Genomic DNA, 112777 nt, shown 5'->3' with positions numbered 1-112777 from the left:
CGCTCGACCGTGACGCCCCGGACGTAGCCCGCGCCACCGTGCACCTGCACCGCGCGGTCGGCGACCCGGCCGAGCATCTCGGTGCAGAACAGCTTCGCCGACGACGGCCCGAGCTTGCGGTCCTCGCCCGTGTCGTACTTCGCGGCGGCTTCGTGCACCATCGCGCGCCCGGCGGCCAGCTCGGCGTGCGACTCCGCCAGCAACGCCTGCACCAGCTGGAATTCCCCGATCGGGTGGCCGCCTTGACGGGCCGTGCGCGCGTAGTCGACGGCTTCGGCCAGCGCGCGTTCCGCCATCCCGACGCACAGCGCCGCGATGTGCAGCCGGCCGCGGGCGAGCGAGGCCATCGCGATGCCGAAGCCCTGGCCCGCCTCGCCGACCAGCGCGTCCGCCGACACCTCGACGTCGTCGAAGACCACCTCCGACGTCCACGCGCCGGCCTGGCCCATCTTGGCGTCGTGCGGGCCGACGGTGACGCCGGGCGCGCCCGCGGGCACGAGCAGGGCGGAGATGCCGCGGCTGCCGGCGCTGTCCGGTTCGGTGCGCGCGAACACGACGAAGACCTCGGCGAGCGGGGCGTTGGTGATGAACCGCTTGGTGCCCGAGAGCCGGTAGCGGTCGCCGTCGCGGACCGCGCGGCTGGTCAGCCCGCTGGGATCGGAGCCGGCTTCGGCTTCGGTGAGCGCGAACGACGCGATCGCCTGGCCGGCGGCGAGCCGGGGCAGCCAGCGGGTGCGCTGGTCCGGCGTCCCGTAGTGCACGATCGCCTGGCCCGCGATGCCGTTGTTGGTGCCGAACAGCGACCGGAACGCCGGTGTCGTCCAGCCGAGCTCGATCGCCAGCCTCACGTCTTCGGCCATGCCGAGGCCGAGGCCGCCGTAGTCCTCCGGCAGGGCCCAGCCGAACAGGCCCAGCTCGGCGGCCTTCTCCCGGATCCCGGCGGGGATTTCGTCGGTTTCGTCGATCTCCGCTTCGCGCGGGACGACCTCCTTGCGCACGAACTCCCGCACCGCCCCGAGCACCTGGCCGAAAACGTCCGCGTCCATGCGTCGCACCGTACCCGGTAGCGTGCGGTGCGTGAGCACCTTCTACGACGTCGCCGAAGCGCACCCGGACCGGCTCGCGGTGCTCGCCCCGGACGGGCGGTCCGCGACCTTCGGCGAGCTGGCCGCGCGGGCGAACCGGCTGACCCACGCACTGCGCCGGCTGGGCCTGCGCGAGGGCGACGGCGTCGTCGCGATCGTCCACAACGGACTCCCCTACTTCGAGCTGTTGTTCGCCACGCTCCAGGCCGGGATGTACTTCACGCCGGTCAATTACCGGTCCTCCGCCGAGGAAATCGCCTACGTGGTGGAAAACAGCGGCGCCCGGGTCGTCGTCGCGGACGCCGACATCGCGCGGGAATGCTCCCTCGACGTGCCGCGTTTCTCGGTCGGCGCGGCGGACGGCTGGGAGGACTACGCGTCCTGGGGCGAGAACGAGTCGTCCACGCCTCCGGAGCCGCGGACGGCCGGGCAGACGATGCTCTACACGTCCGGGACCACCGGCCGCCCCAAGGGCGTCCGCCGGGCGCTCAGCGGGAAACCGCCGTCGCTGCACGCGATCCACCGCGACCTGCTCGCCATGATGGACGTCCACCCGGGGCCGGGGGTGCACCTCGTGGCCTGCCCGCTCTACCACGCCGCGCCCGGCTCGTTCGCCGTCAACGCGATGCACCTCGGGCACTCCGCGGTGCTGATGGACAAGTTCGACGCCGAGGAGACGCTGCGGCTGGTCGAACGCCACCGGGTGACCGGCACCCACCTCGTGCCGACCATGTTCCACCGGATGCTGCGGCTGCCCGAGGACGTCCGCGCGCGGTACGACCTGTCGAGCCTGACCAGCGTGATCCACGGCGCGGCGCCGTGCCCGCCCGAGGTCAAGGAGCGGATGATCGACTGGCTCGGCCCGGTGGTGCACGAGTACTACGGCGCGTCGGAGGGCCTGATCTGCGGGGTCACGGCGTCGGACTGGCTGAAGGCGCCGGGCACCGTCGGCCGGACGCTGACCGGGGTGCGGCTGAAGGTCGTCGACGAGGACGGCGCCGAACTGCCGGACGGCGAGCCGGGCACGCTCTACTTCAGCTCGGCGCACACCGCGCTCGACTACCTCGGCGACCCGGAGAAGACGGCGGCCGCCCGATCGGGCGAATTCCTGACGGTGGGCGACTTCGGCTACCGCGACGCCGAAGGCCGCGTCTTCCTGCTCGACCGCCGGACCGACCTGATCCTTTCGGGCGGGGTCAACATCTACCCGGCCGAGATCGAGGCGCGCCTGCTCTCGCACCCGGACGTCGCCGACGCGGCCGTGATCGGCGAGCCGGACGACGAGTGGGGTCAGCGCGTGATCGCCGTCGTCCAGCCGATCCCCGGCGTCTCCGGCGACGACGCGCTGGCGGCGCGGCTCGCCGAGCACTGCCGGGCCGCGCTGGCCGGGTTCAAGACGCCCAAGCGGTTCGACTTCACCGAGCAGCTGCCGCGGACCGAATCGGGCAAGATGCTGCGCCGCACCCTACGGAAGGACTGACTCCCGATGCGCAAGCCGATCGCCGTCACCACCGCCGTTCTCGCCGCCCTGCTGGTGCTGCCCGCCACCGCGTCCGCGACGCCGGGCAGCGGGGTCACCGGCACGATCCTCACGCAGAAGACCATCGGCCACACCGACTACACGCTCCGGGAGATCACCATCCAGCCCGGCGGCTACACCGGCTGGCACTTCCACGACGGCACGCTCTACGCGTACGTGAAGGCCGGGACGCTGACGCACAACAAGGCCGACTGCTCCCTCGACGGCCTCTACCGCACCGGCCGCGCGTTCACCGAGCAGCCCGACCAGGTGCACATCGGCCGCAACCTCGGGACGACACCGCTGGTCCTCGAAGTCCTGTACGTGCTCCCGGCGGGCAGCCCGCTCTCGGAGGACGCGCCGAACCCGGGCTGCGACTTCTAGCTCGTGAACCAGCCCGCCGCGTCGAGGCGGTAGGCCGCAGGGCCGACGACCGCGCGCAGGTCGGTCTCGAGCGCGGTCATGCGGTCGGCGCCGACCGTCCGCGCCCAGTCGGCGCGCAGGTCGTCGAAGATCTCCGCCGACTTCGTGAGCGCGTCGACGCCGTGCGCGGTGAGCCGCACGATCTTGCGGCGCGCGTCGGCCGGGTCGTCGGCGCGCTCGGCGTACCCGAGCGCCTCGAGCCGGTCGACGGTCTTGCCGGCCGCCTGCTTGGAGACGCCGAGGCGGCGGCCGACCTCGGACGCCGTCGCGCCCTGGACGCCGATGGCCTGCATGGCGAACCCGTACGACGGGCGGACGTCCGGGTGCCCGCGGCGCGCGAGCTCGGCGTGCAGGCGGTCGATGAGCGTGCGGAACCCGCCGAAGAGCAGGAACGGCAGCTCGTAGCCGGGCGCGTCGGTCATGACCCCTTGCCAAATTCGACAACCAGGTTTACGGTTTCGACAACCACGTTGTCGACACTACGTCTGGAGACGTCTTGCTCCCCGATTTGTTCCCCGATCACACCCCGGAGTCTGCCCCGTCCGCCGCCCGCCCGGCGATGGCGGCCACCGCGAAGAAGTTCGGCGGCCACGTCCCGGCCGCCGTCGCCCGCATGGCGACGTCACCGGAACTGCTGAACGGCTTCCTGAAGCTGAACGCGATCTTCGAGTCGACGACCCTCCCGGCATTGGACCGCGAAGTGCTGGTCATGACGGTCGCCGCGCGCAACGGCTGCCACCTCTGCGTCGCGATGCACACGGCGTCCCTGCTGGGCCTGTCCGCTTCACCCGAACTGGTGGCGGCGCTGCGCGCGGAGTCGGCGTTGCCCTCGCCTCGGCTGGAGGCGTTGCGCGTGTTCGTGCACGCGGTCATGGACACGACGGGCGACGTCCCGCCCGATGCGTTGACGGCGTTCACCCGCGCGGGTTACACGTCACGCAACGCGCTGGAAGTGGTGCTGGGCATCGGCACGTACACGCTGTCGACGTTCGCGAACCGCCTGACCGCGGCGCCGCTGGACGAGGTCTTCGCGGACCACACCTGGCACGCTACCGCGGTATGACGGTCGCCCCGTTCGCGTCGCCCTCGACGAGGGCGCGGTAGGCCTCGGCGACGACGGCGACGGGCGTCCCGCGGGCGCCGTCCTCCCCCATGGCTTCGAGGGTTTCGCTGATCCAGCCGGGGCTGACGACGTTGATCCGCAGCCCGCGCGTCAGCTCGGCGGCCGCGGACCGGACGAAGCCCTCGAGCCCGGCGTTGACGAGCGCGCCGAGGCCGCTGCCGGGAAGCGGCTCGGTGAACGTCCCGCCGGTGAGGGTGACCGAGCCACCGTCGGGCAGCCGTTCCGCTGCGAGCCGCGCGAGCGCGACCTGGCCGAGCAGCTTGCCGCGCAGGTCGTCGAGCACCTGCTCGCCGGTGAGCTCCGCCAGCGGCCGCAGCGGAACGTTGGCGGCACAGCACACCACGGCGTCGACCGGCTCGGCGAACAACGCCTCGAGCGACGCGGGGTCGGCCAGATCGGCGCGGACCGCCGAGGACCGCGAAACGCGGACCACCTCGTGTCGCGGCCCGAGAGTTGCGGCCACGGCCCGGCCGACCAGCCCGGTAGCCCCCAGCACGACGATCTTCACGCTTCCGACGCTAGCCCGATTCCCGGTTCGGGACCCCGCGCGAATCGGTGTGACCCAGGTCTCACCAAGCCGTGTCCGGTCCCCCGCTGCCGCTCCGACCCCTCGGTGAACGCATCACCGAGAAGGAGTCGACATGGACAAGCCGGCCGGACGGCGCGAGTGGCTGGGGCTGCTGGTGCTCGTGCTCCCCACGCTGCTCGTCGCGATGGACATGACCTCGCTGTTCCTCGCGCTGCCGCAACTGAGCGCCGAGCTGGGCGCGAGCAGCACCGAACAGCTGTGGATCACCGACAGCTACGGCTTCCTCGTCGCCGGGTTCGTCATCACCATGGGCACCCTCGGCGACCGGATCGGCCGGCGGAAACTGCTGCTCGCCGGCGGTGCGGCCTTCGCGGCCGTCTCCGTCGTCGCCGCGTTCTCCACCAGCCCCGGGATGCTCATCGTGGCCCGCGGGGTGCTGGGGATCGCCGGGGCGACGCTCATGCCGTCGACGCTCGCCCTGATCACCAACATGTTCCGCGACGAGCGCCAGCGCGGGAAGGCCATCTCGATCTGGGCCACCTGCCAGTTCGCCGGCGGCTCGCTCGGGCCGGTGCTGGCCGGGTTCCTGCTGCAGCACTTCGCCTGGGGCTCGATCTTCCTGATCGCCGTGCCCGCCATGACCGTGCTGCTGGTCGCCGGCCCGATCCTGCTGCCCGAGTTCCGCACGCCGGCGCCGGGACGCCTCGACTTCGGCGGCGTCGCCCTCTCGCTGGCCGCCGTGCTGCTGTTCGTGTTCGGGCTCAAGCAGCTGACCACCGGCGCGGGCCTGCTCGTGCCGCTGGGCGCGATCCTCGCCGGGAGCGTGCTGGGCGTGGTGTTCGCCCGCCGGCAGCTGACCCGGCCGGAGCCGCTGCTGGACCTGCGGCTGTTCCGGAACCGGCCGTTCACCGCCGTGCTGGTCGCGCTGGTGTTCGCGGGCGTCGCGATGGCGGGCGTCGGCCTGCTCGTCACCCAGTACCTGCAGGACGTGCTCGGGTACTCCCCGCTCGTGTCGGCGCTGCTGTTCGCCCCGATGGGCATCGGCGTCGCGGCGGGCACGACGATCGCCCCCGCGCTGGCCCGCCGGCTGCCCCCGGCCACGGCGATCGCGGGCGGCCTGGTGGTGTCCGCGGCCGGCAGCCTGCTCCTGGTCTTCGCCGACGGCCTTCCCCTGGTCGTGGCGGGCATCGCGGTGCTGACCCTGGGCACCGGTCCGCTGTTCGCGCTGGGCATCGGCCTGGTCGTCGGGTCCGTGCCGCCGGAGCGCGCCGGCTCGGCCGCGTCGATGGCGGACACCGGCAACTACCTGGGCGGCTCCCTCGGGCTGGCCTTCATCGGCCTGACCGCCGCGGCCGTCTACCACGGGGTGTTCCCGGCGGGCACGACCCTGGCGGCCGACGTCACCCACCCGGAGTTGGCGACTCAGGCGAAAGAGGCGTTCACGAGCGCGCTGAACGTCACGGGCGTGATCGCGACGGTGCTCTTCGCAGGCTTGGCGGTCCTGGTGACGGCGATGCGGACGTCAGCCGAGCGCGTTGAGGAACTGCAGGACGCCCAGCAGGCCCGCTAGGGCACCCAGGAACTGGTAGATCCCGAAGCTGCCGCCCACCCGGCGGACGGACGCCTCGGCGCGCGGGTCGAGCAGTACGGCGACGGTCTTCCCGACACGGGGTGACACGAAGGTGTACCGCCCGGCCCACGCCGAGCGGGTCCGCCCGTAGACGGTGTACCGGACCTTCGGCTCACTCGGCGCCCGGTTCAGCCACCGCCGCTCGTCGACGACGTCACCCTCTATCTCGCGGGCCAGCGCCGCAAACCGCAGGCGCCCCGCCGCGATCCCCGCGGACAGCGCCCCGAACAGGGTGAACATCCAGGCCACGAACAGGTACGACGCGGTGACGTCCGGACCGAGACCGAGCCGGCCGGCGGCCAGGCCGAACGCCACCAGCAGGACACCCCGCACGGCGAAGGCGGCGGGCAGCGCGGTCCGGGGCGTCGGCAGCAACCGGACCCGGCCGCCGCCGGCCGGTCCGCACCGCACGACGTCGTCCACCAGCACGGGCACGGTCGTCCGCAGGAGTTCCCGTTCCACACCACTGACGTCGTCGACGACGGTGCCCGCCACGGGAGAAACCCGGAAGACCGCCGGCAGTGGTCGCACGGCCGTCACGCGATACCGGCGCACCCCACGGGCGGACCACCGCCGCAACGACAGCCAGGCCGCGCCCGCGATCGCCTCGATCGCGCCGGCCACCAAGAGGACCCATCCCGCCGCACCGTGCACGCGTTCAGCCGGGTCCTTTCACAGGGGATCTGGTGGGAGGCGTCGAAGCCCTTTCCAAAGGGTCGAAGAGAACAAACGCCTGTACAGGGTTGTTGCAAGCCTGCCGTCCTCCACCTACAGCAACCAGTACAAGCTACCCGGCTACCGCACGCAACCAAGGCTCCAGGCAGACCAAATCGATCAGCTCGTAGCCGCTCAACAAGCCGGTGCGTCCACCTACGAACTCGGCGAGCACTTCGGCATTCATCGCCAGACGGTGGCTCGACATCTCAGAGCACGCGGCATCGACCTGACACCGGGTATCGATCCAAAGCTGCTGTCGACGGCCGCCAAGCTCTACGAAGCCGGTTGGTCGTTAGCTCGCATCGCCACCAAGTACGACATCTCGGCAGAGACTCTTCGCACGAGTCTGATGAAGTTCGGAGTCAAGATGCGTGGCCCTCACGAACACCACCTAAGGACGACAACTCCTCAGCCATGGGTCTCCCGCGGGAGACGCGCGCCACCTGGGCTCTACGTCGGTCAAGTTTCCAACGTTGACGCTTTCATCGAGAGTAGACACGACCGGAAGCTTGGCGAACTGACCAAGACCTCGTAAGATCGAACACGTGTTCGAATATGTTGGGCGCTACCCGGGAAGGTGCGATGCTCGGCAAGCCGCTGCTGTTCTTCACCTCGTACGCTCCACTATTCGCGCTTCTTGCGATTCGGTTCGAGCCTCTCCCCCTCTGCCTTACGTGCGCAGGCCTGGCCGTCGTCGGTGTCGCCGCACTCTTCACGCTCTTCCGCCTGGACAGAAGAGCCAGCCCTGGTGCACATCAACTCAAGGAGGTCAAGCACGCCGGCGCCGAAGCAGGCGCCTACATGGGGGCCTACTTACTACCCTTCCTGACAGTCTCGACTCCAACGCTCCGCGATGTAATCGCATATCTGGCCTTCATTGCAGTAGCAGGCACCGTCTATCTTCACTCGTCCGTGGTTCAAATCAACCCGCTACTTTACCTTCTTGGCTACCGTGTGCTAAGTGTGGTGGACACGAAGGGCCTGCAAGCCTACCTAGTTACACGGCGGAAGGACCTTCGATCTGATGAAACGATCATCGCGACGCGACTTCGAGACGACGTGCTGATCGACCGCACGCCTTAGTTGGAGTCCTCTTGGCCAGTTCAGAACTTGATATGACGGCACCTGCCACAGTGGTCGTCGTGTGGCGATCTGGGCAGCGGGCCATCGGACGCGCAGTAAAAGCTGGCGGTGACGTTACGGAAGCACTCCGCGGCTACGCCGGGTCAGCTCTAGAGAAGGTGCGAACAGCAACGGGGCGACCCTACGACCCCAACGACGAACAGGGCGACGAAGACGCTTACCTGGTAGCCGATCGCGACGAGCTTCTTGACACTGCACTGCTTGAGCAGATCCTGACGGCAGCATCACTGCCGCAGGCAACTGAGCGGGAACTGAAGGAGCAAAGGCTCGCATTATACGCCTTGGTCGTCGGCAAAGACCCCGGCAGGTTGACAGCCTTCGTGCGGCGCGGCAATCCGGTCAGCCTCGCGTCGAAGGGTGTGCTTGCCACCTTCGACCGAACCCTGACTCGTGTCACGAATCCCTTGCTAGCCTTCGACAAGTACTACGATTTGATCATCTACCCGCAGGGTGTTCACATCCTCGACCAAGTGAAGTTTGAAGCTCTTTTCAAGGAAAGTGAAGCAGTACTAGCAAAGACCACCGAGTGGGCTGAAAGTCTCGGCGAGAAATTGCCAATCACACCCGAGGGCATAGAGTGGCTCGCGGAGCGACTACGCAAGACCGGTATTCTTCGCCGGAAGGTGCAGGGGATTCTCCGCAGCGATTATCTCGCACAACTGACGCCGAACGTCCTGCGCGATAAGATCACGGCGCACGGTCTCGATGCTAAGCAACTGATGCCAGACGGACAACTGGTGATCAATAAGGAGACCGAGCACGACGTGCTTCTCCTACTCAACGAAGATCTCTGGACCGGCGACTTCTCCGGCAAGCAGTACGCCGCCGGTCGCAAGTCTCCGCGTCAACCCTAAACGAGGCACAACCTCGACCAGCGCCAACGGCAGAGGAATAATCAGTTCGGCACTATAACGACGCCGAGCCCGGAGTTCGGCCCAGGCGGAATGTCGAGGAACGTCTCGATGCCCTGGTTGCGCCGCAGGTCATCCAGCAACTGCGCCGGGTCAACCCGCGTGCCGATCAGCTGGACCGAGATCGACCGCGGACTCGCCACATCCTTCAGGCGACGCACCTCGAGCGCAAACCCGTCGTCGATAGCGCGCCGGGCCACGGCTCGCAGGTAGTAGCGCATGAACTGTCCCTCGGCGAGGGTCTGTGCCGCATCCGGCGGCACCTTCCGAGAACTCGGTTGACCAGAGCGCGTGGTCGTGGGTTCGCGTTCCAGCCAGTAGCCGGATTGCTGGCTCTGGCGCTCCAGCCAGCCGGGTTCGTGGCGCTCCACTGTTTCGCGCAGCAGACCGGGCCACGCGTGCGAGCCGGTATTGGTCAGACGCCTGCTTGGGTAGAGCTGGCCCGTCGACACGTCAAGCTCCAACTCCTCGAGCATGTACACGCGAGTACGCGGGTCGTCGTCCAGGTTCGGGAACTCGAACACAGACTCCATCAGCTAGCCCCTCTCGTCCATCGTGCCCGCTGCAAGCTGGCCAGTGAACGTGACCGCCGGCCTCGACGGCCACCCTCTGACTCGGCCCCATGGCCACCCAAGTCGCGACCGGCAGCAAGTGATTACCTCACCGTTCGTCATACTGTTGCTGACTGTTACAACCTAGAGGCTGCCGTATCCATAACGTCACCGAGGTTGCTCTGTACAGGTGACATCAACGACCGGCTGTAAGCAGTCGGCGGCCGCGTCGGGTGAACCACATAGTTCGTCTGACTGCCAGATGAGCACGACTGCTCGGTGGGCGGATAACATCGTTACAGCCGCGATCAATGTCGTGGCGCTGCAGGTCTCTGTTCCACGTAGGACGTATCGTCTGCCAGATGACGGACTCGCCCGACGACTCCCGCGCTGGACACGCCTTCATCTCGTACGTCCACCAAGATCGTGACGCCGTAGCCAAGCTGCAGAAAATCCTCAGCTCTGCAGGTGTCCCGGTCTGGCTGGACAAGGAGGACCTGTGGCCAGGCGAGGACTGGCGGCTAAAGATCCGCCGCGCGATCACGAAAGAAAGCCTGGTCTTCATCGCGTGCTTCTCCAAGAACAGCAGCGCCCGCGATGTGTCGTATCAGAACGAGGAGCTCAACCTGGCGGTCGAGCAGCTCCGCAGACGTCCGCCAGGCGGCACGCCGTGGCTTATCCCCGTCCGCCTCGATGACTGCGAGATCCCCGAGTACGAGATTGCGCCGGGACGGATGCTTGACTCACTGCAGATGGTTGACCTCTTCGGCAAGGACCGTGAAAACGCCGCATCACGACTGGTCGGCGCCGTGATTCGCAGCTTGGGCACTGCAACACCAGGCATGCCGATCACAGCTAAACTCGATGGATCATCCGAAGCGGTAGCGCAAGTTAAGGAGATGTTACTCGACCCGACGCGCCGCATCGAACTACACGATCTTGTTACTAGCATCGCGAACAAGTGCCGCACAACCTTAAGCGACGAAGATCAGTTCCCGTTCACACTAGAAGGAACCGGCAAGGAAATCACCAGAGCCGCGGTCGCGCGCGTCGAACAGTACTGGCAGGTCACAAAGCCCGTTCTTGAAATTCTTGCCGCAGGATGCACCTGGGGCGAGGCTAGCAATGAGCGCTTATGGTCAAGTACCGTTCGCGGCATCGCCAATCTTGTCAAGCCAGCAAGCGGGAAAACCATGCTGCTCAACTTACGCTATTTCCCGCCGCTTGTAGCTCTCTACGCGGCCGGCCTTGCCGCAGTGTACGGCCAGAACTACGGCGCGCTGCGTGCCGTTACAATCGACACAAAGGTACGGACGGACTACGGAGTCGACGTGCCACTGCTTGCTAGAAGTCACATTGCACGACCGTTTGAAAATAACAAGCTACTGGCGAACATCCTAGCAATCCAAGCTTCTCAGCCACCTGAAAGTTATCCTGAATTTGACGCCTTGTTTGACGACTTATCCGCTGACCGAATCGGCGGAAAATACACCCCAGTATCCGACTATCTCCACGACAGCCTGCACGAAACTTTCTCTTTTCTAATCTTGGATCCTGACGACTATACCGAAGCATTCGATAAGCTCGAGGTACTGCTATCCGCCCTGGCCATCGACCTTAAGAAGATACCCGAAACCTACGCAGACGGTCCTTGGATTGGATCTTTTACGTGGCGCCGTCGTTACAACGCATCGACCGCCGAGGGCGAGATGCAGGCTGAGTTGAAGGAACAGGGCGCGAGGTGGTCACCACTACAAGCCGGACTATTCGGCGGCTCACTTGATCGTGCCACGCAAGCTTTTGATGACCTCATCGAAAGGACCGGCCGCCATCGCCTGTATCAGCTTTAGGTCGACGAACACTTCGGCTGAGCAACTGGACTGGCATCAGAGACGATTAAGGACGGCAACAACAGAAGGATTTCATATCACAACCCAAGCGGCCTGACCGGTACTCATGCTGGTCTTCACGGGCACCGCGGTCATGCAGATAAGGCTGACCGTTGAGATGCACACGACCTGAGGGCTATGAGTAGCCGGCGGACTGGCGCTAGCGGCTGCAGTAGGCGATTGGCGGTGCAAGCCGCGATCGCGATTTTTAAGCTGCCCGCTGGTGCTCCAGCCGGGTCACCCGGCGCTCCAAGTCCTTGACGTGTTCGCTGCTGTCCGCGCTTCGACTACGTGATCGAGGGCATCAGCGACGGATGCTTGAACGGTGTCGATTTTGGCATCGAGTGCGTCCACTTTGCGATCGAGTGCATCGACCTTCTGGTCAAGCGCGTCAACGCGTCCCTCAACACGAGCAATATCATCCTTCGTCGCTAAATGCGACGTCTGCTGCGTGATCGTAGCTTGGATAAACCGTTTTAGGTCTTGGAATAGTTCTTCTTGCGTAGCCATAACTGGGTTTTAGTATGCGCGTTTATCTCAGGAATGACAAGCACTCACACACGCACCAAGAGATGCGCCTCGACAGGCTTGAGCGACCCTACGCCGTGTCCGTCTTCGTTTTACGCGGAGCCCGCTTGCGCGCCAGCCTGGCGGCTGCTTCCGGCTCCGCAGGCTCAACAGGAACAGGCTCCGGCTCCGCAGGCACATCATGTCGGGCCTCGAACGCCGCCAGAACATCGGCTGAGATGCGGCCGCGTTCTGAGAGTTCATAGCCGTTGGACGCGGCCCAGGCCCGCACCTCCTGATTGTGCTCGCGGGTGTGAGTCGACCTGCTCGAAGCACCACCCTGAGCAGTCCGGGTCTTGCGTCCGCCGGTCCGGCGGGCGGCTGCCGCAAAGCGCTCGAGCTCTGAACGCAGAGCCTCCGCGTTCTAGTCCGACAGGTCGATCTCGAATGATACGCCGTCCAGCCCGAACGACACCGTCTGGGAAGCCTCTCCGCCGTCGATGTCGTCGACCATCTCAACAAGCATGCGTTGTGCCATGCGTTTCACCTCTCATCTGATGCCTCAGGGTCACGACAAGCTTAGGCCAGACGGGTGAGAAGCGCGCGACACCCGCCAATGAATCGGGCGGATGCGGTAACAATCTCAGCTTGGAGCTAGCGACTCGGTCGTCATCCTGTCAGCGTTGAGTGTTTCCACCAGCTCGCCGAGGCAGGAGCTGATCATGATTGACATGGCCGACGGCACCAAACACCCGCTCTACAACGAGCATCCCTGGCGCCTCGCGAGATTGCAGGTCTCCTCGGCCGCCCACACGAGCGTTGAAGTGTCCGGCCTCGCGAATTGGCTCCCGGCGCACCACGCATCAATGGAGGGCGCTTATGGCGTGACCGTCGCGAACTACTGCCGAACGACGCAAGAGGATCACTACCATGTCCGCCGGGCATCGATCGACATGGGCCCGTTACTCATTATGCCGAACCGGCTGGGGAGGATCCTGGGTGATCTCGTTCGCGAACCCGATAACCCGCGCAGTAATCGTGAGTTTCGAAATGCACTACGGCCCTACACCAGACCGCAGCTAGACAAAGGACAGAATCAAGCCGATCTCTCGGTAAGCCGATACTGCAACACCATCATTCGACATGGGGCGGCCGTACAGCTCGGCGACCACTCCCGCATGAACATCAAAACACACTGTGTCGTCGAGGAAACTACGTTTCAATTGGCCGATCTGCTTGTTCACGACGTTGATCTCGTGTCCTCGTTCGCCATGGCATTGAGGTCTCCCCATGACGCGTCACTATCCAGCACGTTCCTCAACGACACGTTGAAAGCTGCTGGCCGTTCCGACGATCTCGCCATGCTTACTCAAATTTCGCAGGACATCCGCGAGCTCGACCGGCCCTGCACGTCCATCTGGGCCTTCTTTGGACTGGCCCAGATCAACCACCCTTCCGCTGTGATGCTCGGCATCGGCAACACGTTGACAACCAAGTTCCGCGTTGACACTCCCAAGTTCAAGTCCGGAACGCTTCTGGCAGATCTCGACACAGTGCGCCACCGCGTAACCAGCATCGAAGACCAGGACCTGACGCCTCCGCTACGAGCCCGCGCCGTTCCGACGGTCGAGCAGCAAAGATCAACACTGACGTTTAGCGACCCAGCGGCAGAGCTTCCATCTCACGCCCCTAGACACAGTCGGACTCCATCTCATACACCGCAGCCGGGCGCCCGTAATCGCAGCTTCGGCGTCCGCGGCCGTGGACTCTAAAAGAAGGAGCTGACGTGAGACACACGCGCTGGAAAGCACTTCTGCTGGTACTTCTCACCGTCGCGTTCGTGGGACTGGGTGTCCTCTTCTACACGGCCATCGATGTGGGAAGGGCGTCGCAGTACGCGGGCATCAGCAGCTTCCTAGTAAGTGTGTTGACTGCGATCATGTCCGCAATCCTGTTTTTCAAGACCGTCGCCTCGCCGAAGCAGTCCGGCTCGTCCACTGAAGCCTACGACCGCGCCGATGCGCCGGACGACTTGCCCCGCAGCACCTCGCACGGCGGATCAAAGTCGACGACCATCCACATATCGGACTGCACCTCGGTACAAACGGGCAAGAAATCAGTCGCAAACATCAATCAACTAGTCGAGCCCCGAGAGGCTACTCCGTCGAAGCGTTCGAGCCGGCTGGGGCATCCGCCACGGTAGTTAGGCTACACACTGGCCGATCTTCTCAAAGAGAGGATCACCCCCAGTGTCGCCAGCTCACTAACGATGCGAGGTTCGCTCGCCAGCACGGCTGATAGTCCTTCTTCTCGACTAATGGAGCCACACCAAGCTACAACACATTCTGTCTGGTCTTGCGTTGCTTCATGATTTCACTAACGCAGATCAAAAACGCAACCGAACCTCCACACAGTCCCACAAACACTGGAGGCTTGGGCCACAAGCAGACGAACAAGACGGTTGCCGCGAACAGGCCGCAAGCTGAAGCAATGTCCGACGTAAGCGACTTTGCATAAATGACTGTCTCTTCATCGGCGACTTTCGCTTCGATCGATCGACACAAACGCCGCCACACGATGGTCGTCGTGATCCCCGCAGAGAATGCAAACGCTGCAAGACTTATAAACCAACGCATCGCAAGGAGCTCTCCTGGCCCGAGCGCCACAGCGATAAACATCGCACACTCGGCGATGGTTACAACCATCATCATTACGTTCTCGATGGCATCGATCCTGCCAGGAATAAAGACGGCTCCATACTTGACCGACAAGTAGATAAGTGCGACAGCGCCAAAGCTGGTCAGCCAAAACATGAGAAGCTCGGCGAAGCTGACTGTCAGAGCGAAGACACTTACAAGCTCTTGCAACGCAACAACTCCGACGCTAAGTGCCACTCCAGTAAGGATCGCCAGCAGGAAGCTGAAATCTTCGCGCCCCGGCACCAGCGAAGCACGGTCAGACAGTTGCGGAAGTGCTGCCGCAGCTGGTTCGAGCGTCGGCGTCGACACCTGGCCCACTTCTCTTGGCCGACGCACCCGCCACAGTGTCCAGCCGAGCAGCAACAGTGCCGTCACGAGGCTCGCGCCGGCTCCCGGCGACCTACCAGGTTTGACCATAACTACCGTGCTCCATCACTTTTGACGGTTACGCTCAGATCATCGCGTGTCACTTCAGAACCTTCTCAACGCAGATAGTCGCTCAGGCCATTCGCCTGTTACTGGCAGTCGAGGACTCAGTTTGGCCAAGCCGGATGTAACGCAGCGCCAACGAGTACCAGTAGCCTCTAGATGACTAAGGACGGACAGGATGCGCCTGGAGCCGACGCGCGAGGAGAAGTTCGCCTTTGCGCTGATCAGCGCCGAACTAGGCGTGACCGTGAACAGCAGCCTTGAGCAGCAAGCACCCGGGCAGGTGGATGCGCTGCTCATGTACCCGAGCGGCAACGACGCCGTCCTCGAAGTCAGCATCCTCTGCGGCCCGGACGAAGCCGAGCTGCGGCGCCTTCTGCAGAAGCGCGGCAACAAGTGGCATCTGCCGGGGTCACAGCTGTCGTGGACGGTCGGGCTGCACCCAAAGACACCACTCAAGCAGTTCAACCAGCACTTCGCGAAGACGTTCCGACTGATCTAGGAGCACGGAGCCATCCACCCTGACGTCTGCCTGTCGCGTCACGTAGTCGCCTCGTCGCCGGCGCTGCAGTGGTTCGAGAAGCATCAGCTGCGCGTCTTCGGTCACACGAACGTGTCGGACGATCCGCAGCACAAGAGGCGTCACCGCGGGACAATCAACGTCACGACAGAGGGCGTAGCGGCGCGGTCGGCAACCCAGAGGCTGCGCCGCGTTGACTGTCCGAGCAGGCGAGCACCGCCGGCTCACAGATCCGCAAGAAGCTCGACAAGTTAGCTGAGTCTGGTGTCTCCAAACAGCATCTCTACCTGCTCGTGGACTACTCCGCTCCCTCGTATGACTTCGCTTGGATCGTCGGCGACGAAGATGAAGTGCCCACTGAGCCGCCAAACTTAGGCGACGTGTCACACCTATGGTTGGTGTCGATGTTCGGCAGGTGGTACTTGCAGTGGAGTGGCAGCAGCGGCTGGAGCCGCCACGCACTACCCGACCAAGTCGTGATGCTTGCAAATTAGACATACTGGCTAACGTGGATGGCGTCAGCGCTCTAAGTCAGAGGCGTCTGTTGATCCGACTCGAGCTAGACCTTTCATCGCCGGCTCGTAGAGGTCGTCAAATGTCGACAACACTTCATAGATGCCCTCTACGGCTACCGTCTCGGCTGTCGCATGAACGTTCCAGTTTCCAGGACTGATGTAGTATCCCGGATCTCTCGCTTCTTCGGAAATCAATCCGGCAGGGGAAGATTTCTGGCGCTCACCCGCACGACTATATCCCCGGACTGCACCTAAAAGATCCACCATCTCCGATTCCTCCCCTTCCTCACTTGAGCCGGGATTTCTTTCATCACCAACATTCATCTTCTTCATAAAAGTCCCTTCATACTTAACCCCTTCTAGCTATCGGATTGCCAACCTGTGGGCGACCGGCAAGTTCGCAATATTCCCACGTATCCACCATGCATTTATAGCCTAGATTTATGAAGTTCGCAATCGCAAACAACAGTAGCATCGCCCAGTACAAGTCTTGAACACCTAGAAGATTTGCACTCCAGGGCAGCGGAGTACCGAAGTTATCGATTTGCTTATGCGCCATGAAAAGACCAGCAGCACCGATAGATATGAGGGCACTGTAGAGTAGACCGCGCCGAGCTTCAAAAGTTCCCTCCACAAGTCTCCCGCCGCGCCGATCGAAACCCAGCCAAGTGGCCGCTACCGCCGGAAACGCCAACAGGACAGCTGGAGCATCAGTACCTGGATCCGTATTGAAATTCGTTATGGCTCCAATGAGCCATACCAAGAAGAGGCATGCTGCCGACGTAACAGCACCCCGCAAAAGCGAACCCGGCGGCGTCTCCGAATACCTGAAACGAATTCGCGGACGTTCATTCTGCGCTGGTTGCGGAAAGTACCTTACATAGAAATGACCTTCCGCCTGACCTAGCCGCTTCTGGAATCGAGGATGCGGCTTTGTCGGGGCACCGTCCGCCCATTTATCAAGTGTCTCAGAAATCTCAATTGCCTCTTGCTCGGCCACATACATTCCATCGACACCTTCAACACGCAAGTGGTAGCTTTGGCAGGTACTTGCGTTTTCGATGTCGATAGTAATATCGACCGGCCGGGAACCCAATGCAACGGTGATACTGCCAACACTTTTATGCAGCCACTTAAACTTGGTAGGTTGCAGCTGCAAGTCTGGTATGAGCGTCTGGGAAGCCCTGATTACAAACCGACCATCGTCACCAGGCTTAACCGAAGCAATAATCACGTAGTGCGCGGCCACCTTTTCCACAAAGCCGGCCGCCAACTTTCGGGCGAGCGTGGCAGCCTTTACGGAACCTTGAGCCTGCTGCGGCGGATCCGACAGTGCTTGAATTTCAACTCTTACTTTTCTGATGTCTTCTGCACTAATTTTCTTGCTTTGCGTGTTCCTTGTAATTATTAATTTAACTGCATTGCGCTCAGCTTTTAATGCAGCCGGCGTCATGCCCGCCGCATCGACATCGATTTGGCCCTTGCATGCACTCGTCAGAAGTAGGCGCAGAACACTGATTGCCACATAGACGGACTCTCGATACGTCAATACCGGAAGGGCCTCCCCGTCAGACCCCACTACTTCGAGATTATCAAGTAGACGACCCTTTGGCGGCGTCAAGATCGGGAATAGCACCGGAGCAAAAGAGCTATTAGATCCGTTAGAGCCTCCATTAAACTGTTTTCTAACGAAGGCTTCGATGGTCGCCGTCTGACGAACGGACCGCTCACCTAGCGAGTAGCTATCAACGACTCGTTTTCGCACATCTGAGGGTGCGGTAATTGCCAGAGCGAAAAGCTTGGCTTGCCTGAGGTCAACTAGCTGCAACGTTCCCGCATTTTTCTGTGCTTCTTCGATCTGGTCATCACCTACTTGGTGAACTTCGCCGAAGGGCGTAGGCCGCATAGTGCAGGCCTTCTGATCCATAGGTTTCAGAACCAAGAAGAGCAGGAGGACCATGATGATCAGCAGCAGGGCGCGCACCACGGCAGAAACCCAGGTATCCACCAGAGTTCCATACCCGACCATTCCGATGATCAGTAGAGCAATGACCACAATGATCACACGGCGACGTCGCGCCTTCTCCTGTTGGTTCATGTCTCCCACCTAATCTGCACACCTCGCTAGGCTCTGCCTGTTGTGCGTGTTGCTGTCATCGACGCCAACACGCACAGCGACTGAGTCGTACGGATGCGATGATCTAGTACGCCCACCTCCTCACTGCAACCCATCCGTGACCAAATCAAGCCTTAGAACCGTAGCAGCCAAGCTCTCTCCTCTTGGGTGAACTTCGTAAACGATCTGTTTCAGGGAGTAACCAAGAACCGATCATGAAATTTGCAATGAGCGCAAGTTCCTACTTCAGTAACTCACACGAGCAAGCCTCTGCACCGGTTCAGATCAGGAAACCGCAGCTCAAGAGAGCATGTTAGAAAGTAACAAAGTAGAGCCCTCATCGCTGCCGAGTCGCCCTGCCGAGCAACAGCCGGCGATGAGGCTTCCGTCATAGTGGGCGAAGATTAGGGGTCATGACTCCCTGAATAGACCGAAGTTGGCCTACGCGACCGGCAGGTCGAGACATCGCCCGCTCGACCAAAGCTGTCTCGCATCGGCAGTGCCGCCGCAAATACTCCACATAACTAGCTCAGCACCAGCCGCCGGATGTCCTGGTTGAGCTCCCGTACCGCGGCCAGCTGTCGGTGTGGCACGGCAGCGGTCTGGAGCTGGCGGAAGGCGTCGAACACCCGATCAGAGCGCACCGCACCGACCGCCGCTAGCGCATCCCGGCCCAGCTCAGCGCCGTGCAGCGGGTCGTCATGAGCCATGGTCAACGTCGCCAAGTTCGCCATCGCAAGCGCCTTGCCCCGGTGGTGGCCGGCGGGGAACGCCTGGATGGAGCTGCGCAGTCGTCGTTCGGCTTCACCGGGTGTGCCGCCATTGAGAGCCAGGCCGAGCAGCGCCCGGCCGTTGTCCCGCTCTAGCCGTGACTGGTCGTAGTAGCGGATCCACTCCGGCTCATCGCCGGAGCTGCCTGCAAACGCTTCTTCCGCTCGCCCGACCGCAGCCAGGCAGTCAATCTCACGCTCCTGGCGGACCGCGCCCAGAGCACGCGCGTGGCGGCTGTGCATCACGGCTTGCACCATGGGCGAGAGGCGGTCGGCGCGGACGAGGGCCATTTCAGCGTAGCTCAACGCGTCGTCGGGCTGCTGCTGGTGAACGGCCAAGTTGGCCATGCCCGACAGTGCCTTCGCACGAATTGACCAGTCGGCCGCCTCAGTAGCGCAGCCGACCGCGAAGCGGAAACACCGCTCGGCCTCGGTATGCAGTCCGGCGTCGAAGCACATGCCGGCCACGGTGTCAGCCAGATCGCCGACTGCGGCGAACAGGGCGTGACGGGCGGCTGCGGTGGCGAACTGGCCGTCGAGCAGCTGCGCGGAAGCCGACAGCTGCGTCAAGGCAGCTTGAGCAGCCATGCCGCCCCCGAAAAGGTGGTCTTGGTTGGCGAACATGCGGGCGGCATGCCGCACTTGCTCAACCTCGGGGAGGCCGACGCGGCGCACCGTTTGCTGGCTGCCGGAGCCTGCTAGGAAGTCGGCCACCGGGTCAGTGAAGGCCAGGCCAGCCACACTGCCAGCGAGAACCCGCAGAAAGGCTTTGCGTTCCACGTCGTCACCTCCGCTCGTGCGCTCAGGGCTACCTACCACGGTAACCGCACGGTGACGCGTACTGAAGAAGCCGAGAGCCGCATCCGATGCGACCTGCAGCACGATGCGCAGGGCGCGGCGGTACTCCTTGTTCGGCCAGCGATGGACGCCTCGTTCCAGCTTGCCGATGTAGTCGGCATCCATGGCGCCCGTTTTGTCCGTACCGGGCGCGACCTGCTGGTTTGCCTGTTCGGCGAGCTGTGCCTGTGTCAACCCGGCGGCATCCCGCGCCATGCGCAAGAGGTCGTTCGGTTCCGGGTGCACGGGGCGTCCTTTCTGCAATGAAATGGCAACCGAGGGTAACAGGGGAACGGCCAGAAACACCGATCGCGCCGCAATCCTCCTGGTAATTCTCCGGGTGGTCTCCGTACAAAACACCTGGTCAACCGTCGTCCAGGCCTACGTCCTCGGCTCTGTTCCGGATCTGACGCCCGAAGTCCAAGGTCAAATACGGCACCCGCCAACCGGTAGACATCTCCGCCTCCCGATGTCGGCCGGTATTCCCGCACGCACGCCCCCCAACCGAGCGGCGTCCACGTCCCGGCTGGCGGGTGCCGCCCACGTTTCTCGGATACGAACGGAGTACAGCCGTGACAGTCCGAACGGTAGAGGTGCAAAAGCGTCCATCGGTCGTGCCGCGCCACTGGCAGCGTGGTCACAACGCGCTAGTGCCGGTACAGGAACCGCGGATGCCGGAACCGGCACAGCTCTACTCCCTGGTGCTGCTGGCGCTGAGCCTGCACCCCCAGCATCCGACCACTAGCCAGTGCGAAAGCTGCGCGGCGGCCTGGCCGTGTGACACGGTGCGGCTGGCCTACCGGTTGCGTGAGGGCTTCTGACCGTGCGCTCCTCCATCTCCAGGCTGCAGCTCAACAGGTTGAGCTGGCGCATCGGGCAGCTTGAGCACATGCTCGCCGTTAGCCAGACGGCAACTGAGCGGGCCGTGGTGCTCAAGCGGTTGGCTACCGACGTTGAGCGGCAGGCCATGTTGTTGGCTAGCCGTGGCGAACAAACCGTGGGCGGGTGGCAGAGCCCTCGTGCGCACCTCTTCTACCTGGTCGCCACCACGGACATGGCGGTAGCCGCCGCCACCCCGTGGATCGCACCGGACGACGATCCGCTGCTCGAGGTGGTCGGCGTGGCAGCCGTATTCCTGCATCTGAGCGCCGCCGAAACACCGCTCATGCGCGCCGAGCTGCTCGTCCAGCTCCGTGACCTGCTCCAGACGGGCCTGCCCATCCCCCGGAACATCATCGCCCGGGACGCCGCCGATCTGGCTGCATTCCATCTGCGTGCCGCCGGCCTCGGCTTCCTTGAGGCTCGCACCGCCGCCTACCGGGGATGGCAGCCATGAGCGGCCTTGCTCAGCTCGACGACCGGGCGGCCGAGCTGGAAGCCGAACCTCGGTTGCCCGCGCTTTCGGCCATGGCCTACGGCTACATGCGCGTACCGGCCGACGTGCCCGATCGGAAGGTGCGCGACCTGGAGCAGGAGGTCATCCAGTTCGCCGAAGGCTTAGGCCTCTATTTCGTGTCGTTCTTCTTCGAGTTCCACTGCGGCTCGCGTGAAGGCTTCGAGGATCTCGTCACTGAACTCGTGCGAGCCGAGGCCCGGCACGTGGTGGTGCCGAGTTTGCGGCACCTCGCCCACAACAGGCTGCTCCAGAAAGCCATGTGCGAGCGGCTGCAGCTGGCCGCCTGCGCCGACGTCCACGCGATGCGTCTTCGAACGGCGATCGAGTGATGACAGCCGACCGCGAACTACCACCCGAGAAACGAAATCAGATGAGCAACATTGCCCGGCTACAGAGCCTGACCGCCAAGCTCGAAACCGAGCCGCGAAGTGCCACCATGCCCGAGCTGCCCGTTTTGGCGTACGGCTATGTCCGCAGCAACGACCGCGACACCGGCTACATCAAGGCCTGTGCCCACCTGCTGGAGGCCTGGTGCACCGCGGCCGGGTGGCGGCTCGGCGTGGTTTTCCGTGACAACGGCTACGACAGCATCAGCACCGCGCGGCCGGGATTCGCCGGCTTCCTCGACGCCTTGCGGTTGCCGGAGGCCGCCTTCGGATTGGTCATCGACCACAGCCACCTGTCCGATGACGAAGACGTGGCGAAGCAGCTCGTCGCTGAAGTCCGCCGGACGAGCGCCGTCCTGCGCGTCGTGGCTGACGACCTCGAGGACGGCAAGGCCGCAAAATGATGAAACCCGAGACGTCGGTACTCGTCGAGTTCCTGCAGACCGCCAGCCGCGGTACGGATGCGCTCGCCACCAAGCTGCACATCGGTGTCCGGTCGCCGAAAGACGAACGCGACTACGCCGACTTCCTCACCGAGCTGGCCAACGTGCTGCGCGTGCACGCCTACATGTACGAGGAACAGCAAAACCCGTCAGCGCGCGTGCTCGACATCTCCGACCGCTACCCGAAACCGCCGCCTGAGCTGGTCCTACTCGGCAACTTGCTCGGCGCGCTGGGCGAGTTGGTGCACCGCTTCACCGATGACTTCGTCGAGCTGAGCCGCCAGCCGCGACGCCCACCGCCACCTGACGACCCGCCGCCGATAACGGCCTGAAGGACGACTCCATGCCCGACAACTTCGTCACCCTCATTGAGTCGCTGCGGGCGGTCAGCAGACACGCCGAGCCGACGGCCAACGCCCTCATGGTGCGGCAGATGACACCGGAGAAACAACGCGAGTACGCCACGTTGCTTCGCCAGCTGGCCGACTTGCTCGACGAACACGCCGACAACCAGGAGACGGCGTCCACCAAGCCGGAACCTCCGACGCCAGCCGGCGGCCGCCATGCCTTGCGCGATCCGTCCCCAGACTGATGATTGCGTGGGGGCTCTTCTCACTGGTTGTCGTGGCCGTGCCGCTCGTCGTGCTCCTGGTCTGGATCTACCGGGAGCAGGAGAGCAATCGTCGACGTCGCAAGTTCCTTCGTCGCTACCCGCAGCGCTCAGTCACCAGCATCCGCAAGCGGGTGGAATGCGAGCTATCCATCGAAGACACCCACGTCATTCCCAAGCTCCCGCAAGCCGTCGCCATCTGACCCTTTGCAAGAGGGCGTGTTCAGCGGCGTCCTGCCCTTACCGAAGCGGGTTCGCCAGTACATCCAGCGGCCGACGCCCTATCCCCGCCGACCTCAACCAGGCCCAGACGCCGAATTTCTGCAACGCATCTTGAACGGACTGCGCGACCTATGACCGATGAGGCCATTGCGGCCCGCAACGAAACCATGCTGCGACAGCGGCGCGGTGGTGCCAGCGTGGCCACCATCGCGCGGGCTCATGGGTTGTCCGGGGGCTACACCAGCCGGTTATCGCGTCATCTCAACGATGACTGCCGTCCACCGGACGACATAGTGAAGCTGCCGCTGAACAAGGCCGCCATTGCTGCGGCATACCTCCGAGGTGCCAGCACCAACACGTTGGCCCGCGCCCTCGGCGTCTCCTACAGCACCGTCTACCGCGTCCTGGCCGAGCTCGGCGTGCCCATGCAGCTCGACACCACCGTAGTACCGGCCGCGCGGTGCGCGAACGCCTTCCAGTCCGCTGGGGAGTTCTGTACCGACAACCCGCACGGCACCGACGGGCCGGGCAACGGTGACTCCGGCGGCCCGGCGGTGCAGCTGGTGGACGGCGTGCCGCAGCTCGTGGGCACCTGCAGCCGGGGCGCGTCGGCGGGTGCCGGGCGCGGACACCTCGGTGTACACGAGCGTGCCGGACTACCGGCAGTGGATTTACGACGTCGCCCGCGCTGGCTAGCACAACCGCACGGCAGCTGACGGGCCGCAGAAGTCGCGATAGCGGAAGCGCCGGTAGCTCCCCTGCGACCGATTCCCCCAGCGTTTGACCTGCGATTTCCGCAGGCTCTGTCCTGCGAAGGAGGTGATCTTATGCGTCCGCACAGCGGCGGAGGCGGTGGCGGCGGCTGACGCCCACCAGCCCCGGAGGAGCCCCCAGGTATGTTCACGCCTGGGGGCTCCTTTGCACTCTGCAACATGCACAATGCCTGATACAATAAGGTCATATGGGTCGCCTGCTCGACCGGCTGTACAAGACCAAACTCCGCTTCGCCGGGCTAGTAAGCGCAGTACTCGGCATCGGATTTCTGGTCGTATCGGGTGCGGCGCCGTCCTCGCCGGCCTGGCACTGGCTCGTCGGGTGGCCGACGGACGAGATCGGCACCACCTTGCTCAGTGCGGGCGTCATCGCCACCATCTTCGAGTACTACGCCCGCAAGGAGGCGGACGAGCGCACCAGCCAGCATCTGCGGCAGGCCATCCGCCACGAAGCACCGGTCATCCGCGATACCGTTCTCGACAGCTTCGCCTTCCGGCCCGAGACCCTGCGGACTATCGCTTCCACCGACACGCTGGATCGGATCGCCACCAACGCGATCGGCCTACGACTCGGTGATGAACGGCTTGCCGCCGAGGCCTATGCCAACCTGCGGGATCAGGTCATTCAATCGCCGGAGCGCTGGCGCAACGTCGATGTCCTGGTGTCGCTTACCCCGTGGTCAGTCGGCCCCGCTTCCGGTAAGGGCTCGATGTTCACCGCCACGATCCGGTGGGAGTACCAAGTACAGCCTGCGACCTCGACAATGCGCTTCGCCTGCGTCGCTGAGGCCGTGGAATACCGGGAACTTCTGCGCGACCCCACCGTCGCCTCGGTATGGCACTTCGACTCGACCACCGGACTCGACGCTGCCGACCGCGAGGCATTCGAGCTGCTTGACTTGAGTATCGACGGCAAACGCAAGACCATCCGACGCACCGAACGGCGCGGGTCTCAGATCTACGCGGTCAACCTCGGCCGTGTGACGGCGGCCGACGAGGTCACCGTGGCCTTGACGTACCGCACGCTGGTCCAGCGTCACGGACACGTCCTCTATCTCGACCTGCCTCGACCGACCCACGGCTTCTACACCAGATTCGACTACACCGCAGCTCCGATCAGCTACGTGACCGTTCTCGACTACTTCGCCAGTCCAAACAGCGCGCAGATTGATCGATCTCCGGCGTCAACGCCGACGAAAACCATCGACGTCAAGTTCGAGGGCTAGATCTTTCCACGAGCAGGTGTTGCGTTCGTGTGGGTGCTGGAGGACGAGACTTGAGCTGCTGACCAGCGATGTGCGTCGCTCAGCCTGCCGATCGGACATATCGACGTATAGGAAGTCACTACAACCCTAGCTAGACTCCCCCTAGCGAAAACACGACGGCAATTGGGGAGATGCTGCAGGTTGGACGCCTATAGTGATCAACAAGTGCTCATAGAGTGGTTGAGTCATCTCGACTGGGGCAATGTCCCATCCTGGGCCTCCGCCGGCTCGTTGATCGTCGCCGCTGCGGTATACGCCAGAGACCATCGGCGCTACCAGCGACGTCAGGTGGACGAAGTGGCGGCTTGGCGTAATTCAAAGATTCTCACATTTGGACAAGATGCTCTAGGCAAGAATATAGACCAGCGTTGGCTCAAGGTAAATTTACGCATAACAAATTCAAGCATGCTGCCAGTCCGAAAATTCATGGTTCAGTACTGCCTGTACAGACGATGGAATGGAAAGGTCAAATTTCAGGTATTCTCCAGAATTTATCGGGTATGGGTGTGTGAAAATATACCCCCAGACTGCACCGTACATCCTGAGGAGCTCGTAAATAGCGGCAGTAGAGTAGCTAAGATTTTTGGGTCTGGCGAATGGCGAGTCGACGCTCGCATAGAATGCGCACTAGTAGTTGACAGTGCCGGAAAGAAATGGGTCAGCTGGCCAGAAAGAGGCTGGAAAACAAGACCGGCCGGAATCCTTAATTACCTCGCCTTCACGATGACAAGCACCGGAAGGGACAGACACTTCTGATAACTACCAGTCCCTACTCACCACCCATCGCGGTACACCAAAGCACCAGCAGCTGACAACACGCCTTTGACCAGCCAAGATGGGCGCAGGGGGCGATCATGGCGGGAGTGCAGGAGCTAGCAGCAGCCGTGCGCATAGCGCTCGGCAAGCTGTCCACCGCCAAGCTCACCGAAGCCGCCGGGCTCCTCGGAGAGGCCGCACAGGCGCTTATCCAGACCGGCTCGCAGCAGCACGAGGTGCAGACCGCCCTCTCTGGGTTCGGTGAGGCTGAGCGGGGTATCGGCGACGTGTCGGGCCTGGTCGGACGGATCGACGGCACGCTCACGGACTACCTCGAGCGCATCGGGGCAAACGCCCCACCGGAGCAGAGCGGCAGCTCGGCCAGCACACCGACACAGCCGCCAGCCGCTTCCGCGCCGGCTGCCGCGGCGCCGAACGGCCAACGCCTGACCCGCGAGCAAGCGAAGCGTTGCGAGCGCAGCTACCGCCGCCGGTGGTACGGAGTACGGGACAGAAGACGCACGGCCGCTGGGTCGACGAGAACGGCCAGGCCCACGAGATCGTCAGCGGCAACGACGCCAACTCGGCCGCGGCCTGGACGATCTTGCAGCAGCAGGGCATCCCCCTGAAGGCCGCACCCGTCACGGTCAGCCACGTCGAGCAGAAGCTCGCCGCGCAGATGGTCGACGAAGGTCGCCAGCATGTCGACGTGGTACTGAACAACCGGCCCTGCCGCAGCACGTTCGGCTGTGACAGCCTGCTGCCCGTTATGTTCCCAGCTGGCTATTCGGTGACGGTCCACGCGCCGAACTACCGCAAGACGTTCACTGGAGGAATGAACCCGTGGTCACGCTAGAGGTCTGGTACGACCAAGAGCCGGAGAACGACTACGCCGAGGGCGAGCCGGCGATCCTGGTCAGTTCGTCTGGCGACCTCGACCAGCTGATTGCCCGCGTCCAGCTGTCAGCAGGAGTAGTAAGTCTTGACGAAAAGCAGAAAAAGACGCCAAACTGCCGCCTTCTCCCCTATAACTTCTTTGGTGATCGCGGAGAATCGAACCCCGATTGCCGGGATGAAAAGACGAAGTGGTTGCATCACAGGTGAACGATTTACAGAGGTCAAGGAGGCAGCACAAGAACAACAGCGCACATGGTTCCTCGGCGTAGCTGCTGTCATTTTAGCTGTCAAAACGAACAACGAGAATCCGCTTAAACCAGCTCAACTTTAGGGCAGCCTGTCCTTTCTTGGCACAAGCAAGATGTGCTGAAAAAATACGAGACGAAGGGACGTTCTAAGACGAACAGCCTCCAAGAAGCGAAGGAGTTTCGCCATGAACGTAGTACCCAATCGCCAAAACCGGGCTGTGATGTATTTGCGCGTCGGCTCAGCCCATTCAGAGGATCAAAAAATCCTTGACCTTCAGCGCCAAGGCTGCAGGCAAATCGCCGCAAAGCACGGGCTTCAAATCATTCGCGAGTACGCTGACATCGGCAGGCCGGCCGTTCTGGAGCGCCAGACTGCACTTCTTCAGCTCTTAGAGAACTTGGCGCGACAGCACGACGCCGCTTATGTGGTGACGTGGCACTACTCGCGCGTCGGGAAAACCATGGATCAAATCGATGATGTCGAGCGTCGACTACGCGATGTCGAGTCGTCCATCGTCACCCTGACAGGCGTCGAGACCGTCAAGCGCTTTACGACTCTGCTCGCAGACACAGACGAACACTGAGGAGGTGGCTTTCAGGTGACCGAACCGAGGATGTCTGACACGAACTCCGCCCGACGAAACGCACTCGAAGCTGCCGCCTTGCGTCCCACAACCAAGTCTCGTAGCGCCACCGTGAACCAGCAAAGCAGCGAACGGGACGGTCTGCCAATCGCGCTCATTTACCTGCGCGTCAGCACCAAAGAGCAAGCCCGCACCGGCGGCGGTGCCGAGGGGTACTCCATCCCCGCTCAGCGCACTGGCTGCCACGCCAAGGCCGCTCAACTCGGCGCACTCGTGCATGCGGAATACGTCGACGCTGGCGAGTCAGCCCGCTCTGCGGACCGCGACGACTTGCAACGTCTGCTCGTGGATGTGCGGAAGCTGCGACCGGACTACGTCATCGTGCACAAGATCGACCGGCTGGCCCGCAACCGTGAAGACGACATTGCGATAAACCTCGCGCTCAAGAAGCATGGCGTCAAGCTCGTCTCGTGCACCGAGAACATCGACGACACCCCCCAGCGGCCGGCTGTTGTACGGCCTCATGGCCGAGATCGCCCAGTTCTACTCCGGCAACCTCGCCCTTGAGGTCATGAAGGGGCTCGTCCGCAAAGCCGAGGAGGGCGGAACACCATTCCGCGCGCCGACGGGCTACTTGAACGTCCGCCAGCCGATCAACGGCGTACTGGCCGCCACGGTCGTGCTCGACCCGGAGCGCGCCGACCTTGTCCGCTGGTGCCTTGAGCAGTACGCCACCGGCGAGTGGACTGTGGCGGACCTCACATTTGCCGCTCGCGCAAAAGGCCTGAGCTCCCGACCGTCGCCGAAGCGGCCCAGCCAGCCCATATCGGTCAACGGCATGCATCACCTGCTACGCAGCCCGTACTACATGGGGGTCGTCGCCTACCAGGGCATCCACTATGAGGGGAAGCACCAGCCGCTCATCGAGCCGGAGACTTGGCTGGCGATCCAAGACACTCTCGCCAGCCACAACCACACTGGCGAGAAAGATCGCAAGCACACTCACTACCTGCGCGGCACCATCTACTGCTCAGAGTGCGGCGGCCGACTCGTCTACTCCCAGTCCAGAGGACGAGGCGGGCTGTACGAGTACTACTGCTGCGTCAAGAAGAAGACCAAGGAGACCAACTGCACCCGGCCAGCCGTCCGGGTCGAGCGCATCGAGGAAGCCATTGAGGCCTTCTACCTGCGGTTCCGCTTGAACCCAGCGCTCAGTGCCCACATTCAGCAGGCGATCCGCGGCGAGCTGGCCCAGCAGGAACGCGAAGCGAGCGACCACCTTAAGCGAGCCCACCGTCAGCAGGAGCAAGCCCAAGACGAGCGACAAAAGCTCTTGCGCGCCCACTACGCCGGCGCCGTGCCCGAGGATCTGCTCGCGACTGAGATGCAGCGGCTCACCCGCCAACTGGCCGAAGCCGACCGCGAGATCCGGAGTGCCCAGTCCACAACCGCAGACATCGAGCAGACTTTGCACGAGGCGCTTGCCGCAGCCGATCAATGCCCGGCGGCCTACAGCAGCGCGCCGGACAAGATCCGGCGGCAGATCAACCAGGGGTCTTTCGAGAAGCTGCACATCGGGGAGGACGGATCGGTGGTTGGCCGCGTCCTCACTGAGCCGTTTGCCGCACTTCTCGACAGCCCTCGCGGTGCGGACGTCGTTGGCATCCGCGACCAGGCCGCTGAGATGGGCGGAGACACCGCCGACCGGCGTCGACCGGGGGAATGCTCCCCGACAACGTTCGACGACGTCAGGGAGGGTCTGGGCGGCGAGAATGGCGTCATCCCATCCGGTCCGGAAATCACCGGATGGGGTTGGAATAAGCACGGTTTGGTGGGCGCAGCAGGGTTCGAACCTGCGACCGCTCGGGTGTAAGCCGAGTGCTCTTCCGCTGAGCTATGCGCCCGGACGGCGACGGCCCCGCCGAAGGGGACCGCCGCCGGGAAGCCTCACGCCAGTTCGGCGACGGCCTTCTTCCAGCCCTGCTGGTCGCGCGCCTCGCCCGGGGCGTTCACCTCGGCGAAGCGGACCACGCCTTCCTTGTCGATCAGGAAGGTGCCGCGGACGGCGAGGCCGGCCTGCTCGTTGAAGACGCCATAGGACCGGGCCACGTCACCGTGCGGCCAGAAGTCGGACAGCAGCGGGAACTGGTAGCCCTCCTTCTCGGCCCACGCCTTCAGCGAGAACGGCGTGTCGACCGAGACGCCCAGGACCTGGACGCCCTTGTTGTCGTAGTCGGCGAACTCGTCACGGAGCTGGCAGAGCTCGCCCGTGCAGATGCCGCTGAACGCGAACGGGTAGAAGACCACCAGCACCGGCTTGTCACCCCGGAAGGACGACAGCTGCACCGGCTGCTTGTTGTAGTCGTTGAGCGTGAAGTCAGGGGCCTCAGAACCGACCTCGACGGTCATACCGCGTTTCCTCTCCCGTACGGACACGTGCCTGCGACGACAACCCTATCGTGTCAGCCGGGCGGAGCCGGTTCAGCGCTGTTTCGACTTCGACTTGGGGGACACCAGCCTCGTGCCGATCCAGTTCGCGCCGACACTGATGTTGGCGGTCTGGGCCAGCCCGACGACGGGCACCGCTTCCGCGATCTCGCTCGGCTCGACGTGCCCGGGCTGTCCCGTCTTCGGGGTGAGCACCCAGATCACGCCGGTCTCCTCCAGGGGGCCCCTGGCGTCGATGAGCGCGTCGCCGAGGTCGCCGTCGTCTTCGCGCCACCACAGCAGCACCACGTCGATGACCTCGTCGGCGTCCTCGTCGAGGATGTCCCCGCCGATCTGCTCCTCGATCGCCGCGCGGACGTCGTCGTCGACGTCCTCGTCCCAGCCGATCTCCTGGACCACCATCTCGGGCTTGATGCCGAGCCTCTCGGCGACGCCGGTCTGATCAGCGTCTCCCGCGGCGACCACTGCTTTCACTCCTCCAACTACGACGGAGCGTGGCGCTCGAGCACCCTCGTGGAGGGTACGGCTGCGCCACACTCGGATACCCGGTTGCCGATAGCGAACACTGGTGCGGCTCTGCGCGCAACCGTCCACACCGGATCTTTGACAACTCGTGTCGCAGGATACGGGGCGCCGGGCACCCGCCGCGACGGCGTTTCGGGTGCCTCCGGGACCGGTCTGGCACCCCGCCGGAGGGCGTCCCCTAGGGTGGGGAGGAAGAAAACGCGCGCGCGGATACACCGCGCGCGGGGAGTGGCTCGACCGGGCCAGCCGATGTTACCGCCTGGTAGCGGTGCGGAAGCCGGGACGGAAGACGACGATGGAGAGTCGTACACCCCCGAGTACGAGCGCCACCGGCTACAACTTTTCGCAAGGAGACCCCTTGGCCCCGCAGAACGACGGCGCCTCCGGCAAGGAGACCCCGGCACGCGTACGCGTAATCCGAGACGGATTGGCTGCGCACCTGCCCGACATCGACCCGGAGGAGACCGCCGAGTGGCTGGACTCGTTCGACGAGGCGCTGGCCAGGGGTGGTCAGCAGCGGGCCCGGTATCTGATGCTGCGCATCCTGGAGCGCGCCCGTGAACGCAACGTCGGTGTACCCGCGCTGACCTCGACGGACTACGTCAACACCATCCCCACCGAGAACGAACCGTGGTTCCCCGGTGACGAGGAGATCGAGCGGCGCTACCGCGCGTGGATCCGGTGGAACGCGGCGATCATGGTGCACCGGGCGCAGCGCCCCGGCGTGGGCGTCGGCGGCCACATCTCGACGTACGCCTCGTCCGCCGCGCTCTACGAAGTCGGGTTCAACCACTTCTTCCGCGGCAAGGACCACTCGAGCGGCGGCGACCAGATCTACATCCAGGGGCACGCCTCCCCCGGCATCTACGCCCGCGCGTTCCTCGAGGGCCGGCTGTCCGAGCAGCAGCTCGACGGCTTCCGCCAGGAGTACTCGCACGCCGGTGAGGGCGGCGGCCTGCCGTCGTACCCGCACCCGCGGCTGATGCCGGAGTTCTGGGAGAACCCGACGGTGTCGATGGGCCTCGGCCCGATGAACGCGATCTACCAGGCGCGGTTCAACCGCTACCTGCGCGACCGCGGCATCAAGGACACGAACGACCAGCACGTCTGGGCGTTCCTCGGCGACGGCGAGATGGACGAGGCGGAGTCGCGCGGCCTGATCCACATCGCGGCCGGCGAAGGCCTCGACAACCTGACCTTCGTGATCAACTGCAACCTGCAGCGGCTCGACGGCCCGGTGCGCGGCAACGGCAAGATCATCCAGGAGCTGGAGTCGTACTTCCGCGGCGCCGGCTGGAACGTCATCAAGGTCATCTGGGGCCGCGAGTGGGACTCGCTGCTGCACGCCGACCGCGACGGCGCGCTGGTCAACCTGATGAACGTCACGCCGGACGGCGACTACCAGACGTACAAGGCCAACGACGGCGCGTTCGTCCGCGAGCACTTCTTCGGCCGCGACCCGCGGACGAAGGACCTGGTCAAGGACCTCTCCGACGCCGACATCTGGAACCTCAAGCGCGGCGGCCACGACTACCGCAAGGTGTACGCGGCGTACAAGTCGGCGCTGGAGCACCACGGCCAGCCGACGGTGATCCTGGCCCACACGATCAAGGGCTACGGCCTGGGCCCGGCGTTCGAGGGCCGCAACGCCACGCACCAGATGAAGAAGCTCACCCTCGACGACCTCAAGCTGTTCCGCGACTCGCAGCGGATCCCGATCAGCGACGAGGAACTCGAGCGCGACCCGAAGCTGCCGCCGTACTACCACCCGGGCAAGAACTCGCCCGAGATCGAGTACCTGATCGGCCGACGCAAGGCGCTCGGCGGCTTCCTGCCGGAACGCCGCCCGAAGTCGGCGAAGGCGCTCGTGCTGCCCGGCGACAAGGTCTACGAAGGCGTCCGGAAGGGCTCGGGCAAGCAGGAGGTCGCCACGACGATGGCGTTCGTCCGGCTGGTCCGCGAGCTGGCGAAGGACTCCGAGATCGGCAAGCGCGTCGTCCCGATCATCCCGGACGAGGCCCGCACCTTCGGCCTCGACTCGATGTTCCCGACGGCCAAGATCTACAACCCGCACGGCCAGACGTACACGTCGGTCGACGCGAGCCTGATGCTGGCCTACAAGGAGTCCGAGAAGGGTCAGCTGCTGCACGAGGGCATCAACGAGGCGGGCTCGACCGCGTCGTTCACCGCCGTCGGCACGTCGTACGCGACGCACGGCGAGCCGATGATCCCGATCTACATCTTCTACTCGATGTTCGGGTTCCAGCGCACCGGTGACGGCCTGTACGCCGCCGCCGACCAGATGGCCCGCGGGTTCGTCATCGGCGCCACCGCCGGCCGCACCACGCTGACCGGTGAGGGCCTGCAGCACGCCGACGGGCACTCGCTGCTGCTGGCGGCGACCAACCCGGCGGCCGTCGCGTACGACCCGTCGTGGTCGTTCGAGATCGCGCACATCGTGAAGGACGGCCTGCGCCGGATGTACGGCGAGACCGGCCCGGACGGCAACGGCGAGAACGTCTTCTACTACATGACGATCTACAACGAGCCGTACCAGCAGCCCGCCGAGCCGGAGAACCTCGACGTCGACGGCCTGCTGAAGGGCCTGTACAAGTACGCGGACGCGCCCTCGGGCGACGGTCCCGAGGTGCAGATCCTGGTCTCGGGCGTCACCATGCCGGACGCGCTCAAGGCGCAGAAGCTGCTGGCCGAGGAGTGGGGCGTGCGGGCCGCGGTGTGGTCGGCGACGTCGTGGACCGAGCTGCGGCGCGAGGCCGTCGAGATCGACCACGACAACCTGCTCTACCCGGGCAGCGAGCCGCGCGTGCCGTACGTGACCGAGAAGCTGCAGGGCGCGAACGGCCCGGTCGTGGCGGTGTCGGACTGGATGCGCGCGGTGCCGGACCTGATCCGCCCGTACGTGCCGACCGACATGCTGACGCTGGGCACCGACGGGTTCGGGTTCTCCGACACCCGGCCGGCGGCGCGGCGGAAGTTCCTGGTCGACGCCGAGTCGATCACCGTCGGCGCGCTGTCGATCCTGGCCAAGCGCGGCGAGGTCGACCAGGCGAAGGTCCTCGAAGCGGCCACGAAGTACCGGCTCGACGACATCGCGGCCGCCGGGCCGCAGACGTCGGATTCCGGCAGCGCGTGACCTGGTGCTAGAAAGGGACCCGGCAGACATCCGATGTCTGCCGGGTCCCGCTTGCTAGGGAGTTGATGAAGGTGACGAAGCGCCGACTGCCCAAGCCGGACGAGCTGAAGCAGCTCCTGCGGCCCAAGCCGATCGTGCTCAACCCGACCGACCGGCGCCTCGGCACCGCCCACACCATCGCCGACCTGCGGACGATCGCGCGCAAGCGGACCCCGCGGGCGGCCTTCGACTACACCGACGGCGCGGCCGAGCTCGAAGACAGCCTGCTGCGCGCCCGCCAGGCCTACCGGCGGGTCGAGTTCCACCCGAACGTGCTGCGCGGGGTGTCCGATGTGGACACCACGCGCGAGATCCTCGGGAAGACGTCGGCGCTGCCGTTCGCCTTCGCCCCCACGGGGTTCACGCGGATGATGAACCACGAGGGCGAGGCCGCGGTCGGCCGCGTGGCCCAGCGCAACGGCATCCCGATGGGCCTCTCGACGATGGCGACGACGTCGATCGAGGACCTCGCCGCGGCGGCGCCGGAGGCCCGCAAGTGGTTCCAGCTCTACGTCTGGCGCGACCACGGCGCCGGCGAAGATCTGATGAATCGCGCGTGGGCGGCGGGCTACGACACGCTCATGCTGACCGTCGACACCCCAGTCGGCGGCGCGCGGCTGCGGGACGTCCGCAACGGCCTGACCATCCCGCCGGCGCTGACCCTCAAGACGTTCCTCGACGGCGCTACACACCCGGCGTGGTGGTTCAACCTGCTCACCACCGAGCCGCTGCAGTTCGCGTCGCTCAACCACTTCGGCGGCACGGTCGCCGAGCTGCTCAACAAGCTCTTCGACCCGACGCTGAACTACGACGACCTCGACTGGGTGCGCCGCACCTGGCCCGGGAAGCTCGTGGTCAAGGGCGTGCAGAACGTCCAGGACGCCGCCGACGTCGTCAAGCACGGCGCCGACGCGGTGCTGATCTCCAACCACGGCGGCCGCCAGCTGGACCGCGCGCCGACCCCGCTGGAGCTGCTCCCGGCGGTGCTCGACGAGATCCAGGGCGGCGCCGAGGTCTGGATCGACACCGGCATCCTCTCCGGCGGCGACATCGTGGCAGCGATCGCCCGCGGCGCCGACGCGGTCCTGGTCGGCCGCGCGTTCCTCTACGGCCTGATGGCCGGCGGCGAGCGCGGTGTCCAGCGCTGCGTGGACATCCTCCGCACGGAGATGGTCCGCACGATGCAGCTGCTGGGCGTCCGCACCCTCGCCGACCTCACCCCCTCGCACGCGACCCTGCGCTAAAACGCCAACTCGCGTGATTGCCACGCCGACACGACTCCCGAACCCTCTTACGCCGTGTCGACCCTCTGATCACGCGTGTCGACTCTTCAGACACGCGTGTCGACCCTGGGATCACGTGAAGCCCTGACTCGTTGGGCCGAGTGGACTCAAGTTCTTGACGGACCGCCCGGTTTGTGAGGAGGATCACGGGCACTCGCCGAAAGGCCGTTTTCGCATCGTGGAAAACGGAGGTCGCCCGTGTTCGTGCAAGACGTGACTCCCCTCGGCTCGCTGGGCCTGTCGGCGCTCGTCGCCGTGCTGCCGCTGGCCACCGTCCTCGTCCTGCTCGGCGTCGTCCGGATGAAGGCGCACCACGCCGCCCTGATCGGGCTGCTCGTGGCGCTCGTCGTCGGGATCGCCGCGTTCGGGATGCCGATCGTGCAGGCCGTCTCCGGCGCGCTGTCGGGCGCCGCGTTCGGGTTGTGGCCGATCATGTGGATCGTCGTCAACGCGCTGTGGATCTACCGGCTCACCGTGCGGACCGGGCACTTCGACGTCCTGCGCCGCTCGTTCGGCCGGATCTCCGACGACCCGCGCATCCAGGCCCTGATCATCGCCTTCTGCTTCGGCGCGCTGATGGAGGCGCTGGCCGGGTTCGGCGCGCCGGTCGCGATCAGCGCGGTGATGCTGGTGGCCGTCGGCTTCCACCCGGTGAAGGCCGCCGTCGTCGCGCTGGTCGCGAACACCGCGCCCGTCGCGTTCGGCGCCATGGGCACCCCGGTCGTGACGCTCGCCCAGGTCACCGGCCTGCCGCTGGAGCAGGTCTCCTCGATCGTCGGGCGCCAGACGCCGTTGCTCGCCCTGGTCGTGCCGCTGCTGCTGGTGATCATCGTCGACGGCAAGCGCGGCCTGAAGGACACCTGGCTGCCCGCGCTGGTCTGCGGGGTCGCGTTCGGGCTCGTGCAGTTCCTCGCGTCCAACTACGTCTCGCCGCAGCTGGCGGACATCGGTGCCGCGCTCGCCGGCGCGGCCGCCCTGGTGGCGCTGCCGCAGACCCGCCGCGCGGTGCCCGAAGCCGTCCGCGTCGGGATGGGCGGCACCACGACCGCCGAAGCCCCGCCCGAGGACTCACGCCGCGACGTCGTGAAGGCCTACCTGCCGTACGCGCTGATCATCGTGATCTTCTCCCTCGCCGTGCTGCCGCCGATCAAGAAGCTGCTCGACAAGGCGACCTGGAAGTTCCACTGGCCCGGGCTGAACGTCGCCGGGCCGAACGGGAAACCGGTGTCCGGCAACACGTTCTCGCTGCCGTTCCTCAACACCGGCGGCACGCTCGTGCTCATCGCCGGGATCATCACGGCGGTGATACTGGCGGTGGGGGCAAGCGGTGCGGCCGGCGAATGGCTCGCCACGGTCAAGGAACTGCGCTTCGCGATCCTCACCGTCACCAGTGTGCTCGCGCTGGCCTACGTGATGAACCTGTCCGGCCAGACCAGCACGATCGGCACGTTCATCGCGGCCGCCGGCGCCGCACTCGCGTTCCTGTCGCCGGTGCTCGGCTGGTTCGGCGTCGCCGTCTCGGGGTCCGACACGTCGGCGAACGCGCTGTTCGGCGCCCTGCAGGTGACGGCGGCCCACCAGACCGGCCTGCCCGCGGACCTGCTCGCCGCGGCCAACAGCTCCGGCGGGGTGCTCGGCAAGATGGTCTCGCCGCAGAACCTCACCATCGCCTGCGTCGCGGCGAACCTGCCCGGTGAAGAAGGCAAGCTGCTGCGGAAGGTGCTCCCGTGGAGCCTGGGCCTGCTGCTGGTGATGTGCCTGATCGTGCTCGGGCAGAGCACGCCGGTGCTCAGCTGGATGCTGCCATGACCCCGTGATCGCGGGCCGCGACGCGCTTCGCCGAGCGGTTCCACGTCCACCAGCCGTGCACGACCAGCCCGGCGAACACGATGTAGATCGCGGCCGAGAAGTACAGGCCGGACGAGATCTGCAGCGGCACGCCGATCGCGTCGACGACCAGCCAGACCAGCCAGAACTCGACCAGTCCCGCGCCCTGCGCGCCGAAGGCGACGAGGGTGCCGACGAAGATCGCGGCGTCCGGCCACGGCGCCCACGACGCGTGCAGCGCGTCCAGGACCAGGGCCATCACGGTCGTCCCGGCGACGAACGCGCCGAGCATGACCAGCCGTTCGGTGAGCCGGCCCTGCCGCACGACGACCCCGAACACCGGGTCCTTGCGGCGCGTCCAGGCCCACCAGCCGTAGACGGAGATGGCGAGGATGGCGACCTGCCGGGCGGCGAGCCCGCCGAGGTGCGCGGAGGCGTAGACGGCGAACAGCAGCACCGTGGCGCCGACCTGCACCGGCCACGTCCACAAGGTGCGACGCTGCGCGAGGAACACCACGGCCAGCGCGAACACCTGCCCGGCGAACTCGGCGATGGAGATCCACTGACCGAGCACCCGGAAACCGTGTTCCAGCAGGTAGTTCACGTGACGCCCCTTTCGTCCTACCGCTGTCCAACATGCTCCGGGAGGGGCACATTCCCTAGGGACTGTGAGGCGCGGAACATCCCACCTCGTGGACGTCGCCGACGCGGATCGTGCCGCCGCGGACGACGCGGGCGTGCACCCCGAGCTTCAGGTCGTTGGTCTCGGCGATCGTCTTGAGCAGCCCGGGCGCGGCCGGGAGGCCGTCCCACGGCAGGCCGACCATCACGCAGCGGACGGCCCGGCGGAGGATCTCCAGCTCGACCCCGCCGATCCGGACCCGCTCCCCCAGCCAGGCCTCCTCGGCCAGCTCCGGCGCCGGGCCGGTGTCGAGCAGCAGGTTCGGCCGCAGCCGCCGTTCGTCGATCTCGACGCCGGGGGCCCGTTCGGCCAGCCAGGCGAGCGACGACGTCGTCAGCAGGTGGACGGCGGCCTCGTCGTGGTGCGGGACCTCGGCTTCGCGCACGAGCCGGACGTCCGGGCGGCCGAGCGCGGCGGCGATCTCCGCGTGGGCGGCGTCGCCGCGGACCGCGCGCCCGTCCGGGAGGGTCACCACCGGCACGTCGCCGTCGTAGCGCGCGGCGAACTCGTGCAGGCCCGCCATCCGGCGGAACCGGCGGGTGTTCTTGCCGCTGCCGAACTTGCCGTCCGGGTCACGGACGGCGTACAGCCGGTCGCCGTCGAGGCCGCGTTCGCCGAACTCGCCCGCGGCCAGCCGTTCGCCGCGCATCGACTTCACCGGATAGCGCCACAGCGCCCGCACGACCCCCATGCGCCCCAGGTTAACGAGACGGGCCCGGCAGCTTCCTCGCCTGCCGGGCCCGTCTCGTCACGCTTCCGCTCAGAGCTGCGGGCGCGGGGTCCCCACCGGCGGGGTCGGGGTGTTGTCGGCGCCGACCGTGGCGCGCGGGGCCTCGCTGCGGCCCATCTCGCCGGTGCGCTGCTGCGGCGTCTCGGCCATCTGCTGCTGCATGTTCGCCATCCAGCCGCGCCAGCGGTCCTGCGCCGGCTTGATCAGGCCGCCGCCGAAGCCAACGACGATGACGCCGCCGATGGTGGCCAGCACGGCGATCAGCACCGGGCCGGTGATCGCGGTCGCGATGTTCACCTGTCCGAGCGCGGCGATGATGCCGAACGCCATGATCAGCCAGTAGGCGCCGGTGGCCAGGTAACGGCCGGCCGGGCGGCCCGACATCGCCGACGAGACGACGTCACGCACGACCTTCGCGATGGCCGCGGCGACCACGATCAGCACCAGCGCGACCACGATCCGCGGCAGGAACGCGATGATGTCGTTGAGCAGCTGGCTGACCGGGTTCGTCGGCCCGAACACGCCGAACGCGAGCTGCAGCGCGATCAGCAGGACGAAGTAGTAGACCAGTTTCACGAGGATTCCGGCCGCGTCGATCTTCTGCTGGCCGATGCTGGCGGAAAGGCCGGTCTTCTCGATCAGCTTGCCGAAGCCGGCTTTCCCGAGAACGAGGCTCAGCCCTTTCGCGATGGCCTTCGCGATCAGCCAGCCGATCAGCAGGATGATCAGGAATCCGACGAGTTTCGGGACGAACGTGGCGACCAGGTTCCACGCTTGCCCGAGCCCGTCCTTCAGTTGCTGGCCCATGACGACTCCCTCTAGGTGTTACGCACCGAATCGCGCCGCGATTCGGGTGGTGCGCGCTGTTGTGCACCGGATCGTTGATCAGGTACCCCACGGCGGCAACTCGTGCGCCCCACGATCGAGTGAGACGACTGGCGCGCGAAGATCGTTGGCAGCCATACTGGTTCTACCGGTGGGGACCGGGGAGACGAGGCCGTCCGGCGCAGCGTAAACCGCAAGCGCCGGGCGGCCTCGAGCATTTGGGGGACACAAAGAACCGGCCCCCGGAAGCCGAAGCTCCCGAGGGCCGGGGTGAACAGTGGTGAAACGTCAGGCGGCGCGCAGGGCGTCCCGCAGTTTCACCTTCGCGCCACTGCGCATCACGGCGTTGCGGTAGATCCGCGCGGCCAGCCAGATCAGGCCCGGAATCAGCAGCACCACCAGCCCCACCGACAACACGGCCTCCCACACCGGCACGCCACCCATCGCGAGCCGCATCGGCATCAGCGTCGGGGAGAACACCGGAATCACCGAAAGCACTTCGACGAACGTGTTGCCCGGATCCGACGGCAGCACGGAAATGCCGACCACGTACCCGGCGATCACGAACATCAGCGCGGGCGACGTCGCGCCCGCGACGTCCTCCTGGCGGGAAACCAGCGCCCCCAGCGCGGCGAACACGATCGAGTACATGAAGAACCCGAGCAGGTACCACACGATCAGCCACACCACGGTGCCGATGGCCGCCGAGACGGAAATGGTGAGCACGCCCGTGGCCAGCCCGGCGATGATCCCGCCGGCGCCGATCACGACCACCTGGACCAGCCCGACCACCCCGATCCCGAGCACCTTCCCGGCCATCAGCTGCCACGGCTTGATCGTCGAGAGCAGCAGCTCGACCACGCGCGACGTCTTCTCTTCGACGACACCCTGCGCGACACCCTGGCCGTTCAGCATCAGCGACAGGTAGATCAGCACGCCGGCCGCGATGCCGAGGACCAGCTGCTGGCCGTCGTAGCTGTAGGGCTCCTCCAGCGGCGGGTCCTCGACGAACTTCGCGGCCCCGACCGCGGCCTCGAACTGGGCCGGGTTGCCGCCCAGCGCGGCGACCTGCTGGTCGAGCGCGACCTGGCGGGACAGCAGCTGCAGGACGTTCGCGAGCTTGCCGTCGAGGTCCTTCTTGACCTGGACGTGCACGCTCTTGCCGTCGCCGGTCAGCAGCGCGTCGATCGAGCCGTCGGCGAGCTTCGCGCGCCCGGCGGCCTCGTCGGCGAACTGGGTGGTGTCGACGGACTCGCCGACCGCCTGGGCACTGCCCTTCAGCGGCGCGGAGAACGCGGCGGTGGCCGGGGTGTAGCCGACGGTCGCGTCGGCGCCGCCCCCACCGGAGAACAGCTTGATCGCCACGATGCCGACCACGATCAGCAGCAGCATGACCGCGGTGCTGACGCGGAAGGCCTTGGCCGCCAGGCGGGTGCTGATCTCGCGGGAGGCGACCAGCCCGACGGCCGAGGCCGGGCTCATCCGGACGTCCGGGACCGGCGTGCTCATGCGGGAACCTCCTCGGTGGTCACGACGGAACGGAACAGGTCGGCCAGCGACGGCTGTTCGCGGGCGAACTCGCGCACCGGACCGGTGGCCAGCGCGGCCTTGAGCACGTCCTGGTCGTCGGCGCCGGCGAGCTCGAGCTCGGTCACCGTGCCCTTGCGGCCCAGCACCTTCACGCCGCCGAGGGTGTCGGCCCAGCCGTCCGGGGCTTCGGGCACGTCGACCCGCAGCCGCACGGCCCCGCCGGAGCGCAGGTCGCCGACCGTGCCGATCTCGACCATCTGTCCACTCCGGACGATGCCGACCCGGTCGCAGAGCCGCTCCACCAGGTCGAGCTGGTGGCTGGAGAACACGACCGGCACGCCCTCGGCGGCCTTTTCCCGCAGCACCTGGCTCATCACGTCGACCGCGACCGGGTCGAGGCCGGAGAACGGCTCGTCGAGCACCAGGATGCGCGGCTCGTGCACCAGCGCCGCGGCCAGCTGGACGCGCTGCTGGTTGCCGAGGCTGAGCTTCTGCACCTCGTCGTCGCGGCGTGCGGCCACCCCGAGCCGTTCGGTCCACTTCGCCGCCGACGCCTTGGCGTCGGCGGCGGACATGCCGTGCAGCCGGGCCAGGTAGGTGAGCTGCTCCCCCACCTTCATCTTCGGGTACAGGCCGCGTTCCTCGGGCATGTAGCCGATGTGCCGTCGCGTTTCGTGCGTGACCGGTTCGCCCGCGTAACGCACCTGTCCGGCGTCGGCGGAAAGGACGCCCAGCGCGATGCGCATGGTCGTCGTCTTCCCGGCGCCGTTGCTGCCGACGAAGCCGAACAATTCGCCCGGCCGGACGTCGAACGTCATTTCTCGCAAAGCGACCACGTCGCCGTAGCGTTTGGAGATCGCGTCGATCTCTAGACCGGTCATCCCGGTGCCCCCATTTCCTCGCTTGGCTGCGATCGTAGGCAGGACGTACACGCACCGCATAGCGACCCGCGTTGCCAGCACCGGCTACGAAAGTTGCGGGCCACGTAGGATCGCGTCGAAATGGCCGAAACCACCACACCGCGCCGGGTGCCGAAGCACCACGGGCTGTCCGCGAAGACGCTCCAGCGGCTGGAGCGCGCCTCCGGCAGCCTGGCGAGCGCCAGCATCGCCGTGATGGAACAGCGGCTGCCGTGGTTCGCCCGGCTGCCCGCCGACCAGCGCGCGAGCGTCCTGCTGATCACCCAGGCCGGCGCGGCCGGCTTCGTCGGCTGGCTGCGGGACTCGAAGGAGGCGCTGAAGCTCACGACCGAGGCGTTCCGCGACGCGCCGGCCGAGCTCTCGCGCTGGGTCAGCCTGCGCCAGGCCGTCGGCATGGTCCGGCTCGCCATCGAAGTCTTCGAAGAGCAGCTGCCGGCGTTCGCCGCGAACGAGGCCGAACGAGCCGCGCTGATCGAGGGAATCCTGCGCTACGGCCGGGAAATCGCCTTCGCCGCGGCCAACTCCTACGCCGCCGCGGCCGAGGCGCGCGGCGCCTGGGACGCGCGGCTGGAGGCGCTCGTCGTCGACGGCATCGTCCGCGGGGACGCGGAGGAGTCCGTGCTCTCGCGCGCGACGGCGCTGGGCTGGGACCCGACCGCCGCGGCGACGGTGTTGGTCGGCAACCCGCCGTCGGAGGACCCGCCGACGGTGGTGTTCGAGGTCCGCAGCCGCGCCGCCCGCGTCGGACGTCCGGTGCTGCTGTCGGTGCAGGGTTCGCGGCTGGTGGTCGTCGTCGGCGGCGCGACCGAGGGCGGGGTGAAAGAGCGGGAGATCCTCGGCCGGATGGCGGTGGCCTTCGCCGACGGCCCGGTGGTCGCCGGCCCGACGGTCCCGACGCTGGCCGAAGCGCACCACAGCGCGACGGAGGCGTTGTCGGGCCTGCGGGCGGTCGTCGGCTGGCCGGGCGCGCCGCGGCCGGTGCGCTCGGAGGACCTGCTCCCGGAGCGCGCGCTTTCGGGCGACGCCGAAGCCGAGCGGCTGCTGGTGGACACGATCGCGCGTCCGCTGGAGGAGGCCGGCCCGACCCTGCAGCGCACGGTCGAGGCGTACCTCGAGAGCGGCGGGGTGCTGGAGACGTGCGCGAAGACGCTGTTCGTGCACCCGAACACCGTCCGCTACCGCCTGCGCAAGGCGGCGGACCTGACGGGCTGCCAGCCGACCGACCCCCGTGACGCGCTGGTGCTGCGGATCGCGCTGGCGGTGGGCCGCCTGGCCCGCGCCCGCGGCCTCTGGTGACGCAGGGCCAGAGCGCCCCAATGTGGCGTTGGCAAGCTGCCAACAGGGTCGGCGGGCCGCGCGAAGCCCGGTAGGCCGCGGCGTCCGAGCGTGCGGACCCGGAGGCTGCCCGCATCACCCCGGTGAGGCCGTGCCCTTCCGCTCCCGCGTGACCCAGATTACAGTGAACCCGACAAGGCTTCCGGGTTACGTGCGAGGTCGCACGGCGCGTCTTTGGAGGTTTCCGACAAAGACGCGCGGCAGACACTGTGAGCGTCGGCATCCCGCTGGAGGACCGTCCCCGTGTTGTCTTAGAGGGTGACAGCAGCAGTGCTCGCTCCCGGTCAGGGGTCCCAGGCCCCCGGTATGTTCACGCCCTGGCTCGACCTCGACGGCGCCCGCGAGCGCGTCGCGCAGTGGTCCGAGCGCGCGGGGCTCGATCTGCTCCGCCTCGGCACGGAAGCCGGAGCCGAGGAGATCCAGGACACCGCGATCGCGCAGCCGCTGATCGTCGCGTTGTCGCTGCTCACCTTCGAGCACCTCCAGGCCACCTCGCCCGTCCCCGCGGACGCGCCGGTCGCCGGGCACTCGGTGGGCGAGCTGGCCGCCGCCGCGATCGCCGGCGTGCTCGAGCCCGCCGACGCCGTCGCGCTCGCCGCCGTCCGCGGCGCCGAGATGGCCAAGGCGTGCGCGATGGAGCCGACGTCGATGGCCGCGGTGATGCTCGGGGACCCAGAGCAGGTCGTCGCGTGGCTGGAAGGCCAGGGCCTCGCCGCGGCGAACCGCAACGGAGCGGGGCAGATCGTCGCCTCCGGTGCCGCCGACACCATCGCGAAGATCGTCGCCGAACCGCTCGAGGGCACGAAGATCCGCGCCCTCAAGGTCGCCGGCGCGTTCCACACGCACTACATGGCGCCCGCCGAAGAGGCGCTGCGCGCCCACGCCGCCGAGCTGACGCCCGCCGACCCGACCCGCCCGCTGCTGTCCAACGCGGACGGCGCCGTCGTCACCAGCGGGACCGAGTACCTGGAGCGGCTCGTCGCCCAGGTCACCCGGTCGGTCCGCTGGGACCTGACGATGGACGGCCTGGTCTCGCTGGGCGTCACCCGCACCGTCGAACTCGCGCCCGCGGGCACGCTGACCGGCCTGGTCAAGCGGCAGCTCAAGGGCGTCGTCACCACTACCACCGCGCTGAAGACGCCGGCCGAACTGGCGGCGCTGCGCCAGGAGGACGCCTCGTGACCGACCGACCGGCCCTGAGCCTCAACCCGGGCTCCCGCGGCAGCCGCGTGCTGGGCGTCGGCAGCTTCCAGCCCGAGCGGATCGTCACCAACGACGACCTCTCGAAGATCATGGACACCAACGACGAGTGGATCCAGACGCGCGTCGGCATCATCGAGCGCCGCTTCGCCGAGAAGGACGAGCTGCTCACCGACATGGCCGTCGCCGCCGGCACCGCCGCGCTGGCCGACGCCGGCGTCGACCCGTCCGAAGTGGACACGGTGATCCTGCCGAACTGCACGATGCCGACGCAGATCCCGAACGCCGCCGCGCAGGTCGCCGCCCGGATCGGCATCCCGAACCCCGGCGCGTTCGACCTCAACGCCGCGTGCGCCGGCTTCTGCTACGGCCTGGGCGTCGCGTCGGACCTGATCCGCGCGGGCTCGTCCAAGACCGTCCTCGTGATCGGCGCCGAGAAGCTCACCGACTCGGTGAACCCGACCGACCGCGCGAACGCGATCATCTTCGCCGACGGCGCGGGCGCCGCGGTCGTCGGCGCGTCCGACGAGCCGCAGATCGGCCCGGTCTCCTGGGGCAGCGCCGGCGACCTCGTCGACCTGATCGGGATGACCGAGGAGAAGTTCATCTACCAGGAGGGCCAGTCGGTCTTCCGGTGGGCGACCACCCAGATCGCGCCGATCGCGCTGCGCGCCCTCGAGGTCGCCGGGCTGAAGCCGTCCGATGTGGACGTGCTGATCCCACACCAGGCCAACCTGCGCATCGTCGAGGCGATCGCGAAGAAGCTGCGAGCCAACGGGGCCCGTGAAGACATGGTCGTCGCCGACGACATCAGGTACTCCGGCAACACCTCGTCGGCGTCCATCCCCCTCGCGCTGGACCACATGCGCAAGGCCGGGACGGCGAAGTCCGGTGACGTGGTGCTGGCCGTCGGCTTCGGCGCGGGCCTGTCCTACGCCGGGCAGGCGTTCGTCTGCCCCTGACCGCTACGCTCCCGGCGGGCACTCGCCCGCCGGACAAGAACCCCAAGTAAGACCGAGAAGGGAACTACCCCATGGCTGACAACGCTGAGATCCTCGCCGGCCTCGCCGAGATCGTCGAAGAGGTGGCCGGTGTGGCTCAGGACGACGTCACCGCCGAGAAGTCGTTCGTGGACGACCTGGACATCGACTCGCTGTCGATGGTCGAGATCGCCGTGCAGGCCGAGGACAAGTTCGGCGTCAAGATCCCGGACGACGAGCTCGCCAACCTGAAGACCGTGGGCGACGCCGTCAACTACGTGTCGGCCAACTCGAAGTAAGTCCTGTTCCCCTCCTTGAGGAGACTCCCATGAGCAACATCGACGTCGTGATCACCGGTCTCGGCGCCACCACACCTCTCGGCGGGGACGTGACGTCCACCTGGGACGGTCTGCTGGCCGGGCGGAGCGGGGTCCGGACGATCGAGGCCGACTGGGTCGAGGAGCTGCAGCTGCCGGTCAAGATCGGCGGCATGCTGGCCGTCGATCCCTCGGAAGTCCTCCCGCGGGTGCAGGCCCGCAGGCTGGACCGCTGCGAGCAGGTCGCGCTGATCGCCGCCCGCCAGGCGTGGGCCGACGCCGGGTTCGCCGAACCGACGGACGAGCACACCGACGTCGACCCCGACCGCCTCGGCGTGTCGATCGGTACCGGCGTCGGCGGCCCGGTCACCCTGCTCACCCAGAACGATCTGTTGCACCAGCAGGGTCTCCGCAAGGTGTCGCCGCTGACCGTGCCGATGCTGATGCCGAACGGCCCGGCCGCGCACGTGGGCATCGACCTGAAGGCGCGGGCCGGGGTGCACTCCCCGGCCTCGGCCTGTGCCTCGGGCGCCGAAGGCATCGCGAGCGGGGTGGAGATGATCCGCTCCGGCCGCGCCGACGTCGTGGTCGCCGGGGGTGCCGAAGCGTGCATCCACCCGATCACGCTGGCCGGGTTCGCCCAGGCCCGCACGGTGTCCACGCGCAACGACGACCCGGGGGCGGCATCCCGGCCGTTCGACGCGAACCGGGACGGCTTCGTCCTCGGTGAGGGTTCGGGCGTGGTCATCCTGGAGCGCGCGGACCTGGCGAAGGCCCGCGGGGCGCGCGTCTACGCGACGATCGCCGGGCACGGCATCACCTCGGACGCCTACCACATCACCGGCAACCACCCCGAGGGCATCGGCCAGATCGCCGCGATGCGCGCGGCGATGAAGATGGCCGGCGTCACCGCGGCGGACGTCGGGCACGTGAACGCGCACGCGACGTCCACTGTGGTCGGTGACATCGGCGAGGCGGCCGCGATCCGCAAGGCCGTCGGCGACCACGCGATCGTCACGGCGCCCAAGGGTTCGATGGGTCACCTGGTCGGCGGGGCCGGCGCCGTCGAGGGGATCATCACGATCCTTTCGGTGTACCACGGCATCGTGCCGGCCACGATGAACCTGACCGACCTGGACCCGCGGGTGCAGCTCGACGTCGTGTCGGGCGAACCGCGCAAGGTCGAGCTGACCGCGGCGATCAGCAACTCGTTCGGGTTCGGCGGCCACAACACCGCCCTGCTGTTCACCCCGGCGGCCTGAGCACGCTGGTAAACGAAAAGGGCCCGGCTTCGGCCGGGCCCTTTCTCGTTCGGTGCTTCAGCATTTCTGGTGTTCGGGTTGCAGGCCGCTGTCGACGGCGGCGATCCGCAGCGCGGAGTTCTCGAAGACCATGGGCATCACGAGCCGCCACTGGATGCACGGCTCGGCGAACCAGTCCGGGGCGTCTTCGACGTTCTGCTCGCTCCGGAACCCGACCAGGACCCGCAGCGACGAGCCGGAGCCGCGCTCGATCCGGTAGACGACGGCGTCGGTGTCCTTTGTGGTGCGGATGCCGTTCTTCCAGGTGGTGGGCGGCTGCTGAGCCACCCGTTCCGCGGTGACCACCGTGGTCCACTGCTGGTACTTCTGGGCGTTGATGGCCGCGAAGTACGTTTCCAGCACCCTGCGCACCTGGTCGGCCTGCGGGTGGAACTGGGCGTCCGGCATCATCGCGACCGCGCCGGACGGGGCGGGCGGGCCGGTGCTGGCCGACGCCTGCGACGTCGCGGGCGCCGAGGTGTCCGCGGCGGGCTGGTCGGGACGGCGGTAGAGCTCGCGCGCGAGCAGTCCGCCGCCCACGGTCACGGACAGCACCACGACCACGACGGGCACCAGCCAGCGCTGGCGGGAGCTGGGGGCGGGGGTCGTCACGCCGAAGAGCGTACCGGCCCCGCCACCGGTCCTCACCCGGCGCTAGCCGACCTGGTGCAGCCAGGTCACCGGAGCACCGTCACCGGCGTGACGGTACGGCTCGAGCGCTTCGTCCCAGCTCGCGGCCAGGAGTTCGTCGAGCTTGTGGGCCAGCGACTCGCCGCCGCGTGTCATGCTCACGAGTGCGCGCAGCTGGTCCTCGCCCACCACGATGTCGCCGTTGGCGCTGGTCCGTCCGTGCCACAGGCCGAGCCCGGGCGCGAAGCAGAACCGTTCGCCGTCGACGCCCGCGCTGGGCTCTTCGGTCACTTCGAACCGGATCATCGGCCACGCCTTGAGAGCGGACGCCAATCTGGCGCCGGTGCCCGCGGGCGCGCGCCAGCCGCATTCGGCGCGAAGCTGACCCGGACTGGCCGGCTGCGCCGTCCACTTCAGGTCGACTCGGGCGTTGAGGGTGCCCGAAATAGCCCACTCGACGTGCGGACACACCGCAGACGGCGACGAGTGGACGTACACCACACCTCGGGTGCTGCCACGGGTGCTCACTGCTACCTCCGCTTGCTCGACGAGGGACGTCTTCCCCTACGCCCTGAAATCGAGCTGCGTGGCCTCAGTGCGGCTCCCGAATACCGCCTCCGATGCGTTGTAGCACATTCTGCACCCCAACCGTGCTGTTTGGCCACACGAACACCACAAGTCACCCGCAGCACCACTTTCGGTGGGCACACGGCCGCGTCCCGCCCGTGTCGCACCGTGGATACGGCCGGGCGCGCTAGCGTGATGATCCGGAACGACGAGCAGGGAGGGTTTTCGGTGCGACTGGTGCGCCTCGAGCGGCAGCAGTCCCGGGTGGCCGACGACGTCCGGGCGGCGCTGGCCTCCCTGGGCCGCGGCAGCACCGTCGTCGGCGGGATCGCGCTGATCGGCGTGGGGACGGTGACCGATCGCCCGGTCGAGGCGGTGGTTCTGCTGCCCCACGGCGTGATCATCGTCATCGGCGTCGACCTGCCGGACCCGGCGCTGCGGCTGGAAGCCCCGCTGGGCGCGGAATGGCGGGCCGACGGCTGGCCCCTGGTGGCCGACGACGAGGCGGTCAACCCGGCGACGGAAGCCCTGGACCTGTCCCAGGCCTGCGAAAGCCGCATCGTGGAACTGGTCCCGGGCACGGCCCCGGTGGGCACGATCGTGGCGGTCGGCCCGTACGTGGAGACGGTCGACCAGCCGGCAAGCGACCTGGCGGGCCCGGTCCGCGTCCTGCACCCGACCCCCACGACGATGCTGGCAGCGACGGTCTCCCTGGCGACGGCCCACCGTCCGAGGTCGGTGGACCAGGTGAGGGCCCTGATCCGCGGCCTGGCCCCGGACGCCCCGGACTTCTCGGACGAAGTCCTCCTGGGCGAGGGATTCAGCCGATTCAGCGACGACACCCCACCGGAGTCCCTTTGGGACACAGCGCCGCGGGTGCCGTCCCAGGTTTCGGGAACGCCTGCGCGTGGGCTGGCGGATTGGCGCACCGAAACGCCGAGTGCAAGTGGCAGAACGCAAATCGCTCCGAGTGCTGTTGGCATCCCAAAGCTGCCGGATTCCGCGGCGCCCGCGGATTCCGCTCCGGCGGAGACTTCGGCGACCATTTTGGACACTGCGGCAAGGTCCGACGCCGCGAATTCCGCCGATTCCGGTGACACCGTTGCGGCTCCGAGCACGGCAACGGCCCCCGCCACTTCCCAGCTGGCCGGGGAACCCACCGCCGTGGCCGAATCAAACCCCACGGCAGCTCTGAACACCGCAGCGACTCCCGGCAGCACGGAGCCGACCGAGTCCGCTCCCACGCGGACTCCAGCCTCCCCGAAGACCGCTGTCCCGCTCGAATCAACCTCCGCGGCAACTCAGAACACGGCGGCAGCTCCCGGCAGCACGAACCCGACCGAGTCCGCCCCCGCTCGGACTCCAGCCTCTCCCCCAGAGACCAGTCTCACGCTCGAATCAACCTCCGCAACGACTCCGAACACGGCAGCAGCTCTCGGCAGCACGAAAACCGCCGAACCCGCTCCACCGCGAACCCCAGCCGCTTCCCCGCAGACCAAGGAACCCACGGTCCCGGCTGAAGCAGGCTCCGTGGCGGCTCTTGGCGGTACGAAATCCGCCGAACCCAGCGCGCCAGGCGAATCGGCTCCCGCAGTTCCGAACACCGCAGCAGCTCACGGCACCACAAAACTCGCCGAGCCCGCTCCGGGACGAACCACCCCTCAGGACACGACCGCGACCGCCGAAGCGGCTCCGGACACCGCTGCGGTCCGCAGCACGAAACCCACCGACTCGGGTTCGGCGCGAACCTCCGTTGCTGAACCTGCTGCGGCTCCTGCGGATTCCGCCCCCGCGCAGGCTGCCGGCTCGGCTGCGAACGCGGCCTCGTCTCCCGGCACCACGAAATCCGCCGAGCCCGGCTTCGCGGACTCCGAACGCACCGAAATCCTCCGCGAGCCGGACCCTGAACGCACCAGGAGCCTCGGCAAGCCGGACTCCGAACGCACCGAAACCCTTCGCAAGCCAGACCCCGAACGCACCGACCCCGAGCGCACCGAATCCCTCGGTAAGCCCGCTGCCGTCCTGCCGCTCTTTCCCGGGGCCGAACAGATCCCGCCCTACCGGCCGGCCGCGCACGCCGACACCGAGCGGACCGACTCCCCCGAGCCGGCCGAACGCACCGAAACCCTGCCGCACCCCGGCGCGGCGGCCGCCCCCTGGCAGGACGTCCCGCGGCCGCGACCGACGGCCGCGCCGACCTCGCGGACCGTGCGGTGGCTGCCGCTGGGGGCCATCGGGTTGCTGGTCGCTCTCGTTGTTGCCGCGGTGGTCGTCGCCACCAGCGGGGACGACACCACCGCCGCGCCCGCCAGTCCGAGCCAGGCGCCCGCCGCTCCGCCGCCCACCAAGGCCGCGCCCGCCGAGAGCCTGCAGTTCTCGCTGCGGGCCGCCGACGGGGACCAGCGGTGCGCGTCGCACGCCTTCGGGGACGCGCAGGCCAGCCTGCAGCAGACCAGCTGCTCGGGCGTGCGGCGGGCGAGCTACACCGCGACCGTCGATGGCCGGGCGGGCGCGGTGACCATCGGCATCGTCGCCTTCCCCGATGCCGCGCAGGCCGCCGCCTTCAAGGCGGTCACCGACACTCCGGGCGGCGGCGGGATCCTCGACCTCGCCGCCGAGACCGGCAAGTGGAGCGGTCCGGCGCCGAAGTTCGAGAACGCCGCCTACACCTCCAAGCTGGAGGGCACGTCCGTCCGGGTGGTGCAGGCGGTGTGGGTGCCGGGACCGTCCACTCCGGACGATCCCGGCCTGGCCAGGGCCGCGAAGGCCGCCCTGGACCTGCCCGCCCAGTGAATCAGAGCCCGTAGGCCTCCAGCAGCCGCAGCCACACCTCGCTGATCGTCGGGAACGACGGCACCGCGTGCCACAGCCGGTCCAGCGGCACCTCCCCGACGATCGCGATCGTCGCCGAGTGCAGCAGCTCCGCGACGTCCTGGCCGACGAACGTCACGCCGAGCAGCACGTTCCGCTCGGTGTCGACGACGATCCGGGCCTTGCCCCGGTAGCCGTCCGCGTGCAGCGACGATCCCGCCACCGCGATGTCGATGTCGACGACGCGGTCGGCCGAGCCCTCGCGCGCGTCCGACAGGCCGACGGAGGCGACCTCCGGGTCGGTGAACACGACCTGCGGCACGGCGTGGTGGTCGGCGGTGGCCGTGAACGGGCTCCACGGCGACGTGTCGACCTTCTCGCCCTTGGCCAGCGCGGCCACCGTGTCGGCCGCCGCGCGGGCGCCGTACTTGCCCTGGTGGGTCAGCGGCGCGCGGCCGGTAACGTCACCCGCGGCGAAGAGCCAGCCACCGTCCACTGCGGACACCTGGCCGGTGTCGTCGATGGTGAGCGGGCCGCCGGCCTCGACGCCGATGCTCTCCAGGCCGAGACCGGCGGTGCCGGGACGCCGCCCGGTCGCCACCAGGAACTCGTCGACGACGAGCACCTCGCCGTCCTTCAGGGTCAGCTCGGTGCCGCCGTCGACCGCGGCGACCTTCTCGACCCCGGACATCGTGTGGACGAACACGCCGGCTTCCCGCAGCCCGTGCAGCACCAGGTCGCCGACGAACTCCGCGTTGCGCGGCAACGGGCGCTCGCCGGTGATCACCAGGTGCACCTGCGCGCCGAGGGTCGCCCAGGCCTGCGCCATCTCGACGCCGACCACGCCGCCGCCGAGGACGCCGAGCCGGGCCGGCACGGCCGAGGCCGAGGTCGCCTCGCGCGAGCCCCACGGCCGGATCGTGTCGAGCCCCGGGATCTTCGGGGTGTTCGGGACGCTGCCGGTGCACACGATCACCGCGTGCCGCGCGGTCAGGACGCGGTCGCCGTCCACGGTCACTTCGCGCTCGCCGGTGATGACACCGTGCCCGCGGATCGGCTCGATGCCCGCGCCGCGGGCCCACTCGAACTGGCCCGTGTCGTCGCCCTTGCCGGTGAACCAGTCCCGGCGGGCGAACACCTGCGCCGGGTCGAGCGCGTCGCCGACCGGCACCCCCGGGATCCGCTTGGCCGCGGCGAGCAGGTTTCCCGGCCGCAGCAAGGCCTTGCTGGGGACGCACGCCCAGTAGGAGCACTCACCCCCGAATCGTTCGTGCTCGACCAAGGCGGTCTTGAGGCCACCGCGCACCGCTCGTTCGGCGGCCACTTCGCCCACCGGGCCGCCGCCGATCACCACTACGTCAAACGTCTGTCCGGACATGGCATCAGCGCACACCACCACGCGAGATCGCGCAAGCCAACGGCTATCCTCGTCAGGAAGCTGCAAGTTATCGGCGGCACCGGGGTGTCGCCGAGACCCGGTGCACGCGACTGTCACACGTTCGAAGCACGGGAGGTTTGTGGTGGCCAGGAACACGGCTGTGCGGGTGCTGGACGACCTGACCGGCGAGGCCGCCGGGGAGACCGTCGGGTTCGCGCTCGACGGCATCGACTACGACATCGACCTCTCCTTCGCCAACGCCGAAACTCTGCGGGCCCTCCTGCAGCGTTACGCCGACGCCGGCCGCCGCACCGGAGGCCGCAAGCGCCAACCCCGGATCGTCCCGGGCGCGAAGAAACCCCGCGCCAAGGCTGCCCCGAAGACGGCGAAGCCGGTCGCCGGCCGTCGCACCGCGGCGGCGGCTGCCCCGGCCAAGGCCCGCGCCACCAAGGCAGCACCGAAGACCGCCGCCGCACCGGCCAAGGCGCGGACCACCAAGGCGGCCGCCAAGGCCGCGGCCCCGGCGAAGACGACCACCCGCGCGAAGACCACCGCCGCGAAGGCCGAGCCCGCTCGCGCCTGGAAGGTCGCGGAGCCGAAGAAGACGACCCGCGCCTCGGCCCGCAAGGTGCCCACGGTGACGTTCTCGGCCGCCGAGTAAGTCCACAGTAGACAGAGTCAGGCCGCGCGCTGGGCCCCGTCCGCGTGCCAGGACGGGTACCGGTAGCGGGTGTGCAGCAGCGCCCGCTGCCGGGACAGTTCGGCCGCGGACGGCGGGCGCGGCACCAGCGTCCCGAGGAACTGCGACGCCGCCGCGCGCACCGCGGCTTCGACCGCCGGGAAGCCGGGCCGCAGGCCGTGCTCGGCCAGCGACGCGACGGGGCTGCGGTGCGAGTCGAGCGGGCGCGGGTCCGGCGGCGCACTCGTCAGGTAACGCCCGACGAGCGCGGCGGACGTCTCGACCAGCAGCGTCGAATGGGCCAGCAGCCCGGTCTTGGTGCGGAAGACGGCGAAGCCGCACAGCTTCGCGTCGTCGACGAACAGGCCGCGATCGCCGATCCGCGGCACCAGCCCGAGCTGGTCGACGGCGGCGCTCATCACCTTGCCGAGCGCTTCGAGCGGCCGGTCGGCCGGGCCCGGCATCACCAGCGTGACGTTGAGGTTGCCCGGGTCGTGGAACACGGTGCCGCCGCCGCTGGCGCGCCGCAGCACCGGGACGCCGTCACGTGCACACGCGTCGGCGTGCACCTCACGCGCGATCCGCTGCCCGCGCCCCACCACGACGCAGACCGGGTTGCGCCAGAGCCACACGACCGGTGACTCCGGCGCAACCCGGAGGAGCGCTTCGTCGAACGCGAGGTTCTCGGCCGGGTCGGTGAACGCCGCACGCACATCCGACCCGCTCGTCATAACGCCTTGAGTTCCTCCACGATCTCGCCCACCGACGACTTGGCGTCGCCGAAGAGCATGCTGGTCTTGGGATCGTAGAACAGGTCGTTGTCGATCCCGGCGAAGCCCGAGCTCATGCCGCGTTTCAAGACGATCACGGACCGGCTCTCGTTGACCTTGAGGATCGGCATCCCGTAGATCGGCGACGTCGGGTCGGTCTGCGCGGCCGGGTTGGTGACGTCGTTCGCGCCGATCACCAGCGCGACGTCGGTCTGGGCGAACTCGGAGTTGATCTCGTCCATCTCCTTGAGCTGCTCGTACGGCACGTCGGCCTCGGCGAGCAGCACGTTCATGTGCCCGGGCATCCGGCCGGCGACCGGGTGGATCGCGTACTCGACCGTGATGCCCTTCTTCTCCAGCAGCTTCGCCATCTCGCGGACGGTGTGCTGCGCCTGCGCCACGGCCATGCCGTACCCCGGCACCACGACCACCTTGCTGGCGTAGGCCATCTGGATCGCCGTGTCGGCCGCGCTCGTCGAGCGCACCGGGCGCTCCTCCTTGGCGCCGCCGCCGGACGAGACCGCCGGTCCACCGCCGAAGCCACCGGCGATGATCGCCGGGATGGACCGGTTCATCGCCTTGGCCATCAGGTTGGTCAGGATCGAGCCGGACGCGCCGACGATCATGCCGGCCACGATCAGCGCCGTGTTGTCCAGCGCCAGGCCCATGGCCGCCGCCGACAGCCCGGTGAACGCGTTGAGCAGCGAGATCACCACCGGCATGTCCGCGCCGCCGATCGGCAGCACCACGGTGAGGCCGAGGATGCCCGCCGCGACGAGCAGCCCGATGATCAGCCAGCCGGAGTCGCCGCCGGCCACGATGATCACCGCGCACGCGAGCGCGATCAGCAGGAGCAGCGCGTTGACCGGCTGCTGCAGCTTGCCCATGGTGATCGGGCGGCCGCTGATCAGCTCCTGCAGCTTGCCGAAGGCGATGTTGGAGCCCCAGAAGGAGATCGACCCGATGATCGCGGCGAACAGGGACGCGATGGCGATGTACGCCGGCTCGTGCGCGTAGCCGTCGGTCGAGTTGAACTCGACCCACGCGATGAGCGCGACCGCGCCGCCGCCGACGCCGTTGAACAGCGCCACCATCTGCGGCATCGCGGTCATCTTGACCTTGCGCGCGGACGGCACGCCGACCAGCGCGCCGATCGCGACGCCGAGGACGATCAGCAGCCAGTTGCCCATGCCCGGGGTGAGCAGGGTGGCGATCACGGCGACGCCCATGCCGACCGCGGCGATCCAGTTGCCGCGGACCGCGGTGCGCGGGCCGGTGAGGCCCATCAGGCCGTAGATGAAGAGGGCGAACGCGACGATGTAGAGGATCGCGACGAAGTCGATCACTTCTCGTCCTCCTCGTCGGCGGCCGTGGGCTTCTTCGCCTTGAACATCGACAGCATCCGGTCGGTGACCAGGAAGCCGCCGACGACGTTGATCGTGCCGAAGGCGATCGCGATGACCAGCAGGATCTTGTTGAACACGCCGTCGACGCCGAGGCCGAGCACGACCAGCCCGCCCAGCAGCACGATGCCGTGGATCGCGTTGGTGCCGGACATCAGCGGCGTGTGCAGCGTGTTGGGCACCTTCGAGATGACGGCGAAGCCGACGAACCCGGCGAGCACCAGCACCGCCAGGTTCTGCACGAGTGGACTCACGACGCGCTCCCTTCGCGCCCGGCCACGCAGGCACCGGCGACGATCTCGTCCTCGAAGTCCAGCTTCAGCTCGCCCTCCTTCGTCACGAGCAGCTCCAGCAGCTCGGTGACGTTGCGGGCGTAGAGCTCACTGGCGTGCGAAGGCATTTCGGCGGGCAGGTTCAGCGGAGACGAGATGGTGACGTCGTGCTCCACGACGTCCTCCCCCGGTTTGGTCAGCTCGCAGTTGCCGCCGCTCTCGCCGGCCAGGTCGACCACGACGGACCCGGCGGGCATGCCCTTGACGGCGTCCGCGGTGACCAGGGTCGGCGCCTTGCGCCCGGGCACCAGCGCCGTGGTGATCACGACGTCGAACCTCGTGATGGCTTCGGTGAGCCGGCGCTGCTGCTCCTCGCGCTCCTCCGGCGTCAGCTCGCGGGCGTACCCGCCTTCGCCGACAGCCTCGATGCCGAGGTCGAGGAACTGCGCGCCGAGCGACTTGACCTGCTCGCCGACCTCGGGCCGGACGTCGTAGCCGGTGGTCTGCGCGCCGAGCCGCTTCGCGGTGGCCAGGGCCTGCAGCCCGGCGACGCCGGCGCCGAGCACCAGCACCTTCGCCGGGGGCACGGTGCCGGCCGCGGTGGTCAGCATCGGGAAGAACCGCGGCAGTTTCTGGGCCGCGAGCAGCACCGCGCGGTAGCCGCCGATGCTGGCCTGGGACGACAGCGCGTCCATCGCCTGGGCCCGGGAGATCCGCGGGACGGCCTCCATCGCGAACGCCCGGAGGCCGGCCTCCTCGAGCTTCGCGAGCCCTTCCGGGTTGCCGCGCGGGTCGAGGAAGCCGATGAGCACGGTGCCCCGGCCCAGCCTCGCGACCTCGTCGACCGAGGGTGGGTTCACCTTGACGACGACGGGCGCTTTCCACGCGTCGCCGAGTTCGGCGCCGGCCTGGGTGTAGGCGTCGTCGCTGAGGTGTGCCCCGGCCCCGGCGCCCGGTTCGACGAGGACCCGCAGACCACGCTGCGCGAGCCTCCCGACGAGCTTCGGGACCATGGCCACCCGGCGCTCCCCGGGGCGTGACTCGGTCACCACACCCACGGTGAGCTGCTGATGCTGTTCGCTGTCCGCCACACGACCTCCTCATCGGCGAGGAACGATTCGTGGGTTGTACCACGCCGGACCGACAGTCCCCAGCGACCTGAGTCGCAAGTCTCGCCGTATTGCCAGAAGTACCGGCGACGTGCAGGAATCGCTCAGCGAGTCTTCCAGTGCGGAACGCCGAGAAGGATCAACCGCAGCCGTTTTTCCGCCATTCCGGTGATTTTCGGATCTTCACCGGGCCGTGCTTCCAGCAGTTCGACAATCGTCGTCAGCATCACGGAAACGATCAAGTCGGCGAGCATGTGGAGGTCGTCGGTCGGCCACGAGCGCAGCGTCGCGAACCGGGCGAGGTCGATCGCGAGGTCGCCGGAGAACATGCGCAGCTCGACGCCGATGGCCCTGGCGAGCGGGCCGCCGCCGTACCGCTCGCGCGTCAGGAACCGGAAGTGGTCCTCGTTGGCGCGCACGAACTGGTGCAGCGTGGCCACCGAGGCGCTGATCATCCCCTGGTAGGTGTCCGGGTCGGTGCGCGCGGACCGGATCATGCCGCGCAGCGTGCGGGTCGTTTCTTCGACGAGCGCGACGCCGAGTTCCTCCATCGAGGCGAAGTGGCGGTAGAAGGCCGTCGGCACCAGGCCCGCGCCCTTCGCGACCTCGCGCAGGGACAGGCTGGCGAACGGGCGGTCGGCCAGCAGGTCCAGTGCCGTGTCCAGCAACGCCTGGCGCGTACGCTGCTTGCGCTCCTGGCGGCTCACCGGCTCTTCGGACACATCCTCCAGCGTACGGATGTCCACCGCGTTGCTCACGTCACATCCTCCGCCTCTCGCGTTGACAGGTCGTCCACTCATGCCGTGCACTGTTGAGTGTACAGTCGTTCACTGTAATCGAGGAGGTCCGATGACGGCGCTCATGCCCAGGCGGGTCCGCCGGCTCGCCTCGCTCGCCGAGGCGCTGCTGACGCCCCACGGAATGGACCGGTACCTCGAGCTCGTCGACCCGATGCTGGTCCGGCGCGAGGTCCGCGGGCTGGTCACGGCCGTGCGGAAGCAGACGCCCGACAGCGTCACCCTGACCGTGCAGCCGAGCCGCGCGTGGCCCGGTTTCACCGCCGGGCAGTACGTCCGCCTGCAGGTGGCGATCGACGGCGTCCGGCGCACGCGCTGCTACTCGCCGTGCGGCTCGCAGCACGCCTCCGGCGAACTCGAGTTCACGATCAAGGAGCAGGGCCTGGTCTCCGGGCACCTGAACCACGCGATCGGCGTCGGCTCCGTGGTCGGACTGTCCACACCGGACGGCACGTTCACGCTGCCCGCCACCCGGCCGGGCCGGGTGCTGCTGATCAGCGGCGGCAGCGGGATCACCCCGGTGCTCGCCATGGCGCGCACCCTCGTCGACGAGGGCCACCCCGGCGAGATCGTGTTCCTGCACTACTCGAACGGCCCGTCCGACGTGCTCTACCGCACCGAGCTGGCCGAACTCGCCGCCCGGCACCCCGGGCTGCGCGTCGTGCACGCGTACACCCACGCGAAGACCGGCGGCGACCTGCGCGGCTTCTTCTCGCCGGAGCACCTCGAGACGGCCGCGCCGTGGTACCGCGACGCGGAAACCTTCGTTTGCGGCCCGAAGCCGCTCATGGACGCCGTCCGTGATCAGCTCGGTGAACGGGTGCACACCGAAGAGTTCACGCCACCGACGTTGACCTTCGACACGGCGAACGCCGAGGGCCAGGTGCGCTTCAAGCGCAGCGGGCGCGAGTGCGCCAACTCCGGGAAGCCGTTGCTGGAGCAGGCGGAGGAGGCCGGGCTGTCCCCGGAGCACGGCTGCCGGATGGGCATCTGCTTCTCCTGCACCCAGCTCAAGACGGCCGGCCGCGTCCGCAACGCCAAGACGGGCGAGGTTTCCGGCGAAGAAGACGAAGAGATCCAGCTCTGCATCTCCGTCCCCGTCGGGGACGTCGAGATCGACGCTTAAGGAGTTCCCACCATGACCGGCCTGCAGGACCGACTCACCCCCGAGCAGGTCGACGAATTCGGCCGCGAGCTCGACGCGCTGCGGCAGCGGATCGTCGACGACCTCGGCCAGGAAGACGTCGACTACATCCACAACGTGATCAAGACCCAGCGTGGCCTCGAGGTCGCCGGGCGGGCGCTGCTGTTCGCCGGGTTCTTCCCGCCCGCGTGGCTCGCCGGCGTCGGCGCGCTGTCGCTGGCGAAGGTCCTCGACAACATGGAGATCGGCCACAACGTCATGCACGGCCAGTACGACTGGACGCGCGACCCTGCGCTGAGCTCGCAGCGCTTCGAGTGGGACAACGTGGCGCCCGCCGAGAACTGGCGGCATTCGCACAACTACATCCACCACACGTACACCAACATCCTCGACAAGGACCGCGACATCGGTTACGGCGTCCTGCGGATGGACCCGGCGCAGAAGTGGCACCCGTACTACCTGGGCAACCCGGTGTACGCGGTGGCGCTGGCGGTGTTCTTCCAGTGGGGCGTGATGCTGCACGACCTGGAGTTCGACCGGATCGTCAAGGGCGAACGCAAGTGGTCGGACACCACCGAGGTCGTCCGGAAGATGGTGCGCAAGGCGTCGCGGCAGGTCGGCAAGGACTACGTGCTGTTCCCGCTGCTGACCGGCCCGCTCGCGCCGCTGACCTTCGCCGGCAACGCGACCGCGAACCTGGTCCGCAACCTGTGGTCGTTCTCGATCATCTTCTGCGGGCACTTCCCCGCCGACGTCGAGAGCTTCACCGAGGAGGAGACGGCTGCGGAATCGCGGGGCCAGTGGTACCTGCGGCAGATCCTGGGCTCGGCGAACATCACCGGCGGCCCGCTGTTCCACATCATGAGCGGGAACCTGTCGCACCAGATCGAGCACCACCTGTTCCCGGACATCCCGGCCCGCCGGTACCCGGAGATCGCCGGCGAGGTGCGCGCGCTGTGCGAGAAGTACGGCCTGCCGTACCACACGGGCCCGCTGCACAAGCAGCTGTGGTCGGTGGCGAAGAAGCTGGTGAAGCTCGCGCTGCCGTGGAACGGCGCCCCGCGTGAAGGCGCTACGGTAGAGCGCGACCAGGAACTCCGCGCGGCATAGAAGGACGATGCTCATGGTCGGGCAGTTCGAGAGCGGCAAGGACACGGTCCAGGTGATCACCGAGTCGGCCGCCACCCACATCGGCAACATCGCGACCATCATCACCGGCGCGGTACGCGACATAGCCCGCGAAACCGGTGACTGGCTCACCGACGTCATCGAGATGCGCGAAGCGGCGCAGAAGGCACGCGAGGACCGCGTGGACCCGGAACTCGACGACTGAGAGCTTCCACGAAAGCCGCTTTGAGGGCCGGAAGGTCTTCGAAGCGGCTTTCGCGCGCTTTCCGGCGCGGGAACCGTCGGCCCTGGCCGGTAGCGTGGATAACGGGGGGGCGCCCCGGCGGGCCGGTGACGAATTCGCGCTGTGCGGCTCGCCGGCGCCGTTGTATCCCGAGCCAGTGACGCCGGGCAACACCGCGTGCGGCGTCGCACCGGGTCATCTCATCGGGCCGGCCACGCCGCTCGGCGACTTCACCGGGCGATCGCGCAGCGCAAACGTTTCCGCGAAAGCCGCTTCGAGGACCACGGCGTCCTCGGAGCGGCTTTCGCGCGCTTCGCCAAAGCCGCGAGTGGCACGTTCAGGGACCTGGCGTCCCTGAACGTGCCACTCGCGGCGTCCCGGCAACCGGATCTGTCGGTGCCGCCCGGTAGCGTGGAATTCGGGGGCGCCCCCGCCGACCCTGGGGGAAATCCGGATGGGCAGCGGGGCCCCGGCCGGTGAGACTGGAGCCGTGACCAGCCTCGATCTCCCCCGCCCCCATCCGCTGCGCCGGGTGTTCGGGCCGCTGGCCGCGCGGGACTTCTGGGCCGAGTACGCGTGGCTGTGGCTCTCCGGCCCACTGACGCTGTTCTCCCTGCTCAGCATGCTCGTCGTGCTCGCGCTCGGCCTGTGGCTGACGCCGATCCTCGTCGGGTTCCTCGTGCTCGCCGGTGCCCTGCTCTACGCCCGTGCCCTCGGCGCCGCCCACCGCGGGCTGGCCCGGGTGCTGCTCGGCGTGAGCGTGCCCGCCCCACGCCGTCCCGAGCTGAAACCCGGCCTGTGGAGCTGGGTGAAGGCGCGCGTCGGCGACCCGGCGGGCTGGCGCACGGCCGGCTACCTGCTGCTGCGGCTCCCGCTGACCCTCGCCGGCCTGTTCACGGTGTTCACCGCGACGACCTTCGGCCTGGCCGCGACGAGTTACGCCTTCCTCTGGTTCCCGCTGGGCCAGGACGCGCTGCCGATGTTCGGCATCCACGCCGCCGGCTGGGCGGGCGCGCTCGCCTGGTCGGCGTCGGGGCTGCTGGTGCTCGTCGCGCTGCCGTGGGTGGTGCACGCCTTCGTCGCGCTCGACCGGCTGCTCGTGGTCGGGCTGCTCGGCGAGCGCGTGCTGTCCGAACGCGTCCGCGACCTGGAGGCCAGCCGGGCGACGGCGGTCGAGGACTCGGCGCTGCGGCTGCGCCGGATCGAGCGTGACCTGCACGACGGTGCCCAGGCCCAGCTCGTGGCGCTGGCGATGAAACTCGGGCTGGCCAAGGACGAGCTGAACGCCGAAGACCTCGACGTCGCCCAGGTCCGGCAGCTGGTCACCGCGGCGCACACCAACGCGAAGCAAGCACTGACCGAGCTGCGCGACCTCGCCCGCGGCATCCACCCCGCGGCCCTGGACGCGGGTCTCGACGTGGCCCTCTCGACGCTGGTCGCGACGTCCGGCATGGACGCGCGGGTCACCGTGGACCTGCCCCGCCGCCCGCCGCCGTCGCTGGAGACGATCGTCTACTTCAGCGCCGCCGAGCTGCTGACGAACGCCGCCAAGCACGGCGGGGCGACGCTGGCCGAGATCCGCGAGGACCGCGACGTGCTGTGGCTGCTCGTGCGCGACAGCGGCCGGGGCGGCGCCCGGATCGTGCCCGGCGGCGGGCTGGCCGGGGTGGCCGAACGGCTGCGGACGGTCGACGGCGAGCTGGCCGTGAGCAGCCCGCCGGGCGGTCCGACCGAAGTGACCGCGCGGGTACCGCTGCCCCGCTAGGGTCGGCGGCATGCGGATCGTCATCGCGGAGGACTCCACCATCCTGCGCCAGGGCCTCGTGGAGCTGCTGACCTTCCGGGGCCACGAGGTCGTCGCCGCGGTGAAGGACGCCGACGCCCTGCGCGCCGCGGTGACCGGGCACGAGCCGGATGTGTCCATTGTGGACATCCGGATGCCGCCGTCGCACACCGACGAGGGCCTGCGGGCGGCGATCGCGCTGCGCGGCGAGCTGCCCGGCTGCGCGATCCTGCTGTTCTCCCAGTACGTCGAGACGAAGTACGCGTCGCAGCTGCTGGCCGACCGCGCCGGTGGCGTCGGCTACCTGCTGAAGGACCGCGTCGCCGAGGTGTCGGACTTCCTGGACGCGCTGCGCCGGGTCGCGGACGGTGAGACGGTCCTCGACCCCGAGGTCGTCAGCCAGCTGTTCTCGGCGACCCGCCAGACCGACGCGCTCAGCGGGCTCACCCCGCGCGAACGCGAGGTGCTGGGCTTGATGGCCGAAGGCCGGTCGAACTCCGCGATCGCGGCGAAGCTGTTCCTCTCGGCCGGTTCGGTCGAGAAGTACGTGACGTCGATCTTCGGCAAGCTGGGGCTGCCACCGTCCGAAGGGGACAACCGCCGGGTGCTGGCCGTGTTGCGCTACCTGGATTCCTGAGCGAGCATCCCGTCGACGAAGGCCCGTAGCCCGCGCGCGAAGGTGTCGCGTTCGGCCAGCTCCGGCCAGCGCTCCCCGATCGCCGCGAGGCTGGGGAACCGGGCTTCGTCCAGCTTCCCGAAGACGGTGTCGCGGTAGCGCGGCCGGTCCTCTGCGGCGCGCCGCGCGGCGCGCACGCGGACCAGGATCTCCCCCGCCGTGTAGTACCAGATGTTCCGGTACAGCTCGACGGCCTCGTCCGGGGTCCGGCCGCAGCCGATCGCACCGCCGACGATCGTGTCGACCATCCACAGCGCCGACTCGCCGAGCAGGTCGTCGGCCGTGAGGACCTCCACCGCCTCCGGCCAGGCGGCCAGGGAGTCGTGCATGACGGTCGCCGCGACGAGGATCCGCTCGCGCGGGTCCTCCGGCAGTTCCGGCCGCTTCAGCCGGGAGGCGTGGTAGTCGAGCAGCTGGATCATCAGGTCGTCCTTGTCGCGGACGTGGTGGTAGAGCGTCGTCGCGCCGACGCCCAGCTCGGTGGCCAGCCGCCGGACCGTCAGCTTGTGCCAGCCCTCGCTGTCGAGGATCACCCGCGCCGCTTCGAGGATCTGCGGGCGTGAGGTCGTCGGCGGCCGGCCGATGCGGCCGGAGGGTCGTGGCATGCCGTCCATCATGCCGGTCGACAGCCGTCCGGCGCTCGTGGTACTTTCGGAACATGTTCGAAAACTACGACCTGTTCAAGACCATGATCCACCTACGACCGGACGGCTCCGCCGAGGCCGGTGACCCCGGCGGCGGCCGTCGCGCGGCGCTGACCGGTGACGCGGAAAGCCTGTGGACGATCGGCGCGTTCCACGCCGAAAGCGACACCGCCGTGCACGCCGACCACTGGGAGCGGCACCCGAACGGCCACGAGGTGCTGCTCGTGTTCTCCGGCGCGCTGCGCGTCTACCTGAGAGAGGAAGGACCCGAACCCGTGACCACGCTGAGGGCCGGGCAGTCGTTCGTCGTCCCGCCCGGCCGGTGGCACCGGCTGGCCGTCGAGGAGCCCGCCGACCTGCTGTCCATCACGCCCCGCTCCGGCACCGAGCACGAAAGGGCGGCGGCGTGAACGCCGGCCGGCGAGGCATTCTGGTGGTGTGCCTGGCCGTCTTCGGGCTGATGGCGGGGCAGCAGATGCTGAACCCGATCCTCCCGCCCCTGGCCCGCGAATTCGGGTTCAGCGAACTCGCGCTGGGCGCGGTGTGGGCGGTCGGCGGCGCGGGCGTGGTGCTGGCCAGCCCGTTCTGGGGGCGGCGCGGTGCGTCGTGGGGCCATCGGCCGGTCCTGCTGATCTCGCTGGCCGGCGCGATGGTCGCGCTCCTGGCGTTCGCGCTCGTCGCCCGGATCGGGCTGGCCGGCACCCTGGCCGTGCCCCTGCTGTTCACGCTGGTCCTGCTCACCCGCGGGATCGTGTTCGGGCTCGCCTGGGCGGCAACACCGGTGACAGCGCAGTCCTACATCGCCGACATGACGTCGGGCCCGGCCGAGCGGGTACGCGGAATGTCGTTGTTCGGTGCGGCGCAGGGCCTCGCTCTGGCGGTCGGGCCCGCGCTCGGCGGGGTGCTGAGCCTCGCCGGGCAGATGGTCCCGATCTACGTCGCGCCCGCCATCCTGGCGGTGATCGCCGTCCTGGTGGCGATCGGCCTGCCGAAGCCGCCCACGCGAGAAGTACGTGCGCCGACGGTCAAGGTCAGCCCGCGCGACCGGCGCATGTGGCCGTTCCTGGTCATCGGCTTCGGGCTGTACCTCGCGCTGGCGATCGTCCTGATGACCGTCGGGTTCCTGGTGCAGGACAGGCTGGGTCTCGCCGCGCAGGACACCAGCCGGGTGACCAGCCTGGTCATGCTGGCCGGCGCCGGGATGATCATCCTCGTCCAGGTGCTGGCCGTGCCGCGGCTGAAGTGGACACCGGTGCGGCTCATCCGGGTGGGCGCGGTCGTGATGACCGGCGGCATGCTGCTCGTGGTCGTCGCGTCGAGCGGGCTCCTGCTCGGCGTGGGTGTCGCCGTGCTCGGCGCGGGCATGGGGTTCGCGACGCCGGGGTTCATGTCCGCGCCGACGTTGCTCGCGACCCGGGAGGAGCAGGGCGCCGTCGCCGGGCTGGTCGGTTCCGCGAGCGCGCTGGCGTTCATGGGCGGCCCGCTGCTGGGGACGGGGCTGTACGAGATCTCCCCCGCCGTCCCGTACGCCGCCGGCGCGGTGCTGCTGGCGGGCCTGGCCGTGTTCGCCTTCACCCGCCTCGGCACCCCGACCCGGCAACCCGCGGAACTGGTGGCCGCTCCTTAGGCTGGAGTCCATGTACTCCACCGAGATCGAGGTCCGCACCGGCTCGGACGCCGTCGTCCACGACCTCACGCACGAGGCCGAGGCGTTCCTGCGCGACGCGGACGCGCACGACGGGCTGCTGCACGTCTGGGTCCCGCACGCCACAGCGGGCCTGGCGATCCTCGAGACGGGCGCGGGCAGCGACGAAGACCTGCTGACCGCGCTCGACGAGATCCTCCCCCGTGACGGCCGGTGGCGGCACCGGCACGGGAGCCCGGGTCACGGCCGTGACCACGTGCTTCCCGCGCTGGTGCCGCCCTACGCGACGGTTCCGGTGCTCGGCGGGGTGCTCGCGCTGGGCACCTGGCAGTCGGTCTGCCTAGTGGACACCAACCTCGACAACCCGGTCCGGAAGGTGCGGTTCAGCTTCCTCGCGGGCTGACCGGCCGGGCCACAGCGTGACCAGGAGCCCGGCGGCCAGCAGGGCGCCGAGCACCCAGACGCCGGTCGTGACGTCGGGCGCGCCCGGCACGCCCTGCAGCAGGCTGCGCAGGCCTTCGGCCGAGAAGCGGAACGGCGTCCACGACCACAGCAGCGTGCGATACGCCGGGTTCAGCAGCTCCGGCACCTGCCCGGCGACGGCGGGCGCGACCAGGTAGAGCGGGCCGAGCACGGCCATCGCGCGCAGCCCGAGCAGGCGCAGCAGGCCGGCCTGCACGGCCGCGAAGGCCGTCGCGGCGAGGAACACGAACCCGAGGACGTCCGCGGTCAGTGGCAGCGCGGCGTCCCACAGCGCGAAGAACCCGGCGACCACGGCCGTGACCAGCACGCCGACGCCGGCGACCTGCAGGAAGCGGGCGCCAGCGCCGAGGGTGCGTCCGGTGCGCTTCGCCAGCTGCGTCAGCGCGAGGCCGGCGACGAGCGCGCCGATCCAGGCCAGGGCGCTCGCGGCCAGCGGCGCGGTCCGCCCGGCGACGCTCACCGGGTGCAGCACCTCCTGCTTCGGCGCGCCCGCCAGCGCGCTCGCGGCGCCGGTCAGCGCCTGCTGCGCAACCTGGGTACCCGCCGGGTTGACCGCACCGGAGGTGACGACCGTCGCGGACGGGCCGGGCCCGAGTTCGAGCACGCCGTAGACCTTCTTGTCCTCCAGCAGGCTTCGCGCCTCGGAGGAGGTCGCGACGGTCCAGTCGAGCTGGCCGCCGCCGTGCGCGGAGAGCTGTTGCGCGATCCCCGGCGGCGCGACGACCGCCACGGGGACGTGGTCCGGCGCGACGGTGGCCTGCGCGCCGAAGGTGAGGAACCCGAGCACCACCGCCACCAGCGCGCCGGCCACGGCGGCGACCAGGGCGAGCGCCCCGGCGGGGCGCCGGACAGGACTGGTCATGACTGCCTCCAGTTATTCGTCATGCGTTGAATTGTCTTCAAGGTAGGAGGCGTCGCCGAAGAAGTCAACACGCGTTGAATAGTGACGCCGGTAACCTCGACCCCGTGACGAAGACGCGGCTGGTGCTCTGGGACATCGACCACACGCTGGTGGACTTCACCGGCCTCGGCGCCGCTTGGTACACCGCGGCCCTGGCCGCGGCGACCGGCACCGAACTGACCACCTACCCCGACTTCGGCGGCCGCACCGAGCGCGCGATCAGCAGCGACCTGCTCACCGCGCACGGCATCGAGCCGACCGAAGACCTGCTCCAGGCGCTCTGGAAGGCGCTGATCGCGGAGTCCGAGCGGGCCGTCGGGCACCTGCCCGCCGACGCCCGGGCGCTGCCGGGCGCCGCCGCGGCGCTGACCGCGTTCGCCGGGCACGACCACGTCGTCCAGTCGCTGGTCACCGGCAACCTGCCGGAGATCTCCCGGCACAAGCTCGCCGCGTTCGGCCTCGACGAGCACCTCGACCTGGCGATCGGCGGTTACGGCACGCTCTCGGCGCACCGGCCGGACCTGGTCCCGCACGCCGTCGCGCAGGCGGCGGCCAAGCACGGCGCGCCGTTCGCCGCCGACGCCGTGGTCGTCATCGGCGACACCCCGAGCGACGTCGAAGCCGCGCTGGCCCACGGCGCGGTCGCGGTCGCCGTCGCGACCGGGCACTACCCCGCGGCGGAGCTCCGGGCCGCGGGCGCGCACACCGTGCTGCCGGATCTGGCCGACACCGACGCCGTCCGGAGTGCCGTCCTGGGGTGACGACCCCGAAGGTCATCGTCCTTCTGACCGGGATGACCCTCATTCCGAAGGAGGACTCCCCTAAGGGAAATCTCGCTCTGCCGTCGGATGTCCGGAACGGCCGCGCTCGCAAGACTCCTAGGCATGACTGAAACAGCGTCGGCGGGCCTGCTCGCCGGAGGGGGACGCATCCGCGGCACGGTCGCGGTTCTGCGGCAGCGACTGCCGTTCACCAGCAGTGTCGTGCTCGCCATGCTCCTGCTGGCCGTCGCGACCGGGGCGCTCTGGAGCGCCGCCGAAGACCGCGCGGCCTACCCGTTCGTCGCCTACGGACTGCCGTCGCTGGAGGCGGGCCGGTGGTGGACGATGCTCACCGGGCCCTTCTTCGCCGTCATCCCCTGGTACTACCTCCCAATGGTCGGCAGCTTCGCGCTCTTCGCCGGCTTCGCCGAGTGGCAGCTGGGAACGCGGCGCGCGATGGCCGTGACGATCGGCGGCCAGTTCGTCTCGGTGCTCGTCGCGACCCAGTTCCTCGCGCTGAGCCGCAACTCCGGCTGGCTGTGGGCCGAGCGGATGGCGGGCAGCCTCGACGTCGGGTTCTCCGGCGGCGCGCTCGCCGCCGTCGCGGTCGCCAGCGCGACCCTGCGGCCGCCGTGGCGCCTGCGGCTGCGGGCCGGGCTCTGCGTGTACGCCGGCGTCGCGATCATCTACGTCGGCACGCTCGCCGACCTCGTGCACTTCTTCGCGCTGGCGCTGGCCATCCCGCTCGGGAAGCGGCTGGTCGGCCCGCGCGGCGAGACCGACACCGCGGGGCCGAACGTACGGGAATGGCGGCTGCTGATCGTCGCCGGCCTGCTGCTGCTCACCGTCGCCGAGGTCGTGATGTTCCTGGTGCCCGGCGACGGCCCGTTCGGGTCCGCGGACGGCGTTTCCCTGACGGCGCCGGAGCTGGCGATCCTCGTCCTGCTGGTGGTGCCGATGCTCAACGGGCTGCGCAAGGGCGGCCGCGTCGCGTGGCGCTGGGCCGTCGCGCTCTCGGTGTTCGTGACGCTGCAAGGGCTCGCGGCCGCCACCGTGATCGGGCTGGCCGACGTCTTCGGCGGCGACTACGACACCGCCGGCCTGCCGCTGTTTTTCGTGGACAATCTCTTGTGGACGGTCGAGCTGATCGTCCTGGTCGCCGGGCGCCACGCCTTCCGCGTGCCTTCGCGACGCCGGCTGCGGCGCCACGCGCAGGGCCCGGGGGTGGCGCTGGCCCGCACGCTGCTCGGGCGGCACGGCGGCAGCACGCTGTCGTGGATGACGACGTGGCCGCGCAACACGTACTTCGTCCGCGAAGACGGCCGGTCCTACCTCGCCTACCGCCGCCACGCGGGGGTCGCGGTCGCCCTCGGCGACCCGATCGCCCCGGACGGCACCGCGGCGGCGACGGTCACCGAGTTCGCCGCCATGTGCGAGAACTCCGGCCTGGTGCCGTGCGTCTTCTCGGTGACGGAGGCGACCGTCGCGGCGACGGCCGAGCTGGGCTGGCAGCACGTCCAGGTGGCCGAGGACAACGTGCTCGACCTCGCGGACCTCGAGTTCCGCGGCAAGGCGTGGCAGGACGTCCGGTCGGCGCTGAACAAGGCCGCCAAGCAGCACATCGACTTCCGGCTGGTCCGCTTGGCCGACCAGCCGGAACCCATCCTCGCCCAGGTCCGGGCGTTGTCGGAGGAGTGGATGTCGGGCAAGGGCATGCCGGAGATGGGCTTCACCCTCGGCGGTCTCGACGAGGCGATGGACCCGGCGACCCGCGTCGGCCTCGCGGTGGACACCGACGGCGTCGTCCACGGCGTCACGTCCTGGCTCCCGGTCTACACCGGCGCCGGCCAGGTCGGCGGCTGGACGCTGGACGTCATGCGCCGCAGCGCCCACGGCTTCCGCCCGGTGATGGAGTTCCTCATCGCGTCGGCCTGCCTGGCCTTCCGCGAAGAGGGCGCGCGGTTCGTGTCGCTCTCGGGCGCGCCATTGGCCCGCAGCGCGGCCGGGGCACCCACGCGCACGATCGACCGGACGCTGGAGTCCCTGGGCCGCGTGATGGAGCCGTACTACGGGTTCCGTTCGCTGCACGCGTTCAAGGCGAAGTTCCAGCCGCGGCACGTCCCGCTGTACCTGGCGTTCCGCGACGAAGCCGACCTGCCGCGGATCGGGCTGGCGCTGAGCCGCGCGTACCTCCCGGACGTCCGGCTGCGCGAACTGGCGAAGCTGGTCAGTAGCTCTCGGGGACGCTGATCCGCTGCGGGAACCGGATCTTGCGGCGGCCGACGACGTTCTGGTCCTTCTCGATCAGGGCGCCGTCGGTCAGCCGGAGCCAGTGCCCGTTGCGGGAGTCGCTGAACGCGATCATGACGCCCGGGGTCAGATCCGTGTCGAGGCGCGTTTCGGGCACCGCCATGCGCCACTTCCCCGGCGGAAGCACGGCGAAGAGGTACTCGTCGTCTTCGATCTCCGGCCCGCGGTGCAGGGTGGAGCCGGTCATCGGCAGGCTCCGCACGAGGTCGAACGAAACGACGACGTGGTTGACCGCCTCGGCATTGGCGTTGGACACGACCATGCAGGTGCGGCGCCCGTCCCGCTCGATCCACGCGGTGACCTTCGAGGCCTGCTCCTGCCGCTCGCGCCGATCCCGCTGCCGCCGGTCGGCCCGCGCCACCCGGCCGTCCCGGATGGCGATCCACAGCGCGACGGCCACGGCCAAGACGGTCCCGACGGCTCCCGCCCACTGCCCGGCCGCGCCCCACCACTCCGGGCTGCGCGCCCGCGTCGTCCAGCCCCAGGCCTTGGCCAGCAGCGGTCCGAACAGGAGCAGGAACCCGGCGGCGCCCAGGACGCCGAACGCACCGGCGCGGAGCCGGGCGAGCCGCTTGTCCATGGGCCCACCCTGCCGGACCCCGGCGCTCAGCGGTAGGTCGTCGGCGGCGGGGTCGTCGTACTGCGGCCCGTCTCCGGGACGAACCGGTAGCTCTTCAGGATCCCCAGCAGGTCGTCGCGGATCGTGGGCCCCGCGCGGTCGCTGTCGGCGTAGGCGACGACCACGCCCGACGCGCTGTCGTTGCCGAACGCCAGCGCGGCGACCAGGGCGTGCTTCGCCGTGCACGGCCCGGTTTCGGTCGGGATCACTTCGGCGACCACGATCTTCGCCGGGGCCTTCGTGCCGTCGGCCTTCGTGATCTGCGCGTCGGCACCGGCGTCCGGGGTCACCGCGGCCAGCGGCCCGTTGTCGGGGCTGAACGCGCTGACGCCCAGGTCGGTCACGGCCTTGCGCGCCGCTTCACCGTTGTCGGCCACCGGCTCGGTGGTGACCCCCGCGCCGCCGAGGTTGGCGTGCTCGCAGTAGTCCTCACCCAGGAACGCGCTCGTGATCAGCCTGATGCCGGGCACCGCGGCGGTCTTCTCCCAGCCGTGGAGCGTGCCCGGCTCGGGCTTCCAGGCCGGGGGGACGTCGTAGGCGTACGAGCCGTCCTTGGCCGCGACGGACTGCCAGCCGCTCACCGCGGCCGGGACGACCACCCGCGGCGCCGGCGTCTCGACCACCGGCGTCCGCGGCGCGGGTGTCGAGGCGGGGCGATGCGACTTGCCGACGCCGAGCGCGTTCAGCACGCCTGCGATCAGCGCGATGAGCACCAGCCCGACCCACGGCGCCCGCGAGGAGCGTCGCCACTTCGGCGGCTTCGGGGCGGGACGGATCCGCTTCGGCTCGGCCCGCGGCGCGTCGACACCTTCGCTGGACGGGAAGCGCGGCGCGTCCGCGGGCTCGTAACCACCGAACCCGCGAAGCGCCGCGTTGTCCTCGTACCCCGGCGTCGTGTCGTCACGACGGCGGAACCGGCTCATCAGGACCGGACGAGCTTGACCAGGTGCTCGACGACGGCGTCGACCGCGATCTCCTCGCGCTCGCCGGTGCGCCGGTCCTTGACCTCGACGACGCCGTTGGCCAGGCCGCGCCCGACCACCAGGATGGTCGGCACGCCGACCAGCTCGGCGTCGGCGAACTTGACGCCCGGCGTCGCCTTGCGGTCGTCGAGGATGATCTCGAGCCCGGCGGTGTCCAGCTCGGCGGCGATCTTCTCGGCGCCGGCGCGCACCGCGTCGTCCTTGCCCGCGATGACGACGTGCACGTCGAACGGTGAGACCTCGCGCGGCCAGATGATGCCGAGCTCGTCGTGGTTCTGCTCGGCGAGCACGCCGACCAGCCGCGAGACGCCCACGCCGTAGGAGCCCATCGTGATCCGGATCGGCTTGGAGTCGGGGCCGAGCGCGTCCAGCTCGAACGCGTCGGCGTACTTGCGGCCGAGCTGGAAGATGTGCCCGATCTCGATGCCGCGCGCGGCGACCAGGGTGCCGTGGCCGTCCGGCGACGCGTCACCCTCGCGGACCTCGGCGGCCTCGATGGTGCCGTCGGGGGTGAAGTCGCGGCCGGCGAGCAGGTCGACGACGTGGTGGTCGGGCTTGTCGGCCCCGGTGACCCAGGCGGTGCCGGGCGCGATCCGCGGGTCGGCTAGGTAGCGCACGCCGTTGTCCTGCAGGGCCTTCGGGCCGATGTAGCCCTTGACCAGGAACGGGTTCGCCTTGAAGTCGGTCTCGTCGAGCAGCTCGACCTCGGCCGGCTCGAGCGACGCTTCGAGGCGCTTCATGTCCACTTCGCGGTCACCGGGGAGCGCGACGCAGACCAGCTCCCACTCCTTCGCACCCGGCTGACGCGTCTTGAGCATGACGTTCTTCAGCGTGTCCGCGGCGGTGAACTCGCGGCCGAGCCCGGCCGCGTTGAGGAAGTTCACCAGCGTCTCGATGGTCGGCGTGTTCGGCGTGTGGTGCACCTGCGCCTCGGGACGGCCCTCGATCGGCTGCGCGGCCGGCGCGGGCGTCACGACCGCTTCGACGTTCGCCGCGTAGCCCGACTCGGTGCTGCGGACGTAGGTGTCCTCGCCGGTCTCGGCGACCGCGAGGAACTCCTCCGACGCCGAGCCGCCCATCGCCCCCGACGTCGCCTTCACCACGACGTACTCGAGGCCGAGGCGGTCGAACAACTTCGTGTAGGCGGCGCGGTGCGCCTGGTAGGAGCGCTCGAGGCCCTCGTCGTCGAGGTCGAAGGAGTACGAGTCCTTCATGACGAACTCGCGGCCGCGCAGGATGCCGGCGCGGGGCCGCGCTTCGTCGCGGTACTTGGTCTGGATCTGGTACAGCGTGACCGGGTAGTCGCGGTAGGAGCTGTACTCGCCCTTGACCGTCAGCGTGAACAGCTCTTCGTGCGTCGGGCCGAGCAGGTAGTCGGCGCCCTTGCGGTCCTTGAGGCGGAAGAGGCTGTCGCCGTACTCGGTCCAGCGGCCGGTCGCCTCGTAGGGCTCCTTCGGCAGCAGCGCGGGGAACTGGATCTCCTGCGCGCCGATGGCGTTCATCTCGTCGCGCACGACGGCCTCGACGCGGCGCAGCACGCGCAGGCCCAGCGGCAGCCACGAGTACCCGCCCGGGGCGACCCGGCGGACGTAGCCGGCACGTACCAGGAGCCGGTGGCTCGGTACCTCGGCGTCCGCCGGATCCTCGCGCAACGTGCGAAGGAACAACGACGAAGTCCTGGTGATCACTGGGTGGCTCCCTGCGCCGGGCGGGTGTGAAAGTCCCGCTCAGAGTAGTCAACCGCCCGGCAACAACTCCAACGGGTTACTCGGCGGCCGTTTTTGTCGGTGGTCGCCGCTAGCGTCCGGGCCATGACGGTTCGGATGGCCATGATCACGATCGACTGCGCGGATCCGCGCGGTCTGGCGGAGTTCTGGACGGCGGCGCTCGGCACGGTCGTCGCCCAGGACTACGGAGGCGAGTTCCTGTTCCTCGCCCCGCCGGAGGGCGGGCTGTCGCTGGGGCTCCAGCGGGTGCCCGAACCGCGGGCGGGCAAGAACCGGGTGCACGTCGACTTCGGTTCCGACGATCGGGAAAAGGAGGTGAAGAGGCTGGTCGGCCTGGGGGCGACCGAGCAGGGCGAGCACGAGGTGCCCGGCTTCGCCTGGACCGTGCTGGCCGATCCCGAAGGCAACGAGTTCTGCGTGTCCGGGCCGCGGCACGGGTGAGGTCCCGTAACGCCCGGCCGCGTCGCGCCGATGCTCGGTTCGGAGCAGTGAATTCGCTGCTCCGGGCCGATTTCCGGCACTGGTCACCGGCCGGTACCGAGCACTAGCATCGGCCCGGCGGGGGGCCGCGGGGGGGGGTCTTCGGCGCGTACGACCGCGACGGATCACGTTCGCGGACAGCCATTTCTCAGGGGGAGATTCCTGATGCCCTTCTTGGGTGTTGCAGCGGGTGTTGCAGTCGTCGGCGTCCGGCCGAAGGCGGCGCTCTGATGCGCCGGGCGAGAGCGGGTGCGCTGCTCGCCGTCACGGCGGCGCTGGGCGTGCTCACCGCCGTGCCCGGTGCCGCGGTCACCGGCGGTCCCGCCGCCGACGGCGCGTACGGGTTCACCACGAGGATCGAGGTCGGCACCGCACACGGGTGCAGCGGGGCGCTCGTGGCACCGCAGTGGGTGCTCACGGCCGCGAGCTGCTTCCCGGAGAACGCCGGGGTGGCGGGTTCGCCGAAGCTCGCTTCGAAGGCCATCGTGGGCAAGCGCGGCACCGCGGGCGCCGAACGGTCCATTGTGGACCTCCTGTTCCGCGCCGACCGGAACGCGGTGCTGGCCAAGCTGTCGGCCCCGGTGACCGACGTCGCCCCGGCCGTCGTCGGGACCACGGCACCGGCGGTGGACGAGCGGCTGCGCGTCGTCGGCTACGGCCGGACCGCGACCGAATGGGTGCCCGACGCCCCGCACACCGCCACCGTCGCGGTGCGGAGCACCACCGCGACCACACTGGCGATCGCCGGCGACCCGGACGCGGCCACGACCACCTGCCAGGGCGACGCCGGCGGCCCGCTGCTGCGCGAGCACGACGGCACGGCCGAGCTGATCGGGCTGCACGACGCCTCGTGGCAGGCCGGCTGCCTCGGCTCCGCCGAGACCCGCCAGGGCGCCGTCGAGACCCGCGTCGACGACCTCGCGAGCTGGATCGGCCCGCGCGTGCGCGGCGACGCCTACACGGCGCTGCCGGTCGCGCAGCGGGTTCTCGACACCCGCACCCCGCAGGGTGACCACCAGAAGCCGGTGACCTCAGGCGAGTCCGTGTCCGTCGCCATCCCGGGCCTGCCCGCGACCGCGAGTGCGGTCGCCGTCAGCCTCGTCGGGATCGAGGGCACCGCCGGCACGTTCCTGACCGCGTACGGCGACACCCTGCCGTCGACGTCGAACCTCAACCTCGGTGTTGGCGCCACCGCGGCGGTCATGGCCGTGGTCCCGGTCGGCGCGGACGGGCGGATCAAGGTCCGCAACAACGCCGGCTCGATCGACGTGATCGTCGACTACCTCGGCTACTACAGCGCGTCGGGCGAGTCGACCTACCAGCCGGCGGACAAGCCGGTCCAGGTGCTCGACACGCGGGGTTCGCTCGGCGGGCACCCGGGCAAGCTCACCGGCGGCGAGGTGGTGACCGTGCCGGTCCGCGGGAAGGCGGGCGTGCCGGCCGACGCCGTCGCCGTGGCGGTCAACCTGACCGGCACGGAGACCGACTCGAACACGTTCTTCAGCGTGTACGCCCAGGGCTCGCCCGGGCCGTCCACGCTGAACATCTCGGCGGGTGCGGACCGCGCGACCCAGTCGCTCGTGCGGATCGGCGACGACGGTGCCATCCGCCTGTTCCTCCACCACGGCCAGGGCCACGCGCTGCTGTCGGTGCTCGGCTCGTTCGTGCCGGGTGACGCGGGCAGCCGGTACGCGGCCCTGGGCACGCCGACGCGGCTGCTCGACACCCGCGCGCTCGTCCCGCCGGCCCCGCTGGGCCCGGGCGGCATCGTCACGGTCCAGGCCGCCGGCCTGCCCGCCGAGGCGACCGCCGCGGCGGTCAACCTCACCGACGTGCAGCCGAGCGTGCGGTCGTTCCTGTCGGCCTGGTCGCACGACCTGCCCTACAGCGACATCCCGTCGACGCTGAACGCCACCCCGGGCGACAACACGTCCAACGCGGCGACGGTCCGGCTCGGGTCCGGCGCGCGCCTGGACGTCCGCAACTCGGCCGGTTCGACGAACCTGGTGGTCGACCTGCAGGGGTACTACACGCGGTAACGGGTAGAAAGGCGGCATGAACGCTCGCGTACTGCTGCCGTGGACCGACATCGAGGTGCCGGAGGGGGTCGAGGCCGCGTACTACGACGGCCTCGGCTCGCCCCCTCCCGACCTTGAGGGTGTCGAGTTCTACGTCCTGCCGTACGACCGGGGCCCGGAGCCGCCGAAGCTGATCGGGCGGCTGCCCGCGCTGCGCGTGGTGCAGGCGCTCTCGGCCGGGGTGGAGAACCTGGTCCCGCTGCTGCCCGAAGGCGTGCGGCTGGCGAACGGGCGCGGGCTGCACGACCTGAGCGTGGCCGAGCACGCGCTGGCGCTGATCCACGCGGCCCAGCGGGACCTGCCGCGCTGGTTCGCCCAGCAGGCGCGGGGCGAGTGGGTGCGCGAACACACGCGGTCCCTCGCCGACAGCCGGGTGCTGCTGGTCGGGTACGGCTCGATCGGCCGGGCGATCGAGCGTCAGCTCGTCGCCGCCGAAGCGGTGGTGACGAGGGTGGCGAGCCACGCCCGGCCGGCCGAGGACGTCCACGGCGTCGACGAGCTGCCGGCGCTGCTGCCGGAAGCCGGCATCGTGGTCCTGGTGCTGCCGGACACCCCGGCGACCCGTGGCCTGCTGGGGGCCGCCGAGCTGGCGGCCCTGCCCGAGGACGCCCTGGTGGTCAACGTCGGCCGCGGCACGGCGATCGACACGGACGCCCTGCTGGCCGAGACGCGCACCGGGCGGCTGCGCGCCGCGCTGGACGTGGTGGACCCGGAGCCGCTGCCCGCCGGCCATCCACTGTGGACGGTGCCGGGCGTGGTCCTGACCCCCCACATCGCGGGCGGCTCGGCGTCGTTCTACCCGCGCGCCAAGAAACTGGCCGGGGAGCAGCTGCGCCGGTACGTGCAGGGAGAGGAGCTGCTCAACCTCGTGCCAGAGGCTTGACGTACACGTGCCATTCGTCGTCGACGCGGTAGCCGCACCGTTCGTAGACGCCCAGCGCGCGGTGCGCGTTGTCGACGTCGACGTTCAGCGCCGACCGGTCGAACCCGGCCGCCTTGGCCGCCAGCAGGGTGTGGCCGAGCAGGCCCGACGCGACACCGCGGCCGCGCAGCACCTCGCGCGTGCCCACCCAGGTGGCGTTGTGCTCGCGCACGCCGGTCGCCTCGGCTTCGGACGCGTAGAAGTGGCTCAGCACGAAGGCCAGGACCTTGTCGTCGTCGAGGACGAGGAACGACAGGTCCGGCCGGAAGTCCTTGGAGCCGGTGACGAGGTGGCGCCAGGCGCCGGGCTCGTAGGCGGTGCTGCCCCAGTGGTCGCCGAAGGTGTCGTTGCGGGCGTCGAGCGCGGCGAGGTCGTACGCGAAGTCGAACGGAACGGGCACGACGCCGTCCGGCAGCGACGGCTGCGGCGGCAGGTCGGCGAGGCCGACGCGCATGTCCACCATCGTCCGCTGGTGCTCGTAACCGGCCGCGGCGAGCACACCGGCGATCCAGCGTTCGTTCCGGTGGTGACCGTGGTGCAGTTCGAGCGGCGCGTCCGGGAAGGCGCGTGCGTGGACCTCGCGACTCGTCCGGGTGAACCAGTCGGCGAGGTGCGCACCGACGGCGTCGTCGCGGTGGTCCGGGTGCACGACCGACTGGAGCCGGATCATGTGCACCGGGTTCGCGGCGTCGCGGCGGCGGACGAGGCCGTAGCCGACGAGCCGGTCGCCGTCCCAGGCGCCGGTGGTGGCTCCGGCCAGGTCGATGTTGGGACCTTCGAGCTCCTCGCGCAGGTCCTCGGTGCTGAAGTGCTCACCCGTCCGGTCGACCTCCTCGGCGGCCGCGTAGAGCCGGGCGAGGGCCGCGTCGTCGTCGAGCGTGAGGGGACGCCAGGTCAGGTCCATGCGCCGAGGCTAGGCCGCGCGCCGCCGGCCGCGCATCCCGATTTACGCTCAGTGCGTGCTGGTGCTCCTGCCCCCTTCCGAGACCAAGGCCGACGGCGGCCGCGGCGCCCCGCTGGACCACGCCGCCCTGTCGTTCCCCGAGCTGAACCCGACGCGCGCGAAGATCGCCGACGCGCTCGTCGAGCTGGCGGGTGACGTCCCGGCCAGCATCGCGGTCCTGGGCATCACCGAGCGCCAGGCCGGGGAGGTCACGCGCAACGCGCAGCTGTGGACGTCCCCGACGATGCCGGCCCTGCGCCGCTACACGGGCGTCCTGTACGACGCGCTCGACGTGAAGAGCTTCACGAGGGCAGGGCTGGAGAAGGCCCACCGCCGCCTGGCGGTGACGTCCTCGCTGTTCGGCGTGGTCTCGGCGACCGACCCGATCCCGGCGTACCGCCTCTCCGGCGGCAACTCCCTGCCCGCGCTCGGCACCATCCGCGGCATGTGGAAGCCAGCGCTCGAGCCGGTGCTGCAGAACATCGAAGGCCTGGTGGTCGACCTCCGTTCGGGCACGTACTCGGCCTTCGCCAACCTCCGCCCGGACGCGGTGACGGTCCGCGTGGTCACCGAGAACGCCCGGGGTGAGCGAGTGACGGTGAGCCACTTCAACAAGGCGTACAAGGGCCGCCTCGCCCACGTACTGGCCGTCACCCGCGCCGAACCGTCCACTGTGGACCAGCTGGCCAAGGTGATCAGGAAGGCGGGCCTGACGGTGGAACGCACCGGCGACCACGCCTTGGACCTGATCACCGAAGGCTGACCACAAGCCTCCTCCCGGCGGCCAGCCACGACCAGGCGCCGGGCCTCGGCCACGCGGGGCAGGTCGCGACCAGGCACCGGGATTGACCAGCCGACGCGGCATGAAGCGCAACCAGGCGCCGGGGTTCTCAATCCGCGCGGCGTGAACCGCTACCGGCCACCGGGCTTTGACCAGCCCCGCAGCGACGCCAGGTGAAGCGCGACCGGCCACGAGTTTTGAACAGTCTGCGCCGGGCTCCGCCAGTTTGCGGGGCGCCGACCCAGCCGAGAGCAGGCCCGTGCTGCCGAGCGGTCGCGACTCGGCCCGTGACTCGGCGCCGCCGGTGATGGCCGCAACCTGTCCGGCGGAGGGCTCTCGTCGGTCGCCGCGCGTTTCGGGATCTGCCTGGCCCGGGGCGCGGCCGTTATGGTGCGGGTAGCCGGGGCTAGAAGCGGTCCGGGGAGAACGGGGTCAGGTCGAAGCCTGGGTCCTCGTCCAGGGCGAGCGCCGCCACCAGCTTTCCGGCGAAGGGGGCGTTTGTCAGGCCTCCGGCGCCGAAGCCCGTCGAGATCGTGAGGCCTGGGCGGATGCGGCCCAGGATGGGGAGGGCGTCGGGGGTGCCCGGGCGGAAGCCGACTCGGGTTTCGGTGAGGGTGGCGGTTGCCAGGCCCGGGGCGATCGTCAGGGCGTTGTCCAGCACTTCGCGCTGGCCCGCGGCCGTCACCCGGTAGTCGAAGCCGGCCTCCGCCTCGCGGGTGGCGCCCGCGACCACCCGGCCGCCGCCGAACGCCAGCAGGTAGTGGCTGGTGCGCGGCAGGACCACCGGCCAGGCCGCGGTGTCCGTTTCCGGCAGGTCGAAGTGGCTGATCTGGCCGCGGTGGGGCGTCACCGGCAGGTCGACGCCCAGCGGGGCCAGCAGCTCGCGGCTCCACGCGCCGGCCGCGACCACCACGCTGTCCGCTTCGAGCGGCCCCTGCTCACCCGCCACCGTGCCGTCGGCGCGGAAGGCGACCTCACCGTCGACGAACTTCGCGCCCTTGCGCTCGGCCGCCGCCAGCAGGGCGCGGCGCAGCAGGTGCCCGTCGACGCGGCCGGCGCCGGACAGGTGGACCGCGCCCAGCTCGGGGGCCAGCGCCGGGAACAGCTCCCTGGCCTGCGCCGGATCGAGCCGGCGGACCTCGCCGGCCTCCGGGGCGCCCGCCGCCCGCGCGGCCAGCCGCTCGTGGGCCGCCGCCAGCTCGGACTCCTCGGCCGAGACGATCATCCCGCCGACGACCTCGAACGACGACTCCTCGCCCAGCTCGGCCAGCTCCGCCGTGAACTCCCGGTAGTAGCGGCCCGCGGCCGCCGCCAGCGGATAGAGGGCGTCTTCCCAGCGCGACGTCCACGGGCTGACGATCCCGGCGCCGGCCTCGGTGGCCGTCCCGGGACGCGCCGCGTCCGCCACGATCACTTCCGCACCCCGGCCCGCCAGGTGGTAGGCCGTGGCCGCGCCGCCGATCCCGCTTCCGATCACGAGCACTCGCATGCTTCCCACCCTGCCCGAACGTGCCGCGCCGGGGCGACCCGGATTCACCACACCGGCGCCCGGCCGGCCGTAGGCTGCACGCCATGCCGAGCCGTGCCGAGCGGTATGTCGCCCATCTCGACACCCTGACCGGGAGCACCGAGCCCCGGCTGCAGCCGATCCCGTCCAGCCACACCGGCCTGGACGACGTCATCTCGCTCGTCTACGCCGACGAACCCGAGCCGCGCTACCTGACGGGCGCGACCTACGGCCTCTCGCTCGCCGAGCACACCGACTGGCACGGGATGAAGCCGGAGCTGTGGATCAGCGTCCGCTCGGACGACCCGATCTGGGCGCTGGCCATCGCCTACCTCGCCGAGCAGCTGCGCGGTACCTGCCCGTTCGTCTACGGCGACACGATCGACTTCGGCGAGCCGATCGCCCCGGAGTCCGCCATGACCGCCTTCGCCGTGTCCGCGCCCGCCGGTCTCGACGCCCACCAGTACACGCTGATCGACATCGGGGGCGCGCCGATCAGCATCGCCGGCTGCTACCCCGTGCACGACACCGAGCGGGACTACATCCGCGAGCACGGCATCGACGCGTTCTGGCAGCTGGACTGGGACCTCTACGACGTCCGCCGCCCGCCCGTCATCTAGCGCGTCCGGCCGGCCGGGTCAGGCACCCAGCACGGCCATCGCCGCGTTGTGGCCCGGAATGCCGCTGACACCACCTCCCCGCACCGCTCCCGCACCGCACAGCAGCACGCGCTCGTGCGCCGTCTCGACGCCCCAGCGCCCGGTCAGCGCCGGATCGTCCGCGAACGGCCACGCCAGGTCCCGGTGGAAGATGTGCCCGGCCGGCAGCCCGAGCTCGGCTTCCAGGTCCAGCGGGGTCTTCGCTTCTACGCAGGGATTTCCGCCGGGGCCGGTCAGTAGGCAGTCCTCGATCGGCTCGGCCAGCACACTGTTCAGCGAAGCCAGCGTCGCGCGCAACGCCTCTTCGCGTGCTTCGTCGTTGCGTCCTTCGAACAGCCGCGCGGGCATGTGGAGGCCGAACAACGTCAGCGTCTGCGCGCCGGCCGCCCGCTCGGCCGGACCGAGGATCGACGGGTCGGTCAGCGAGTGGCAATAGATCTCGCACGGTGGCAGCGTGGGGATCTTCCCCGCCGCCGCTTCGCGATAGGCCGTCTCCAGCTGGCTGAAGGTCTCGTTGACGTGGAACGTGCCGCCGAACGCCTCGGCCGGGTCGACGCCGGGGTCACGCAACTTCGGCAACCGCGACAGCACCATGTTCACCTTGAGCTGCGCGCCTTCCGGCCGCTCCGCGGGTTCCTCGCCCAGCAACCGCGCCAACGTAGGCGGCGCGACGTTCGCCAGGACGTGGCCGCCGCGTACGACGTGCTCGGTGTCGCCGCGCCGGTAGCGCACCTCACCGCCGGGGTCGATCGCCAGCACCTCGGCGCCGGTGACGAGCTTCGCGCCCGCCGCGGAAGCCACGGCGGCCAAAGAGCCCGTGACCGCGCCCATGCCGCCGACCGGCACGTCCCAGTCGCCCGTGCCGTTGCCGATCACGTGGTAGAGCAGGCAGCGGTTCTGCCGGAGGTCCCCGGCATCCGCCGCGGCGAACGTGCCGATCAGGGCGTCGGTCAGCACCACGCCGCGGACCGTGTCGTCGCCGAACCAGGACGTGAGCGTCTCGCCGATCGGCCGCTCGAACAGCATCGACCACGCTTCGGCGTCGGCCACCCGGTCCCGGAAGTCCACTTCGGACAGAAGGGGTTCGGTGAGCGTGCCGAAGACGCGTTCGGCGACCTGCCCGGTCAGCTCGTAGAACCGTTGCCACGCCGCGAAGTCCGCTGTGGACCCGGTGAGCGCGCGGAACGACGCCGCGGTCCGGCTTTCGTCGCCTGTGTCGACAAGGAGACCCGAGTCGCCCGACGGGGTGTAGGACGACATCCGGCGCCGCCGCAGCGCCACGTCGAGGCCCAGGTCCGCGATGATCTTCTTGGGCAGCAGGCTGACCAGGTACGAGTAGCGCGACAACCGGACGTCGACACCCTCGAACGCGCGGAACGACACCGCGGCGCCACCGGTCTCGCCGCGCCGCTCCAGCACGAGGACCGACCGGCCCGCCCGCGCCAGGTAGGCCGCCGCGACCAGCCCGTTGTGCCCGCCTCCGACGACCACGACGTCGTAGGACTCCATCCGCTCCTCCTCGTTCGGCCGCGTTCGGCCTGCCTGATCATCGTGACCACGGCGGCACCCGGATTTCAAGGAAAGGGCACGAACGGACCGTTCGCGCTATTCGGTTGCGCGGCGCCGGGGCGGCGCGGCAAGCTGTGGTGACGTCCGGCAGGGAGCCGGTGTGCGAGAGAGCGGGGAGGTGCCTGTGGTGATGACTGTGCGGGCCCTACTGCGCCCAAGCCCACCCGCCCCCCGAGGCTGATCACGCGCCCGGTGGGGCACCCCTGAACCAGGAGAACCCACCAGTGCGCCTGCACGATTTCGAAGACTTCAACGAAAGCCGCGGACAGCTCGGCGGCGAAGACCACCCACCACGCCGCCGCGCGCGGCTCGACGAGGAGAACCCGCGGTTCTCCCGTCGTGCGCGGTTCGACGACGAACCCGAACCGACCCGCAGCGGCCGGCTCACCGAAGGCGAACGCGTCCGGCTCGCGAAGCTGCGGGACGACGCCTACACCGAAAACCAGCTGCCCGACGGGGCCGACCGCTGGTCCACCTGGGACGACGCCGAACACGGCCCGCTCCCCCGGCCGGACTGGGTCGTCACGGAGCTCGCCGCGGTCGACACCGATCTCGGCGTCCTCAAGACCGGCAAGGAGGCCGACGTCCACCTGCTGCGGCGCGGCCTGCCCGGCACCCCCGGCACGCTGCTCGCCGCGAAGCGCTACCGCAGCGACGAGCACAAGCTGTTCCACCGCGACGCGGGCTACCTCGAAGGGCGGCGGATGCGCCGCTCCCGCGAGACCCGCGCGATGGCGCAGCGCACCGCGTTCGGCCGCAACCTGATCGCCGAGCAGTGGGCGGTCGCGGAGTTCGCCGCGCTGAGTCGCTTGTGGACGCTCGGCGCGCCCGTGCCGTACCCCGTGCAGCGCAACGGGACCGAGCTGCTGCTCGAGTTCCTGGGCGAGGACGACGGGACGGCGGCGCCGCGGCTGGCGCAGGTGCGCCCGGAGCCCGGCGAGCTGAAGGACCTGTGGTTCCAGGCCACCGCGGCGCTGGAGCTGCTCGCGTCCGAAGGGCTCGCGCACGGCGACCTCTCGGCGTACAACGTGCTCGTCCACGAGGGGCGGCTGGTGGTGATCGACTTACCTCAAGTGGTCGACGTCGTCGCCAACCCGGGCGGGGTCGAATTCCTCGCCAGGGACGTGCGCAACCTGGCCGGCTGGTTCCACGGCCGGGGCCTCGGCGAGCACGTCACCAGGACCGATGAGCTGCTGAAGGAACTCGTGGCGACGGCCGGGATCGGGTGATCACGGAGCGGCGTCGCGGGTGTGGTGCGGAACACGCCTGCGACGCCGCCCACAACCGGTTACCTCGATGCGGAGGACCAGCTCCCCTTCAGGTACAGTATGTACAGACCGCAACCGGCGGCGTGGATGAGTTGGTGTCCGTCGCCTCCAGAGCCACCGAATGGCTCGCGGTGATCCGCATTCCCACAAGCGGCGCGCAGTGTCGGATAGCGACAAGACACAGTGTGCCGGGGTCCGTCCCTGTGAACGCCCACGCACACCATCTTGCCCTGCCTGCGCGCGGGGAGCCCGGGCCTCCTTGTGACGAACCACGTCCGAGAGGCATTTGTGACAGTCACGTTCAACTCTGGTCCCTCCTCGACGTCCGCGCACGCGGGCCGTCCCGACCGTCGGCCGCGTCAGCGCCCCGCCGGTGGGGACATGCTGCGCGACGACGCCGTCGAGACCGTGGCGACCAGGACCTTCGCCGAGCTGGGCCTGCCGGAGCCGCTGCTCCGCGCGCTGGCCGAGGCCGGCATCAACAGCCCGTTCCCGATCCAGTCCGCGACCATCCCGGACGCACTGGCCGGCCGCGACGTCCTGGGCCGCGCCCAGACCGGTTCCGGCAAGACCCTCGCCTTCGGCCTGGCCATGCTGGCCCGGCTCGCCGACGGCAAGGCTCGCCCGAAGCGCCCCCGCGCGCTGATCCTGGTGCCGACCCGCGAGCTGGCCATGCAGGTGGCCGACTCGCTGACCCCGCTGGCCAAGTCCCTCGGCCTGTGGTGCCGCACCGCCGTTGGCGGCATGGCCTTCGCCCGTCAGGCCGACGCGCTCTCCCGTGGCGTCGACCTGCTGATCGCCACTCCGGGCCGGCTGTCGGACCACGTCCGGCAGGGCACCGCGCACCTGGGCGACTGCAACTTCATCGCGCTCGACGAGGCCGACCAGATGGCGGACATGGGCTTCATGCCGCAGGTCCGCGAGATCCTCGACCTCACGCCGCCGGGTGGGCAGCGCCTGCTGTTCTCGGCGACGCTCGACGGTGACGTCAACCGCCTCGTGCGGCAGTACCTGTCCGACCCGGTCACCCACTCGGTGGCGCCGTCGACCGCGAGCGTCGACACCATGGACCACCACGTGCTCCAGGTGTCGCACCAGGACAAGCAGGACGTCATCACGCAGATCGGCGCCCGCGAGGGCCGCACGATCATGTTCGTGCGGACCAAGCACCACGTCGACCGCCTCACCGAGCGCCTGCGCGAGCAGGGCGTGAACGCGCAGGCCCTGCACGGCGGCAAGACGCAGGGGCAGCGCAACCGCGTCCTCGCCGACTTCAAGGAAGGCCACGCCCCGGTGCTGGTCGCCACGGACGTCGCGGCGCGCGGCATCCACGTCGACGACATCTCGCTGGTGCTGCACGTCGACCCGGCGGCCGACCACAAGGACTACCTGCACCGCGCGGGCCGCACGGCGCGCGCCGGGGCGTCCGGTGTCGTCGTCACGCTGGTCACCAACGACCAGCGCCGCATGGTCAAGCGGATGACCGACCGGGCCGGCGTCCGCGCCGAGTCCACGATGGTCCGCCCGGGTGACGAGGCGCTGACCCGCATCACCGGTGCCCGCGAGCCCAGTGGCGAGCCGGTCATCGAGCGTCGGCGCGAGAACCCGCGCCGTGGCGGCGGTGGCTTCCGCGGCGACCGCGGCTTCGGCGGCTCGAGCCGGGGTGGTTACCGCGGTGGCAGCAGCCAGGGCGGCGACCGCGGCGCGAGCGGCGGCGGCAGCTACGGCGGCGACCGTGGTGAGCGCGGCGGCGACCGTGGCGGTTACGGCCAGGGTTCGCGCGAAGGCCGTCCCGGCGGCTTCGGCGGCCGCGGCCGTCAGCCCCGCTCGGGCAGCGGTGGTGGCGGTTACGGCCGCCCGAGCCGTGGCCCGCGTCGCGGCTACGACAGCTGATTTCCCCCGGAAGCCCCGGACCGGCACTCGCCGGTCCGGGGCTTCCGGCGTTTCCGGGCCCGCTTCACGGACGAGCGGGGTCCGGATGGGAGACTGCGGGACGTGACTACGCCGCCGACACTTCCGCCCGAAGAGGTTTTCGACTGGCTCGACGTCGAGGCGGAGAAGCGTGCGGGCGCCGGTCTGGTGCGGCAGCTGCGGCCACGGCCCGCCAAGACCGACGAGCTGGACCTGGCCGGGAACGACTACCTCGGGCTGGCCCACGACAAGCGCGTCGCCGGGGCCGCCGCGGCCGCCGCGCTGCGGTGGGGCGCCGGCTCGACCGGCTCACGGCTGGTGACCGGCTCGACCGAGCTGCACACCGAGCTCGAGATGGAGCTCGCCCGGTTCTGCGGGGTGCAGGCCGCGCTCGTGTTCTCGTCGGGCTTCACGGCCAACCTCGGCGCGGTGACGGCGTTGTCCGGCAGCGAAGCCGCGATCGTCACCGACAAGTACATCCACGCGTCGCTCATCGAGGGCTGCCGGCTGTCGCGGGCCGACATCGCCGCGGTGGCGCACGCGACGCCGTCGGCGATCAAGCACGCCCTGGCGACCCGGCGCAAGCCGCGGGCGCTGGTGGTGACCGACTCGGTGTTCTCGGTGGACGGTGACCTCGCCCCGCTCGGCGAGCTGGCCGGGATCTGCCGCGAGCACGGCGCCGCCATGCTGGTCGACGACGCGCACGGCTTCGGCGTCCTGGGTGAAGGCGGGCGCGGCGCGGTGCACGCGGCCGGGCTCGCGGGCGCCCCCGACGTCGTCACGACGTTGACGCTCTCGAAGGCCCTCGGCGCGCAGGGTGGCGCGGTGCTCGGGCCGCGTCGCGTCATCAAGCACCTCATCGACACCGCGCGCAGCTTCATCTTCGACACGGCGCTCGCGCCCGCCAGCGCCGCCGCCGCGCTCGCCGCGTTGCACGCGCTGAAGGAAGAGCCGGGGCTGGCGGAGAAGGTCCAGGAGAACGCCGGGAACCTGGCGATGCAGCTGAAGGCGGCGGGCTTGAAGGCGAGCCTGCCGGACGCGGCCGTGATCTCGGTGCAGGCACCGTCCGCGGAGACGGCCGTCGCGTGGGCCGCGGCCTGCGCCGAGCAGGGCATCCGCGTCGGGTGCTTCCGGCCGCCGTCGGTGCCCGACGGCATTTCGCGGCTGCGGCTGACGGTCCGCGCCGACCTCACGGAGTCCGATGTGGACCGTGCGGTGAAGGTGATCACGGCGACCGCGCCGCGCGGTGCGGCCGACTGAGCCGTACCGGAACGGACGGCACGCGTACCTGGACGGCCGGTTCGCGTACCCAGCGGGCCGACTCGCGTACCTGGATGGACGACACGCGTACCCGGGTGGACGACTCGTGTGCTCCGGCGGGCTTTTCGCGTGCTCCGGCGGGCTTCTCGCGTGATTGAAGAGGCATCACGCGTGATCAGAGGGGCATCACGCGTGATTGGGGGGACGACACTCGCGGGTCAGGCGGGGCGGCGCATGCGGATGTGGGGGATTCCGTCGTCGTCGGTGTATTCGGGGCCTTCGGCTGCGAAGCCGTAGCGCGCGTAGAAACCCTGGACGTACGTTTGGGCGTCCAGGACGTATTCGCCGGGGATCGTCAGCGCCGCGTCCATTAGGTGGGCTGCCAGGCCCTGCCCTCTGGACTGGGCGGCCGTGACTACCCGGCCGATGCGGCGGATACCACCCGGGTCCAGCAGGACTCGGAGGTAGGACAGGACGTTGCCGTCCGCGAACCAGAGGTGGCGGGTGTCCGGCAGGAGGTCGCGGCCGTCCAGTTCCGGGTAGGCGGCCTTCTGCTCCACCACGAAGACGTCCACCCGCAGGCGCAGGATGTCGTGCAGCTGGGCGGCGGTCAGCTCGGGGCCGGTCGCGTCGTGCAGGGTCGGCATACCCCTGCTTACCACGCTCAGCCGAGCAGGCGCGGGTTGGCTTGCTGCTGGATGTCGTCCACGTACGCGGAAACGCGCGTGTAGACGCCCGGCTTGCCGGCCTTGCCGCAGCCGTCGCCGAAGGACACCAGGCCGATCAGCGTGTCGCCCACGACCAGCGGGCCGCCGGAGTCGCCTTGGCACGCGTCGACGCCGCCGTCGGCGTATCCCGCGCACACCATGGTCTTCGGGTCGTAGACGTCGTAGTCGGAGTTGCAGTCCTTGTCGCCGATCACCGGGACCTGGGCGCTGCGCAGGTAGTCGGACCGGTCGCCGCCGTCGGCGACGCGGCCCCAGCCGAGCACCGTTGCCTGCGTGCCCTCGCGGTACACCGACGGGTCGCCGCTGTCGGGCAGCTTCGCGGGCCGGTAGTCGAGCTGGCCGCGCACGGTCAGCACCGCGATGTCGTTGCCCTGCGTCGGGTCGTTGTACCCCTTGCTGATCCAGATCTTCGACACGCTCAGCACCTGGCCGTCGTTGGTGCGCTTGTCCTCGCGGCCGGCCACCACCCGGACGTCCTGCTTCGCGACGGCTTTCGCGCAGTGCGCCGCCGTCGCGACCGCCGTGGAGCTGACGATCACCGCGCCGCAGTACTGGTTCCCGCCGGTGTCGGCCAGGTAGACGGCGTACGGGTGGTCGTCGAGCGAGGCCTTGTTGCCGCCGACGATCCGGGGCTGGTTGGCGGACGCCGGGTCCGCCGAAGCGGTGTTCACCACGACCGGGACGGCGACCGCCGCGACCGCGAGGAGCGCGCCGCTCACGAGCAGCAGGGATCGGCGGGACTTCACGGACATGGGTCGTTCCCCTCTTCGAAACCAAGAACAAGGCACTGCGCACGGCACTCACGCGACTCCACAGCGTGAACAGGTGGCCCTGAATACCCTAATCGGAGTGAGCCCGAAGCGGTGTCACTGAAACGGGTGGACTCCGCGATCACCGAACGTTTATGTCAGGATTGCGGAATGCGACGGACAGCGACGGCGGCGCTCGGGGCGGTCATGGCTCTGACGCTGGGCGCGTGCACGTCGGAAGTGCCTGCGACGCCCCAGCCCGTGGCCGCGACGCCGGTCACGACGACCGTGTCCAAACCCCCCGCCCCGGTGAAACAAGCGTCGCCGGCGACGTCGAGCGCGCCCGCCGTCACCTGGCAGGTGGGTGCCCGGCCACTCCCCCGCCGCCCGGACGGCTTCGGCGAGATCGAGCCGACGCCACCCGAACTGGTGAACCGGGCACTTCCGACAAAAGACGTCCTTCCCCCACCGGCCGGGAACGCCTACGCCTCGACGATCAGCGCGGTGCCCGCCGCCGTCCTCGCGCGCAGCACCTGGCAGGCCGCCTGCCCGGTCAAGGCGGCCGACCTGCGTTACCTCACGATGGCGTTCTGGGGCTTCGACGGCCGCGCGCACACCGGCGAGATGCTGGTGAACGCGAAGGGCGCGGCCGCGATCACGAAGGTGTTCGGGCAGCTCTTCGCCCGCCACTTCCCCCTCGAGGAGATGCGGGTGACCAGCCCGGCCGAGCTGACCCTGCCGCCGACCGGCGACGGCAACTCCACCAGCGCGTTCGTCTGCCGGCCGGCGCGCGGCCAGACGAACTGGTCGGCGCACGCCTACGGGCTGGCGGTGGACGTCAACCCGTTCTGCAACCCCTACACCCAGGGCGACCTGGTGCTGCCCGAGCTGGCCTCGGCCTACGTCGACCGCTCGCGGGCGCGGCCCGGCATGGTCCTGGCCGGCGACGCCACCGTCCGCGCGTTCGCGGCGGCCGGGTGGAGCTGGGGCGGCGCGTGGACCAGCCCGAAGGACCGGATGCACTTCACCGCGACCGGTCACTGAGCACGTAATACGACGTTAAGCACAGCCGGGAACACGCGATTCGCGACCACGGTTGGCTAGGGTGAACGGTCCGGAACGAGCCCGCGGAGGATGAAGTGCCCCACTACGACCTGGTGATCGTCGGCACGGGATCGGGGAACTCGATCCTCGGCCCCGGTTTCGCCGGCAAGAAGACGGCCATCGTGGAGAAGGGGACCTTCGGCGGGACCTGCCTGAACGTCGGCTGCATCCCGACGAAGATGTTCGTCTACGCCGCCGACGTCGCGTACACGCCCGCCGAGAGCGCGCGCTACGGCGTCGACGAGGAACTCAAGGGCGTGCGCTGGCGCGACATCCGCGACCGCATCTTCGGGCGCATCGACCCGATCGCCGCGGGCGGCGCGGAGTACCGGCGCAGCCACGAGGACAACAAGAACGTCGACGTCTACGAGGGCACCGGCCGGTTCACCGGGATGAAGGAGCTGCGCGTCAGCTTCGCCGACGGCCGCCCGGACGAGGTGCTGACCGCCGACAAGTTCGTGCTCGCCGCGGGCGGGCGCCCGGTGATCCCGGACATCCCCGGCATCGAGGACACCGGCTACCACACCTCCGACACGGTGATGCGGCTCGACGAGCTGCCCGAGCGGATCGTCATCCTCGGCGGCGGGTACATCGCGGCCGAGTTCGCGCACGTCTTCTCGTCGTTCGGCGTGCGGGTCACGCTGGTCAACCGGTCCGCGCGGCTGCTGCGTTCCGAGGACGAGGACGTCAGCGCCCGCTTCACCGAGCTGGCTTCGGAACGCTTCGACGTCCGGCTGGAGCGCAAGACCGTGCGGGCGCGCAAGACGGACGGCGGCGTCGCGCTGGACCTCGAAGGGCCGCAGGGCGCCGAGACCGTCGAGGCCGACCTGCTGCTCGTCGCGACCGGGCGCAAGCCGAACTCCGACCTCCTCGACGTCGCCGCCACCGGCGTGACCACAATGGACAGTGGGCACGTCGTGGTCGACGACTACCAGGAGACCGTCGTCGAGGGCATCTACGCGCTCGGCGACCTCTCCTCGCCGCACGAGCTCAAGCACGTCGCGAACCACGAATCCCGGGTGGTGCAGCACAACCTGCTGCACCCGGACGAGCGGATCAAGGCCGACCACCGGTTCGTGCCGCACGCCGTGTTCACCCACCCGCAGGTCGCGTCCGTCGGGCTCACCGAGCAGAAGGCCCGCGAAAAGGGCGTCTCCTACGTGACCTCGAAGCAGGACTACGCCGGGATCGCCTACGGCTGGGCGATGGAGGACACGACGGGCTTCGCGAAGCTGCTCGCCGACCCCGCGACCGGGCAGCTGCTCGGCGCGCACATCATCGGGCCGCAGGCGTCGAGCGTCATCCAGCCGCTGATCCAGGCGATGAGCTTCGGCCTGGACGCGCACGCGATGGCCCGCGGGCAGTACTGGATCCACCCGGCCATGCCGGAGCTGATCGAGAACGCGCTGCTCAACCTGCCCCTGGACTGAGTCACCGCGGGCCGGGCGGGGTGACCGCCCGGCCCGCGGGAGCCCTCAGAGGGTGATCGACCAGGTGTCGAGGGTCCCGGTGTCGCCGGGGCCGTAGTCGGTCACGCGCAGCTGCCACTTGCCCGCGGCCGGGGAGGCAGAGGCGGGGACGGTGAACGTCCGGGGGCCGCTCCACGGCGTGCACGTGCTGCCGCCGCTGTACTTCAGCGCGTACGCCTTGCCCTTCGGGTCCAGCAGCGTGATGCCGAGGTCTTCGGCGCACGTGTGGCGGATGGTCAGCGAGACGCCGATCGAGGCGGCCGCGCTCCCGGTCAGCGTCGAGCCGATCGGGCTGAACACCTGCTGGTAGTCACGGATCGCGTAGTCCGTGTCGTTGGTCAGCGTGCGGTTGCCGCCGCTGCCCGGCTGGGTGCGGGCCGACACCGCGGCGCTCGCGGCCGACGCGTTCCCGGCGGCGTCCTTCGCCTTGACCGTGAAGGAGTACGCCGTGTCCGGGGTGAGGCCGGAGACCGTGGCGCTGGTGCCCGCGACGCTCGTGGCGAGCGTGGCACCGTTGTAGACGTCGTAGCCGGTGACACCGGTGTTGTCCGTCGACGCGTCCCAGGCGAGGGAGACGCTGTTCGACGTCGTGCCCGTGGACCGCGGGTTGGCGGGCGCGCTCGGCGCCGTCGTGTCGCCGGTGCCGCCGCCGGTCACCAACGTGAGCTGCCACTTGTTCAGCGCCTCGATGACCGGCTGGAACAGGGACATGTCGCCGTCGCTCGGGTTCTGCACGCACTGCGACGGGCCGCCGTCGTGCAGGCCGGTGGCCTTGGTGCCGAGCAGCCAGCCGCCGCCGGAGTCGCCGCCGAGCGAGCACGCCGTCGTCCAGGTCAGGTCGCCGATGATGAGGCCGTTGCCGTAGTCGGCGGACTTGTGCGTGTACTTCACTTCGCCGCACTGCCAGTGGGAAGTGTTGCCGGAGTGGCAGACGCTGTCGCCGACCATGGCCTCGGCCGCGCCGGAGAGCGTGACCGCCGGCTGGCCCCAGGTGTTGACCGACGCCGAGAGGTTCCAGCCCGCTTCGGTCACCGCGACGAGGCCCATGTCGCCTTCCTGGCCGTTGACGCTGTGGGTGCCGCCGACGTTCGACGTGCCGACCTTGTTCTGCTGGCCGGACGCGCCGTACGCGGCCTGGTCACGGTCGTTCGTGCAGTGGCCCGCGGTGAGGAAGTGCTTGGCCCCGCCGGAATCCGTGACGGGGAAGCCGACCGAGCAGTTCGACTCGCTGCCCGGCCACCACGGGTTGCCGGTCTGGATCGTGCCCGACTGCTGCTTCGGCGAGGTGGTCGTCTCGGTGATCCGGACGCCGAGTTCCCTTACGCTGTAGAGGAAACTGTCGGTCGCGGCGGTCTTCTTCGTCCGGTCGACGGAGACGCCGACCTCGTTGCCGCGGACGTCGACGCCCCAGCCGTAGACGCCGGGCACCCCCTTACCGACCAGCGCGCGCACGGCCGCGTCGGTGCGGTCCAGCTCGGCCTGGCTCCGGGCCACGACCTGTGCCGCCGCACCGGTGGCGCGGACCTGGTCGGCGGCGGCCTGGGTGGTGACGGCGACGGTCAGCTTCCCGGTGGCCGCGTCGAACCACTGCCCCGCCGACTGCTGCCGGACGGCGGCGGGCAGGGCCGAGGCCAGGCGGTGGGCGCCGTCCTGGGCGGCGAGGCGGCCCCGGGCCTGGTCCGCGGACAGGCCGAACGCGGCGGCCACGCCGTCGACCTCGGCCTGGGGATGGGACGGCGGTGCCGGTGGCGCGGCCTGAGCGGGCTGGATGCCCAGTCCGAGCGCGGCCAGCGCGGCCACGCTCGCGGCGGAAACGATCCTGCGCATGCTTTTCTCCTCGGCTCGGGGAGCGGAATGCGCAAACGGTAGATCGCCGGAAACACCGAATTGAAGATCCGCAGGGCCTTAACAGTTAACTGGTGTCCCATTCCCAGTCGAAACCGTAACGGCCGGGGCCGAAGCTGAGCGCGACCCCGTGCACCGCACCGGATTCCGGGACGACGTCGGCGTATTCGGCCGGCTGCCCGTCCCGTTCGACGAAACGACGGCACACCGGGGGCACCGCGGCCGGGTCGAAGCGGATTTCCACCACGTATTCGCGGACCGGGAGCCGGAACTTCCGTTCGTAGTTCGTGGCCAGCGGGTGCGGCGCGCGGTTCACGAGCGTGTGCTCGGTGATCACCGTTTCGCCGCGGACGAGCGGACGGCCGAAGAGCAGCTCGACGACGAGCAGGCCGTCCTCCGGCTTGTGCACGCTGCGCCCGGCGTGGCAGCCCCGCAGCGACCGCACCTCCGGCAGCGGCCGGTCGTGCTCGTCGAGGTGCAGGATGACCACCCAGCGGTCCGGGCCGTCCGCCTCGGCGCGCAGCACCTGCCGTGAATGGAACGCCAGCTCCTCCCGATCCGGCCCGACCGTGACGACGTCGTGCTGGCTGATCCGGGTCAGCCGCTCGTCCCACCGGGTGTCCACATCGGACACCGCGGCGTCGATGCGCCCGCCGTCCGGCCAGAACCGGCCGATCTCGGCGGCCGCGGACCGGCGCGGCCGGGGCGAGCCGAGCAGCGCGACGAGCGAACCCGGCGGCACGTCGAGGACGACTTCGAGCTGCCGCACCCCGCGCACCGAGTCCCGCCGCTGCGGGCGGCTGCGGCCGGACTGCCAGTAGCTCAACGTCGCCGTCGTGACCGAGACGCCGCGGGCGTGCAGGTGTTCGCGCAGGCGGTCGAGGCTCAGCCCGCGGGCACGGATCGCCGCGCGCAGGGCCGCGTCGAACGGGCCGGTGCGCAGCAACGTCCCGAGGGCCGGCGACGGAACCGCCATCGGCCGATCTTAAGCCGCCGAACCGCCGCGAACCGGCATTAACTGTTAAGAATCAGACGAACCGGTGCCGCCCGGCGAGCGCACCGAAGACCATCTGCACCACGAGCAGGCCCAGCAGCATCGCCAGCGGGACCGTCCAGCCGCCCGCGGCGTCGTGCAGCAGGCCGAACAGGAACGGGCCGAGCGCGGCGAACAGGTAGCCGAAGCCCTGCGCCATCCCGGACAGCCGGGCGGTGTCGGCGCCGGTCTTCGCCCGCAGCGCGATGACCGTCAAGGCGAGCGAGAAGACGCTCATCCCCAGGCCGATCAGCAGGCTCCACAGCAGCGGCGACCACGCCGGGGCGAGCATCAGCCCCGCCGTGCCGGCGACGCCGAACAGGCCGAAGAGCACGATCCACCCGCCCTGGCCGCGCTGCCGGGCGGCCATCGGCGCCACGACCAGGCTGATCGGCACCGCGATCAGCGAGACCAGGCCGAACAGCAGGCCTGCGTGGTCACGCGACACGCCGGCGTCCATCAGCACCTGCGGGAACCAGCCCATCGCCGCGTAGGCGTAGAAGGCCTGGAGGCCGAAGAAGACCGTGACAACCCAGGCCAGCCGGTTGCGCAGCAGCGAACGGCCGCCCTCGGCCGCTTCGGTGTGACGCGGTGCCCGGCCGGTGCCGCGGGCTGCGAGAATCCACGCGGCGAGCGCGACGACGGCCACCACCGCCCAGCTGCCCAGCGCCGGGCGCCAGCCGCCGAACGCGTCGCCCAGCTGCGGGGTCACGGCCGACCCGAGCGCACCACCGCCCTGCAGAGCGGCGGTGTAGACGCCGGTCATCAGGCCGATGCGCGCCGGGAAGGAGCCCTTGATGACGACCGGGATGAGCACGTTGATCAGGGCGATCCCGGCTGTGGCCACGAGCGTCCCGCCGAGCACGACGTACGGGCCGTCGAGCACGCGCAGCACCAGCCCGGCCGCGAGCGCGCTCAGGGCGACCGCGATGGCGGCGCCGATCCCGGCGCGGCGGGCGAGCAGCGGCGCGGCGAGCCCGGCGCCGGCGAAGCAGAGCGTCGGCAACGTGGTCAGCACACCCGCCCAGAGCACGGAAGCACCCAGGCCGGCGCGCATTTCGGCGAGCATCGGGCCGACGCCGGTGATGGCCGGACGCAGGTTGAGCGCCGTCAGCACCACGGCGACCGCGAGCAGCGCGCCGCCGGCGACCACGCCGGGCGTGCGCGTCTCGATCGCGCCGTCCAGTTCGGGTTCGAGTGCTGATTCACGGGATTCGACGGGCATACCAGCTACTATCGCATACGTAGGATGATTGGATGAAGGGATAACTCCTGTGCCTCTGGCCACCACCCGGCGGGCAGGCCTCGTCGACCAGGTCATCGACCAGCTGCGGACCGCGGTCACGCAGGGCGAATGGCCCATCGGCGAGCGCATTCCCACCGAGGTCGAGCTGGGCGAACAGCTCGGCGTCGGCCGCAACACCATCCGCGAGGCCGTGCGCGCGCTCGCGCACACCGGCATCCTCGAGGTCCGCCAGGGCGACGGCACCTACGTGCGCGCGACCAGCGAGGTCTCCGGCGCGATCCGCCGGCTGTGCGGCGACGAGCTGCGCGAGGTCCTGCAGGTCCGGCGCACCCTCGAGGTCGAGGGCGCCCGGCTCGCCGCGGCCGAGCGGACCGACGAGGACGTCGCCGAGCTGCGCGCGCTGCTGGCCCGCCGCGACGTCGAACTGCAGGAAGGCCGCTGGCCGGACTTCGCGCGCACCGACGCGGAGTTCCACTGCGCGGTCGTCCGCAGCAGCCACAACGGCCTGCTCACCGAGCTGTACCGCGGGCTGACCGAGGTCATCACGGCGAGCGTCGCGGCGACGTCCAGCATCACGCCCGGCGCCGGGCACATGCCCGAGATCGGCCACGAAGGCCTCGCGGACGCCATCGCCGACCGCGACGCGGACCGGGCCGCGGCCGAGGCCTGCGGGTTCCTGGACGAGCTGCTGTCCCGGATCGAAACGGCCTGAGCTGGGCTTTTACCTGATCTGGCACCACCGGCGACCCCTAAGGGTGCCAATTCAGGGTTGTCGTGGTGCCACGATGGCGCCATAGTTGTGCCATGGACCTGACGCCCTTCGTGGACGAACTCCGGCGGGAGCTCGCGGTCGCCGCCGAAGCGGCGGGCGAAGAAGCCGTCGCCCTCGCCGAGCGGCTCACCGCGCCGCTCGAGTCGGCGATCCGGCTGACCCTGCTCGACGCGCTTTCGGCCGCGGCCGACGAGATCACCCGCGACCTCGCCCCCGGCTCCGTCGAGGTGCGCCTCCGCCGCCGCGACGCCGAGTTCGCGGTCTCGGTGCCCACGGCACCCGAGCCGGAACCCCAGGAGACGCCCGCGCCGCCCCTGGAACCCGACGACGGTGCGGTCGCCCGGATCAACCTCCGCCTGCCCGAACAGCTCAAGCAGCGGGTCGAGGAGGCGGCGGCCCGGGAGCGGATCTCGACCAACGCCTGGCTCGTCCGGGCGGCGAGCGCCGGGCTCGGGCCCGACAAGAGCGCCCCGCGGCGCCGCAACTCGCTCTACGGCGACAACTACACCGGCTGGGTCCGGTAACCACCGCTCTTTCCCTTCACGTCTCCGACCTGCGGAGACGCCACCGACGCACCCCAGGAGGGCGCAGCCATGCCCGTTTTCGCTACCCCCGAACCGATCACCGCGACCATCGACGCCAGCGCCGCCGACGTCCGGATCGCCGCGAGCGACCGCGACGACACCGTCGTCGAGATCCTCCCGGTCGACCCGCACGACCGCGACGACGTCGCCGCCGTCAAGAAGACCCAGGTCGAGTTCTCCGACGGCGCCCTGCTCGTCAAGGGCCCGAAGTACTACACGAAGCTCTTCGGCAAGGGCGGCTCGATCGTCGTCACGGTGGAGCTGCCCTCCGGCTCCCGGATCCGCGGCACCACCGCGATGGGCGACTTCCGGGCCACCGGGTCGCTCGGCGACTGCCGGTTCAAGACGTCGATGGGCAACCTGCACCTCGAGCGGACGACCCGGCTGGAGGCCGTCACCGCGCTCGGCGACGTCACCGTCGAGCACGCGTCCGACCACGCCGAGCTCAGCACCGGCACCGGCGACCTGCGGATCCGCGAGATCGACGGCTCGGCCGTGCTGAAGAACTCCAGCGGCGAGACCCGGATCGGCACCGTGACCGGCGACCTGCGGGTCAACTCGGCCAACGGCGACATCCTCGTCGACGTCGCGCACACGGCCGTGAACGCCAAGACGGCCGCCGGCGACGTCCGGATCGGCGAGGTCATCCGCGACTCCGTCGTGCTCGAGACCGCGGTCGGCGAGATCGAGGTCGGCATCCGCGAGGGCAGCGCCGCCTGGCTGACCCTCAACTCGCTCACCGGCCGGGTGCACAACTCGCTCACCGCGGCCGACGGTCCCGGGCAGACCGACGAGACCGTCGAGGTCCGCGCCCGCTCCTACACCGGCGACATCGTCGTCCGCCGGGCCTGAAACCGTTGACACTGAAGGGGATTCCGATGTCAGACGCCATCGTGGCCGAAGGGCTCGTCAAGAAGTACGGCAGCGTGACCGCGCTCGACGGCATGTCGCTGACGGTGCCGGAGGGCACCGTGCTCGGTGTGCTCGGGCCGAACGGCGCCGGCAAGACCACCACCGTCCAGATCCTCACCACCCTGCAGAAGCCGGACGCGGGCCACGCGACGGTCGCCGGGTTCGACGTCGTGCGGGACGCGCACGAGCTGCGTACGCACATCGGCGCGTCGGGGCAGTACGCCGCCGTCGACGAGCACCTGACCGGGGCCGAGAACCTCGAGATGGTCGGGCGGCTCTACCACCTGGGCACCAAGCGGGCCAAGGCCCGCGGCCGGGAGCTGCTGGCCCGGTTCAGCCTCGAGGACGCCGCCGACCGGCCGGTGCGGACGTACTCCGGCGGCATGCGGCGCCGGCTCGACCTGGCCGGGGCGCTCGTCGCGAACCCGCCGGTGCTGTTCCTCGACGAGCCCACCACCGGGCTCGACCCGCGGGCCCGCACCGAGCTGTGGGACGTCATCACCGAGCTGGTCGCGAGCGGTACGACGCTGCTGCTGACCACGCAGTACCTGGAGGAGGCCGACCGGCTCGCCGACAGCATCGCCGTCGTCGACCACGGGCGCGTGATCGCCCGCGGCACCGCCGACGAGCTCAAGGACCTCGTCGGCGGCGAACGGATCGAGCTGACCGTCGGCACGCACGCCGACGTCGCGACCGCGCGGCGGACGCTGGCCCGGCTGGCCAGCGGCGAGCCGCAGGCCGAGGCGTTCCAGCTCACCGTGCCCGTGACCCACGGCGCGAAAGCGCTTACCGAGGCCCTCGCCCTGCTGGCCGCGGAAGGGGTCGAGGTCCGCGAGGTCGGCGTCCGCCGTCCCACTCTCGACGACGTTTTCCTCACTCTCACCGGCCACGAGGTGGCCGAGACCGCGAAGGAGGCCGTGTGATGAACGCGGTGCAGATGGCCGTGACCGACGGCGTGACGATCGCCAAGCGCAACTCGATCAAGATCTTCCGGTCGCTGGACCTGCTCGGGTCCATCGTGTTCATCCCGGTGATGTTCGTGCTGCTCTTCGGGTACGTGTTCGGCAGCGTGATCGACATCCCCGGCATGTCGTACCGCGAGTTCATGCTGCCGGGGATCTTCACCCTCGCCGTGGCGATGGGCAGCATCGTCACCGGCTACGGGCTGACCGACGACCTGCAGAAGGGCATCATCGACCGGTTCCGCTCGCTGCCGATGTCGCCGGCCGCGGTGCTGATCGGGCGGACGACCGCCGACCTGATCCTCAACGTGGCGAGCCTGCTGATCATGGGCCTGGTCGGCCTGCTGGTCGGCTGGCGCATCCACACCGGCGTCTTCGAGGCACTGGGCGGCGTGCTCCTGCTGCTCGCGTTCGCCTACGCGCTGTCGTGGGTGATGGGGACGATCGGGCTGGCCGTGCGCAAGCCCGAGGTGTTCAACAACGTCTCGAGCATCGCGATCTTCCCGCTGACGTTCCTGGCCAACACGTTCGTCGACAGCGGCCGCCTGCCGGGCCCGCTGCGCGCGATCGCCGACTGGAACCCGATCTCGGCGATCACCCAGGCGGCCCGGGAGCTGTTCGGCAACACGAGCGCGGCGATGCCGGCCCACGACGTCTGGCCGATGCAGCACGCGGTGCTGGCGTCGGTGCTGTGGATCGCGGTGCTGCTGGCGGTGTTCGTGCCGCTTTCGGTGCGCTGCTACCAGAAGGCGACCAGCAGCTGAGCCCGGCGAACGGCCCTTCCTCGCCTCGGCGTGGAAGGGCCGTTTCGTGTCGTCGCGGGGATCACGCGTGTCGGCGTTCCGATCACGCGTGTCGACCTTTCAAGCACAGAGACTCGTTTCGGCGCCCGGGATTTCCGGATGGACCCGGTGATCCGGAAGCCGACACGCGTGATTGCCGAGTCGACACGCGTGATCAGAGGGTCGACTCGCGTGATTGGCGAGTCGACACGATGTCGGTGCGTCAGGGCAGGGTGAGGATCTCGGCGCCGTCCGCCGTGACCACCAGGGTGTGCTCGAACTGGGCCGTCCACTTCTTGTCCTTCGTGGTTACGGTCCAGTCGTCCGGCCAGATGTCGTAGTCGATGGTGCCGAGGGTGATCATCGGCTCGATCGTGAAGGTCATGCCCTCCTCGATCACCGTCTCCACCGAGGGCTCCTCGTAGTGCAGCACCGTCGGCGCGGTGTGGAACGACGGGCCGACGCCGTGGCCGGTGAAGTCGCGGACGACGCCGTAGCCGAAGCGCTTGGCGTACGCCTCGATGACCCGGCCGATCACGTTGAGCCGGCGGCCGGGGCGGACCGCCTTGATCGAGCGCAGCGTCGCCTCGCGGGTGCGCTCCACCAGCAGGCGGACCTCCTCGGAGACGTCGCCCGCCAGGAACGTCGCGTTCGTGTCGCCGTGGACGCCGCCGATGAACGCGGTGACGTCGATGTTGCAGATGTCGCCGTCCTCGAGCACCGTCGAGTCCGGGATGCCGTGGCAGATGACCTCGTTGAGCGAGGTGCAGCACGACTTCGGGAAACCGCGGTAGCCCAGCGTCGAAGGGTAGGCGTGGTGGTCGAGCAGGAACTCGTGGACCACCTTGTCGATGTCGTCGGTCGTCGCGCCCGGCTTGACGGCCTTGCCGCCCTCCTCCAGCGCCTGCGCCGCGATCCGGCTCGCGACCCGCATCGCCTCGATCACCTCGGGCGTGCGTACGCCGTTGCCGGTGTCCCTCTTCGGCGCCGGCTTGTCCACGTATTCGGGACGGGCGATGGAACTGGGGACGTCACGGCGCGGCGTTTGGACGCCGGGCACCAGCGGGGCACGAACGGACATGCCTCCACCTTACGACGGCAACGTCAGCCGATCCCCGCCAGGAACCGGTGCGCGGCCTGAACCGCCGGTTTGGACGATCCCGCGCCGGTCAGCAGCACCGCGAACGCCAGGTCGCCGCGGTAGCCGACGAACCAGCCGTGGGAGTGGGAGCCGTCGCCGAACTGGGCGGTGCCGGTCTTGCCCGCGACGTCCGGGATGTCCCGCAGCCCGGTCGCGGTCCCCGACGTGACGACCTCGCGCATCATCCCGCGCAGCGCGTCCAGCACGTCCTGGGACGGCGCGTCGCCGACGTTCTGCGCCGTCGCGGGCCGCCCCTTCACCAGCGACGGCGTCGGCACCTTCCCGGCCTGCACGGTCGCGGCGACCAGGGCCATGCCGAACGGGCTCGTCACCACCGTGCCCTGGCCGAAGCCGTTCTCCGCGCGCTGGACGGCCGAGTCGGTGGCCGGGACCGCGCCGGTGACCGTGGTCAGGCCGGGGACGACGAAGTCCGCGCCGATGCCGAACGACCGGGCCGTGTCGGTCAGCGCCGATCCCGAAAGCCCGGACGCGAGCCGGGCGAACGTGGTGTTGCAGGACTTCGCGAACGCCGTCTTCAACGGGACCCGGCCCAGGTCGAACCGGCCTTCGTTGGGTACGACGCGGTTCTCGATCGTCGTGGTGCCGGGGCAGTCGACCGGACTGCCGGCCTCGACGTCGCCGTCCGCCAGCGCGGCCGCGGCGGTGATGATCTTGAACGTCGACCCCGGCGGGAAGCGCCCGGCCAGCGCCAGCGAGCCTTCGGCGTCGGCCTCCTCGTTCTGCGCCACGGCCAGGATGTCCCCGCTCGAGGGCTGGATCGCCACCAGCGCGGCCGGGAACCCGGCGGTCTCGAGGGCCTTCTCGGCGGCGGCCTGGACCCTCGCGCTGAGCGTGCTGGTGATCGCGGGCCCCGGCTTCGGCGGCTCGGCCTGCAGCTCGGACACCTCGCCGCCGGTGACGTCCTGGGTGACGATCCGCCAGCCCGCCGCCCCCGCCAGCTCCTGCTCGACCAGCGCGCGGATGGCCGGCAGCACCTGCGCCCCGGACCCGCGCGTCACCGGCAGCAGCCGCTCCTGGGCGGCGAACCGGACGCCGGGCAGGTCGTAGATCACCGGCTTGACCCGCTGGTAGTCCCCGGCGCGCAGGGTGATCACCGGGAAGGTGCTGCCGGGCTTGGTCTTGCCCATCCCGTCCAGCAGCGCCCGGCCGGTCACCGACGGCTCGTACCGGTGCAGCGCGGCGGCGAGCGACTTGGCCACCGCGCTCGCGTCGCCGGTCTTCTGCGGGTCGACGACCACCCCGATCACGGTCTGCGGGCGCATCAGCGGCACGCCGTCGCGGTCGAGGACCGGCGCGGTCTCCGGCAGCTGCGGCAGCACGCCGAGGGTCTGGCCGACCGCGAGCTGCGGGTGCACGACCGTCGGCTGCCAGTGCACCTGCCAGCCGCTCTCGGCCGCGCGCAGCTGGGCGTCGGCGCGGTAGGTCCAGGTGCGGCCGTGCGGGAGGTGCCAGGTGAGCTGGTAGCCGGCCGTGACGGTGTCCCCGTCGGCCGGCTCCTTCACCTCTTCGTCCTCGACGTCGAGGGACTCCGGGTCGAGGGCGGCGCGGACCTGCGTCAGCACGGTCTTCGCGGCGTCCGGCGAGTCGGTGTCCGCCGCCGCGGCGGCGACGTCACCCGAGGCGACGGCGTCCAGGAACGCCGAGAGGGCGTCCTCCGGACCGTCACCCGAACAGCCGGCCGCGGTCGAGGCGGCGAGCAGCAGGACCGCGAGCACGGCACCGCTTCGACGTGCGCTCATGGCGGGATGATGCCCTGGTCAGAGCTTTGCAGCGGGGCCGAAACGCCGCCACGGAAGAGTGCTAGAACAGCACCGTCGCGTACTGGCCGACCTGCTGGAAGCCGATCTTGCGGTAGGCCGCGAGCGCGGGCTTGTTGTAGCCGTTGACGTACAGGCTCGCGGTGCGGCCGAGGCCGCGCACGAGCCGGGTCACCACGGCGGCCGTGCCGGCGGTGCCGAGGCCGGAACCGCGGCGCTCGGGGTGCACCCAGACACCCTGGATCTGCCCGACGGTCGCCGACATCGCGCCGATCTCGGCCTTGAACACGACCTCGCCGTGCTCGAACCGGGCGAACGCGCGCCCGGCGGCGATCAGCTCGGTCACGCGGGCGCGGTAGCTGGCGCCGCCGTCGCCGCTGCGAGGGTCGACGCCGACCTCTTCAATGAACATCTTGACGGCGGCGGGCAGGTAGCGCTCGAGCTCGTCCGGGCGGACCGCGCGGACGGCCGGGTCGGCCTTGACGATCGGCAGCGTGTCCAGCGCCATCAGCGGCTGGTCGTCGCGCACCTCGCGGGCCGGGCCCCACTCGTCGGAGAGCTCCTCCCACAGGCCGAGGACCTGCTCGGCCGGGCCGACCAGCGACGAGCACGTCCGCTGCCGGCGCAGCGCGCGGTCGGCGAAGGAGCGCAACGCGGGCGCGTTGCCGCGCAGGGGGATCAGGTTGGGGCCGGAGAAGCACAGCCCCTGGAGCCGCCCGGCGCGGACCGGGCGGTTGTCGGCGGCCCAGAGCTCACCACCGAGCCGCCAGGGATCGAGGCCCGCGGCCTCCACCCTGGCACTGACCATGCAGCTGCCCACCGGGTCGGCGGCGAGCGCGGCACGGACCGCCGGATAGTCCCGATCATCGAGCAGCCGTGCACCTGCAAGCCGCAACACGGGCTCCAGGGTGCCAGATGAACAGCCGAAACGGAACGCGAGCCCCTAGACACGCTCAGATGAACAGCCGGGGTCCGGCGTTCCGGGCAGAATCGGGCTCATGCAGCGCTACACGTACAAGGTCGTCGAGGTCCGCGAGAAGCTCCTGGGCGGCAAGATGTCCGGGGACAAGCTCGAGAAGCTGCTCAACGACCACGCCGCCGACGGATGGCAGCTGAAGGCCATCACGTCGGCGGAGGTCAAGGGCCGGGTCGGCCCGGGCGGCGTCGACGGCCTGCTCGTCACCTTCGAACGCCCGGTCCAGTAGCTCAGGGCGCGCCGCGGTAGGTGCCGAAGCAGCCGCGACCGATCGCCGCCCTGCGAGATAGGGCCCAGGCGGCCGGGTTCGACCGGCCGCTGTGGGCGCGGCCGGGTTCAGCCAGGCCACCATGGGCACAGCCAGAGGATTCAGCCGACCGCCACGAGCACGGCCGGGTTCGACCAGCCGGCCACGGGCGCACGGCGGTTACCGGCGCCGACACGCGGTGGCGAGGCCGGCGAGGCACCCGGGGGCAGGCAGTCGCTTCCGGCAGTGGCCACGCCGGCCGGTGCGAGCCGGGGATCCGGCCCGGCCATGGCTTGCCGCGAGCGCGGAACCCGGCCGGAGCGAGGGCGCCCGGGGCAAGCCATCCGCCGTCGCCCCGGGCTGCCGCGCCACCGGGGTCGGTCAGGGGGCGCCGCGGTAGGTGCCGAACGTCCAGGCGTTGCCTTCGGGGTCGCGCAGGCTGAACGTGTGCGAGCCGTAGTCGGTGTCGGTCAGTTCGGCGGTGATCTCGGCGCCGGCGGCCTTCGCCTGGGCGTGGACGTCGTCGACGCGGTCGGTCACCACGTAGACCGCGCCGGTGCCGGGCTTCATCGCGTCGTGGACGCCGTCGGGCGGGCGGACGCTGCCGAGCATCACAGCGCCGCCTTCGGGCCAGCGCAGCTCGGCGTGGGCGATCAGGTCGCCTTCGGGCACGACCAGTGCCTCGGTGAAGCCCAGGACGTCGACGAGGAAGCGGACCGCGGCCGGGGCGTCGTCGTAGCGGAGGGCGGGCCAGACGTTCGGTGCTGGAGTCATGCCGTCGAGTCTTGCCCGGCGGTGACCTGCTCGTCTTGGAGGAACGGGAGCTCCTCGGCGATCCACGTGCCCGGCGTGCACCCGGCCAGCGCCCGCCACTCGTTGCTCAGGTGCGCCTGGTCGTAGAACCCGCACTCGACGGCGAGGGCGGCCAGGTCGGTGTGCCCCCGGCGCAGCAGCCGCCCGGCCCGCTCGAACCGCAGCACCCGCGCGGCCTGCTTCGGCGCCAGCCCCAGCTCCGTCCGGAAGCGCTCGCCGAGGTGGCGCCGGCTCCAGCCGACCACACCGGCGAGGTCCGCGACGCGCACCTGCCCGTCGGCCCCGCGCATCCGGCGCCACGCCTCCCCCAGCTCCGGCGGCGGCTGCCGCGGGTCCACCGCCCGCGCGGCCAGGACGTCGTCGAGCAGCGCGAACCGCTCGGGCCAGGAAGGCAGCTCCCGCAGCCGGTCCGGGAGGTCGCCGAGGCCGAACTCGGCCAGGTCCACGACGTCCCCGCTCAGCTCGGCCGCCGTGACGCCGAGCAGGGTGCGCACGCCCAGCGGGTCGAGCTCGAGCTGGAGACCCTCCTGCGTCCGGTCCTGCTCGATCAGCACCGCGCTGGTGTGCAGCCCGCCGACCAGGGCCTGCAGCCGGTGCCCGGCCATCCGGACCGGCCCGGCCAGGCTGATGACGAGCGTCACGTACCGGGACGGCAGCCCGCGGTGCACGGCGAGGGTGACGTCGTCCTGCGCGTACCCGATGTAGCGCGTGACCAGGGGCCGCACCACCGGGTGCGGCTCGCCGACGGCCCAGCCCGCGCTCACGAATGCCAGCGTAAACGTCACCACCGGCGGTTCCGGTTTCTGCTAACACGGAAGGGCGTCCCCCACCGCGGAAGGAACCCCGATGACGATCCAGGAGCAGGCGCAGCAGCTGGAGCTGCTGGCCGACCAGGTGCCGACCGGCATCGCGCTCGCGACGAAGAGCGATCTCGAAGACCTGCAGGCCCAGGTCATGGGCCTGCTCGGGGAGACGTCGACCGCGACCGCGATCCAGGGCTCGATCCAGCTCGCGTCACAGCAGATCGACGAGGTCGCGGCGGCGCTGGAGAACGTGCGGCTGCAGATCCGCGACGCCGCCCAGCACCACCTGCAGGGTTAGCGGCCTCAGCCGGCGGTGACGACCGGTGCGCCCTCGCCGAGGCCTTCGCCCGCCTCTTCGGCGATGCGCATGGCCTCCTCGATCAGCGTCTCGACGATCGCGTGCTCGGGCACGGTCTTGATGACCTCGCCCTTGACGAAGATCTGGCCCTTGCCGTTGCCGGACGCGACGCCGAGGTCGGCCTCGCGGGCCTCACCCGGGCCGTTGACGACGCAGCCCATGACGGCCACGCGCAGCGGGATCTCCATCCCCTCGAGACCGGCGGTGACCTGCTCGGCGAGGGTGTAGACGTCGACCTGCGCGCGCCCGCACGACGGGCACGACACGATCTCCAGCTTCCGCTGCTTCAGGTTCAGCGACTGCAGGATCTGGATGCCGACCTTGACCTCTTCGACCGGCGGCGCGGACAGCGACACCCGGATCGTGTCGCCGATCCCCTGCCGCAGCAGCGCACCGAACGCCACCGCCGACTTGATCGTGCCCTGGAACGCCGGGCCGGCCTCGGTGACCCCGAGGTGCAGCGGGTAGTCGCACTGCTCGGCCAGCAGCTCGTAAGCACGGACCATGACCACCGGGTCGTTGTGCTTGACCGAGATCTTGATGTCGTGGAAGTCGTGCTCGGCGAACAGCGACGCCTCCCACAACGCCGACTCCGCCAGCGCCTCCGGCGTGGCCTTGCCGTACTTGTCCATGATCCGCTTGTCCAGCGAACCGGCGTTGACGCCGATCCGGATCGGGGTGCCGTGGTCCTTCGCGGCCTGCGCGATCTCCTTGACCTGGTCGTCGAACTTGCGGATGTTGCCCGGGTTCACGCGCACCGCGGCGCAGCCGGCCTCGATCGCGGCGAAGACGTACTTCGGCTGGAAGTGGATGTCGGCGATCACCGGGATCTGCGACTTGCGCGCGATCGCGGGCAGCGCCTCGGCGTCGTCGGCCGACGGGCAGGCCACGCGGACGATGTCGCAGCCCGCGGCGGTCAGCTCGGCGATCTGCTGCAGGGTCGCGTTGACGTCGGAGGTGAGCGTCGTCGTCATCGACTGGACGGAGATCGGGAAGTCGCTGCCGACGCCGACCGAGCCCACCTGGAGCTGGCGGGTCTTGCGGCGCTCGGAGAGGACGGGCGGGGGCAGGGCGGGCATACCGAGTGCGACGGTCACGCTTTCCAGCGTACCTACCCCGAGTGGACGACCTACACCAAGTCAACCGTCACGGTGAGCAGTATTACGGCGTGTGCCGCACGCCACGGAGGGGCCGGAACCCCTCCGTGGCGAGGCGCTACTGCAAGCGAATCGGGTTGACGATGTCCGCCGTCACCGTGAGTAGGGTCACCGCACCGCCGATGAGCACCAGGACCATCGTGATCCCGGACAGCCGCGTGTAGTCGACGGGCCCGCCGGCCACCTTGCCCCGCCGGGCGCGCAGCCAGTCGCGGACGCGCTCGTACCAGACGACCGCGATGTGCCCGCCGTCGAGCGGGAGCAGCGGCAGCAGGTTGAACACGCCGATGAAGAAGTTCAGGCTGGCCAGCAGGAAGAAGAACAGCACCCAGATGCCCCGCTCGACGGCCTCGCCGCCGATCCGGCTCGCGCCGACGACGCTGACCGGGGTGTTCGGGTCGCGTTCCCCGCCGAAGATCGCGGAGACGACCGCCGGGATGCGCTCGGGGAACTGGACGAGCCGCTGCGCCGTCTCGGCGAACATCGTGCCGGTGAAGCTGAACGTGGCGCCGATCGCGGCGACCGGGCCGTACTGCGTGGTGACCGCCGGCTGCACCGGCGACGCGCCGATCATGCCGACGTCGCGGACGCCCGTGCTGGTCAGGCGCTGCACCTTCGGCACGTCGACGATGAGCGCCAGGTTCTGCCCGTTCCGGACGACGTCGAACTCGGTCCGCCCGCTGGTGGCCTGCACGGCGGCGAGCATCTCGGTCCAGCTCGCGACCGGCTTGCCGCCGACCGAGAGGATCTTGTCGCCGGGCATGAGCCCGGCTTCCTGCGCCGGGCGCGGGGTGCCCGGCGGGCAGCTGGTGTCCTGGACCTGCTGCTCGGTCGTCGCCGAGCGCGCACAGGAGGTCGAGGCCAGCACCGGCGAGGTGTCGACGGGAGTCAGGTTCGGCAGCCCCATCGTGACGGCCATGAGGTAGAGCACCACGAAGCCGAGGATGAAGTGCGTGATCGACCCGGCGCTCATCACGACGGTGCGCTTCCAGGTCTTGAACCGCCACATCGCGCGGGGCGCCTCTTCGGGCGTCACCTCGTCGAGCGCGGTCATGCCGGCGATGTCGCAGAACCCGCCGAGCGGGATCCACTTCAGGCCGTATTCGGTCTCCCCGCGGCGCCAGGAGAACACCGTGGGCCCGAAGCCCACGAAGTACCGCCGGACCTTCATGCCGAAGGCCTTCGCGGTGACCATGTGACCGGCTTCGTGCAACGCGACGGAGACGCAGATCCCCAGCGCGAAGAGCACCACACCGATGATGTAGGCGAGCACCCGCTACTTCCCCTCGATGATCGAACCGGCCCGGGCGCGAGCCCAGCGCTCGGCCGCGAGAACGTCCTCGACGTCGCGTGGTTCGCGACGCCATTCGTCGGCGGCTCCCACCACCTCGGAAACAGTGTCCACTATCGACGTGAAGCGGGTGTTCTGCGCCAGGAACGCGGCGACGAGCTCTTCGTTCGCGGCGTTGTAGACGGCGGGCAGGCAGCCACCCGCCGTGCCGCAGTGCCGGGCGAGCTCGACGGCCGGGAAGGCCTCGTCGTCCAGCGGCTCGAAAGTCCAGGTCGCGGCCTTGTCCCAGGTGCACGCGGCGGCGGCGTCGGGCACCCGGTCGGGCCAGTGCAGGGCGAGCGCGATCGGCAGCCGCATGTCCGGCGGGCTGGCCTGGGCGATCGTCGAGCCGTCGGTGAAGGTCACCATCGAGTGCACGATCGACTGAGGGTGCACGGTGACGTCGATCCGCTCCGGCGGGATGCCGAACAGCAGGGCGGCTTCGATCAGCTCGAGCCCCTTGTTGACCAGCGTGGCCGAGTTGATGGTGATGAGCGGGCCCATCGACCAGGTCGGGTGCGCCATCGCCTGCTCGACGGTGACGTCGGCCAGCTCGGCGCGCTTGCGGCCGCGGAACGGGCCGCCGGACGCGGTGAGCACGAGCCGGGCCACCTCGCTTTCGCGGCCGGCACGCAGGGCCTGCGCGATCGCCGAGTGCTCGGAGTCGACCGGCACGAGCTGCCCCGGCTTGGCCGCGGCGAGCACCAGCGGCCCGCCGGCGATCAGCGACTCCTTGTTGGCCAGGGCGAGGGTGGCGCCGGTGGCGAGCGCCTTGAGGGTTGGTTCGAGGCCGCGGGAGCCCGGGAGCGCGTTGAGGACGGTGTCGACGCGGACGGCGTCGATCAGCTCGGTGACCGCGTCCGAACCCGCGAAGAGGCGCGGGAGCTTGAAGTCGCCCCGGGAGTAGCCGCGCTTCTGCGCTTCGGCGTACAGCGCGAGCTGCAGGTCTTCGGCGGCCGTGGCCTTCGTCACGGCGACGGCCTCGACGCCGTGCGCGAGCGCCTGCGCGGCCAGCGCCGCCGGATCGGCGCCGCCCGCGGCGATCCCGGCCACCCGGAACAGGTGCGGGTTGCGCGCCGCGACGTCGAGGGCCTGCACTCCGATGGACCCGGTCGAGCCGAGCACGAGGACGCTTCGCGAGGTAGTCATCGCGGGCCATTGTCGCGCGGGCCGTCTCCGCGGCGCACGCGGAGGTGTGGGATCATCGCGGGGTACGTGGTTCATGGGTCTTGAGGGAGTTCATCGTGGCAGGCAAGGCGGTCGAGAAGCGGCCCGAGGTCGACCCCCGCGACGAGCCGTCCGCGGACTGGGGCTGGCACGGCTCCTTCCCGAGGGGCACCCGGATCGCCGGCTGGGTCAGCGCGGTCATCCTGCTCGTGATGATCAAGGGCAACCACGAGAACAACACCGAGAACGTCTGGCTGGTCGGCCTGGCGGCGTTCCTCGTCCTGCTGCTGGTCCTCGACATCCGCAAGCGCCGCACGGCCTGGCGCAAGTAGTTGGTGACCCGCTAACCTCCCGGCCCATGAAGCTGCGCTGGGGTTTGGCTCTTGTCGGTGTCCTGGGTGCCCTGCTGGTGCCCGCCGTTCCGGCTTCGGCGTCTTCCGTCGTGGTGCCGTGCCAGTTCACGCCGACACCCGCGAATCCCGCCGCCCGGCCGGTGGTGCGCCCGCTGCCGTTCGCGCTGACACGCGGAACCGTCGACGTCACGTTCCGCTTCAACTACGGCCCGGTGACGGTGCGCCTCGACCGCGCGGGAGCGGCGCCGTGCGCGGTGCACAACATGGTTTCCCTGGTCCTGCAACGCTTCTACGACCACTCCCAGTGCTGGCGGCTGTCGAACTCGTCCCGGCTGGGCGTCCTGCAGTGCGGCGACATCTACGAAGTCGAAAAGGGCGGCCCGGGCTACAAGTTCCCGGACGAGGTGACCGGCGCGGAGACGTACCCACGCGGGACGATCGCCATGGGGAACCAGGGGCCCGGGACGAACGGGTCGGAGTTCTTCATCGTGCATTCGTTCGCGAACATCCCGGCGAACTACTCGGTGCTGGGCCGCGTGGTGAGCGGCATGTCGGCAATCGACCACATGGTCGCGGACGGCATCATCCCGACCGACCCGAACGGCCCGCTGGACGGGGCTCCGGCGCATCCGGTGAAGATCCAGCGCGCTTCGCTGGGCCGTTAGTTTCCTGACGACAGAAGCCGGGCACCGCAGGTCGCGGTACCCGGCTTCCGAAACGTCCGTCAGCGCTCGACGGCGGGTGACACCAGTTCGCTCGGGCCGCCGCTCGACTCGCCGGCCACCGCCGCCAGCTCCGAGCCCACCGACTCGTGGTCGCCTGGCTTCGGGGTCTTCGTCAGCAGCGATGCCACCGCGCCGATCAGGCAGACGACGATCGCGAAGCCGAACGCCACCGCCAGGCCCGACTGGAATGGGCCCGAGATCAGGTTGGGGAAGAAGCTGCGGCCCGTCAGGAACTGGGCCTGGTCCGGCGGCAGCGACGCCAGCTGACCGCCCAGCAGCTGCTGGATCGGGTTGTAGCCCAGGAACGCCGCGAACAGGACGGCCACCGCCGGCAGGTGTGCCACCTGCGTGGCCGCCGCTTCGGGGACGCCGTGGGAGATCAGGCCGTCGTGCATCGTCGACGGGAGGCTGCTCGAGAGGCCCGAGATGATCAGGCTGAAGAAGAAGCCGATCGACAGGACCATCGCCGCGTTCTGGAACGTCGTCATCATGCCCGCGCCCGAACCGCGGGAGTCGGCCGGCAGGCTGTTCATCACCTCGGCGCGGTTGGGCGAGGAGAACATGCCCATCCCGATGCCGTTGATCAGCAGGATCGCCGCGAACGCCCAGTAGTTGAAGTTCACCGGCAGGATGATCAGCAGCAGGAACGTCAGCGCCGTGATCGCCAGGCCGCTGGAGGCCAGCAGGCGGCTGCCGATCCGGTCGGCGAGGATGCCCGACGTCGGCGCGGCCAGCAGGAAGCCGACCGTCATCGGCAGCATGTAGATGCCCGCCCACAATGGCGTCTGCTCGAACGTGTAGCCGTGCTGCGGGAGCCAGATGCCCTGCAGCCAGATGATCAGGATGAACTGCAGCCCACCACGGCCGAGCGAGGCCGTCAGGTTCGCGATGTTGCCCCAGGTGAACGACCGGATCTTGAACAGCGACAGCCGGAACAGCGGGTTGTCGACCTTGGTCTCGATGACCACGAAGCCGATCAGCACCGCGACGCCGCCGATCAGGCACGAGAGCACCATCGGGCTGCCCCAGCCGGTCGCCGAGGAGCCGTAGGGCTGGATGCCGTAGGTGATGCCGACCAGCACCGAGATCAGGCCGACGGCGAAGGTGATGTTGCCCCACCAGTCCATCCGCGCGTGCTTGCGGACGCCGGTGTCGTGCAGCTTGAGGTACGCCCAGATCGTGCCGATGACGCCGAAGGGCACCGAGACCAGGAAGATCAGGTTCCAGTCGATCGGGGCCAGCACGCCGCCGACGACCAGGCCGAGGAACGAGCCCGCGATGGCCGCGACGCCGTTCATGCCAAGCGCGAGGCCGCGCTGGTTGGCCGGGAAGGCGTCGGTGAGGATCGCCGAGGAGTTCGCCATCAGGAAGGCGCCGCCGACGCCCTGCACGATCCGCCAGCCGATCAGCCACAGCGCGGCCGCGTCACCGTCGAACCAGGTGATGGCCAGCATGATGGAAGAAACGGTGAAGACGGCGAAGCCCAGGTTGTACATCCGGGCGCGGCCGTACATGTCGCCGAGCCGCCCGAAGCTCACCACCAGCACGGCGGTGACCACGAGGAAGCCCATGATCATCCACAGCAGGTAGCTGGTGTTGGCGGGTTCCAGGGGGTTGATCCCGATGCCCTTGAAGATGTCGGGCAGCGCGATGAGCACGATCGACGAGTTGATCGTGGCGATCAGCATGCCCAGCGTCGTGTTGGACAGCGCGATCCACTTGTACCGAGGCCCCAGTTCCTCGATCGAATACGTCCGGCTTTTCGCCACTGTGTGTAAACCTTCCGCTCGCAAGTCCCTTAGCTAGGCTAAGCAACTTGGTTGCGTATGGCAACCATTGCCCGGATCTGCTTGCGAGAGCATGATCACATCGGCATGAATATCCTTTGTGGACTCTTTAAGGTGTCGCCGCGAAGTGACTTCGCCGTAACTCGGCGCTAACGGAGAAGCCGCCCCAGCACGGCCACGCCCTCGGCGATCTCCCCCGCCGTGCGGGCCGCGTAACCCATCACCAAACCCGGACGTCCCGGGCGCTGACGGTGCCACGACAGCGGCTGGACCTTCACCCCCTCCGCCAGCGCGGCCGCCGCCAGCGCGACGTCGTCGACGGGCGCGCCGAACGTGATCGTCAGGTGCAGGCCCGCCGCCGCGCCGTGGACTCGTGCGGCCGGGAGTGACGTCGTCACCGCGCGGATCATCGCGTCGCGGCGGCGGCGGTGCCTGGCCCGCACCGAACGCAGCTGGCGCTCCAGCTCGCCCGTCTCCATCAGCCGGGCCAGCACCAGCTGGGCCAGCACCGCGTTGCCCAGGTCGGCGAACCGCTTGGCCGCGACGAGGTCCTCCCGGAACCGCGGCGGCGGCAGCAGCCAGCCGACCCGCAGGGCCGGGGCCAGCAGCTTCGAGACGCTGCCCGTGTAGCAGACCTCCGGCAGCATCGACCGGACCGCGGGCACCGGCGCGCGGTCGTAGCGGTGCTCGGCGTCGTAGTCGTCCTCGACGATCAGGCCGCCCTCGGCCGCCCAGCGCATCAGGTCGCGGCGGCGCTCGCCGCCCAGGACGACGCCCGTCGGGAACTGGTGGGCCGGGGTCAGCAGCACCGCCGGGGCGCCGCTCGCGCGCAGCTCGTCGACGCGCAGGCCGTCGTCGTCGACGGCGATCGGCGGGGTCGCCAGGCCGTTGTGGTGCAGGTGCTGGCGCGCGCCGAGCGAACCGGGGTCCTCGACGGCGATCTCGTCGACGCCCCGCTGCCGCAGCACCTCGCCGAGCAGCGTCAGGCCCTGCGCCACCCCCGACACCACGATGATCTCGCCCGGGTCCGCGCGGATACCGCGGCTGCGCGCCAGCCAGCGCGACACCGCGAGCCGCATCGCCGGCGCCCCGCGCGGGTCGCCGTAGCCGAAGTGGGACGGCTCCAGCTCGTCCAGCACCGCGCGCTCCGCCCGCAGCCACGCCGCGCGCGGGAACGCCGTCAGGTCCGGCACGCCCGGGGTGAGGTCGATGCGGGCCGGGCTCGCGCGGACCTCGTCGAAGACGTCGGCGCCCGGCAGCGCCGTGATCACCTTCGCGGGCACCGGCCGCTGCACCGGCGAAGGCGCGACGACCGGCGCGGCGACGACGACCGTGCCGGCCCGGCCGCGGCCCGCCGCGTGACCGTCGTCGATCAGCCGCTGGTAGGCCTCGGTGACCACACCCCGCGACACGCGCAGCTCGGCCGCCAGCACCCGGGACGCGGGAAGGCGCCCACCGACCGGGAGCCGGCCGTCGGCGACGGCGGCGCGCAGCTGCCCGGCGAGCCAGTCCGCGAGCCCGCCCGGCGGCGCGTCCCGGACGTCGAGCTGCAGGAAGTCCGACCCGGCGGTTATGGCCCCCTCCGGCGGGTCCGGTTTGGCCCTGTCCATCGGGCCATTGTCGCAGCACGCTGGCTTCATGGACACCAGTTACGTGCACGGATACGCCGAACCCGAGGCCCGCCGCCTCGGCGACCAGGCCGACACCCTGGCCGAGCTGCTGCACGCCGGCACGGCCTACCCCGCGGGCAGCCGCGTCCTCGAGGTCGGCTGCGGCGTCGGCGCCCAGACCGGCCACCTCCTCGCCCGCAGCCCGGGCGCGCACCTGACCGCGATCGACGTCTCGGCGGAATCCCTGGCTCAAGCCCGAACGAGAATCGGCGAGAGCGTCGACTGGCGCCAAGCCGATCTGTTCGACGTCGACGAGACCTTCGACCACGTCTTCGTCTGCTTCGTGCTCGAACACCTCCCCGAACCCGGGAAAGCGTTGGCACACCTCAAAACCCTGCTGCGGCCGGGCGGCACCATCACGGTGATCGAGGGCGACCACGGGTCGGCGTTCTTCCACCCCCGCAGCGCGTCCGCCCAGGCCGCCGTCGACTGCCTGATCCGGCTGCAGGCCGACGCCGGCGGCGACGCGCTCATCGGCCGCCGCCTCTACCCCCTGCTCACCGGCGCCGGTTTCGACGGCGTCCGGGTCGAGCCGCGGACCGTCTACGCCGACGCGTCCCGCCCCGACCTGGTCACCGGGTTCACCCGCGGCACGTTCATCGCGATGGTCGAAGGCGTCGAAGAAAACGCCGTCGCGCGCGGCCTCGTGACACAGCCCGAGTGGGACCGCGGCGTAGCCGATCTTTACCGCACCACAAGGGAATACGGGACGTTCCATTACGCGTTCTACAAGGCAACAGCACACCGCACTCCGGGAGGAGCGTCATGATCATCGCCGTTCTCGTCGCCGCAGGACTCCTCGCCTGGGCTCTGGACCACGCGTACCGCCGCCGCCCGTACCCGCGGAACCGGCTGGCCGGCAGCATGGACGTCTAC

At 69.5% G+C, this 112777-nt stretch carries 113 protein-coding genes, 1 tRNA gene and 1 pseudogene (2 of these 115 running past the window's edge); 65 read left to right on the top strand and 50 right to left on the bottom strand.

The genetic code is table 11. The annotated features are described in order from the left end of the window. Positions 1 to 1046, bottom strand: partial view of an acyl-CoA dehydrogenase family protein gene (locus VA596_RS43590; RefSeq protein WP_323335724.1) — the 5' portion only. Its footprint begins 91 nt before the window's first position; the window shows 1046 of its 1137 coding nt (coding positions 1-1046); its start codon is at positions 1044 to 1046; its stop codon lies off the left edge, out of view. A 31-nt stretch (positions 1047 to 1077) separates the two neighbouring features. On the opposite strand from VA596_RS43590, the gene VA596_RS43585 reads away from it, so the two are divergent. Together VA596_RS43585 and VA596_RS43580 are read left to right on the top strand one after the other, a co-directional pair. Further along, positions 1078 to 2565: an AMP-binding protein gene (locus tag VA596_RS43585; RefSeq protein WP_323335722.1), complete on the top strand. Its 1488-nt coding sequence runs from the start codon at positions 1078 to 1080 to the stop codon at positions 2563 to 2565. A gap of 6 nt (positions 2566 to 2571) precedes the next feature. Further along, on the top strand, positions 2572 to 2988 hold the full coding sequence (locus tag VA596_RS43580) for a cupin domain-containing protein (protein ID WP_323335721.1): 417 nt from the start codon (positions 2572 to 2574) through the stop codon (positions 2986 to 2988). Here the strand turns inward: VA596_RS43580 and VA596_RS43575 are convergent. Further along, positions 2985 to 3449 carry a MarR family winged helix-turn-helix transcriptional regulator gene (locus VA596_RS43575; protein WP_323335719.1) on the bottom strand — a complete coding sequence of 155 codons (465 nt, stop codon included), beginning with the start codon at positions 3447 to 3449 and terminating at the stop codon, positions 2985 to 2987. The genes VA596_RS43580 and VA596_RS43575 overlap by 4 nt on opposite strands. A gap of 137 nt (positions 3450 to 3586) precedes the next feature. On the opposite strand from VA596_RS43575, the gene VA596_RS43570 reads away from it, so the two are divergent. After that, positions 3587 to 4090, top strand: coding sequence for a carboxymuconolactone decarboxylase family protein (locus VA596_RS43570; protein WP_323335753.1), 504 nt, complete (start codon positions 3587 to 3589; stop codon positions 4088 to 4090). On the opposite strand, the gene VA596_RS43565 is transcribed toward VA596_RS43570, so the two are convergent. After that, positions 4077 to 4658, bottom strand: coding sequence for a short chain dehydrogenase (locus tag VA596_RS43565; RefSeq protein ID WP_323335717.1), 582 nt, complete (start codon positions 4656 to 4658; stop codon positions 4077 to 4079). The genes VA596_RS43570 and VA596_RS43565 overlap by 14 nt on opposite strands. A 133-nt stretch (positions 4659 to 4791) precedes the next feature. Between VA596_RS43565 and VA596_RS43560 the strand changes: the two genes are divergently transcribed. Beyond that, on the top strand, positions 4792 to 6249 hold the full coding sequence (locus VA596_RS43560; protein WP_323335716.1) for an MFS transporter: 1458 nt from the start codon (positions 4792 to 4794) through the stop codon (positions 6247 to 6249). Here VA596_RS43560 and VA596_RS43555 read toward each other — a convergent pair. Then, positions 6202 to 6933 (bottom strand): hypothetical protein, encoded by a 732-nt coding sequence (locus VA596_RS43555; RefSeq protein ID WP_323335714.1) that lies wholly within the window; start codon positions 6931 to 6933, stop codon positions 6202 to 6204. The two genes, VA596_RS43560 and VA596_RS43555, sit on opposite strands and share 48 nt — an antisense overlap. Before the next feature lie 675 nt (positions 6934 to 7608). Here VA596_RS43555 and VA596_RS43550 point away from each other — a divergent pair. Both VA596_RS43550 and VA596_RS43545 read left to right on the top strand, forming a co-directional pair. Next, positions 7609 to 8109, top strand: coding sequence for a hypothetical protein (locus VA596_RS43550; RefSeq protein WP_323335712.1), 501 nt, complete (start codon positions 7609 to 7611; stop codon positions 8107 to 8109). Between the two features lie 11 nt (positions 8110 to 8120). Further along, entirely contained in the window at positions 8121 to 9023 is a 903-nt protein-coding gene (locus VA596_RS43545; protein WP_323335711.1) for a Kiwa anti-phage protein KwaB-like domain-containing protein, read from the top strand. A 41-nt stretch (positions 9024 to 9064) separates the two neighbouring features. Here the strand turns inward: VA596_RS43545 and VA596_RS43540 are convergent, their stop codons facing one another. Continuing rightward, complete coding sequence (locus VA596_RS43540) at positions 9065 to 9613, bottom strand: hypothetical protein (protein WP_323335709.1); 549 nt, start codon at positions 9611 to 9613, stop codon at positions 9065 to 9067. Between the two features lie 380 nt (positions 9614 to 9993). On the opposite strand from VA596_RS43540, the gene VA596_RS43535 reads away from it, so the two are divergent. Next, entirely contained in the window at positions 9994 to 11481 is a 1488-nt protein-coding gene (locus tag VA596_RS43535) for a toll/interleukin-1 receptor domain-containing protein (protein WP_323335707.1), read from the top strand. A 276-nt stretch (positions 11482 to 11757) separates the two neighbouring features. Here the strand turns inward: VA596_RS43535 and VA596_RS43530 are convergent, their stop codons facing one another. Then, positions 11758 to 12030 carry a hypothetical protein gene (locus VA596_RS43530; RefSeq protein ID WP_323335706.1) on the bottom strand — a complete coding sequence of 91 codons (273 nt, stop codon included), beginning with the start codon at positions 12028 to 12030 and terminating at the stop codon, positions 11758 to 11760. An 88-nt stretch (positions 12031 to 12118) separates the two neighbouring features. Further along, positions 12119 to 12565 (bottom strand): annotated as a pseudogene (locus tag VA596_RS43525) (histone-like nucleoid-structuring protein Lsr2). A gap of 193 nt (positions 12566 to 12758) precedes the next feature. On the opposite strand from VA596_RS43525, the gene VA596_RS43520 reads away from it, so the two are divergent. Together VA596_RS43520 and VA596_RS43515 are read left to right on the top strand one after the other, a co-directional pair. Then, positions 12759 to 13799, top strand: a complete 1041-nt coding sequence (locus VA596_RS43520) for a hypothetical protein (protein WP_323335705.1) — start codon at positions 12759 to 12761, stop codon at positions 13797 to 13799. Between the two features lie 14 nt (positions 13800 to 13813). Next, entirely contained in the window at positions 13814 to 14230 is a 417-nt protein-coding gene (locus VA596_RS43515) for a hypothetical protein (protein ID WP_323335704.1), read from the top strand. 130 nt (positions 14231 to 14360) lie between these two features. Here VA596_RS43515 and VA596_RS43510 read toward each other — a convergent pair whose 3' ends face one another. Then, positions 14361 to 15101 carry a hypothetical protein gene (locus VA596_RS43510; protein ID WP_323335702.1) on the bottom strand — a complete coding sequence of 247 codons (741 nt, stop codon included), beginning with the start codon at positions 15099 to 15101 and terminating at the stop codon, positions 14361 to 14363. A gap of 232 nt (positions 15102 to 15333) precedes the next feature. Between VA596_RS43510 and VA596_RS43505 the strand changes: the two genes are divergently transcribed. Then, on the top strand, positions 15334 to 15657 hold the full coding sequence (locus VA596_RS43505) for a hypothetical protein (RefSeq protein WP_323335701.1): 324 nt from the start codon (positions 15334 to 15336) through the stop codon (positions 15655 to 15657). Between the two features lie 536 nt (positions 15658 to 16193). Here VA596_RS43505 and VA596_RS43500 read toward each other — a convergent pair. The 3 genes from VA596_RS43500 to VA596_RS43490 all read right to left on the bottom strand — a co-directional run bounded on the left by VA596_RS43500 (position 16194) and on the right by VA596_RS43490 (position 20159). Next, positions 16194 to 16523: a hypothetical protein gene (locus VA596_RS43500; RefSeq protein WP_323335700.1), complete on the bottom strand. Its 330-nt coding sequence runs from the start codon at positions 16521 to 16523 to the stop codon at positions 16194 to 16196. 16 nt (positions 16524 to 16539) lie between these two features. Further along, entirely contained in the window at positions 16540 to 18288 is a 1749-nt protein-coding gene (locus VA596_RS43495) for a hypothetical protein (RefSeq protein WP_323335699.1), read from the bottom strand. Between the two features lie 542 nt (positions 18289 to 18830). Then, a complete protein-coding gene (locus tag VA596_RS43490; protein WP_323335697.1) occupies positions 18831 to 20159 on the bottom strand; it encodes a helix-turn-helix domain-containing protein in 1329 nt (442 codons plus the stop codon). Positions 20160 to 20584: 425 nt separating this feature from the next. Between VA596_RS43490 and VA596_RS43485 the strand changes: the two genes are divergently transcribed. The 14 genes from VA596_RS43485 (at position 20585) to VA596_RS43420 (ending at position 29366) form a co-directional block, all read left to right on the top strand. Next, complete coding sequence (locus tag VA596_RS43485) at positions 20585 to 20734, top strand: hypothetical protein (protein ID WP_323335695.1); 150 nt, start codon at positions 20585 to 20587, stop codon at positions 20732 to 20734. 2 nt (positions 20735 to 20736) lie between these two features. Then, positions 20737 to 21249: a hypothetical protein gene (locus VA596_RS43480; RefSeq protein ID WP_323335693.1), complete on the top strand. Its 513-nt coding sequence runs from the start codon at positions 20737 to 20739 to the stop codon at positions 21247 to 21249. Next, positions 21246 to 21638, top strand: a complete 393-nt coding sequence (locus tag VA596_RS43475; protein ID WP_323335691.1) for a hypothetical protein — start codon at positions 21246 to 21248, stop codon at positions 21636 to 21638. The genes VA596_RS43480 and VA596_RS43475 overlap by 4 nt, the downstream gene beginning before the upstream one ends. Positions 21639 to 21679: 41 nt before the next feature. Beyond that, a complete protein-coding gene (locus tag VA596_RS43470) occupies positions 21680 to 22099 on the top strand; it encodes a recombinase family protein (protein WP_323335689.1) in 420 nt (139 codons plus the stop codon). Beyond that, the gene (locus VA596_RS43465) at positions 22096 to 22470 is read left to right on the top strand and encodes a hypothetical protein (RefSeq protein WP_323335687.1); all 375 of its coding nucleotides are present in this window, start codon (positions 22096 to 22098) and stop codon (positions 22468 to 22470) included. Before VA596_RS43470 ends, VA596_RS43465 begins: the two co-directional genes overlap by 4 nt. A gap of 11 nt (positions 22471 to 22481) precedes the next feature. Further along, positions 22482 to 22730, top strand: coding sequence for a hypothetical protein (locus VA596_RS43460; RefSeq protein ID WP_323335685.1), 249 nt, complete (start codon positions 22482 to 22484; stop codon positions 22728 to 22730). Between the two features lie 32 nt (positions 22731 to 22762). Beyond that, entirely contained in the window at positions 22763 to 22951 is a 189-nt protein-coding gene (locus VA596_RS43455) for a hypothetical protein (RefSeq protein ID WP_323335683.1), read from the top strand. Positions 22952 to 23101: 150 nt separating this feature from the next. Beyond that, positions 23102 to 23686, top strand: coding sequence for a helix-turn-helix domain-containing protein (locus VA596_RS43450; protein WP_323335681.1), 585 nt, complete (start codon positions 23102 to 23104; stop codon positions 23684 to 23686). Between the two features lie 245 nt (positions 23687 to 23931). Beyond that, positions 23932 to 24969, top strand: coding sequence for a hypothetical protein (locus VA596_RS43445; protein ID WP_323335679.1), 1038 nt, complete (start codon positions 23932 to 23934; stop codon positions 24967 to 24969). Positions 24970 to 26233: 1264 nt separating this feature from the next. Continuing rightward, positions 26234 to 26620 (top strand): DddA-like double-stranded DNA deaminase toxin, encoded by a 387-nt coding sequence (locus tag VA596_RS43440; protein ID WP_323335677.1) that lies wholly within the window; start codon positions 26234 to 26236, stop codon positions 26618 to 26620. Next, entirely contained in the window at positions 26608 to 26868 is a 261-nt protein-coding gene (locus VA596_RS43435) for a hypothetical protein (protein WP_323335675.1), read from the top strand. The genes VA596_RS43440 and VA596_RS43435 overlap by 13 nt, the downstream gene beginning before the upstream one ends. A gap of 226 nt (positions 26869 to 27094) precedes the next feature. After that, positions 27095 to 27493: a recombinase family protein gene (locus tag VA596_RS43430; protein ID WP_323335673.1), complete on the top strand. Its 399-nt coding sequence runs from the start codon at positions 27095 to 27097 to the stop codon at positions 27491 to 27493. Between the two features lie 15 nt (positions 27494 to 27508). Next, positions 27509 to 28060: a recombinase family protein gene (locus VA596_RS43425; RefSeq protein WP_323335671.1), complete on the top strand. Its 552-nt coding sequence runs from the start codon at positions 27509 to 27511 to the stop codon at positions 28058 to 28060. Beyond that, complete coding sequence (locus tag VA596_RS43420) at positions 27945 to 29366, top strand: recombinase zinc beta ribbon domain-containing protein (RefSeq protein ID WP_323335751.1); 1422 nt, start codon at positions 27945 to 27947, stop codon at positions 29364 to 29366. The genes VA596_RS43425 and VA596_RS43420 overlap by 116 nt, the downstream gene beginning before the upstream one ends. Here the strand turns inward: VA596_RS43420 and VA596_RS43415 are convergent. From VA596_RS43415 to VA596_RS43405, 3 genes are all read right to left on the bottom strand, one after another. Further along, a tRNA-Val gene (locus VA596_RS43415) sits at positions 29323 to 29397 on the bottom strand. The two genes, VA596_RS43420 and VA596_RS43415, sit on opposite strands and share 44 nt — an antisense overlap. A gap of 43 nt (positions 29398 to 29440) precedes the next feature. Then, positions 29441 to 29902, bottom strand: coding sequence for a peroxiredoxin (locus VA596_RS43410; protein ID WP_323335669.1), 462 nt, complete (start codon positions 29900 to 29902; stop codon positions 29441 to 29443). A gap of 72 nt (positions 29903 to 29974) precedes the next feature. Further along, positions 29975 to 30406, bottom strand: coding sequence for a DUF3052 domain-containing protein (locus tag VA596_RS43405; RefSeq protein ID WP_323335668.1), 432 nt, complete (start codon positions 30404 to 30406; stop codon positions 29975 to 29977). Between the two features lie 418 nt (positions 30407 to 30824). On the opposite strand from VA596_RS43405, the gene aceE reads away from it, so the two are divergent. The 3 genes from aceE (at position 30825) to VA596_RS43390 (ending at position 36751) form a co-directional block, all read left to right on the top strand. After that, positions 30825 to 33620: a pyruvate dehydrogenase (acetyl-transferring), homodimeric type gene (aceE, locus tag VA596_RS43400; RefSeq protein ID WP_323335666.1), complete on the top strand. Its 2796-nt coding sequence runs from the start codon at positions 30825 to 30827 to the stop codon at positions 33618 to 33620. A 71-nt stretch (positions 33621 to 33691) separates the two neighbouring features. Then, positions 33692 to 34903 (top strand): alpha-hydroxy acid oxidase, encoded by a 1212-nt coding sequence (locus tag VA596_RS43395; protein ID WP_323335664.1) that lies wholly within the window; start codon positions 33692 to 33694, stop codon positions 34901 to 34903. A 237-nt stretch (positions 34904 to 35140) separates the two neighbouring features. Then, positions 35141 to 36751, top strand: a complete 1611-nt coding sequence (locus VA596_RS43390; protein ID WP_323335663.1) for an L-lactate permease — start codon at positions 35141 to 35143, stop codon at positions 36749 to 36751. On the opposite strand, the gene VA596_RS43385 is transcribed toward VA596_RS43390, so the two are convergent. From VA596_RS43385 to VA596_RS43365, 5 genes are all read right to left on the bottom strand, one after another. Beyond that, positions 36732 to 37373: a nicotinamide mononucleotide transporter family protein gene (locus tag VA596_RS43385; protein WP_323335662.1), complete on the bottom strand. Its 642-nt coding sequence runs from the start codon at positions 37371 to 37373 to the stop codon at positions 36732 to 36734. The genes VA596_RS43390 and VA596_RS43385 overlap by 20 nt on opposite strands. A 55-nt stretch (positions 37374 to 37428) precedes the next feature. Next, positions 37429 to 38142, bottom strand: a complete 714-nt coding sequence (locus VA596_RS43380; RefSeq protein WP_323335660.1) for an MOSC domain-containing protein — start codon at positions 38140 to 38142, stop codon at positions 37429 to 37431. 69 nt (positions 38143 to 38211) lie between these two features. Next, complete coding sequence (locus VA596_RS43375; RefSeq protein WP_323335658.1) at positions 38212 to 38988, bottom strand: mechanosensitive ion channel family protein; 777 nt, start codon at positions 38986 to 38988, stop codon at positions 38212 to 38214. Between the two features lie 306 nt (positions 38989 to 39294). Then, complete coding sequence (locus VA596_RS43370; RefSeq protein WP_323335656.1) at positions 39295 to 40515, bottom strand: ABC transporter permease; 1221 nt, start codon at positions 40513 to 40515, stop codon at positions 39295 to 39297. After that, positions 40512 to 41417: an ABC transporter ATP-binding protein gene (locus VA596_RS43365; RefSeq protein ID WP_323335655.1), complete on the bottom strand. Its 906-nt coding sequence runs from the start codon at positions 41415 to 41417 to the stop codon at positions 40512 to 40514. Before VA596_RS43365 ends, VA596_RS43370 begins: the two co-directional genes overlap by 4 nt. Positions 41418 to 41537: 120 nt before the next feature. Here VA596_RS43365 and VA596_RS43360 point away from each other — a divergent pair, with 120 nt between their 5' ends. From VA596_RS43360 to VA596_RS43340, 5 genes are all read left to right on the top strand, one after another. Next, positions 41538 to 42752 (top strand): PucR family transcriptional regulator, encoded by a 1215-nt coding sequence (locus VA596_RS43360; protein ID WP_323335653.1) that lies wholly within the window; start codon positions 41538 to 41540, stop codon positions 42750 to 42752. A 297-nt stretch (positions 42753 to 43049) separates the two neighbouring features. Next, positions 43050 to 43973, top strand: a complete 924-nt coding sequence (locus tag VA596_RS43355) for an ACP S-malonyltransferase (protein WP_323335651.1) — start codon at positions 43050 to 43052, stop codon at positions 43971 to 43973. Further along, entirely contained in the window at positions 43970 to 44953 is a 984-nt protein-coding gene (locus VA596_RS43350) for a beta-ketoacyl-ACP synthase III (protein WP_323335650.1), read from the top strand. The genes VA596_RS43355 and VA596_RS43350 overlap by 4 nt, the downstream gene beginning before the upstream one ends. 71 nt (positions 44954 to 45024) lie before the next feature. Next, entirely contained in the window at positions 45025 to 45270 is a 246-nt protein-coding gene (locus VA596_RS43345; protein ID WP_004559006.1) for an acyl carrier protein, read from the top strand. 29 nt (positions 45271 to 45299) lie between these two features. After that, complete coding sequence (locus VA596_RS43340) at positions 45300 to 46550, top strand: beta-ketoacyl-[acyl-carrier-protein] synthase family protein (RefSeq protein ID WP_323335644.1); 1251 nt, start codon at positions 45300 to 45302, stop codon at positions 46548 to 46550. A gap of 57 nt (positions 46551 to 46607) precedes the next feature. Here VA596_RS43340 and VA596_RS43335 read toward each other — a convergent pair whose 3' ends face one another. Both VA596_RS43335 and VA596_RS43330 read right to left on the bottom strand, forming a co-directional pair. Next, a complete protein-coding gene (locus VA596_RS43335) occupies positions 46608 to 47201 on the bottom strand; it encodes a hypothetical protein (RefSeq protein WP_323335643.1) in 594 nt (197 codons plus the stop codon). A gap of 42 nt (positions 47202 to 47243) precedes the next feature. Then, entirely contained in the window at positions 47244 to 47747 is a 504-nt protein-coding gene (locus VA596_RS43330) for a DUF3145 domain-containing protein (protein WP_323335642.1), read from the bottom strand. Between the two features lie 267 nt (positions 47748 to 48014). Between VA596_RS43330 and VA596_RS43325 the strand changes: the two genes are divergently transcribed. Continuing rightward, positions 48015 to 50579 (top strand): hypothetical protein, encoded by a 2565-nt coding sequence (locus tag VA596_RS43325; RefSeq protein ID WP_323335641.1) that lies wholly within the window; start codon positions 48015 to 48017, stop codon positions 50577 to 50579. Position 50580: 1 nt separating this feature from the next. Here the strand turns inward: VA596_RS43325 and VA596_RS43320 are convergent, their stop codons facing one another. Further along, the gene (locus tag VA596_RS43320; RefSeq protein ID WP_323335640.1) at positions 50581 to 51975 is read right to left on the bottom strand and encodes a dihydrolipoyl dehydrogenase family protein; all 1395 of its coding nucleotides are present in this window, start codon (positions 51973 to 51975) and stop codon (positions 50581 to 50583) included. Between the two features lie 142 nt (positions 51976 to 52117). Between VA596_RS43320 and VA596_RS43315 the strand changes: the two genes are divergently transcribed. After that, entirely contained in the window at positions 52118 to 52636 is a 519-nt protein-coding gene (locus tag VA596_RS43315) for an Lsr2 dimerization domain-containing protein (RefSeq protein WP_323335638.1), read from the top strand. A gap of 17 nt (positions 52637 to 52653) precedes the next feature. Here the strand turns inward: VA596_RS43315 and VA596_RS43310 are convergent, their stop codons facing one another. The 5 genes from VA596_RS43310 to VA596_RS43290 form a co-directional block, all read right to left on the bottom strand. Further along, positions 52654 to 53385, bottom strand: coding sequence for a lipoate--protein ligase family protein (locus VA596_RS43310; protein ID WP_323335636.1), 732 nt, complete (start codon positions 53383 to 53385; stop codon positions 52654 to 52656). Further along, positions 53382 to 54770: an NAD(P)(+) transhydrogenase (Re/Si-specific) subunit beta gene (locus tag VA596_RS43305; RefSeq protein WP_323335634.1), complete on the bottom strand. Its 1389-nt coding sequence runs from the start codon at positions 54768 to 54770 to the stop codon at positions 53382 to 53384. The genes VA596_RS43310 and VA596_RS43305 overlap by 4 nt, the downstream gene beginning before the upstream one ends. Beyond that, positions 54767 to 55081 carry an NAD(P) transhydrogenase subunit alpha part 2 gene (locus VA596_RS43300; protein ID WP_323335633.1) on the bottom strand — a complete coding sequence of 105 codons (315 nt, stop codon included), beginning with the start codon at positions 55079 to 55081 and terminating at the stop codon, positions 54767 to 54769. The genes VA596_RS43305 and VA596_RS43300 overlap by 4 nt, the downstream gene beginning before the upstream one ends. Further along, the gene (locus VA596_RS43295) at positions 55078 to 56190 is read right to left on the bottom strand and encodes a Re/Si-specific NAD(P)(+) transhydrogenase subunit alpha (protein ID WP_323335631.1); all 1113 of its coding nucleotides are present in this window, start codon (positions 56188 to 56190) and stop codon (positions 55078 to 55080) included. The genes VA596_RS43300 and VA596_RS43295 overlap by 4 nt, the downstream gene beginning before the upstream one ends. 122 nt (positions 56191 to 56312) lie before the next feature. Beyond that, positions 56313 to 56966 carry a TetR family transcriptional regulator gene (locus VA596_RS43290; protein WP_323335629.1) on the bottom strand — a complete coding sequence of 218 codons (654 nt, stop codon included), beginning with the start codon at positions 56964 to 56966 and terminating at the stop codon, positions 56313 to 56315. Between the two features lie 91 nt (positions 56967 to 57057). On the opposite strand from VA596_RS43290, the gene VA596_RS43285 reads away from it, so the two are divergent. The 5 genes from VA596_RS43285 to VA596_RS43265 all read left to right on the top strand — a co-directional run bounded on the left by VA596_RS43285 (position 57058) and on the right by VA596_RS43265 (position 61920). Further along, entirely contained in the window at positions 57058 to 58131 is a 1074-nt protein-coding gene (locus VA596_RS43285) for a ferredoxin reductase (protein ID WP_323335627.1), read from the top strand. A 12-nt stretch (positions 58132 to 58143) separates the two neighbouring features. After that, positions 58144 to 59259, top strand: coding sequence for a fatty acid desaturase family protein (locus tag VA596_RS43280; protein WP_323335625.1), 1116 nt, complete (start codon positions 58144 to 58146; stop codon positions 59257 to 59259). A 13-nt stretch (positions 59260 to 59272) separates the two neighbouring features. Next, entirely contained in the window at positions 59273 to 59482 is a 210-nt protein-coding gene (locus VA596_RS43275; protein WP_323335623.1) for a hypothetical protein, read from the top strand. 472 nt (positions 59483 to 59954) lie between these two features. Beyond that, the gene (locus tag VA596_RS43270; protein ID WP_323335622.1) at positions 59955 to 61265 is read left to right on the top strand and encodes a sensor histidine kinase; all 1311 of its coding nucleotides are present in this window, start codon (positions 59955 to 59957) and stop codon (positions 61263 to 61265) included. A 10-nt stretch (positions 61266 to 61275) separates the two neighbouring features. Next, positions 61276 to 61920 carry a response regulator transcription factor gene (locus VA596_RS43265; protein ID WP_323335621.1) on the top strand — a complete coding sequence of 215 codons (645 nt, stop codon included), beginning with the start codon at positions 61276 to 61278 and terminating at the stop codon, positions 61918 to 61920. Here the strand turns inward: VA596_RS43265 and VA596_RS43260 are convergent. Next, on the bottom strand, positions 61905 to 62564 hold the full coding sequence (locus tag VA596_RS43260; RefSeq protein ID WP_323335620.1) for a TetR/AcrR family transcriptional regulator: 660 nt from the start codon (positions 62562 to 62564) through the stop codon (positions 61905 to 61907). The genes VA596_RS43265 and VA596_RS43260 overlap by 16 nt on opposite strands. A gap of 53 nt (positions 62565 to 62617) precedes the next feature. On the opposite strand from VA596_RS43260, the gene VA596_RS43255 reads away from it, so the two are divergent. The 3 genes from VA596_RS43255 to VA596_RS43245 are packed head-to-tail and all read left to right on the top strand — an operon-like array spanning position 62618 to position 64651. Continuing rightward, positions 62618 to 63013, top strand: coding sequence for a cupin domain-containing protein (locus VA596_RS43255; protein WP_323335618.1), 396 nt, complete (start codon positions 62618 to 62620; stop codon positions 63011 to 63013). Continuing rightward, positions 63010 to 64230, top strand: a complete 1221-nt coding sequence (locus VA596_RS43250) for an MFS transporter (protein ID WP_323335617.1) — start codon at positions 63010 to 63012, stop codon at positions 64228 to 64230. Before VA596_RS43255 ends, VA596_RS43250 begins: the two co-directional genes overlap by 4 nt. Positions 64231 to 64240: 10 nt before the next feature. Then, positions 64241 to 64651, top strand: a complete 411-nt coding sequence (locus VA596_RS43245; RefSeq protein ID WP_323335616.1) for a secondary thiamine-phosphate synthase enzyme YjbQ — start codon at positions 64241 to 64243, stop codon at positions 64649 to 64651. Here the strand turns inward: VA596_RS43245 and VA596_RS43240 are convergent. Further along, on the bottom strand, positions 64589 to 65593 hold the full coding sequence (locus VA596_RS43240) for a YhgE/Pip domain-containing protein (RefSeq protein WP_323335615.1): 1005 nt from the start codon (positions 65591 to 65593) through the stop codon (positions 64589 to 64591). The two genes, VA596_RS43245 and VA596_RS43240, sit on opposite strands and share 63 nt — an antisense overlap. 104 nt (positions 65594 to 65697) lie before the next feature. On the opposite strand from VA596_RS43240, the gene VA596_RS43235 reads away from it, so the two are divergent. Together VA596_RS43235 and VA596_RS43230 are read left to right on the top strand one after the other, a co-directional pair. After that, complete coding sequence (locus VA596_RS43235; protein ID WP_323335613.1) at positions 65698 to 66393, top strand: HAD family hydrolase; 696 nt, start codon at positions 65698 to 65700, stop codon at positions 66391 to 66393. A gap of 123 nt (positions 66394 to 66516) precedes the next feature. Next, positions 66517 to 68643, top strand: coding sequence for a bifunctional lysylphosphatidylglycerol flippase/synthetase MprF (locus VA596_RS43230; protein WP_323335612.1), 2127 nt, complete (start codon positions 66517 to 66519; stop codon positions 68641 to 68643). On the opposite strand, the gene VA596_RS43225 is transcribed toward VA596_RS43230, so the two are convergent. The 3 genes from VA596_RS43225 to VA596_RS43215 are packed head-to-tail and all read right to left on the bottom strand — an operon-like array spanning position 68621 to position 71993. Beyond that, positions 68621 to 69283: a hypothetical protein gene (locus VA596_RS43225; RefSeq protein ID WP_323335611.1), complete on the bottom strand. Its 663-nt coding sequence runs from the start codon at positions 69281 to 69283 to the stop codon at positions 68621 to 68623. The genes VA596_RS43230 and VA596_RS43225 overlap by 23 nt on opposite strands. Before the next feature lie 26 nt (positions 69284 to 69309). Next, entirely contained in the window at positions 69310 to 70245 is a 936-nt protein-coding gene (locus VA596_RS43220; RefSeq protein ID WP_323335610.1) for a hypothetical protein, read from the bottom strand. Beyond that, positions 70245 to 71993, bottom strand: coding sequence for a proline--tRNA ligase (locus tag VA596_RS43215; protein WP_323335609.1), 1749 nt, complete (start codon positions 71991 to 71993; stop codon positions 70245 to 70247). The genes VA596_RS43220 and VA596_RS43215 overlap by 1 nt, the downstream gene beginning before the upstream one ends. A 123-nt stretch (positions 71994 to 72116) precedes the next feature. Here VA596_RS43215 and VA596_RS43210 point away from each other — a divergent pair, with 123 nt between their 5' ends. From VA596_RS43210 to VA596_RS43200, 3 genes are all read left to right on the top strand, one after another. After that, complete coding sequence (locus tag VA596_RS43210) at positions 72117 to 72473, top strand: VOC family protein (RefSeq protein WP_323335608.1); 357 nt, start codon at positions 72117 to 72119, stop codon at positions 72471 to 72473. A gap of 269 nt (positions 72474 to 72742) precedes the next feature. Next, the gene (locus VA596_RS43205) at positions 72743 to 74551 is read left to right on the top strand and encodes a S1 family peptidase (protein ID WP_323335607.1); all 1809 of its coding nucleotides are present in this window, start codon (positions 72743 to 72745) and stop codon (positions 74549 to 74551) included. A gap of 16 nt (positions 74552 to 74567) precedes the next feature. Further along, entirely contained in the window at positions 74568 to 75473 is a 906-nt protein-coding gene (locus tag VA596_RS43200) for a 2-hydroxyacid dehydrogenase (RefSeq protein ID WP_323335606.1), read from the top strand. Here VA596_RS43200 and VA596_RS43195 read toward each other — a convergent pair. Next, complete coding sequence (locus VA596_RS43195; RefSeq protein WP_323335605.1) at positions 75451 to 76416, bottom strand: GNAT family N-acetyltransferase; 966 nt, start codon at positions 76414 to 76416, stop codon at positions 75451 to 75453. The two genes, VA596_RS43200 and VA596_RS43195, sit on opposite strands and share 23 nt — an antisense overlap. A gap of 55 nt (positions 76417 to 76471) precedes the next feature. Here VA596_RS43195 and yaaA point away from each other — a divergent pair, with 55 nt between their 5' ends. After that, the gene (yaaA, locus tag VA596_RS43190) at positions 76472 to 77218 is read left to right on the top strand and encodes a peroxide stress protein YaaA (RefSeq protein WP_323335604.1); all 747 of its coding nucleotides are present in this window, start codon (positions 76472 to 76474) and stop codon (positions 77216 to 77218) included. Between the two features lie 424 nt (positions 77219 to 77642). Here yaaA and VA596_RS43185 read toward each other — a convergent pair whose 3' ends face one another. Beyond that, entirely contained in the window at positions 77643 to 78725 is a 1083-nt protein-coding gene (locus tag VA596_RS43185) for an NAD(P)/FAD-dependent oxidoreductase (protein ID WP_323335603.1), read from the bottom strand. An 83-nt stretch (positions 78726 to 78808) separates the two neighbouring features. Between VA596_RS43185 and VA596_RS43180 the strand changes: the two genes are divergently transcribed. Continuing rightward, positions 78809 to 79363 (top strand): suppressor of fused domain protein, encoded by a 555-nt coding sequence (locus VA596_RS43180; RefSeq protein ID WP_323335602.1) that lies wholly within the window; start codon positions 78809 to 78811, stop codon positions 79361 to 79363. Between the two features lie 18 nt (positions 79364 to 79381). Here VA596_RS43180 and VA596_RS43175 read toward each other — a convergent pair whose 3' ends face one another. Beyond that, positions 79382 to 80911: a phytoene desaturase family protein gene (locus VA596_RS43175; protein WP_323335601.1), complete on the bottom strand. Its 1530-nt coding sequence runs from the start codon at positions 80909 to 80911 to the stop codon at positions 79382 to 79384. A gap of 284 nt (positions 80912 to 81195) precedes the next feature. Between VA596_RS43175 and VA596_RS43170 the strand changes: the two genes are divergently transcribed. From VA596_RS43170 to VA596_RS43160, 3 genes are all read left to right on the top strand, one after another. Continuing rightward, positions 81196 to 82200: a serine protein kinase RIO gene (locus VA596_RS43170; RefSeq protein WP_323335600.1), complete on the top strand. Its 1005-nt coding sequence runs from the start codon at positions 81196 to 81198 to the stop codon at positions 82198 to 82200. Positions 82201 to 82527: 327 nt separating this feature from the next. Further along, on the top strand, positions 82528 to 84132 hold the full coding sequence (locus VA596_RS43165) for a DEAD/DEAH box helicase (RefSeq protein ID WP_323335599.1): 1605 nt from the start codon (positions 82528 to 82530) through the stop codon (positions 84130 to 84132). A 102-nt stretch (positions 84133 to 84234) separates the two neighbouring features. Beyond that, on the top strand, positions 84235 to 85410 hold the full coding sequence (locus VA596_RS43160) for an 8-amino-7-oxononanoate synthase (RefSeq protein ID WP_323335598.1): 1176 nt from the start codon (positions 84235 to 84237) through the stop codon (positions 85408 to 85410). Positions 85411 to 85628: 218 nt separating this feature from the next. Here the strand turns inward: VA596_RS43160 and VA596_RS43155 are convergent, their stop codons facing one another. Both VA596_RS43155 and VA596_RS43150 read right to left on the bottom strand, forming a co-directional pair. Continuing rightward, the gene (locus tag VA596_RS43155; RefSeq protein WP_323335597.1) at positions 85629 to 86057 is read right to left on the bottom strand and encodes a GNAT family N-acetyltransferase; all 429 of its coding nucleotides are present in this window, start codon (positions 86055 to 86057) and stop codon (positions 85629 to 85631) included. A gap of 17 nt (positions 86058 to 86074) precedes the next feature. Next, a complete protein-coding gene (locus tag VA596_RS43150) occupies positions 86075 to 86890 on the bottom strand; it encodes a S1 family peptidase (RefSeq protein WP_323335596.1) in 816 nt (271 codons plus the stop codon). A gap of 168 nt (positions 86891 to 87058) precedes the next feature. Here VA596_RS43150 and VA596_RS43145 point away from each other — a divergent pair, with 168 nt between their 5' ends. Both VA596_RS43145 and VA596_RS43140 read left to right on the top strand, forming a co-directional pair. Then, positions 87059 to 87931, top strand: a complete 873-nt coding sequence (locus VA596_RS43145) for a M15 family metallopeptidase (protein WP_323335594.1) — start codon at positions 87059 to 87061, stop codon at positions 87929 to 87931. A gap of 95 nt (positions 87932 to 88026) precedes the next feature. Continuing rightward, a complete protein-coding gene (locus VA596_RS43140; protein WP_323335593.1) occupies positions 88027 to 89421 on the top strand; it encodes a mycothione reductase in 1395 nt (464 codons plus the stop codon). A 45-nt stretch (positions 89422 to 89466) separates the two neighbouring features. On the opposite strand, the gene VA596_RS43135 is transcribed toward VA596_RS43140, so the two are convergent. From VA596_RS43135 to VA596_RS43125, 3 genes are all read right to left on the bottom strand, one after another. Beyond that, positions 89467 to 91287: a proprotein convertase P-domain-containing protein gene (locus VA596_RS43135; protein WP_323335591.1), complete on the bottom strand. Its 1821-nt coding sequence runs from the start codon at positions 91285 to 91287 to the stop codon at positions 89467 to 89469. An 85-nt stretch (positions 91288 to 91372) separates the two neighbouring features. Further along, the gene (locus VA596_RS43130; RefSeq protein ID WP_323335590.1) at positions 91373 to 92281 is read right to left on the bottom strand and encodes an XRE family transcriptional regulator; all 909 of its coding nucleotides are present in this window, start codon (positions 92279 to 92281) and stop codon (positions 91373 to 91375) included. Between the two features lie 52 nt (positions 92282 to 92333). Continuing rightward, positions 92334 to 93563 carry a CynX/NimT family MFS transporter gene (locus tag VA596_RS43125; RefSeq protein ID WP_323335588.1) on the bottom strand — a complete coding sequence of 410 codons (1230 nt, stop codon included), beginning with the start codon at positions 93561 to 93563 and terminating at the stop codon, positions 92334 to 92336. 49 nt (positions 93564 to 93612) lie between these two features. On the opposite strand from VA596_RS43125, the gene VA596_RS43120 reads away from it, so the two are divergent. From VA596_RS43120 to VA596_RS43100, 5 genes are all read left to right on the top strand, one after another. After that, a complete protein-coding gene (locus tag VA596_RS43120; protein WP_323335586.1) occupies positions 93613 to 94296 on the top strand; it encodes a FadR/GntR family transcriptional regulator in 684 nt (227 codons plus the stop codon). 92 nt (positions 94297 to 94388) lie between these two features. Then, positions 94389 to 94880, top strand: a complete 492-nt coding sequence (locus VA596_RS43115; protein WP_323335585.1) for a toxin-antitoxin system HicB family antitoxin — start codon at positions 94389 to 94391, stop codon at positions 94878 to 94880. 69 nt (positions 94881 to 94949) lie between these two features. Continuing rightward, positions 94950 to 95792 (top strand): DUF4097 family beta strand repeat-containing protein, encoded by an 843-nt coding sequence (locus tag VA596_RS43110; protein ID WP_323335583.1) that lies wholly within the window; start codon positions 94950 to 94952, stop codon positions 95790 to 95792. Between the two features lie 26 nt (positions 95793 to 95818). Then, positions 95819 to 96775, top strand: coding sequence for an ATP-binding cassette domain-containing protein (locus VA596_RS43105; RefSeq protein WP_323335581.1), 957 nt, complete (start codon positions 95819 to 95821; stop codon positions 96773 to 96775). After that, positions 96775 to 97578, top strand: coding sequence for an ABC transporter permease (locus VA596_RS43100; protein ID WP_323335579.1), 804 nt, complete (start codon positions 96775 to 96777; stop codon positions 97576 to 97578). The genes VA596_RS43105 and VA596_RS43100 overlap by 1 nt, the downstream gene beginning before the upstream one ends. A gap of 241 nt (positions 97579 to 97819) precedes the next feature. On the opposite strand, the gene map is transcribed toward VA596_RS43100, so the two are convergent. The 3 genes from map to VA596_RS43085 all read right to left on the bottom strand — a co-directional run bounded on the left by map (position 97820) and on the right by VA596_RS43085 (position 101413). Next, complete coding sequence (gene map, locus VA596_RS43095; protein WP_323335578.1) at positions 97820 to 98677, bottom strand: type I methionyl aminopeptidase; 858 nt, start codon at positions 98675 to 98677, stop codon at positions 97820 to 97822. 23 nt (positions 98678 to 98700) lie between these two features. Continuing rightward, positions 98701 to 100497, bottom strand: a complete 1797-nt coding sequence (locus VA596_RS43090; protein ID WP_323335576.1) for a penicillin-binding transpeptidase domain-containing protein — start codon at positions 100495 to 100497, stop codon at positions 98701 to 98703. A 61-nt stretch (positions 100498 to 100558) separates the two neighbouring features. Further along, positions 100559 to 101413, bottom strand: coding sequence for a GNAT family N-acetyltransferase (locus VA596_RS43085; protein ID WP_323335575.1), 855 nt, complete (start codon positions 101411 to 101413; stop codon positions 100559 to 100561). A 100-nt stretch (positions 101414 to 101513) separates the two neighbouring features. On the opposite strand from VA596_RS43085, the gene VA596_RS43080 reads away from it, so the two are divergent. Continuing rightward, positions 101514 to 101720 (top strand): DUF4177 domain-containing protein, encoded by a 207-nt coding sequence (locus tag VA596_RS43080; protein ID WP_323335573.1) that lies wholly within the window; start codon positions 101514 to 101516, stop codon positions 101718 to 101720. 399 nt (positions 101721 to 102119) lie between these two features. On the opposite strand, the gene VA596_RS43075 is transcribed toward VA596_RS43080, so the two are convergent. Both VA596_RS43075 and VA596_RS43070 read right to left on the bottom strand, forming a co-directional pair. Continuing rightward, complete coding sequence (locus VA596_RS43075; RefSeq protein WP_323335572.1) at positions 102120 to 102512, bottom strand: VOC family protein; 393 nt, start codon at positions 102510 to 102512, stop codon at positions 102120 to 102122. After that, positions 102509 to 103315 carry a helix-turn-helix domain-containing protein gene (locus tag VA596_RS43070; RefSeq protein ID WP_323335571.1) on the bottom strand — a complete coding sequence of 269 codons (807 nt, stop codon included), beginning with the start codon at positions 103313 to 103315 and terminating at the stop codon, positions 102509 to 102511. Before VA596_RS43070 ends, VA596_RS43075 begins: the two co-directional genes overlap by 4 nt. A gap of 82 nt (positions 103316 to 103397) precedes the next feature. Here VA596_RS43070 and VA596_RS43065 point away from each other — a divergent pair, with 82 nt between their 5' ends. Beyond that, positions 103398 to 103652: a hypothetical protein gene (locus VA596_RS43065; protein ID WP_247062465.1), complete on the top strand. Its 255-nt coding sequence runs from the start codon at positions 103398 to 103400 to the stop codon at positions 103650 to 103652. 5 nt (positions 103653 to 103657) lie between these two features. Here the strand turns inward: VA596_RS43065 and ispG are convergent, their stop codons facing one another. The 3 genes from ispG to dxr form a co-directional block, all read right to left on the bottom strand. Next, positions 103658 to 104809 carry a flavodoxin-dependent (E)-4-hydroxy-3-methylbut-2-enyl-diphosphate synthase gene (gene ispG, locus VA596_RS43060; protein WP_247062463.1) on the bottom strand — a complete coding sequence of 384 codons (1152 nt, stop codon included), beginning with the start codon at positions 104807 to 104809 and terminating at the stop codon, positions 103658 to 103660. A gap of 118 nt (positions 104810 to 104927) precedes the next feature. After that, positions 104928 to 106142, bottom strand: coding sequence for a M50 family metallopeptidase (locus VA596_RS43055; protein WP_323335569.1), 1215 nt, complete (start codon positions 106140 to 106142; stop codon positions 104928 to 104930). Between the two features lie 3 nt (positions 106143 to 106145). Continuing rightward, complete coding sequence (gene dxr, locus VA596_RS43050; protein ID WP_323335567.1) at positions 106146 to 107348, bottom strand: 1-deoxy-D-xylulose-5-phosphate reductoisomerase; 1203 nt, start codon at positions 107346 to 107348, stop codon at positions 106146 to 106148. A gap of 95 nt (positions 107349 to 107443) precedes the next feature. On the opposite strand from dxr, the gene VA596_RS43045 reads away from it, so the two are divergent. Further along, positions 107444 to 107698, top strand: coding sequence for a DUF2631 domain-containing protein (locus tag VA596_RS43045; protein ID WP_323335566.1), 255 nt, complete (start codon positions 107444 to 107446; stop codon positions 107696 to 107698). 26 nt (positions 107699 to 107724) lie between these two features. After that, a complete protein-coding gene (locus VA596_RS43040; RefSeq protein WP_323335565.1) occupies positions 107725 to 108384 on the top strand; it encodes a peptidylprolyl isomerase in 660 nt (219 codons plus the stop codon). A gap of 59 nt (positions 108385 to 108443) precedes the next feature. On the opposite strand, the gene VA596_RS43035 is transcribed toward VA596_RS43040, so the two are convergent. Together VA596_RS43035 and pdxR are read right to left on the bottom strand one after the other, a co-directional pair. Beyond that, positions 108444 to 110213 carry an MFS transporter gene (locus VA596_RS43035; protein WP_323335563.1) on the bottom strand — a complete coding sequence of 590 codons (1770 nt, stop codon included), beginning with the start codon at positions 110211 to 110213 and terminating at the stop codon, positions 108444 to 108446. Between the two features lie 167 nt (positions 110214 to 110380). Then, positions 110381 to 111841, bottom strand: coding sequence for a MocR-like pyridoxine biosynthesis transcription factor PdxR (gene pdxR / locus VA596_RS43030; RefSeq protein ID WP_323335561.1), 1461 nt, complete (start codon positions 111839 to 111841; stop codon positions 110381 to 110383). Positions 111842 to 111869: 28 nt separating this feature from the next. On the opposite strand from pdxR, the gene VA596_RS43025 reads away from it, so the two are divergent. Together VA596_RS43025 and VA596_RS43020 are read left to right on the top strand one after the other, a co-directional pair. Further along, positions 111870 to 112670, top strand: coding sequence for an L-histidine N(alpha)-methyltransferase (locus VA596_RS43025; protein WP_323335560.1), 801 nt, complete (start codon positions 111870 to 111872; stop codon positions 112668 to 112670). Then, positions 112667 to 112777 carry the 5' portion of a hypothetical protein gene (locus tag VA596_RS43020; RefSeq protein WP_323335558.1) on the top strand. 81 nt of this gene lie beyond the right edge of the window, so the window shows 111 of its 192 coding nt (coding positions 1-111); the start codon lies at positions 112667 to 112669; the stop codon falls past the right edge of the window. Before VA596_RS43025 ends, VA596_RS43020 begins: the two co-directional genes overlap by 4 nt.

The organism is Amycolatopsis heterodermiae, assembly GCF_034929455.1.
GTDB lineage: Bacteria > Actinomycetota > Actinomycetes > Mycobacteriales > Pseudonocardiaceae > Amycolatopsis > Amycolatopsis heterodermiae.
The sequence above is the reverse complement of the archived record's forward strand: the minus strand, read 5'-3'. Positions and strand labels throughout refer to the sequence as shown.

Coding starts and splice junctions, on each gene's coding strand:
- VA596_RS43025 (WP_323335560.1), top strand. CDS start 111,870: ATGGACACCAGTTACGTGCACGGATACGCCGAACCCGAGGCCCGCCGC.
- VA596_RS43270 (WP_323335622.1), top strand. CDS start 59,955: ATGGGCAGCGGGGCCCCGGCCGGTGAGACTGGAGCCGTGACCAGCCTC.
- VA596_RS43340 (WP_323335644.1), top strand. CDS start 45,300: ATGAGCAACATCGACGTCGTGATCACCGGTCTCGGCGCCACCACACCT.
- VA596_RS43445 (WP_323335679.1), top strand. CDS start 23,932: ATGGGTCGCCTGCTCGACCGGCTGTACAAGACCAAACTCCGCTTCGCC.
- VA596_RS43495 (WP_323335699.1), bottom strand. CDS start 18,288: ATGAACCAACAGGAGAAGGCGCGACGTCGCCGTGTGATCATTGTGGTC.
- VA596_RS43485 (WP_323335695.1), top strand. CDS start 20,585: ATGCCGGAACCGGCACAGCTCTACTCCCTGGTGCTGCTGGCGCTGAGC.
- VA596_RS43360 (WP_323335653.1), top strand. CDS start 41,538: ATGGCCGAAACCACCACACCGCGCCGGGTGCCGAAGCACCACGGGCTG.
- VA596_RS43210 (WP_323335608.1), top strand. CDS start 72,117: ATGACGGTTCGGATGGCCATGATCACGATCGACTGCGCGGATCCGCGC.
- VA596_RS43100 (WP_323335579.1), top strand. CDS start 96,775: ATGAACGCGGTGCAGATGGCCGTGACCGACGGCGTGACGATCGCCAAG.
- VA596_RS43040 (WP_323335565.1), top strand. CDS start 107,725: ATGAAGCTGCGCTGGGGTTTGGCTCTTGTCGGTGTCCTGGGTGCCCTG.
- VA596_RS43205 (WP_323335607.1), top strand. CDS start 72,743: ATGCGCCGGGCGAGAGCGGGTGCGCTGCTCGCCGTCACGGCGGCGCTG.
- VA596_RS43135 (WP_323335591.1), bottom strand. CDS start 91,287: ATGCGCAGGATCGTTTCCGCCGCGAGCGTGGCCGCGCTGGCCGCGCTC.
- VA596_RS43465 (WP_323335687.1), top strand. CDS start 22,096: ATGATGAAACCCGAGACGTCGGTACTCGTCGAGTTCCTGCAGACCGCC.
- VA596_RS43540 (WP_323335709.1), bottom strand. CDS start 9,613: ATGGAGTCTGTGTTCGAGTTCCCGAACCTGGACGACGACCCGCGTACT.
- VA596_RS43155 (WP_323335597.1), bottom strand. CDS start 86,057: ATGCCGACCCTGCACGACGCGACCGGCCCCGAGCTGACCGCCGCCCAG.
- VA596_RS43310 (WP_323335636.1), bottom strand. CDS start 53,385: ATGACGAGCGGGTCGGATGTGCGTGCGGCGTTCACCGACCCGGCCGAG.
- VA596_RS43105 (WP_323335581.1), top strand. CDS start 95,819: ATGTCAGACGCCATCGTGGCCGAAGGGCTCGTCAAGAAGTACGGCAGC.
- VA596_RS43475 (WP_323335691.1), top strand. CDS start 21,246: ATGAGCGGCCTTGCTCAGCTCGACGACCGGGCGGCCGAGCTGGAAGCC.
- VA596_RS43230 (WP_323335612.1), top strand. CDS start 66,517: ATGACTGAAACAGCGTCGGCGGGCCTGCTCGCCGGAGGGGGACGCATC.
- VA596_RS43275 (WP_323335623.1), top strand. CDS start 59,273: ATGGTCGGGCAGTTCGAGAGCGGCAAGGACACGGTCCAGGTGATCACC.
- VA596_RS43180 (WP_323335602.1), top strand. CDS start 78,809: ATGCCGAGCCGTGCCGAGCGGTATGTCGCCCATCTCGACACCCTGACC.
- VA596_RS43380 (WP_323335660.1), bottom strand. CDS start 38,142: ATGGGGGTCGTGCGGGCGCTGTGGCGCTATCCGGTGAAGTCGATGCGC.
- VA596_RS43530 (WP_323335706.1), bottom strand. CDS start 12,030: ATGGCTACGCAAGAAGAACTATTCCAAGACCTAAAACGGTTTATCCAA.
- VA596_RS43370 (WP_323335656.1), bottom strand. CDS start 40,515: ATGAGCACGCCGGTCCCGGACGTCCGGATGAGCCCGGCCTCGGCCGTC.
- map (WP_323335578.1), bottom strand. CDS start 98,677: ATGTCCGTTCGTGCCCCGCTGGTGCCCGGCGTCCAAACGCCGCGCCGT.
- VA596_RS43220 (WP_323335610.1), bottom strand. CDS start 70,245: ATGAGCCGGTTCCGCCGTCGTGACGACACGACGCCGGGGTACGAGGAC.
- VA596_RS43245 (WP_323335616.1), top strand. CDS start 64,241: ATGTACTCCACCGAGATCGAGGTCCGCACCGGCTCGGACGCCGTCGTC.
- VA596_RS43365 (WP_323335655.1), bottom strand. CDS start 41,417: ATGACCGGTCTAGAGATCGACGCGATCTCCAAACGCTACGGCGACGTG.
- VA596_RS43560 (WP_323335716.1), top strand. CDS start 4,792: ATGGACAAGCCGGCCGGACGGCGCGAGTGGCTGGGGCTGCTGGTGCTC.
- VA596_RS43185 (WP_323335603.1), bottom strand. CDS start 78,725: ATGCGAGTGCTCGTGATCGGAAGCGGGATCGGCGGCGCGGCCACGGCC.
- VA596_RS43580 (WP_323335721.1), top strand. CDS start 2,572: ATGCGCAAGCCGATCGCCGTCACCACCGCCGTTCTCGCCGCCCTGCTG.
- VA596_RS43470 (WP_323335689.1), top strand. CDS start 21,680: ATGAGCAACATTGCCCGGCTACAGAGCCTGACCGCCAAGCTCGAAACC.
- VA596_RS43065 (WP_247062465.1), top strand. CDS start 103,398: ATGACGATCCAGGAGCAGGCGCAGCAGCTGGAGCTGCTGGCCGACCAG.
- VA596_RS43200 (WP_323335606.1), top strand. CDS start 74,568: ATGAACGCTCGCGTACTGCTGCCGTGGACCGACATCGAGGTGCCGGAG.
- VA596_RS43195 (WP_323335605.1), bottom strand. CDS start 76,416: ATGGACCTGACCTGGCGTCCCCTCACGCTCGACGACGACGCGGCCCTC.
- VA596_RS43260 (WP_323335620.1), bottom strand. CDS start 62,564: ATGCCACGACCCTCCGGCCGCATCGGCCGGCCGCCGACGACCTCACGC.
- VA596_RS43285 (WP_323335627.1), top strand. CDS start 57,058: ATGACGGCGCTCATGCCCAGGCGGGTCCGCCGGCTCGCCTCGCTCGCC.
- VA596_RS43520 (WP_323335705.1), top strand. CDS start 12,759: ATGGCCGACGGCACCAAACACCCGCTCTACAACGAGCATCCCTGGCGC.
- VA596_RS43410 (WP_323335669.1), bottom strand. CDS start 29,902: ATGACCGTCGAGGTCGGTTCTGAGGCCCCTGACTTCACGCTCAACGAC.
- VA596_RS43080 (WP_323335573.1), top strand. CDS start 101,514: ATGCAGCGCTACACGTACAAGGTCGTCGAGGTCCGCGAGAAGCTCCTG.
- VA596_RS43175 (WP_323335601.1), bottom strand. CDS start 80,911: ATGGAGTCCTACGACGTCGTGGTCGTCGGAGGCGGGCACAACGGGCTG.
- VA596_RS43145 (WP_323335594.1), top strand. CDS start 87,059: ATGCGACGGACAGCGACGGCGGCGCTCGGGGCGGTCATGGCTCTGACG.
- VA596_RS43115 (WP_323335585.1), top strand. CDS start 94,389: ATGGACCTGACGCCCTTCGTGGACGAACTCCGGCGGGAGCTCGCGGTC.
- VA596_RS43320 (WP_323335640.1), bottom strand. CDS start 51,975: ATGTCCGGACAGACGTTTGACGTAGTGGTGATCGGCGGCGGCCCGGTG.
- VA596_RS43570 (WP_323335753.1), top strand. CDS start 3,587: ATGGCGGCCACCGCGAAGAAGTTCGGCGGCCACGTCCCGGCCGCCGTC.
- VA596_RS43255 (WP_323335618.1), top strand. CDS start 62,618: ATGTTCGAAAACTACGACCTGTTCAAGACCATGATCCACCTACGACCG.
- VA596_RS43110 (WP_323335583.1), top strand. CDS start 94,950: ATGCCCGTTTTCGCTACCCCCGAACCGATCACCGCGACCATCGACGCC.
- VA596_RS43150 (WP_323335596.1), bottom strand. CDS start 86,890: ATGTCCGTGAAGTCCCGCCGATCCCTGCTGCTCGTGAGCGGCGCGCTC.
- VA596_RS43430 (WP_323335673.1), top strand. CDS start 27,095: ATGAACGTAGTACCCAATCGCCAAAACCGGGCTGTGATGTATTTGCGC.
- VA596_RS43125 (WP_323335588.1), bottom strand. CDS start 93,563: ATGCCCGTCGAATCCCGTGAATCAGCACTCGAACCCGAACTGGACGGC.
- VA596_RS43090 (WP_323335576.1), bottom strand. CDS start 100,497: ATGAGCGCACGTCGAAGCGGTGCCGTGCTCGCGGTCCTGCTGCTCGCC.
- VA596_RS43420 (WP_323335751.1), top strand. CDS start 27,945: ATGGCGTCAAGCTCGTCTCGTGCACCGAGAACATCGACGACACCCCCC.
- VA596_RS43450 (WP_323335681.1), top strand. CDS start 23,102: ATGACCGATGAGGCCATTGCGGCCCGCAACGAAACCATGCTGCGACAG.
- VA596_RS43265 (WP_323335621.1), top strand. CDS start 61,276: ATGCGGATCGTCATCGCGGAGGACTCCACCATCCTGCGCCAGGGCCTC.
- VA596_RS43460 (WP_323335685.1), top strand. CDS start 22,482: ATGCCCGACAACTTCGTCACCCTCATTGAGTCGCTGCGGGCGGTCAGC.
- VA596_RS43240 (WP_323335615.1), bottom strand. CDS start 65,593: ATGACCAGTCCTGTCCGGCGCCCCGCCGGGGCGCTCGCCCTGGTCGCC.
- VA596_RS43280 (WP_323335625.1), top strand. CDS start 58,144: ATGACCGGCCTGCAGGACCGACTCACCCCCGAGCAGGTCGACGAATTC.
- VA596_RS43535 (WP_323335707.1), top strand. CDS start 9,994: ATGACGGACTCGCCCGACGACTCCCGCGCTGGACACGCCTTCATCTCG.
- VA596_RS43375 (WP_323335658.1), bottom strand. CDS start 38,988: ATGGGCCAGCAACTGAAGGACGGGCTCGGGCAAGCGTGGAACCTGGTC.
- VA596_RS43505 (WP_323335701.1), top strand. CDS start 15,334: ATGCGCCTGGAGCCGACGCGCGAGGAGAAGTTCGCCTTTGCGCTGATC.
- VA596_RS43500 (WP_323335700.1), bottom strand. CDS start 16,523: ATGAAGAAGATGAATGTTGGTGATGAAAGAAATCCCGGCTCAAGTGAG.
- VA596_RS43550 (WP_323335712.1), top strand. CDS start 7,609: ATGCTCGGCAAGCCGCTGCTGTTCTTCACCTCGTACGCTCCACTATTC.
- VA596_RS43225 (WP_323335611.1), bottom strand. CDS start 69,283: ATGGACAAGCGGCTCGCCCGGCTCCGCGCCGGTGCGTTCGGCGTCCTG.
- VA596_RS43130 (WP_323335590.1), bottom strand. CDS start 92,281: ATGGCGGTTCCGTCGCCGGCCCTCGGGACGTTGCTGCGCACCGGCCCG.
- VA596_RS43345 (WP_004559006.1), top strand. CDS start 45,025: ATGGCTGACAACGCTGAGATCCTCGCCGGCCTCGCCGAGATCGTCGAA.
- dxr (WP_323335567.1), bottom strand. CDS start 107,348: ATGACTACCTCGCGAAGCGTCCTCGTGCTCGGCTCGACCGGGTCCATC.
- VA596_RS43575 (WP_323335719.1), bottom strand. CDS start 3,449: ATGACCGACGCGCCCGGCTACGAGCTGCCGTTCCTGCTCTTCGGCGGG.
- pdxR (WP_323335561.1), bottom strand. CDS start 111,841: ATGGACAGGGCCAAACCGGACCCGCCGGAGGGGGCCATAACCGCCGGG.
- VA596_RS43075 (WP_323335572.1), bottom strand. CDS start 102,512: ATGACTCCAGCACCGAACGTCTGGCCCGCCCTCCGCTACGACGACGCC.